The 112,334-nt window shown below is 71.7% G+C and carries 105 protein-coding genes, 1 tRNA gene, 1 other RNA gene, 4 pseudogenes and 1 riboswitch (1 of these 112 running past the window's edge); of the genes and pseudogenes, 64 read left to right on the top strand and 47 right to left on the bottom strand.

Annotation, left to right across the window (positions count from 1 at the left end; all coding sequences use genetic code 11):
* From ACQEUX_RS19815 to ACQEUX_RS19805, 3 genes are all read left to right on the top strand, one after another.
* A protein-coding gene (locus tag ACQEUX_RS19815) for an aldo/keto reductase (protein ID WP_433050338.1) crosses the window boundary here: on the top strand, positions 1–689 show its 3' portion. Its footprint begins 331 nt before the window's first position; the window shows 689 of its 1,020 coding nt (coding positions 332–1,020); its start codon lies off the left edge, out of view; its stop codon occupies positions 687–689.
* A gap of 455 nt (positions 690–1,144) precedes the next feature.
* Positions 1,145–1,414 carry a hypothetical protein gene (locus ACQEUX_RS19810; RefSeq protein WP_433050335.1) on the top strand — a complete coding sequence of 90 codons (270 nt, stop codon included), beginning with the start codon at positions 1,145–1,147 and terminating at the stop codon, positions 1,412–1,414.
* Complete coding sequence (locus ACQEUX_RS19805; RefSeq protein WP_433050332.1) at positions 1,414–2,451, top strand: hypothetical protein; 1,038 nt, start codon at positions 1,414–1,416, stop codon at positions 2,449–2,451. Before ACQEUX_RS19810 ends, ACQEUX_RS19805 begins: the two co-directional genes overlap by 1 nt.
* A 49-nt stretch (positions 2,452–2,500) precedes the next feature.
* Here ACQEUX_RS19805 and ACQEUX_RS19800 read toward each other — a convergent pair whose 3' ends face one another.
* Together ACQEUX_RS19800 and ACQEUX_RS19795 are read right to left on the bottom strand one after the other, a co-directional pair.
* Positions 2,501–3,031: an SRPBCC family protein gene (locus ACQEUX_RS19800; RefSeq protein WP_433050329.1), complete on the bottom strand. Its 531-nt coding sequence runs from the start codon at positions 3,029–3,031 to the stop codon at positions 2,501–2,503.
* Entirely contained in the window at positions 3,032–3,343 is a 312-nt protein-coding gene (locus ACQEUX_RS19795; RefSeq protein ID WP_088949605.1) for an ArsR/SmtB family transcription factor, read from the bottom strand. It lies immediately after the preceding gene.
* Between the two features lie 98 nt (positions 3,344–3,441).
* On the opposite strand from ACQEUX_RS19795, the gene ACQEUX_RS19790 reads away from it, so the two are divergent.
* Positions 3,442–4,371, top strand: coding sequence for an LLM class F420-dependent oxidoreductase (locus tag ACQEUX_RS19790; protein WP_433050326.1), 930 nt, complete (start codon positions 3,442–3,444; stop codon positions 4,369–4,371).
* Positions 4,372–4,405: 34 nt separating this feature from the next.
* On the opposite strand, the gene ACQEUX_RS19785 is transcribed toward ACQEUX_RS19790, so the two are convergent.
* A complete protein-coding gene (locus ACQEUX_RS19785; RefSeq protein WP_433050323.1) occupies positions 4,406–4,843 on the bottom strand; it encodes a hypothetical protein in 438 nt (145 codons plus the stop codon).
* A 185-nt stretch (positions 4,844–5,028) separates the two neighbouring features.
* Here ACQEUX_RS19785 and ACQEUX_RS19780 point away from each other — a divergent pair, with 185 nt between their 5' ends.
* Both ACQEUX_RS19780 and ACQEUX_RS19775 read left to right on the top strand, forming a co-directional pair.
* Positions 5,029–5,715, top strand: coding sequence for a hypothetical protein (locus tag ACQEUX_RS19780; protein WP_433050320.1), 687 nt, complete (start codon positions 5,029–5,031; stop codon positions 5,713–5,715).
* Positions 5,712–6,995, top strand: a complete 1,284-nt coding sequence (locus ACQEUX_RS19775; protein ID WP_433050317.1) for an FAD-binding protein — start codon at positions 5,712–5,714, stop codon at positions 6,993–6,995. Before ACQEUX_RS19780 ends, ACQEUX_RS19775 begins: the two co-directional genes overlap by 4 nt.
* On the opposite strand, the gene ACQEUX_RS19770 is transcribed toward ACQEUX_RS19775, so the two are convergent.
* Complete coding sequence (locus ACQEUX_RS19770; protein ID WP_433050314.1) at positions 6,992–8,122, bottom strand: site-2 protease family protein; 1,131 nt, start codon at positions 8,120–8,122, stop codon at positions 6,992–6,994. The two genes, ACQEUX_RS19775 and ACQEUX_RS19770, sit on opposite strands and share 4 nt — an antisense overlap.
* A 62-nt stretch (positions 8,123–8,184) precedes the next feature.
* Positions 8,185–9,039 (bottom strand): alpha/beta hydrolase, encoded by an 855-nt coding sequence (locus ACQEUX_RS19765; RefSeq protein WP_433050311.1) that lies wholly within the window; start codon positions 9,037–9,039, stop codon positions 8,185–8,187.
* 279 nt (positions 9,040–9,318) lie between these two features.
* On the opposite strand from ACQEUX_RS19765, the gene ACQEUX_RS19760 reads away from it, so the two are divergent.
* Genes ACQEUX_RS19760 through ACQEUX_RS19745 form a run of 4 tightly spaced genes read left to right on the top strand, consistent with a single transcriptional unit; the run spans position 9,319 to position 12,824 of the window.
* Positions 9,319–10,218 (top strand): ABC transporter ATP-binding protein, encoded by a 900-nt coding sequence (locus ACQEUX_RS19760; protein WP_433050308.1) that lies wholly within the window; start codon positions 9,319–9,321, stop codon positions 10,216–10,218.
* Between the two features lies 1 nt (position 10,219).
* Complete coding sequence (locus ACQEUX_RS19755; protein ID WP_433050305.1) at positions 10,220–11,026, top strand: ABC transporter permease; 807 nt, start codon at positions 10,220–10,222, stop codon at positions 11,024–11,026.
* A 26-nt stretch (positions 11,027–11,052) separates the two neighbouring features.
* On the top strand, positions 11,053–12,183 hold the full coding sequence (locus tag ACQEUX_RS19750; protein ID WP_433050302.1) for a sensor histidine kinase: 1,131 nt from the start codon (positions 11,053–11,055) through the stop codon (positions 12,181–12,183).
* Positions 12,180–12,824, top strand: a complete 645-nt coding sequence (locus ACQEUX_RS19745) for a response regulator transcription factor (protein WP_433050299.1) — start codon at positions 12,180–12,182, stop codon at positions 12,822–12,824. Before ACQEUX_RS19750 ends, ACQEUX_RS19745 begins: the two co-directional genes overlap by 4 nt.
* A gap of 34 nt (positions 12,825–12,858) precedes the next feature.
* Here the strand turns inward: ACQEUX_RS19745 and ACQEUX_RS19740 are convergent, their stop codons facing one another.
* On the bottom strand, positions 12,859–13,770 hold the full coding sequence (locus ACQEUX_RS19740) for a L,D-transpeptidase (RefSeq protein ID WP_433050296.1): 912 nt from the start codon (positions 13,768–13,770) through the stop codon (positions 12,859–12,861).
* Positions 13,771–13,845: 75 nt separating this feature from the next.
* Positions 13,846–15,291 (bottom strand): alpha-amylase, encoded by a 1,446-nt coding sequence (locus ACQEUX_RS19735; RefSeq protein WP_433050293.1) that lies wholly within the window; start codon positions 15,289–15,291, stop codon positions 13,846–13,848.
* A 278-nt stretch (positions 15,292–15,569) separates the two neighbouring features.
* Here ACQEUX_RS19735 and ACQEUX_RS19730 point away from each other — a divergent pair, with 278 nt between their 5' ends.
* Genes ACQEUX_RS19730 through ACQEUX_RS19715 form a run of 4 tightly spaced genes read left to right on the top strand, consistent with a single transcriptional unit; the run spans position 15,570 to position 20,213 of the window.
* On the top strand, positions 15,570–17,186 hold the full coding sequence (locus ACQEUX_RS19730; RefSeq protein WP_433050290.1) for a hypothetical protein: 1,617 nt from the start codon (positions 15,570–15,572) through the stop codon (positions 17,184–17,186).
* Entirely contained in the window at positions 17,183–18,649 is a 1,467-nt protein-coding gene (locus tag ACQEUX_RS19725; protein WP_433050287.1) for an NADH-ubiquinone oxidoreductase-F iron-sulfur binding region domain-containing protein, read from the top strand. Before ACQEUX_RS19730 ends, ACQEUX_RS19725 begins: the two co-directional genes overlap by 4 nt.
* 14 nt (positions 18,650–18,663) lie before the next feature.
* Positions 18,664–19,287 (top strand): TlpA family protein disulfide reductase, encoded by a 624-nt coding sequence (locus ACQEUX_RS19720; protein ID WP_433050284.1) that lies wholly within the window; start codon positions 18,664–18,666, stop codon positions 19,285–19,287.
* On the top strand, positions 19,284–20,213 hold the full coding sequence (locus tag ACQEUX_RS19715) for a cytochrome c biogenesis CcdA family protein (RefSeq protein ID WP_433050281.1): 930 nt from the start codon (positions 19,284–19,286) through the stop codon (positions 20,211–20,213). Before ACQEUX_RS19720 ends, ACQEUX_RS19715 begins: the two co-directional genes overlap by 4 nt.
* 17 nt (positions 20,214–20,230) lie before the next feature.
* Here ACQEUX_RS19715 and serS read toward each other — a convergent pair whose 3' ends face one another.
* The 5 genes from serS to ACQEUX_RS19690 form a co-directional block, all read right to left on the bottom strand.
* Positions 20,231–21,514, bottom strand: coding sequence for a serine--tRNA ligase (gene serS, locus ACQEUX_RS19710; protein WP_433050278.1), 1,284 nt, complete (start codon positions 21,512–21,514; stop codon positions 20,231–20,233).
* Positions 21,515–21,606: 92 nt separating this feature from the next.
* A complete protein-coding gene (locus ACQEUX_RS19705) occupies positions 21,607–22,671 on the bottom strand; it encodes a MerR family transcriptional regulator (RefSeq protein ID WP_433056978.1) in 1,065 nt (354 codons plus the stop codon).
* A gap of 46 nt (positions 22,672–22,717) precedes the next feature.
* Positions 22,718–23,914, bottom strand: a complete 1,197-nt coding sequence (locus tag ACQEUX_RS19700; protein WP_433050275.1) for a saccharopine dehydrogenase family protein — start codon at positions 23,912–23,914, stop codon at positions 22,718–22,720.
* Between the two features lie 78 nt (positions 23,915–23,992).
* Complete coding sequence (locus ACQEUX_RS19695; RefSeq protein ID WP_433050272.1) at positions 23,993–25,138, bottom strand: alcohol dehydrogenase catalytic domain-containing protein; 1,146 nt, start codon at positions 25,136–25,138, stop codon at positions 23,993–23,995.
* Positions 25,135–25,575, bottom strand: a complete 441-nt coding sequence (locus tag ACQEUX_RS19690) for a hypothetical protein (protein ID WP_433050269.1) — start codon at positions 25,573–25,575, stop codon at positions 25,135–25,137. The genes ACQEUX_RS19695 and ACQEUX_RS19690 overlap by 4 nt, the downstream gene beginning before the upstream one ends.
* Positions 25,576–25,738: 163 nt before the next feature.
* Between ACQEUX_RS19690 and ACQEUX_RS19685 the strand changes: the two genes are divergently transcribed.
* Positions 25,739–28,627 carry a LuxR C-terminal-related transcriptional regulator gene (locus tag ACQEUX_RS19685; RefSeq protein ID WP_433050266.1) on the top strand — a complete coding sequence of 963 codons (2,889 nt, stop codon included), beginning with the start codon at positions 25,739–25,741 and terminating at the stop codon, positions 28,625–28,627.
* 12 nt (positions 28,628–28,639) lie between these two features.
* Here the strand turns inward: ACQEUX_RS19685 and ACQEUX_RS19680 are convergent, their stop codons facing one another.
* The 5 genes from ACQEUX_RS19680 to ACQEUX_RS19660 form a co-directional block, all read right to left on the bottom strand.
* Complete coding sequence (locus ACQEUX_RS19680; protein ID WP_433050263.1) at positions 28,640–29,188, bottom strand: DsbA family protein; 549 nt, start codon at positions 29,186–29,188, stop codon at positions 28,640–28,642.
* The gene (locus tag ACQEUX_RS19675; protein ID WP_433050260.1) at positions 29,185–29,682 is read right to left on the bottom strand and encodes a redoxin domain-containing protein; all 498 of its coding nucleotides are present in this window, start codon (positions 29,680–29,682) and stop codon (positions 29,185–29,187) included. The genes ACQEUX_RS19680 and ACQEUX_RS19675 overlap by 4 nt, the downstream gene beginning before the upstream one ends.
* 64 nt (positions 29,683–29,746) lie before the next feature.
* On the bottom strand, positions 29,747–30,433 hold the full coding sequence (locus ACQEUX_RS19670) for a BON domain-containing protein (RefSeq protein WP_433050257.1): 687 nt from the start codon (positions 30,431–30,433) through the stop codon (positions 29,747–29,749).
* Positions 30,434–30,927: 494 nt separating this feature from the next.
* Complete coding sequence (locus ACQEUX_RS19665; RefSeq protein WP_433050254.1) at positions 30,928–31,326, bottom strand: hypothetical protein; 399 nt, start codon at positions 31,324–31,326, stop codon at positions 30,928–30,930.
* 135 nt (positions 31,327–31,461) lie between these two features.
* Complete coding sequence (locus ACQEUX_RS19660) at positions 31,462–31,602, bottom strand: hypothetical protein (protein WP_433050251.1); 141 nt, start codon at positions 31,600–31,602, stop codon at positions 31,462–31,464.
* A 388-nt stretch (positions 31,603–31,990) separates the two neighbouring features.
* Between ACQEUX_RS19660 and ACQEUX_RS19655 the strand changes: the two genes are divergently transcribed.
* Positions 31,991–32,353 (top strand): STAS domain-containing protein, encoded by a 363-nt coding sequence (locus ACQEUX_RS19655; protein ID WP_433050248.1) that lies wholly within the window; start codon positions 31,991–31,993, stop codon positions 32,351–32,353.
* 17 nt (positions 32,354–32,370) lie between these two features.
* Here ACQEUX_RS19655 and surE read toward each other — a convergent pair whose 3' ends face one another.
* Positions 32,371–33,198, bottom strand: coding sequence for a 5'/3'-nucleotidase SurE (gene surE, locus ACQEUX_RS19650; protein WP_433050245.1), 828 nt, complete (start codon positions 33,196–33,198; stop codon positions 32,371–32,373).
* Entirely contained in the window at positions 33,195–34,157 is a 963-nt protein-coding gene (locus ACQEUX_RS19645; RefSeq protein WP_433056976.1) for a PfkB family carbohydrate kinase, read from the bottom strand. The genes surE and ACQEUX_RS19645 overlap by 4 nt, the downstream gene beginning before the upstream one ends.
* Positions 34,158–34,336: 179 nt before the next feature.
* Between ACQEUX_RS19645 and ACQEUX_RS19640 the strand changes: the two genes are divergently transcribed.
* Positions 34,337–34,804 (top strand): SRPBCC family protein, encoded by a 468-nt coding sequence (locus tag ACQEUX_RS19640; RefSeq protein ID WP_433050242.1) that lies wholly within the window; start codon positions 34,337–34,339, stop codon positions 34,802–34,804.
* A 189-nt stretch (positions 34,805–34,993) separates the two neighbouring features.
* Here the strand turns inward: ACQEUX_RS19640 and ACQEUX_RS19635 are convergent, their stop codons facing one another.
* From ACQEUX_RS19635 to ACQEUX_RS19615, 5 genes are all read right to left on the bottom strand, one after another.
* Positions 34,994–35,503, bottom strand: a complete 510-nt coding sequence (locus ACQEUX_RS19635; protein ID WP_433050239.1) for a hypothetical protein — start codon at positions 35,501–35,503, stop codon at positions 34,994–34,996.
* 180 nt (positions 35,504–35,683) lie between these two features.
* The gene (locus tag ACQEUX_RS19630; RefSeq protein WP_433050236.1) at positions 35,684–36,751 is read right to left on the bottom strand and encodes a coiled-coil domain-containing protein; all 1,068 of its coding nucleotides are present in this window, start codon (positions 36,749–36,751) and stop codon (positions 35,684–35,686) included.
* Positions 36,752–36,756: 5 nt separating this feature from the next.
* Positions 36,757–36,888, bottom strand: a riboswitch (cyclic di-AMP (ydaO/yuaA leader).
* Between the two features lie 143 nt (positions 36,889–37,031).
* Positions 37,032–37,949: a cation diffusion facilitator family transporter gene (locus ACQEUX_RS19625; RefSeq protein WP_433050233.1), complete on the bottom strand. Its 918-nt coding sequence runs from the start codon at positions 37,947–37,949 to the stop codon at positions 37,032–37,034.
* Positions 37,950–38,056: 107 nt separating this feature from the next.
* On the bottom strand, positions 38,057–40,174 hold the full coding sequence (locus ACQEUX_RS19620; RefSeq protein ID WP_433050230.1) for a HelD family protein: 2,118 nt from the start codon (positions 40,172–40,174) through the stop codon (positions 38,057–38,059).
* Between the two features lie 108 nt (positions 40,175–40,282).
* The gene (locus ACQEUX_RS19615; RefSeq protein WP_433050227.1) at positions 40,283–41,230 is read right to left on the bottom strand and encodes an alpha/beta fold hydrolase; all 948 of its coding nucleotides are present in this window, start codon (positions 41,228–41,230) and stop codon (positions 40,283–40,285) included.
* A 169-nt stretch (positions 41,231–41,399) separates the two neighbouring features.
* Between ACQEUX_RS19615 and ACQEUX_RS19610 the strand changes: the two genes are divergently transcribed.
* Entirely contained in the window at positions 41,400–42,023 is a 624-nt protein-coding gene (locus ACQEUX_RS19610; RefSeq protein WP_433050224.1) for a carbonic anhydrase, read from the top strand.
* Positions 42,024–42,214: 191 nt separating this feature from the next.
* Here the strand turns inward: ACQEUX_RS19610 and ACQEUX_RS19605 are convergent, their stop codons facing one another.
* Positions 42,215–42,544, bottom strand: coding sequence for a hypothetical protein (locus tag ACQEUX_RS19605; RefSeq protein ID WP_030330285.1), 330 nt, complete (start codon positions 42,542–42,544; stop codon positions 42,215–42,217).
* A gap of 307 nt (positions 42,545–42,851) precedes the next feature.
* Here ACQEUX_RS19605 and ACQEUX_RS19600 point away from each other — a divergent pair, with 307 nt between their 5' ends.
* A complete protein-coding gene (locus ACQEUX_RS19600; RefSeq protein ID WP_363616118.1) occupies positions 42,852–43,343 on the top strand; it encodes a DUF3145 domain-containing protein in 492 nt (163 codons plus the stop codon).
* Between the two features lie 101 nt (positions 43,344–43,444).
* Positions 43,445–45,178: a glycoside hydrolase family 3 protein gene (locus ACQEUX_RS19595; RefSeq protein ID WP_433056974.1), complete on the top strand. Its 1,734-nt coding sequence runs from the start codon at positions 43,445–43,447 to the stop codon at positions 45,176–45,178.
* Between the two features lie 18 nt (positions 45,179–45,196).
* Here the strand turns inward: ACQEUX_RS19595 and ACQEUX_RS19590 are convergent, their stop codons facing one another.
* Positions 45,197–47,080: an NAD-binding protein gene (locus tag ACQEUX_RS19590; protein ID WP_433050219.1), complete on the bottom strand. Its 1,884-nt coding sequence runs from the start codon at positions 47,078–47,080 to the stop codon at positions 45,197–45,199.
* A gap of 126 nt (positions 47,081–47,206) precedes the next feature.
* Between ACQEUX_RS19590 and ACQEUX_RS19585 the strand changes: the two genes are divergently transcribed.
* Positions 47,207–47,425, top strand: coding sequence for a hypothetical protein (locus ACQEUX_RS19585; protein ID WP_433050216.1), 219 nt, complete (start codon positions 47,207–47,209; stop codon positions 47,423–47,425).
* A 109-nt stretch (positions 47,426–47,534) separates the two neighbouring features.
* On the opposite strand, the gene fabF is transcribed toward ACQEUX_RS19585, so the two are convergent.
* The 7 genes and pseudogenes from fabF to ACQEUX_RS19550 form a co-directional block, all read right to left on the bottom strand.
* Complete coding sequence (gene fabF / locus ACQEUX_RS19580) at positions 47,535–48,758, bottom strand: beta-ketoacyl-ACP synthase II (protein WP_433050213.1); 1,224 nt, start codon at positions 48,756–48,758, stop codon at positions 47,535–47,537.
* Positions 48,759–48,760: 2 nt separating this feature from the next.
* Entirely contained in the window at positions 48,761–49,000 is a 240-nt protein-coding gene (locus tag ACQEUX_RS19575; RefSeq protein WP_030330276.1) for an acyl carrier protein, read from the bottom strand.
* An 81-nt stretch (positions 49,001–49,081) separates the two neighbouring features.
* The gene (locus tag ACQEUX_RS19570; RefSeq protein WP_433050208.1) at positions 49,082–50,026 is read right to left on the bottom strand and encodes a beta-ketoacyl-ACP synthase III; all 945 of its coding nucleotides are present in this window, start codon (positions 50,024–50,026) and stop codon (positions 49,082–49,084) included.
* 5 nt (positions 50,027–50,031) lie between these two features.
* A pseudogene (locus ACQEUX_RS19565) lies at positions 50,032–50,949 on the bottom strand (ACP S-malonyltransferase); the annotation flags it as partial.
* 78 nt (positions 50,950–51,027) lie between these two features.
* Positions 51,028–52,329, bottom strand: a complete 1,302-nt coding sequence (locus ACQEUX_RS19560) for a PucR family transcriptional regulator (protein WP_433050205.1) — start codon at positions 52,327–52,329, stop codon at positions 51,028–51,030.
* Between the two features lie 107 nt (positions 52,330–52,436).
* Positions 52,437–53,138: a response regulator gene (locus ACQEUX_RS19555; RefSeq protein WP_433050202.1), complete on the bottom strand. Its 702-nt coding sequence runs from the start codon at positions 53,136–53,138 to the stop codon at positions 52,437–52,439.
* Positions 53,135–54,340, bottom strand: coding sequence for a sensor histidine kinase (locus ACQEUX_RS19550; RefSeq protein WP_433050199.1), 1,206 nt, complete (start codon positions 54,338–54,340; stop codon positions 53,135–53,137). The genes ACQEUX_RS19555 and ACQEUX_RS19550 overlap by 4 nt, the downstream gene beginning before the upstream one ends.
* Positions 54,341–54,460: 120 nt before the next feature.
* Between ACQEUX_RS19550 and ACQEUX_RS19545 the strand changes: the two genes are divergently transcribed.
* Both ACQEUX_RS19545 and ACQEUX_RS19540 read left to right on the top strand, forming a co-directional pair.
* The gene (locus ACQEUX_RS19545) at positions 54,461–55,003 is read left to right on the top strand and encodes an orotate phosphoribosyltransferase (protein WP_433050196.1); all 543 of its coding nucleotides are present in this window, start codon (positions 54,461–54,463) and stop codon (positions 55,001–55,003) included.
* A 215-nt stretch (positions 55,004–55,218) separates the two neighbouring features.
* Entirely contained in the window at positions 55,219–55,548 is a 330-nt protein-coding gene (locus ACQEUX_RS19540; protein ID WP_433050193.1) for a hypothetical protein, read from the top strand.
* 112 nt (positions 55,549–55,660) lie between these two features.
* Here the strand turns inward: ACQEUX_RS19540 and ACQEUX_RS19535 are convergent, their stop codons facing one another.
* On the bottom strand, positions 55,661–56,311 hold the full coding sequence (locus tag ACQEUX_RS19535; protein ID WP_433050190.1) for a hypothetical protein: 651 nt from the start codon (positions 56,309–56,311) through the stop codon (positions 55,661–55,663).
* A gap of 269 nt (positions 56,312–56,580) precedes the next feature.
* Between ACQEUX_RS19535 and ACQEUX_RS19530 the strand changes: the two genes are divergently transcribed.
* Complete coding sequence (locus ACQEUX_RS19530) at positions 56,581–57,147, top strand: copper resistance protein CopC (RefSeq protein WP_433050187.1); 567 nt, start codon at positions 56,581–56,583, stop codon at positions 57,145–57,147.
* A gap of 128 nt (positions 57,148–57,275) precedes the next feature.
* On the opposite strand, the gene gltX is transcribed toward ACQEUX_RS19530, so the two are convergent.
* The 3 genes from gltX to ACQEUX_RS19515 are packed head-to-tail and all read right to left on the bottom strand — an operon-like array spanning position 57,276 to position 61,360.
* Positions 57,276–58,685 (bottom strand): glutamate--tRNA ligase, encoded by a 1,410-nt coding sequence (gene gltX, locus ACQEUX_RS19525; protein ID WP_433050184.1) that lies wholly within the window; start codon positions 58,683–58,685, stop codon positions 57,276–57,278.
* Between the two features lie 51 nt (positions 58,686–58,736).
* On the bottom strand, positions 58,737–60,014 hold the full coding sequence (locus tag ACQEUX_RS19520) for an MFS transporter (RefSeq protein ID WP_433050181.1): 1,278 nt from the start codon (positions 60,012–60,014) through the stop codon (positions 58,737–58,739).
* On the bottom strand, positions 60,011–61,360 hold the full coding sequence (locus tag ACQEUX_RS19515) for a GH1 family beta-glucosidase (RefSeq protein WP_433050178.1): 1,350 nt from the start codon (positions 61,358–61,360) through the stop codon (positions 60,011–60,013). The genes ACQEUX_RS19520 and ACQEUX_RS19515 overlap by 4 nt, the downstream gene beginning before the upstream one ends.
* Positions 61,361–61,547: 187 nt before the next feature.
* Here ACQEUX_RS19515 and ACQEUX_RS19510 point away from each other — a divergent pair, with 187 nt between their 5' ends.
* Positions 61,548–61,997, top strand: a complete 450-nt coding sequence (locus tag ACQEUX_RS19510) for an SRPBCC domain-containing protein (protein WP_328419066.1) — start codon at positions 61,548–61,550, stop codon at positions 61,995–61,997.
* 150 nt (positions 61,998–62,147) lie between these two features.
* Here ACQEUX_RS19510 and aceE read toward each other — a convergent pair whose 3' ends face one another.
* Positions 62,148–64,886, bottom strand: coding sequence for a pyruvate dehydrogenase (acetyl-transferring), homodimeric type (gene aceE, locus ACQEUX_RS19505; protein ID WP_433050173.1), 2,739 nt, complete (start codon positions 64,884–64,886; stop codon positions 62,148–62,150).
* Between the two features lie 178 nt (positions 64,887–65,064).
* Between aceE and ACQEUX_RS19500 the strand changes: the two genes are divergently transcribed.
* Positions 65,065–65,190: a hypothetical protein gene (locus ACQEUX_RS19500; protein ID WP_433050170.1), complete on the top strand. Its 126-nt coding sequence runs from the start codon at positions 65,065–65,067 to the stop codon at positions 65,188–65,190.
* Positions 65,191–65,215: 25 nt separating this feature from the next.
* Positions 65,216–65,620, top strand: a complete 405-nt coding sequence (locus tag ACQEUX_RS19495) for a YjbQ family protein (RefSeq protein ID WP_433050167.1) — start codon at positions 65,216–65,218, stop codon at positions 65,618–65,620.
* Between the two features lie 111 nt (positions 65,621–65,731).
* Here ACQEUX_RS19495 and ACQEUX_RS19490 read toward each other — a convergent pair whose 3' ends face one another.
* Positions 65,732–67,378: an alkaline phosphatase D family protein gene (locus tag ACQEUX_RS19490; RefSeq protein ID WP_433050164.1), complete on the bottom strand. Its 1,647-nt coding sequence runs from the start codon at positions 67,376–67,378 to the stop codon at positions 65,732–65,734.
* Positions 67,379–67,716: 338 nt separating this feature from the next.
* Between ACQEUX_RS19490 and ACQEUX_RS19485 the strand changes: the two genes are divergently transcribed.
* The 6 genes and pseudogenes from ACQEUX_RS19485 (at position 67,717) to ACQEUX_RS19460 (ending at position 71,911) form a co-directional block, all read left to right on the top strand.
* Complete coding sequence (locus tag ACQEUX_RS19485; protein WP_433056972.1) at positions 67,717–68,121, top strand: MarR family winged helix-turn-helix transcriptional regulator; 405 nt, start codon at positions 67,717–67,719, stop codon at positions 68,119–68,121.
* 51 nt (positions 68,122–68,172) lie between these two features.
* A pseudogene (locus tag ACQEUX_RS19480) lies at positions 68,173–68,517 on the top strand (transketolase); the annotation flags it as partial.
* 171 nt (positions 68,518–68,688) lie between these two features.
* Positions 68,689–70,659: pseudogene (locus ACQEUX_RS19475) on the top strand (thiamine pyrophosphate-dependent enzyme); the annotation flags it as partial.
* A gap of 112 nt (positions 70,660–70,771) precedes the next feature.
* The gene (locus tag ACQEUX_RS19470; protein ID WP_110565654.1) at positions 70,772–71,209 is read left to right on the top strand and encodes a DUF3052 domain-containing protein; all 438 of its coding nucleotides are present in this window, start codon (positions 70,772–70,774) and stop codon (positions 71,207–71,209) included.
* 88 nt (positions 71,210–71,297) lie between these two features.
* Complete coding sequence (locus tag ACQEUX_RS19465; RefSeq protein WP_433050159.1) at positions 71,298–71,762, top strand: peroxiredoxin; 465 nt, start codon at positions 71,298–71,300, stop codon at positions 71,760–71,762.
* A gap of 77 nt (positions 71,763–71,839) precedes the next feature.
* Positions 71,840–71,911, top strand: a tRNA-Val gene (locus tag ACQEUX_RS19460).
* Positions 71,912–71,943: 32 nt separating this feature from the next.
* On the opposite strand, the gene ACQEUX_RS19455 is transcribed toward ACQEUX_RS19460, so the two are convergent.
* A complete protein-coding gene (locus tag ACQEUX_RS19455) occupies positions 71,944–72,531 on the bottom strand; it encodes a TetR/AcrR family transcriptional regulator (protein WP_433050156.1) in 588 nt (195 codons plus the stop codon).
* 88 nt (positions 72,532–72,619) lie between these two features.
* Between ACQEUX_RS19455 and ACQEUX_RS19450 the strand changes: the two genes are divergently transcribed.
* From ACQEUX_RS19450 to ACQEUX_RS19435, 4 genes are all read left to right on the top strand, one after another.
* Positions 72,620–73,036 carry a nuclear transport factor 2 family protein gene (locus tag ACQEUX_RS19450; RefSeq protein WP_433050153.1) on the top strand — a complete coding sequence of 139 codons (417 nt, stop codon included), beginning with the start codon at positions 72,620–72,622 and terminating at the stop codon, positions 73,034–73,036.
* The gene (locus ACQEUX_RS19445) at positions 73,033–73,236 is read left to right on the top strand and encodes a heavy-metal-associated domain-containing protein (protein ID WP_433050150.1); all 204 of its coding nucleotides are present in this window, start codon (positions 73,033–73,035) and stop codon (positions 73,234–73,236) included. Before ACQEUX_RS19450 ends, ACQEUX_RS19445 begins: the two co-directional genes overlap by 4 nt.
* Before the next feature lie 85 nt (positions 73,237–73,321).
* Entirely contained in the window at positions 73,322–73,888 is a 567-nt protein-coding gene (locus ACQEUX_RS19440) for a DinB family protein (RefSeq protein WP_433050147.1), read from the top strand.
* Positions 73,889–73,903: 15 nt separating this feature from the next.
* Complete coding sequence (locus tag ACQEUX_RS19435) at positions 73,904–74,452, top strand: hypothetical protein (protein ID WP_433050144.1); 549 nt, start codon at positions 73,904–73,906, stop codon at positions 74,450–74,452.
* 87 nt (positions 74,453–74,539) lie between these two features.
* On the opposite strand, the gene ACQEUX_RS19430 is transcribed toward ACQEUX_RS19435, so the two are convergent.
* Entirely contained in the window at positions 74,540–75,283 is a 744-nt protein-coding gene (locus tag ACQEUX_RS19430) for an SDR family NAD(P)-dependent oxidoreductase (RefSeq protein ID WP_433050141.1), read from the bottom strand.
* A gap of 172 nt (positions 75,284–75,455) precedes the next feature.
* Here ACQEUX_RS19430 and ACQEUX_RS19425 point away from each other — a divergent pair, with 172 nt between their 5' ends.
* From ACQEUX_RS19425 to ACQEUX_RS19415, 3 genes and pseudogenes are all read left to right on the top strand, one after another.
* Complete coding sequence (locus tag ACQEUX_RS19425; protein ID WP_433050138.1) at positions 75,456–76,085, top strand: HAD-IA family hydrolase; 630 nt, start codon at positions 75,456–75,458, stop codon at positions 76,083–76,085.
* Positions 76,082–76,321: pseudogene (locus ACQEUX_RS19420) on the top strand (GNAT family N-acetyltransferase); the annotation flags it as partial. The gene ACQEUX_RS19425 and the pseudogene ACQEUX_RS19420, both read left to right, overlap by 4 nt.
* Positions 76,322–76,478: 157 nt before the next feature.
* Complete coding sequence (locus ACQEUX_RS19415) at positions 76,479–77,621, top strand: polysaccharide pyruvyl transferase family protein (RefSeq protein ID WP_433050135.1); 1,143 nt, start codon at positions 76,479–76,481, stop codon at positions 77,619–77,621.
* A gap of 8 nt (positions 77,622–77,629) precedes the next feature.
* On the opposite strand, the gene ACQEUX_RS19410 is transcribed toward ACQEUX_RS19415, so the two are convergent.
* The gene (locus ACQEUX_RS19410; protein WP_433050132.1) at positions 77,630–77,836 is read right to left on the bottom strand and encodes a hypothetical protein; all 207 of its coding nucleotides are present in this window, start codon (positions 77,834–77,836) and stop codon (positions 77,630–77,632) included.
* A gap of 82 nt (positions 77,837–77,918) precedes the next feature.
* On the opposite strand from ACQEUX_RS19410, the gene ACQEUX_RS19405 reads away from it, so the two are divergent.
* The 3 genes from ACQEUX_RS19405 to ACQEUX_RS19395 all read left to right on the top strand — a co-directional run bounded on the left by ACQEUX_RS19405 (position 77,919) and on the right by ACQEUX_RS19395 (position 82,755).
* Positions 77,919–78,437 carry a DinB family protein gene (locus tag ACQEUX_RS19405; protein WP_433050129.1) on the top strand — a complete coding sequence of 173 codons (519 nt, stop codon included), beginning with the start codon at positions 77,919–77,921 and terminating at the stop codon, positions 78,435–78,437.
* Between the two features lie 182 nt (positions 78,438–78,619).
* Positions 78,620–81,826 (top strand): SNF2-related protein, encoded by a 3,207-nt coding sequence (locus ACQEUX_RS19400; RefSeq protein WP_433050126.1) that lies wholly within the window; start codon positions 78,620–78,622, stop codon positions 81,824–81,826.
* Positions 81,826–82,755 carry an SWIM zinc finger family protein gene (locus tag ACQEUX_RS19395; protein ID WP_433050123.1) on the top strand — a complete coding sequence of 310 codons (930 nt, stop codon included), beginning with the start codon at positions 81,826–81,828 and terminating at the stop codon, positions 82,753–82,755. The genes ACQEUX_RS19400 and ACQEUX_RS19395 overlap by 1 nt, the downstream gene beginning before the upstream one ends.
* Positions 82,756–82,759: 4 nt before the next feature.
* Here ACQEUX_RS19395 and ACQEUX_RS19390 read toward each other — a convergent pair whose 3' ends face one another.
* Positions 82,760–83,017 carry a DUF3040 domain-containing protein gene (locus ACQEUX_RS19390; protein WP_110565672.1) on the bottom strand — a complete coding sequence of 86 codons (258 nt, stop codon included), beginning with the start codon at positions 83,015–83,017 and terminating at the stop codon, positions 82,760–82,762.
* A 432-nt stretch (positions 83,018–83,449) separates the two neighbouring features.
* On the opposite strand from ACQEUX_RS19390, the gene ACQEUX_RS19385 reads away from it, so the two are divergent.
* Genes ACQEUX_RS19385 through ACQEUX_RS19365 form a run of 5 tightly spaced genes read left to right on the top strand, consistent with a single transcriptional unit; the run spans position 83,450 to position 89,730 of the window.
* Positions 83,450–85,549 carry a DUF1800 domain-containing protein gene (locus ACQEUX_RS19385; protein WP_433050119.1) on the top strand — a complete coding sequence of 700 codons (2,100 nt, stop codon included), beginning with the start codon at positions 83,450–83,452 and terminating at the stop codon, positions 85,547–85,549.
* An 8-nt stretch (positions 85,550–85,557) separates the two neighbouring features.
* The gene (locus ACQEUX_RS19380) at positions 85,558–86,940 is read left to right on the top strand and encodes a DUF1501 domain-containing protein (RefSeq protein WP_433050116.1); all 1,383 of its coding nucleotides are present in this window, start codon (positions 85,558–85,560) and stop codon (positions 86,938–86,940) included.
* Positions 86,937–88,355, top strand: coding sequence for a ferredoxin reductase family protein (locus tag ACQEUX_RS19375; RefSeq protein ID WP_433050113.1), 1,419 nt, complete (start codon positions 86,937–86,939; stop codon positions 88,353–88,355). The genes ACQEUX_RS19380 and ACQEUX_RS19375 overlap by 4 nt, the downstream gene beginning before the upstream one ends.
* Positions 88,356–88,367: 12 nt before the next feature.
* Positions 88,368–88,958, top strand: a complete 591-nt coding sequence (locus tag ACQEUX_RS19370) for an FMN-binding protein (protein WP_433050110.1) — start codon at positions 88,368–88,370, stop codon at positions 88,956–88,958.
* Positions 88,959–89,007: 49 nt separating this feature from the next.
* A complete protein-coding gene (locus ACQEUX_RS19365) occupies positions 89,008–89,730 on the top strand; it encodes an FAD:protein FMN transferase (RefSeq protein WP_433056970.1) in 723 nt (240 codons plus the stop codon).
* Positions 89,731–90,125: 395 nt separating this feature from the next.
* On the opposite strand, the gene ACQEUX_RS19360 is transcribed toward ACQEUX_RS19365, so the two are convergent.
* Positions 90,126–90,797: a bifunctional DNA primase/polymerase gene (locus tag ACQEUX_RS19360; protein ID WP_433056968.1), complete on the bottom strand. Its 672-nt coding sequence runs from the start codon at positions 90,795–90,797 to the stop codon at positions 90,126–90,128.
* Positions 90,798–91,046: 249 nt separating this feature from the next.
* On the opposite strand from ACQEUX_RS19360, the gene ACQEUX_RS19355 reads away from it, so the two are divergent.
* The 9 genes from ACQEUX_RS19355 (at position 91,047) to mctP (ending at position 100,564) form a co-directional block, all read left to right on the top strand.
* Positions 91,047–92,276 (top strand): helix-turn-helix domain-containing protein, encoded by a 1,230-nt coding sequence (locus ACQEUX_RS19355; protein ID WP_433050107.1) that lies wholly within the window; start codon positions 91,047–91,049, stop codon positions 92,274–92,276.
* 16 nt (positions 92,277–92,292) lie between these two features.
* Positions 92,293–92,868, top strand: a complete 576-nt coding sequence (locus tag ACQEUX_RS19350; protein WP_433050104.1) for a flavoprotein — start codon at positions 92,293–92,295, stop codon at positions 92,866–92,868.
* Positions 92,869–92,986: 118 nt separating this feature from the next.
* On the top strand, positions 92,987–93,823 hold the full coding sequence (locus ACQEUX_RS19345) for a Nif3-like dinuclear metal center hexameric protein (RefSeq protein ID WP_433056966.1): 837 nt from the start codon (positions 92,987–92,989) through the stop codon (positions 93,821–93,823).
* The gene (locus tag ACQEUX_RS19340; protein WP_433050101.1) at positions 93,813–94,550 is read left to right on the top strand and encodes a zinc ribbon domain-containing protein; all 738 of its coding nucleotides are present in this window, start codon (positions 93,813–93,815) and stop codon (positions 94,548–94,550) included. Before ACQEUX_RS19345 ends, ACQEUX_RS19340 begins: the two co-directional genes overlap by 11 nt.
* A 3-nt stretch (positions 94,551–94,553) precedes the next feature.
* Positions 94,554–95,696 (top strand): bifunctional RNase H/acid phosphatase, encoded by a 1,143-nt coding sequence (locus ACQEUX_RS19335; protein ID WP_433050098.1) that lies wholly within the window; start codon positions 94,554–94,556, stop codon positions 95,694–95,696.
* Positions 95,630–95,866: a putative leader peptide gene (locus ACQEUX_RS19330; protein WP_433050095.1), complete on the top strand. Its 237-nt coding sequence runs from the start codon at positions 95,630–95,632 to the stop codon at positions 95,864–95,866. Before ACQEUX_RS19335 ends, ACQEUX_RS19330 begins: the two co-directional genes overlap by 67 nt.
* Before the next feature lie 151 nt (positions 95,867–96,017).
* On the top strand, positions 96,018–98,432 hold the full coding sequence (locus ACQEUX_RS19325) for a M14 family zinc carboxypeptidase (RefSeq protein ID WP_433050092.1): 2,415 nt from the start codon (positions 96,018–96,020) through the stop codon (positions 98,430–98,432).
* A gap of 240 nt (positions 98,433–98,672) precedes the next feature.
* Positions 98,673–98,915 carry a DUF3311 domain-containing protein gene (locus ACQEUX_RS19320; protein WP_433050089.1) on the top strand — a complete coding sequence of 81 codons (243 nt, stop codon included), beginning with the start codon at positions 98,673–98,675 and terminating at the stop codon, positions 98,913–98,915.
* On the top strand, positions 98,915–100,564 hold the full coding sequence (gene mctP, locus ACQEUX_RS19315; protein WP_433050086.1) for a monocarboxylate uptake permease MctP: 1,650 nt from the start codon (positions 98,915–98,917) through the stop codon (positions 100,562–100,564). The genes ACQEUX_RS19320 and mctP overlap by 1 nt, the downstream gene beginning before the upstream one ends.
* 249 nt (positions 100,565–100,813) lie before the next feature.
* Here the strand turns inward: mctP and ACQEUX_RS19310 are convergent, their stop codons facing one another.
* Positions 100,814–101,275: a MarR family winged helix-turn-helix transcriptional regulator gene (locus ACQEUX_RS19310; protein ID WP_433050083.1), complete on the bottom strand. Its 462-nt coding sequence runs from the start codon at positions 101,273–101,275 to the stop codon at positions 100,814–100,816.
* 54 nt (positions 101,276–101,329) lie between these two features.
* On the opposite strand from ACQEUX_RS19310, the gene ACQEUX_RS19305 reads away from it, so the two are divergent.
* A complete protein-coding gene (locus tag ACQEUX_RS19305; RefSeq protein WP_433050080.1) occupies positions 101,330–102,553 on the top strand; it encodes an MFS transporter in 1,224 nt (407 codons plus the stop codon).
* 104 nt (positions 102,554–102,657) lie between these two features.
* Here ACQEUX_RS19305 and ACQEUX_RS19300 read toward each other — a convergent pair whose 3' ends face one another.
* On the bottom strand, positions 102,658–103,419 hold the full coding sequence (locus ACQEUX_RS19300) for a sulfite exporter TauE/SafE family protein (RefSeq protein ID WP_433050077.1): 762 nt from the start codon (positions 103,417–103,419) through the stop codon (positions 102,658–102,660).
* A 140-nt stretch (positions 103,420–103,559) separates the two neighbouring features.
* Here ACQEUX_RS19300 and rnpB point away from each other — a divergent pair.
* The 5 genes from rnpB to ACQEUX_RS19275 all read left to right on the top strand — a co-directional run bounded on the left by rnpB (position 103,560) and on the right by ACQEUX_RS19275 (position 109,877).
* Positions 103,560–103,976, top strand: an RNA gene (rnpB, locus tag ACQEUX_RS19295) — RNase P RNA component class A.
* Positions 103,977–104,397: 421 nt separating this feature from the next.
* Positions 104,398–105,303, top strand: coding sequence for an abortive infection family protein (locus tag ACQEUX_RS19290; protein WP_433050074.1), 906 nt, complete (start codon positions 104,398–104,400; stop codon positions 105,301–105,303).
* A gap of 71 nt (positions 105,304–105,374) precedes the next feature.
* Positions 105,375–106,319, top strand: coding sequence for a Shedu anti-phage system protein SduA domain-containing protein (locus tag ACQEUX_RS19285; protein ID WP_433050071.1), 945 nt, complete (start codon positions 105,375–105,377; stop codon positions 106,317–106,319).
* A gap of 246 nt (positions 106,320–106,565) precedes the next feature.
* On the top strand, positions 106,566–108,092 hold the full coding sequence (locus ACQEUX_RS19280; RefSeq protein ID WP_433050068.1) for an RNA-directed DNA polymerase: 1,527 nt from the start codon (positions 106,566–106,568) through the stop codon (positions 108,090–108,092).
* 1,236 nt (positions 108,093–109,328) lie between these two features.
* Positions 109,329–109,877 carry an HD domain-containing protein gene (locus ACQEUX_RS19275; protein WP_433050065.1) on the top strand — a complete coding sequence of 183 codons (549 nt, stop codon included), beginning with the start codon at positions 109,329–109,331 and terminating at the stop codon, positions 109,875–109,877.
* Here the strand turns inward: ACQEUX_RS19275 and ACQEUX_RS19270 are convergent.
* On the bottom strand, positions 109,874–110,515 hold the full coding sequence (locus ACQEUX_RS19270; protein WP_433050062.1) for an NUDIX hydrolase: 642 nt from the start codon (positions 110,513–110,515) through the stop codon (positions 109,874–109,876). The genes ACQEUX_RS19275 and ACQEUX_RS19270 overlap by 4 nt on opposite strands.
* A gap of 816 nt (positions 110,516–111,331) precedes the next feature.
* On the opposite strand from ACQEUX_RS19270, the gene ACQEUX_RS19265 reads away from it, so the two are divergent.
* A complete protein-coding gene (locus ACQEUX_RS19265) occupies positions 111,332–111,481 on the top strand; it encodes a hypothetical protein (protein ID WP_433050059.1) in 150 nt (49 codons plus the stop codon).
* Positions 111,482–112,334 lie beyond the last annotated feature (853 nt).

Here is a 112,334-nt window from a genome sequence, read left to right as displayed (position 1 = left end):
GCGTCGACCACGTCGATCTCTACCAGATCCACCGGTGGGATCCGACCACCAGCGACGAGGAGACGCTGTCGGCTCTGACCGATCTGCAGCGAGCGGGAAAGATCCGCTACTTCGGCTCCTCGACCTTCCCCGCGTACCGGATCGTGCAGGCCGAGTGGGCGGCCCGGGAGAACCACCTGAGTCGTTACGTCACCGAACAGCCCAGCTACTCGATCCTGCAGCGCGGGGTCGAGACCCATGTCCTGCCCGTCACCGAGCAGTACGGACTCGGCGTGCTCGCGTGGAGCCCGTTGGCCTCGGGCTGGCTGTCCGGCGCGGTCCGTGCGGGCCGGGAGATCACCACCAGCCGCTCGGCGATCCTGCCCGAGCGCTTCGACATCAGCACCCCGACCAACCGGGCGAGGCTCGACGCCGTCGAGCGGTTGGCCACAGTCGCCGACGAGGCCGGCCTCACCATGATCCAGCTCGCGCTCGGATTCGTCACCGCGCACCCCGCCGTGACCAGCGCGATCATCGGTCCTCGCACCATGGACCACCTGCACTCGCAGCTCGCCGCCGCGGACACGGTGCTCTCCGCCGACGTGCTCGACGCGATCGACGCGATCGTCGCGCCCGGCGTCGACCTCGCCGCACACGAGAAGTTCGACACCCCGCCCGCCCTGCTCGACGCGGCACGACGACGTCGCTGAGTCGAGGCGTCCGACAGGAATCCCTGCCAACCGGCGGCGCTGTCACAAACCGGACAAGACGGCAAAGCCCCTGGTAGAGCACGCTTAGCACAGGTGGAGGTAGACGGGTGGCGGGCCACATCCCGATCCTCCGGCCCGGCGGGGACACCAATGTCCGCACCGGCGCCGCCCTCACCCAGCCCGGCCTCGATGCCGCGGCGGTCACGGCACAGACGCCGTGCCGATCGCGCGTACGACAGGCCGTGGCTGCCACCGACACCCCTGCGGGCGCCCGCAGCGGTGCCTCCGCCCACCGGGACAAGGACGTCAGCACCGCCGACAGTCAGGCGACGTCGCCGACCGGCCGTGCCTGCCGTCCCCGTGCCCCGCCGGCCTTTCGCACTGTGGACCCCGCCGGGTCCGGCGTCGCTCGATCGCGCGCCGAGCCCTGGCGGCCGAGCCAGAAAGGGCCCGACATGGCCGCTCCCACCGCGACCGCAGCCCTGAACGCATCCGTCTTCGCGCCGGGTGACCAGATGCTGCTGACCGTCACCTACTCAGACGCCGACACCAGACCGCTGACCGTCACCATCGTGGTCACCGACGCGCAGGGCAACAGCAGTGCGCCGGTCAAGGCCACCGCGGTCATCGACCCGCTCACCGTGACCGTCACCGACAACTCCGGGCGTACCTGGACCCGGGTCTCCGACAACGGCTCCGTGGCCGTGTATCGGTCGGTGGCGTGATGCCCCGGGTCACGGCCCAGGTTCGCGACGCCGCCGGAAACACCGCGACGGCCACCGCCGACTACAGCCTGAGCCAGCCGGTGCTCGGTGGCTACTACCTGTCCGGCGGCGCCGATCCGACCGCCGACATGGCCGGCGGCAACTTCCGGTCGCTCACCCAGTACCGCAGCCTCGCCGACGGGTACATCTTCCCGGGCTACAACCGGCCCTGGCTGATCAACCTGGGGAGGGCCGGGGTGCAGATGAACATGGTCCTTGAGCTGAAGCACTACGGCGCCCCGGACGCGGGACCGCAGACCTTCACCGTGGACGTCACCAACTACACCGTGCCGGCGCCGTCGATGACCATCCAGCAGCGCCCCGGCACCACCTGGCCGAGGGCGTACGGGTACGGCCAGGTGCTCAAGGGCCAGTGTGACGGGCTCCTCCACCGCGCCCTGGCGCAGTACCGGACGCTCGGTTTCGGGGTGAACATCCAACTTGCCTCAGAGTTGGACACCGACCACGAGTTCGGCACCACCGAGGACGGCAAGGCGTACACCTGGGCGGAGTCGGACGCTCGGGCGGTGCAGGCGATGAACTACATCCTCACGTGGTTCAAGGCCCGGACGCTGCCCGCCGGGACGACCTTCTCGGTGGGGCTGGGCGGCTTCGACCGGGCCTGCTTCCAGCGCACCCACCCGGAGTCGCTGATGTCCCGACTCGACTTCCTCCAGTGGAACGCGTACGCCACCAACGCCAGCCACACCGCGCTGGCCCGGTTTCGGCGCACCAAGGACTGGGCGGTGGCGGACCTCGGTCCGGTGGCGCTGTCCCGGCCCGTGATCATCGCGGAGTGGGGGGTCCGGGCGGCCGAGATTCCGAACCAGGCGGCCTGGATCGCCACCGTGCCGGCGGCGATCGCCCAGCTCAACGCCGAGCGCGGGCCGCGGATCGTGCGGACCAACTACTTCAACTCCGGGTGGGGCACCCTGACGCCGAAGCCGGACGGGTTGGCCGCGCTCCGCGCCGCGTACGCCAAGCGGCCGTACGTCTGACCGGGTTCCGGCGGCTCCGGGGTGCCGGGGGCCGCCGGGGCGATACCGGTCAGTCCGCACCGAGCCGTTCGGCGTAGGCGTCGCGGAGTTCGGGCCAGCCGAAGTCCTTGGCCTCCGCACCGCGGATCGGGCCGACCGGGTCGCCGTCGAGCAGCCGGTCGGCCACGTCGAGGCAGAGGTGCCAGCCGGCCGCGACCATCGGCAGCATGCCCCCGTCGGCGAGGGTGTGCCGCAGGGTGAGCCGGGTGCCGCTGCCCAGCGGGCTCAGCTCCCAGCGCAGCAGGTCGTCGCCCCAGGTGTACTCCAGCAGGTGCGGTGGCTCGGCCCGGCGTACCGTCGCCGGGTCCTGCTGGGTGGTCTCGCCGTCGACCAGGGTGAGCACGGCGGCGCCGGTGTGGCCGAGATCGCGGTCGGCGAGAAACGGCGCCCACCGCGCGAGCTGGCTCGGGTCGGTCAGTGCCGCCCAGACGGTGGCTGGCGGATGCCGCAGGTCGCGGACGAAGACCAGGGTCGCGCCGGGCTCGGCGGGCTCGGCGCGTACGTCGGCGGGTGGGCTCGGGCGGAACGCGTCGCGGTCCATTCACTGCTCCTGACTGTCGAGGTGCCGTTCCAGGGCGTCCAGGTGTCGGGCCCAGAGTCGCCGGTACGGGTCCAGCCAGCCGTCGACGGCCCGCAGCGGACCCGGGTCGAGGCGGTAAATCCGCTGTCGAGCGGCCGTCCGGCAGGTGACGAAGCCGGCGTCGCGAAGCACCCGCAGGTGTTTGGAGACGGCTGGCTGGCTAACTCCTAGCCCATCGACCAGCTCGCCGACGCTTCGTTCGGCGTCGCGGAGCTGATCGAGGATCCGGCGTCGGGTGGGCTCGGCGAGGACGGTGAAGGCGTCGGTGGACACCTGTTTAATATGCCTCCTCGGTCATATAACTGTCAAAGCATATGACCGGGGTCTCCATCCCGACGCGGCACCGCCGATCGGCTCCCTATGCTCGGATCATGGAACTGCGGATCTTCACCGAACCCCAGCAGGGTGCCAGCTACGACCAGTTGCTCGCCGTCGCCCGCTGCGCCGAGGACGCTGGCTACGGCGCGTTCTTCCGGTCCGACCACTACCTGATGATGGGTGACGTGACCGGCGAGCCCGGCCCCACCGACGCGTGGACCACCCTGGCCGGCCTGGCCCGCGACACCAGCCGCATCCGGCTCGGCACGTTGATGACCGCCGCCACCTTCCGGCTGCCCGGCCCGCTGGCGATCACCGTGGCGCAGGTCGACCAGATGAGCGGCGGCCGGGTGGAGCTGGGCATCGGCACCGGCTGGTACGCCGAGGAGCACACCGCGTACGGCATCCCGTTCCCGCCGCTGGCCGAGCGGTTCGACCGGTTGGAGGAGCAGCTCGCGGTGATCACCGGGCTCTGGGCCACGCCGCCGGGGGAGCGTTTCGACCACGCCGGTCGGTACTACCCGGTCAGTGACTCGCCCGCACTGGCCAAGCCGGTGCAGCAGCCACGCCCACCGATCCTGCTCGGCGGGATGGGCCCGAAGCGCACGCCCCGGCTGGCCGCCCGCTACGCCGACGAGTTCAACCTGCCGTTCGCCTCGGTGCCGGACACGGCGGCGCAGTTCGACCGGGTCCGCGCGGCCTGCGTCGAGGTCGGCCGGGACCCGGCCGAGATGGTCTGGTCCAACGCCCTGGTGCTCTGCTGCGGGCGCGACGACGCCGAGGTGGCCCGCCGGGCTGCCGCCATCGGCCGCGAACCGGACGAGCTGCGGGCCAACGGCCTGGCCGGGACGCCCGGTGAGGTCCTGGACACCATCGGTCGGTACGCGGAGATCGGTAGTGAACGGCTCTACCTGCAGGTGCTGGACCTCAGCGACCTGGAGCACCTTGAGCTGGTCGCCGACGAGGTGATGGCGAAGCTCTGAGCCGGTTCGACCGTCGCGGCGCGGTGCCGCTCGCTCAGGCGCGGCGGTGGGCGCCACCGCCCGTCCCGACCATGTTCGGGTCGCGCAGCACGGTGTCCAACCGCCCGTCCCGGTCACTGTCCACATAGGTGATGTCCGGCACCCCGTCGCCGTCCACGTCGATCTGGACGACGTCGGCGACGCCGTCGCCGTCGAGGTCGGTCACCACCTCCACCGAGCCGTCCAGGTGCCGGGTCACGATCGTCTGCGCCCCGGCGCCGGACGCGCGTGGCGGCGGCCCGGGTGCCGGCACCGGCGTCGGGGCCGGCGCGGGTGCCGGTGTGGGACGGGGCCCGGGCGTGGGCGCCGGGTGGCTCGGCAACCCGCCCACCGGCGGGGCGCTGGCCTGCTCGACCCCGGTGCCGGTGGGGTCCAGCTCCTCCTCGGAGGGGAAGACGTCGCCCCGTGGGGCCGGATCACGGTAGCTGCTCATGGGCGTAGGGTTCCCCGGCGATGACGAGAACAACCGTGCCCGATCGACCGGTGTCCTCGGTGCCCGGTTTGGCGGAAGATGCTGACACCGACGCCACGGTCATGAACGGGGGTCCGAGCGTGGAATTGCGCCGGAATCGGGGGGCCCGTGCGCTCGCCCTGGTGTGCGTACTCGGTGGAGTGCTCTTGTTGGTCTATCCCAGCGACGGCGCCCTACTACGGACGATCATCGCAGTGGGGGCGATCGCGCTCGGCGCGGTCGCGCTGGTCAGCGCGCTGCGGCCGTTCCGGTTCGGGATCAACGCGGACGGGCTCAGCATCCGGCGGCCCGGCCTGCGCCGGGAGATCCGGTGGGCCGAGGTCGACGCGCTGGTCCTCGACGAGCCGCCCCGACGCGACGGCTACTCGACACCGCCGCGCCTGCTGCTGGTGCCTGTGCCCGGTGTGACGCTTGAGCCGGTGACCGCCCGACACCCGCTCGACGGCCGCCCGGCAATTGAGGTGCTCGTCCTCGACCAGGTCCGCGAGCAGCCCGAGCAGGTGTCCGCCGCGCTCGCCCGCTACGCCGGCGACCGTTTCGTCGACCTGCTGACTCTGCGACGCGCCGCCTTCGCTGCCCCGGACCTCCCGGTCGGCCTGCGTGGCTACCAGATGGACCGGGTCGACCGGTTGATCCGACGCGGCCAGGACGCCCTGATGTCCGGGGACGCGTCGACCCGGCAGGCGGCCCGGGGGGAGATCGAACGCGCCACTGCCGCCGGCCTGCCGATCGCTCAGCGTGGCTACAACACGTTCCAGACGGATACGGTTCTGGACGCCCTCGTCGCCGCGTTGGCCGACCACCAGACCACCGATCGGGAGACCGCCACATGACCGCGCCCGGACAGAACGCCACCTCGGCCACCGAAGCCGACGTTCCGCGCCGCAACTGGGCCGGCAACGTTCGGTACGCCGCGCGGGCGTTCCACCGGCCCACCTCCACCGACGAACTGCGCCGACTCGTCGCCGGCAGCACGCGGATCCGGGCGGTGGGCAGCGGGCACTCCTTCAACCGTTTCGGCGACACCGACGGCGATCTGGTCAGCCTCGCCGGGCTGCCGCCGGTCGTCGACGTGCACCACGAGCGTGGGCAGGTCACCGTGAGCGGCGCGCTGCGCTACGGCGACATCGCCCGACAGCTGCACACCCAGGGGTACGCGCTGGCCAACCTCGCCTCGCTGCCGCACATCTCGGTGGCCGGCGCGGTGGCCACCGCCACCCACGGTTCCGGCCAGACCCACGGCAACCTGGCCAGCGCGGTCGCGGGCCTGGAGCTGGTCACCGCCGACGGCGATCTGCTGCGGGTCGACCGCGACACCGACGGGGACACGTTCGCCGGCATGGTGGTCGGGCTCGGCGCGCTCGGCCTCGTCACCCGGGTCACCCTGGACGTCGTGCCGACCTTCAAGCTGCGCCAGTACGTGCGCCTCGACCTGCACCGGGAGGCGCTGGACGAGGCGCTCGGCTCGGCGTACAGCGTGAGCGTCTTCACCGACTGGCGTACGCCCCGGCTACGCGAGGTGTGGCGCAAGCAGGTGGCGGACCAGCCGCCGCCCCCGGCGGACTGGCTCGGCACCACCGCCGCCGACCAGCCACGACACCCGGTGCTCGGGATGCCTGCGGAGAACTGCACCCCCCAGCTCGGCGTCCCGGGCCCGTGGCACGAGCGGCTGCCGCACTTCAAGCTCGGCTTCACCCCGAGCAGCGGCGACGAGTTGCAGTCTGAATACCACCTGCCGCGTACGGCGGTGTCCGACGCGCTCGCCGCGCTGGACGATGTGGCGCACCGGATCGCCCCGGTGCTGCACGTGTGCGAGGTGCGTACCGTGGCGGCCGACGAGCTGTGGCTCAGCCCGAACCACCAGCGGGACAGCTTCGTGCTGCACTTCACCTGGATCGACGACGCCGCAGCCGTGCTGCCGGTGGTGGCCGCGGTGGAGGAGCGCCTGGCACCGTTCGCTCCCCGCCCGCACTGGGGCAAGGTCTTCGTCACCGACCCGGCGGAGCTGGCCGTCCGCTACTCGAGGTACGCCGACTTCACCGCCCTGCTGACCGACCTGGACCCGGCCGGGAAGTTCCGCACCGACCTGCTGGACCGATACTTCCCCCGCTAACCGCGCGCGGTGCGGAGGGTGCCGCGTTGGACGGCGCGGCTGATGTCGCTGGGGGAGACGATGCCGACCAGTTGGCCGTCCGTCACCACCAGGGCGCGGCCGTCGGCGCACTCACTGAGCCGGGGGAGCAGGTCGTTGAGCTGTTCACCCGGCTGGGCCAGGACCAGTTCGTCGGTCCGGCAGGCCACCTCCGCCAGCGTGGTCGACGCCCGCCGCTCGGCCGGTACGCCCCGCACCCGGTCGACGGTGACCAGGCCGGTCGGTCGGCCCTCCTCGGTCAGCGGCAGCGCCGAATGCCGGTACGCGAACAGGTAGTGGTCGACGAAGTCGGCGACCGTCATCTCCGCCGAGGCGGTCTGCGGCTGCGGGGTCATCACATCGCCCACCCGGATTCCCCGCAGCGCGCTGCCGGTGCGGGCCTGCCGCTCCTCCATCCCGGCGGCACCGATCAGGAACCAGCCGATCAGGGCCAACCAGAGCCCACCGAAACCGACCCCGGACAGGAACTGCCACAGCCCGAGACCGATGAGCAGCACGCCCAGCACCCAGCCGGCCCGGGCGGCGACCACGGAGGCCCGGGTCCGGTCACCGGTGGCCTTCCAGACCGCCGCGCGCAGCAACCGGCCGCCGTCGAGGGGCGCGGCCGGCAGCACGTTGAAGACGGCCAGCAGCACGTTGATGCCGGCCAGCCAGGCCATGACCCCGAGCAGCAGCCCGCCCTGCCCGGCCAGCGCGAGCACTGCGGCGATGACGCCGAAGAAGGCCCCGATCAGCAGGCTGACCAGCGGCCCGACCCCGGAGATCCGCAGCTCCGCGCCCGGGTTGCGGGGCTCGCCCTTCAGCTCGGCCACACCACCGAACAGCCACAGGGTGATGCCCCCGACCTCCAGGCCGTTGCGCTTGGCGACGATCGCGTGGGACACCTCGTGGGCGAGCAGGCCGACGAAGAAGACCACCGCCGCGGCCAGCCCGGCGATCGCGTACGCCACGGGCGAGCGGTCGGGGTACGAGCGGGGAAACTGGTTGGCGGCCAGCCCCCACGCGATCAACGCGAAGATGACCAGAACGCTCCAGTTGACGCCGACGGGCACCCCCGCGACCCGGCCAAGCCGGAAACTCGCCCTCATCCCTTGCCGTTACCCCCGGCCGGGCTGCCCATGCGCTCAGCGGCACAGCCGGTCTGGCCGGTTCAGCGGCGGGGGCTCTCGCTGGCGATGGTCGCCTCCCGGGGCAGTGCCGCCGCGCGTAGCGCCCAGTCCAGCGCGTAGTCGGCGATGTCCTCCCAGCCGTCCTGCCCGACGGTGAAGTGCGACCGGCCGGGGAACTCCTGGTACGCGGTGAGCGCCCGGGACTTCTGATACAGCGCCGCGTTGGCGCGTACCACCGACGCCGGCACCACGTGGTCGACCTCGCCGGCCATCAGCAGCAGCGGCGCGCGGTCGTCGCGCCCGACGTCGACGCGGGCGGGCGAGCGCGGGTCGACGTTGGCGAACGCACCCTCGAAGAACACCCGCCCCGCACCGGGTACGGCATAGCGCTGCCAGGCCCGGTCTGAGTCTTCGCGGCTCATCGCGTTGCCGAACGTGTAGGCGAAGTCGTCCGGGGTGAACGGGACGGCCCTGTGCCGGTTGGCGGGGCTGCGCAGGATCGGGAAGCCGGAGCGCAGCTGGCTCAGCGGCACCTTGAGCACGCCCTTCACGGCTGCCGGGTGCACCCCCACCGCGGCGGCGCCGAGGCCCCGGTCGACAAGGATCTGGGCGAACAGGCCGCCGAACGAGTGCCCCATGATGATCGGCGGTCGGGGCAGCGCCCGGATGATCCGGTCGTAGTGCGCGACGATCGTGGCGATGCTCTGCTCGGCGATCGGGCCGGGGTCGTCGCGCAACTGCTCGACGGGCCGGTCCATGCCGGGCCAGGCGGGAGCGATGACGTGCATGCCGCGCGTGGTGTACCGCTCGGCCCACCCCTCCCAGCTGCGCGGGGTCATCCAGAGCCCGTGGATCAGCACGATCGTGTCGACCTGCCCCTGCGGCGTGGCACCCATCGCGTCCTCCCGGTGTCGTGGCCCCCGGCGGTTACCCGTTGGCGCGCCTGGAATTCCTCCGTCGAGGGGTCTCGCACCGGCGGGTCGGGTTCGGCGGCGGATGTGCCGGTGAGCGTGATGACGCACGGGCATATTGATGACTCGGGGGCATCACGCTCGTCGCGGTGTTCGCCCGCGCGGAGATCACTCTCCGTGTCCTCAACCACCTGACAAATGTCACGGTCGGGACGTGACGACCGCTCCGGGCACACGGGTACGCAACGCCGGAGCATCAGTGACATGACCAGTACGCATCCGGCTGTCGATTTGGACGGCCTCACCAAGACCTTCGGCGCGGTCACCGCGGTCGACGGGTTGAGCCTGCGGGTGCAATCCGGCGAGGTGGTGGCCTTCCTCGGCCCGAACGGCGCGGGCAAGACCACCACGATCGACATGCTGCTCGGGCTGGCCCGCCCGGACGCGGGCACCGTCCGTATCTTCGGTGGCACCCCGGACAACGCGGTGGCCCGGGGTCGGGTCGCCGCCGTACTCCAGACCGGCGGGCTGCTCAAGGACCTCACGGTGGGTGAGACGGTCCAGATGACCGCGCACTTCTACCGGCACACCCGCCCGGCCGCCGAGGTGCTGGAGCGGGCTGGCATCGCCGACATCGCAGAGCGGGTGGTCGGGCGCTGCTCCGGCGGCCAGCAGCAGCGGCTGCGCTTCGCGTTGGCCCTGCTGCCCGACCCGGACCTGATGGTGCTCGACGAGCCGACCACCGGTATGGACGTCGAGGGCCGGCGGGACTTCTGGCAGGCCCTGCGCCGTGACGCCCGGTCCGGACGGACCGTCATCTTCGCCACCCACTACCTGGACGAGGCGGACGCGTACGCCGACCGGATCGTGCTGGTCCGGCAGGGGCGCGTCGTCGCCGACGGCACCACCGCGGAGATCAAGAACCTGGCCGCCGGCCGTACGGTGCGGGCCACCCTGCCCGGCGCCGACCAGGCCGCTCTCGCCGCGCTGCCCGGTGTGGACGCCGTGGAGGTGCGCGGCGACAGCGTGCTGGTGCGCACGGGCGACTCGGACGCGATCGCCCGGTACCTGCTCAACCGGACCGCCGCCCGGGACGTGGAGATCACCTCCCGCAACCTCGAGGACGCCTTCCTCGCCCTGACCACCGCGCACACCGGAGCCTGAGATGACCACCCTGTCGGCCGCCCCCACCCCCATCCCCACCGACCAGCCGGACCGTCGACTGCCCGCCCTGGGCGGGTTCGCGCCGGGAGTCCTGCGCATCGAGCTGCGCCGGGTGCTGCGCAACCGCCGCACCCTCGCCTTCACGCTGATCATGCCGGGTGTCTTCTTCCTCATCTTCGGGCTGCCGCAGGGCGGGCAGTTGCTGGACAACGGCCGCCCGGTGACGGCGTACATCATGATCAGCCTGGCCGTGTACGCGGCCATGGTGGCGACCACCAGCGCCGGTGGCGCGGTGGCCACCGAACGAGCGCTGGGCTGGAGCCGGCAGCTGCGGCTCACCCCGCTGCGTCCGACCGCGTACGTGGCCACCAAGCTGATCACCGCGATGACCCTCGGCCTGCTTGCGGTCGTCGTCGAGTTCGCGGTGGGCGCCGCGGCCGGCGTCCGCGTCCCGGCGTACGTCTGGCTGCTGTCCGGGCTCGCCGCCTGGGTGGGTTCACTGGTCTTCGCCGCGTTCGGTCTGTTCATCGGCTACCTGGTGCCGGCCGAGAACGTCATGCAGTTCATCGGGCCGATCCTGGCCGTGCTGGCCATGTTCGGTGGGTTGTTCGTCCCGGTGGAGGTGCTGCCGGACGTGCTCCAGCAGGTCGCGAGGTTCACCCCGGTGTACGGCATGGGTGAGCTGGCCCGCGCCCCACTGACCGGCGACGGGGTGAGCACGGCGGCGGTGGTCAATCTCGTCGTCTGGGCGCTGGTCTTCGGCGTGGGTGCGGCCCGGCTGTTCCGCCGGGACACCGCGCGGGTCTGACCGCCGCGACGGCTAGCGTGAACCCGATGGACCTCTCGACGGGGCAGGCCTGGCCGGCGAGCCGCCACTGGCGGTTCACCGGCTGGTTGTTGGCGGCGGTCTGGCTGTTCTTCCTCAACGTGCCGATCGCCACCTCCCTGCACCAGCCGCAGCCGTGGCGACGGGTCCTCGGCGTGACGGCCCTGGTCGCCTTCGGCATCGGCTACGTGCTGCTGTTCCAGTGGGCTCGCCGGCTGCGTCAGTCACTGCGGCCGATCCCGGCAGGCCGAGCACGAGTGGGCCTCCTGCTGCTGCTCGCGGTGGGCCTGGCCAGCATCCCGGGCGCGGACGGGGACTGGCTGGCCACCCTGGTCTACGTGGCCGCGGCCGGGGTGTTCCTGCTGGCAGCGTGGGAGGCGGCGGCCGTCGTGGCAGTCTGCGCGGTGACTCCCGTCGTGGCCGCCTGGCTGGTGCCGGGGTGGGAGGCGGAGAGCACCATCGTCTTCGCGGTGCTGCTGGCCTCGTTCGCCATGTTCGGGGTGTCGCGGTTGGCCCAGCGCAACGGTGAACTCCAGGCCGCCCAGCAGGAGATCGGCCGGCTCGCGGTCGCCGAGGAGCGGGCCCGCACCGCCCGTGATCTGCACGACATCCTCGGGCACTCACTGACCGTGGTGGCGATCAAGGCCGAGTTGGCCGGCCGGCTGATCGAGGTGGACACCGACCGTGCCGCCGCCGAGATCGCCGAGGTGGAGGGGCTGGCCCGGGCGGCGCTGTCCGACGTACGGCAGACGGTTGGGGCGTACCGCGAGGTCACCCTCGCCGCGGAGCTGGCCGGCGCCCGCTCCGCGCTGGCCGCGGCGGGCATAGCGGCGGACCTGCCGGCCGAGGTGCCGGCGCTGCCGGACGAGTCGGACCGGTTGTTCGCTTGGGCGGTACGGGAAGGGGTTACCAACGTGGTCCGGCACAGCGGGGCGCGGTGCTGCACGATCCGGGTACACCCGGATCGGGTCGAGGTGAGCGACGACGGCCGTGGCCCGTCCACTCCCGACGCCACCCGGCACGGGCTGATCGGCCTGCGCGAGCGGGCGCGGCGGCTCGACGCTGCGGTGAGCGTCGGCCGCCGGCCGGGCGGGAGCGGCTTTCTGCTGCGGGTGCAGGTGCCGGCGGAGGCCCGGTGAGCGGCCACGGTGGTGAGCCGCCCACGTCGATCCGGGTGCTGCTCGCCGACGACCAGGCTCTGGTCCGGGGGGCGTTGGCCGCGCTGCTCTCGCTGGAAAAGGATCTGACCGTGGTGGCCGAGGTCGGCCGGGGTGACGAGGTGGTGCCCGAGGCCCTCCGGTGCGCCCCCGACGTCGCCCTGCTGGACGTGGAGATGCCCGGCATGGACGGGATCGCCGCCACCGCCGCGTTACGCGCCGCGCTGCCGACCTGCCGGGTGCTGGTGGTGACCACCTTCGGCCGGCCCGGCTACCTGCGTCGGGCGATGGAGGCCGGCGCGAGCGGTTTCGTGGTCAAGGACACCCCGGCTCGGCAACTCGCCGACGCGGTCCGCCGGGTGCACGCCGGCCTGCGGGTGGTCGACCCGACGTTGGCCGCGGAGACCCTGGCCACCGGGGTCAGCCCGCTGACCGAGCGGGAGACCGAGGTGCTGCGGACGGCCCGGGGCGGCGGCACCGTCGCCGACCTGGCGGGGGCACTGCACCTGTCCGAGGGGACGGTACGCAACCACCTCTCGGCGGCGATCGGTAAGACCGGTGCCCGCAACCGGGCCGATGCGATCCGGGTCGCCGAGCAGAACGGCTGGCTGCTCGGCGAGTGAGCGTCGCCGCGTCGCGGGCGGAGAGCGGCGGCGCTCAGGCGGTCGGCGGCGGGGTGGGCAGCCGGTCGACGACCACCACGCTGGTGCCGGGGCGGACCTCGGCGAGCAGTTCCCGCTGACCGCTGCGGGTCAGCCGGATACAGCCGTTGGTGGTGTTCTCGCCCAGCTCGTCGTCGTTGTACCAGGTGTGCACGCCGATGTGCGCACCGCGCAGGCCGGCCGGCACCGACTCCGGGTCGTCGGGCACCGAGCCGAGGGCGTAGATGTCCACCCCGCCGTACACCTCCTCGGGCGGCGGGGTGCGGCCCAGGATGAAGGTGCGCCCGAGCGGGGTTTCCTGCCCCGACTGGCCGAGGCTGACCTCCCAGGAGCGCACCGCCTTGCCAGCCCGGTACCAGGTGAGCCGGTGGACCTTGCGCTCCACCACGATCTGGTCGCGCAGCGGCACGGTGTCGAACCCGCCGGGCGGCAGCCAGGCGAGCCGTCGGTTGGCCGAGGGCAGCAGGACGGCCGTCCAGCCGGCGCGCCGGTCGGCGATCGGCATGGTCAGCTCGACGCCGCGGATCGACGGTTCGAGGAAGGCTCGCGGACGACCGCCGGGTGCGTCGTATGCGGCGATCCGCTTGGTCGGGTGCGCGCCCTCGGTCAGTGGCGTCGTGTCCATGGTGGCCGGATCGGCGGGGAACCCGCCGGGAGCGGGGTCGTAGTCGACCACCGGCAGCCCGGCCGGGGCGGGCGCGGCCGGCGGGACAGACTCCTCGGGGCTCTGCTCGACACTGCTCGGGCTCGGGTCGGCTGCCGCGACGACCCGGTCGTCGGGGGCCGTCGAGCGCGGGGTGAGGGCCTGACCGACCAGCAGCGCGGTCACCAGCAGTGCGGATACGGCGATGGCGGCGGCCACCCAGCCGGCGCGGCGGCGGGTCGGAGACATTCGGTCAAACGGCACCAAACCACTCTAAGGCGCCGGACCGCCCGGGGCCCCCGGTTCGGCGATACCCGCCGGCCGGAGGCCCCGAGCGATTCAGACCCGTGCGCCGATGTGGATGGCCACGGCGTCGTGTGCCGCAACGTTGGCCGCGAACCACCCGTTACCGTCCACCGTGATCACCGGCCCGCTGCACGTGCCGCCCGCGTACGTCCCGTGGATGACGTCGCAGTACCGACCGGCGGGCAGCCCGGTGTAGTACGAGCGGCCGTTCACCGCGGAGTCCTCGTCGTTGACGGTGATGAAACCCTTGCCGCTGCGGCTGAACGCGATGTGGTTGTTGCCGTTGTCGTACCAGTTGGCCACGCCGGCGCCCTCGGTGGCGTTGCGGAAGCCGACCATGTTGGCGATCACCGGCCAGCGGTGCTCGCACTCCCACCCGGAGTAGCAGGTGGTGTTCAACGTCTTGTTGGCGCCGTCGGACGGCGGGCCGGCGTCCCGGTTGCTGAAGGTGTAGCTGGACATGACGGTCGGCGAACCGTACGGCCAGGCCAGCATGAACGCGTTCGCCAGCGCGTAGATGCCGCGATCTCGGTAGGTGAGCACCCCGCCGACGTCGCGCTGGGTGTCGTGGTTGTCGACGAACACCGAGGCCGGCCCGGTGGGCAGGTGCCCCCAGCCCTCGCCGAAGTTGCGCAGATAGGCCAGCCGCTCCGAGCGGAACGCCCGGGCCAGGTCCTTGCCGTAGCGGAACTCGTGCACGTCACCGTTGCCGGTGTACTCGATCGGCTGGACCGGCTCGCCGGCACCGTGGATGACCTCCTGCACGATGTACGCCGAGCGGGAGAGCTTGCCCCTGATCGCGGCGATGTCGGCGGCCGGCATGTGCTTGCTGGCGTCCATCCGGAAGCCGTCGACGCCGAGGGAGAGCAGGTCGTTGAGGTACGACGCGATCTTCGTACGGACGTAGTCCGACTCGGTCTTCAGGTCGGAGAGGTTGACCAGTTCGCAGTTCTGCACCTCGTACCGGTCGTTGTAGTTGACGATGTCGTCGCCGCCGTTACGCCCGCAGTGGTGGAAGTCCTGCGTCTGGTAGATGCCGGGGTAGTCGTAGTGCGAGTAGGACGAGCCGGCCCAGCCGGTGCCGCCGTTGTCCTGACCGGACATGTGGTTGATCACCGCGTCGACGATCACCTTGACCCCGGCGGCGTGGCAGGTGTTCACCATCGACTGGAACTGGGCCCGGGTGCCCTTGCGGGACTCGATCCGGTAGCTGACCGGCTGGTACGCCAGCCACCACTGGTTGCCCCGGACGTGTTCCTGTGGGGGAGAGACCTGGACGTAGCCGTAGCCCTTGGGGCCGAGCGTGTTCTGGCACTCGCTGGCCACCGAGGGCCAGTTCCACTCGAAGAGCTGGACGATGACCTTGTTGCCGCCGGACGGGGCGGCGACGGCCGGGGGTGCCGCCACGGTGGTGGGGACGAGCAGGCTGACGACCAGGCCGAGGGCGAGGATCGTCGAGCCGCGTCGACGTCGGTGCATCGGGACTCCTGACGCGGGCGGGGGTGGGGGTGGTGGTGCGGCGGGGAAGCGCCGGGCTGTCGGAATCTTGCAACCTGGGCTGAAATTTTCCGAAAGGTTACAAGCGTATTGCAGTGGCTGTCAATGCATGGACATTCGTCACTGTCCATTCAGGTGCGCGGGCGCGGGTACAACGCACGTCGGCACCACTTGGTTCGATCGCGCCCGAGAAATTTTCGTCCGCGACTGATCCGCGCACCCCGCCGGTCCGTACTGGATGGGGGAGCAGGGGTCGGCCGGTGGTACGCCGCCGCGAGACGATCGAGGAGCAGATGGCCCGGGCACAGCAGAACCAGAAGCCGGCCACCGTCCGGACCAGCACCAGCAGTCGGGGGGTACGCACACCGTCGCGGCCGGCGGCCGCCATGCTGATCGCGTCCATGATCGCCGCGCTCTGGGCGGCGATCATGTTGACCGGCGCCGGACAGACGGCGTACGCGTACGGCTTCTTCTTCACCGAGTTCTTCGCCGGGGTGATCGCCCTGGTGTCGTTGAGCCTCACCGTGATGCTCGGCCTGCTCGCCACCGACCGGCTGGTGCTGCGCATCTCGCACCGGGTGCTGATGCAGTCGGCGCACCGGGCCACCGGCGTGCTGGGCGTGGCCGGGCTCGGTTTCCACGTCCTCACCAAGATCGCCACCGGTCGGGCGGCGGCGACCGACGCGCTGGTGCCGTTCGTCGGCGGTCGAGGGCTCTACGTCGGGCTCGGCACGGTGGCCGCGCTCCTGATGGTCAGTGTGATCTGGACCGGCATCATCCGGGCCCGCTTCGCCGGCGTCGGTCCGAAGTGGCTGTGGCGCACCCTGCACTCCACCGCGTACCTGGCCTGGCCGTTCGCCGTACTGCACGGCCTCAACGCCGGGCGGGCCGCGGCGTCCTGGGTCGTGCTCAGCTACCTCGGTTGCATCCTGCTGGTGGTGCTGGCCCTGCTGGTCCGGCTCTCGGTCACCATCGGGCGGCGCAGCCGCGAGCAGCACCAGGCCGCCGTCCGGAACGCGGCGATGGCCGGCCGGGCCGGCGAGGAGGGCCGTGGCCGATCGCTGCTGTCCGGCCTCGGTCGACGGCGCAACTCCGATGCGGACAAGCGTCCCGCGTGGGCGGAGACCACCACCGCCACCTGGGCCGCACCGGCCGGGCGGCGCGACCCCGAACGGTTCACCGTCCCGGTGGTGCCCGAGCCCGGCTCCCTCGTCGAGTCGACCCGGCCCAGCCGGCGTCGGCGTGAGGAGGAGCCCGCCGCCCGCCGGGACACCGAACGGTCCCCGCGCGGCCGGCGCGAGGAGGAACCCTCGACCCGCCGGTCGACCCGCCGCAGCACCGAGGACACCGGCACCCGTCGACGTGACGAGGAGGAGCTGGAGCCGGTGGCCCGGCGACGCGGCTCGCGTACCCGGGACGAGGCTGCCGCGACGGGGCGGCGACGCGCCGAGGAGCCGGCCGCCGAGCGGTCCCGCCGCCGGTCCCGCGCCGAGGACGACGGCAGCCGGTACTCGGCGCCGCCGCAGCTCGACGAGCCCGAGGAGCCGTGGGACAGCCCGCGCCGGTGGCAGGCCGCCGAGCCGATCTCGGCCGAGCCGATCTCCGGCAGCCCGATCTCGGCGGCGCCCCGCAGTGGCAGCGGCCGGCACAGCGCAGAGGACGACCTGCCGGAGGAGCCGGACTACTGGCGCCCACCGGCCCGGTACGTGCCGGACGAGGTGCCGCCACCCGTCGACGACACCCCGACCCTGGTCGACCTGGCCTCCCGGCGCGCCAAGCGGGCGGCGGGCGAGGGCCGCTCCGCCAAGCGCCGCAAGGCCAGCGCGGACGCGGTGGACGGGGCGTACTGGGCCGGGCTGCGGGGTGAGGCGAAATGATGCGGACGGCCGTGCCACCGGTCGCCTGTGTGGGCGAGCCCCGGCTCACCGCCGGCTTCGCCGAGTTCGGCCGGCTCGACCTGGCCGCGCACGAGGAGGTGCACGGACCGATCGGCCCGATGGAGCCGGCGCAGCTGCTCCGGCTCGCCGAGGGCATGCAGCTCAAGGGCAAGGGCGGTGCGGGTTTCCCGTTCGCCCGCAAGCTGCGCGCCGTGCTGGAGTCCTGCGAGCGGCAGGACCTCGCCGCCGTGGTGGTGGTCAACGCCACCGAGGGGGAGCCGGCCAGCTGGAAGGACAAGGTCCTGCTCACCCGCGCCCCGCACCTGATCCTGGACGGCGCGGCGTTGGCCGCGTACGCGCTGGACGCCGACGAGATCGTGATCGGCGTGGCCGACGGGATGGTGGGCCGGGACTCGCTGATGGAGGCGTTGGAGGAGCGCCGGATGCCGGTGCCCACCACCATCGTCAGCGTGCCGCACCGGTTCATCTCCGGCGAGGGTGGCGCACTGGTCAACGGGATCAACGGTCTGCCGCACATTCCGCCCGGCACCAAGAAGCGCTCCAGCGACTCCGGCGTCAGTGGGCTGCCCACCCTGCTGTCCAACGCCGAGACGTACGCCCAGCTCGCCGTCGCCGCCCGCCTCGGCCCGTACGAGTACGCGGCCCTCGGCACCGACGACGAGCCGGGCACCGTGCTGCTCACCGTGACCGGCGCGGCGGCCCGGCCGGCCGTGGTCGAGTGCACCGCCGGCATGCCGCTGCGCGACGTCCTCGACCTGTGCGAGGTCCCGGACGTCCAGGGCATCCTGATGGGCGGCTACCACGGCAAGTGGATCACCCCGGAGGCGGCGGAGAAGGCCGAGGTCTCCCGCAAGGGCCTGGCCGCGGTCGGTGGCACCCTCGGCGCGGGCATCATCGTTCCCCTCGGTGTCGACACCTGCCCGCTCGGTGAGGCGGCCCAGGTGGTGCGCTATCTGGCCGGCGAGTCCGCCGGCCAGTGCGGACCGTGCAAGATGGGCCTGCCGGACCTGGCCCGCGCGGTGGACCTGGCCGTCGCCGGCAGCCAACCGGCCGATGTGGTGCGGGCCGCCGCCGGCGAGGTGAAGGGCCGGGGCGCGTGCAGCCACCCCGACGGCACCGCCCGGTTCGCGCTCTCCGCGATCGAGGTCTTCGCCGAGGACCTACGGCTGCACAGCACCGGCGACGGTTGTGGTCGCCGGGTCAGGGGCGTGATGGGGCTGCCGGGCGCACCCGACGTCAACCCGCAGAAGCTCACCCTGGACTGGTCGCGCTGCGACGGGCACGGCCTGTGCGCGCACGTCGTCCCGGATTTCATCCGGCTCGACGCGAACGGATACCCCGCCTTCCCGCCCACCCCCGTGCCGACGTGGCTGCGGGAGGGTGCGCTGAAGGCGGTCAAGGTGTGCCCGGAGCTGGCCCTCCGACTCGCCAAGGCCGAGTAGGAACGGAGACGCGGATGCGCAGTTGGCACCCATGGAGGCGGCGGTCGCGGGTTGGCGCGGCACGGCGGGCCGGCACCGCCGCGGTCCTGACCGCCGCACTGCTCGCCACGGTCTCCTGCACCGGCACGGCCACCCCGGCGCCGGCGGCCGCCGGCACCGCGCCGGCCACCGCGAGCGCCGCACCGGCCACCGCCACCCCGACCGGCTCGCCGAGCGCGGCACCCGTACCGGTCCCGGACGTTCTGCGTTTCACCGGGACCACCCTCACCGGTGCCACCTTCGACGCGGCACAGCTCGCCGGACGACCCGTGGTGCTGTGGTTCTGGGCGCCGTGGTGCGCCACCTGCGCCAGCCAGGCCTGGACGGTGGCCGAGATCGCGCCCCGATACCGGGACACCGTGCCGATCGTCGGCGTCGCCGGGCTGGGCGGGCGGAAGGCCATGAAGGAGTTCGTCACCGAGTTCGACCTCGCCGGGATGCCACAGATCGAGGACGGCAAGGGCGCGCTCTGGAAGCGGTTCGAGGTGACCGAGCAGAGCATCTTCGTGATCATCGACCGGGACGGCACGATCGTTCACCGGGGCTTCCTGGACGGTGAGGCGCTCACCGCCAAGGTCGCCGCGCTGGCCGGGGCGTGACCGCCACACTGCTGCTCGCGCTGACCGCCGGCATGCTCGGCGCCGTCAACCCGTGCGGCTTCGCGTTGCTGCCCGCGTACCTCTCGCTGTTGGTCGCCGGGACTTCGGACGCCCGCGGCGCGGTCGGCCGCGCGCTCACCGCGGCGGCCGGGCTCACCCTGGGGTACGTGCTGGTCTTCGGTGCGTTCGGCCTGGCGCTCGCGCCGTTGGCCGGCTGGCTGCGGCCCCGCCTGCCGTGGCTGACCGTGGCGCTCGGCGTGCTGCTGGTGGTGGCCGGCTGCTGGCTGATCGCCGGCCGGCGCCTGCCCGCCCCCGGCTGGTCCGCGCGGGCGCCCCGGCTCACCCGGTCCTGGCCGTCGATGGTGCTGTTCGGCGCGGCGTACGCGCTGGCGTCGCTCGGCTGCGCCATCGCGCCGTTCCTGGCCATCGTGGTGACCAGCCTCCAGGCCGGGTCGACCGGCCGTGGGTTGGCGCTGTTCGGCGCGTACGCCCTCGGGATGGGTCTCGTGGTCGCGGTCGCGGCGCTCGGCGTGGCGTTGCTGCGCGACGGGCTGGTGGCCCGGCTGCGCGTCGCCGGTGCGCTGGTGCCCCGCCTCAGCGGCCTGGTGCTACTGCTCGCCGGCGGTTACGTCGCCTGGTACGGCTGGTACGAGCTACGGCTCGCCGCCGGCCGCCGCGACGCGCTGCGCGACCCGGTGATCCGGGTGGCCTCCCAGGTCCAGCAAGCCCTGGCCAACGCCGTCGACACCGCCGGCCCACCCCTGCTCCTGACCACCCTGGCCGCACTCCTGCTGGCATCAACCCTGACCCGCCGCCCCCGCCCCCGCCCCCGCCACCCTCGCCCCCGCGATCTTGCAGTTTCTGTGGCGACAGAAGCCGCAGAGAACCACGTTTCGGAGACCGAAACTGCAAGATCGACGGGATGAGGGGGCTCGGGTCAGGGTCAGCGCGGGGTCAGGCGGTCGGTGCCCAGGCGGTCCTGGAGGACCTTGGGGATCAGGACACTGCCGTCGGGTTGCTGGTACTGCTCGAGGATGGCCGGGAAGAGCCGGCTGGTGGCCAGCGCCGAGCCGTTGAGGGTGTGCACGAAACGGGTCTGCTTGCCGCCCGGCTCCCGGTAGCGGATCGCCGCCCGACGCGCCTGGTAGTCGCCGGCCCAGGAGACCGACGACACCTCCTTGTACTTGCCGGTGCTCGGCATCCACACCTCGATGTCGAGGGTCTTCTTCATCGAGGCGCTGGCGTCACCGGCCGAGAGCAGGCTGCGCTGGTAGTGCAGGCCCAGCCCCTCGACCAGGCTCTCCGCGTGGGCGAGCATCTCCTCCAGAGCCGCGTCGGCCTGCTCCGGCAGGGTGAACTGGAAGATCTCCACCTTGTTGAACTGGTGCCCACGCACCGTGCCGCGCTCGTCCGAGTGCGAGCCGGCCGACTCCCGCCGGTAGCACGGGGTGTACGCGAAAGCCTTCAGCGGCAGCTTCGGGGTCTCCAGGATCTCGTCCTGGTACGCGCCGAGGATCGCCGTTTCCGACGTGGGCAGCAGGAACTGCCCGCGCGGGGCGGACTCCCGGTCCAGGTGGTAGACGTCGTCGTAGAACTTGGGGAACTGCCCGGCGGCGAAGCCGGCCGAGTCCAGCAGCAGGTGCGGCGGGAGCAGGAACTCGTACCCGGCCCTGATGTGCTGGTCGACGAAGTAGTTGAGCAGCGCCCACTCCAGCCGGGCGCCGAGCCCCGTGTAGATCCAGAAACCGGACCCACCGAGCTTGACCCCGCGCTCGTAGTCGACCAGGCCCAGCGCGCGGCTCAGCTCCACGTGGTCGCGGACCTTCTCGATGGCCGGCGGCGCACCGAAGGTCTTCACCACCCGATTGGCTTCCTTGCCGCCGGCCACGACGTCGTCGGCCGGAAGGTTGGGCAGCTCACTCATCGCCGTGCGCAGCCGCGTCTGCACCTCGTCCAGCTGGGACTCCAGCTCGGCGAGCTGCTTGCGCTCCGCCTCCGGCGCGGTCGCCTCCGGCTCGGTGCCGGCACGCTTCGCCTGCGCGTACGCCCGGGCCTCCGCCTTGCGGCGCTGCCGCTCGGCGTCGATCTCCGTGATCAGGGTGCGGCGTTCCTGGTCGAGCCGCTGGATCTCGTCCAGGGCACGGGTGACCTCGGCGGGATCCAGACGCTTCGCCAGCGCGGTCGCCACCGCCTCGCGATCCTTCCGGATCAACTCCATGTCGAGCATGCTGCTCCGTACGCCTCCGTCCGGGGTCAGGTGGACCACCAGATGCTACCGTCGCGCCCCTTTCGGTCCGGGACGGGGAGTGACGGCCCGGTTCAGAGCTGGATCGGCATCAGCATGGAGAAGGTGTCCGCGTCGTCCGGGCAGCGTACGGCCAGCGGGGCGATCGGCCCGTCCAGCTCCAACACCAGTTGCGGCGCGCCGGCCGCGTTCAACGCGTCCAGCAGGTAGCCACCGTCCACCCCGACTCGCAGCGCGTCCGAGGTCAGCTCGGCGGCGGGGAGCAGGCGTAGGCCGCCCCGGTCGTCGAGCCCGAGCACGGTGACCTCCCGCGGCTCGCCACCGTGGTCGCGGGCCACCGTGGGGGCCTCCGGGTCAGCCAGCGCGGCGCGCAGCGCCGCCACGTCCACCGGGATCCGGCGAGCGGCCGGCCGGTCCTCGACGGCCTCGCGCACGAGCCGCCGGTAGTCCGGGAAGTCGTAGGGCAGGGCGGTGCCGCTCAGTGTCCGGCCGGCCACCTCGATCCGCAGGTCGGCACCGGACGCGCTCACCCGCACCGGCCGGGTGCCGGCGCCGTCGAGCAGCGCGCGGAGCTGGTCGATGAGGGCCACGGGAACGAGCACCCGCACCGGCGGGCCGTCGACGGTGGCCCCGACCCGGGCCAGCGCGAGCCGGTGCCGGTCGGTGGCGACGAGCCGGACGCCGTCGGGCTCCCCGTCGAGCAGCACGCCGGAGAGCACCGGCAGCTCCGGGTCGGTGCCGACGGCGAAGCGCACCGCGTCGACCGCGGCGGCCAGCCCGGCGGGGGAGAGCAGCAGCGTGGTGGTGGCGGGCTGGACCGGATCGACCAGTGCCCGGAGCCGGACGACCTCCCGGCGGGCGTCGGTGAGCCCGTCCGCCAGCCGGCGCAGGTGCGTGTCGAGCAGCCGGTGCACCTCGGCCGGCTCGGCGCGTACCGCGGCGGCGATCTCCGGCACCGGCATACCGATCCGGCGCAGACCGGCCACCAACCGGGCCGGGCCGACCTGCTCCTGCGTGTACCAGCGGTAGCCGGTCACCGGGTCGACCAGGGTCGGCTCCAGCACCCCCGCCGAGTCGTAGAAGCGCAGCGCGCTGACGGTCAGGCCGCTGGCCCGGGCCAGCTCGCCGATGCTCTGCAGGTCGCTCTCCACGCGGGGAATCCTGCCCCCTCGACCTGGTGGAGGGTCAAGTCGAGCGCTCCGGCGTCTCCTGCTTGAGCACCCGGAAGGTGAGCCCGGCCCGGATGAGCCGGTCGAGCAGCGCGTCACCCATCGCGGCGACCGGGGTGAGCTGACCGGTGGTCGGCGGCAGCTCGTCGAGCGCCAGGCAGAGCGTCGACTCGGCGAGCATCTTCGCCGTCTCGTCGTAGCCCGGGTCGCCGCCAGCGACCTCGGTGACCACCCGCCGGCCGCCGCCGGTGCCGACGAACCGGACCCGGAACCAGGACGCCGCCCGCTGCTGCGGGGTGGGCCCCTGCCCGGAGGCGAGCCGGCCCAGCAACCAGCGTCGGCTGGGCGGCAGCTTCACCAACCCGATCAGCGCGCCGATTCCGGCCGCGCCAGCCAGCACGGTGGGCAGCCGCTGCACGGCGGCGAAGTGCCGGTAGCGGAAGTCCGGGCCGTACTCCGGGCGGGCAGCCGCCGAGCGGCGGACCACCTGCGGATCGATGGTCGGCAGCGGCACGGTCCAGATGCCCAGCTCGGCCGAGTGGGCCAGCCGTCCGGGCACCGCCCGGACCCGGCGGTCCGTGGGGCGCGGCTCGACCGCCCGGCGGTCCCGGGCGGCCCGGCTGGCCTGCCCGGTACGGGAGAACGCGGTGAGCGCCGAGTGGTAGGTGCCGGCAGAGAACCGGCCACCGGCGCGCACGTAACCGTCCACGGTGATCGACACGTCGGCGGGCAGGTGCTTGACGGTGAACCAGACGCCCAGGTCGTGCGGGATGGAGTCGAACCCGCAGGCGTGCACCAGCCGCGCGCCGGTGCGGGTCGCCTCGGCGTGGTGGCGCACGTACATCAGGTCGACGAACTCCGGCTCCCCGGTGATGTCCAGGTAGTCGGTGCCGGCCCGGGCGCAGGCGGCGACCAGCGGCTCCCCGTGGTGGATGTACGGGCCGACGGTGCTGGCCACCACCCGGGCGCTCTCCGCCACCGCGCGCAGCGAGTCGGCGTCGGTCACGTCGGCGGTGAGCAGTGGCAGGTCGGCCAGCGTGGGGTCGATGGCGGCGAGCCGACCCCGTACGGCGGCGAGGCGTTCCGGGTTGCGACCGGCCAGCGCCCAACGCAGCCCGGCCGGCGCGTGCCGGGCCAGGTACTCGGCGGTCAGGCCGCCGGTGAACCCGGTCGCTCCGAACAGCACCACGTCGTACGTTCGCTCCCCAGCCATGCCCAGAGTCTGCCATCCGCCGTCGCCGATGGGCGATCACGACTGCGCCGTCGCCGATGGGCGATCACGACTGCGCCGTCACGGGGTGAACACGGCCCGCACGCAGCCGTCGGCCCGGTCCCGGAACAGCGCGTACCCCTGGGGGCCGTGCTCCAAGGGCAGGCGGTGGGTGGCCAGGTGTTCGGTGCGCAGTTGGTCACGGGCCATCCGGTCCAGCAGCATCGGCACGTCCCGCAGGTCCGGCCCACGGGCCCCGCGCAGGGTGAGCCGTCTGTCGGTCACCGCGCCCAGCGGGAACGCGTCGACGAAGCCGTCGACCCCGCCGAGCACCACCACCACACCGCTCTTGCGGCAGGCGTGCACCGCCTCGCGCAGCGCGTCCGGTCGCTCGGCGGTACGTCCGAAACGATCGGCCGCCGACCGGGCCGGGGGTGTGCCGACCGCCACGACGCACACGTCCGGGCCGCGCCCACCGCTGCGATCGCGCAGTTCGGCCGCGATGTCGGTGCGGCGGTAGTCCAGCGGTTCCGCGCCGGAGTGCCGTTCGGCCATCCGCAACCGCTCCTCGTGCCGGTCCACCACCAGCACCCGGGCCGCACCGCGCAGCACCGCCGCGCGGGCGGTCAACTGGCCCACCGCCCCGGCGCCCCAGATCGCCACCACGTCGCCGCGTCGCACCGCACCCAGCTCGGCCGCCAGCCACCCGGTCGGCGCCGCGTCGGCGGCGAACAGCGCCCGGTCGTCGTCGACCGCGTCCGGCACCTGGAACGCGCCCACGTCGGCGTAGGGCACCCGGACGTACTCGGCGTGGCCGCCCGCGAATCCGCCCGCCGCCCGAGGCCGGCCGAAGCAGCCGGCGTCCAGTCGCCCCCAGCCCGGGTCCGTGCTCGCCGGGTCGGCGCTGCTGTTGTCGCAGCAGGAGTGCAGGCCCTGGCGGCAGTACCAGCAACCGCCGCAGGCGACGCTCGCGCCCACGACGACACGATCGCCGACCCGGTGCCGGCGGACCGCGGGGCCGACCTCGACCACCTCGCCCAGGAACTCGGCCCCGAGCACGTCGCCGGCACGCAGGAGCGGGTCCCGGCCGGCCAACAGCGGCAGGTCCCCGCCGCAGGTGGAGCTGCGGTGTACCCGGACGATGACGTCGCGTTCGTTGCGCAACTCCGGGTCGGGTACCTCGCGTACCGCCAGCTCGCCGGCGGTCACCCAGCACAACGCCCTCACCTGTGGGCCTCGGGCCGATCCAGCGGCGACCGGTCCGCCCGCAGCACCTCGCCGGCCTCCACACGCTGTTTGACCTGGCGCAACGTCCGGCGGACCAGCAGACCCGGGTCGTCGCCGACCAGGTGCGCGGCCAGCCCGGCCGGCGGGGTGGCGCCGACCAGCGGCCGGGCGGCCAGCTCGGTGCCCCGGTCGCCGGGCGCCGGCCGAACCCGCACCTCGACCACGCCGTTCAGGGTGCGCAGCGGTTCGGGCCACCGGCCGCCCGGGAGCACCTGCTCCGGCGGCCGGTCGACCGTCACCACCTCCCACCGGCCCGGCGCGGCGGGGTCGCCGTCCGCGCCGGTCCGCCCGCGCCGTCGGGGTACGCGCAGCAGCCGCGCCGCCCCGGTCAGCGCCGCGCTGCCGAGGGCGGGTCCCGCCCGCGCCAGCCGTCCCATCGGTCCCACCCGTCCTCCCGGTTCACGCCCGTCCTCCCGGTTCACGTCCCCCGATCGTCGGTCGCGGTCGGGTGAAGCGTGCTCGCCCGGAAGGGGTGAACCGGCCCGCGTCGGGTAACCGCTCGCCGACCGGGGGCGGAACGCGTGGTGGGGGTGGGGCTGGGTGCCAGAACAGCGCGATGGTGCACGGGTCGACACGGCACCGGGGCGCCCGGCGGAGCCACCGCTGCTGGCGTCCCGGCTGACCCCGGTCGTGCCGCCGGAGCCGGTGGTGGCCCGGCCCCGACTGCTGCGCCGGCTGGACGAGGGCAGCGCGGGACCGGTCACCCTGGTCGCCGCTCCCGCCGGCTGGGGCAAGACGACGTTGCTCGCGTCCTGGGTGCGGCTGGCCGGCGCCACGCCCGACGCCGATCCGGGCGCCGTCGTGCCCGACTCCGGCGAACTGTCGGTGTCGCCCGAGGTCGGCCCGGTGCCGGCGTGGGTGTCCGTCGAGATCGGCGACGACGGCGACCGGCTCTGGGCGTACCTGGCGGCGGCGCTGCGATCGGCGACCGGCTCGGCTGACGACGGTCAGGTGCCCGACCGGCCGCCGCGCCCCGACCAGCTGGAGCTGCTGGCCGCCACGCTCGCCGCCACGGACCGGCCGGTGCTGCTGGTCCTGGACGACCTGCACCGGGTCGCCGACCCGGCGGCGCTGACCGGGTTGGAGTTTCTGCTGCGCCACGCCGAGCAGCGGCTGCGCCTGGTGATCGGGGCGCGGGCCGGGCTGCATCTGCCCCTGCACCGGCTCCGCCTCGCCGGCGAGCTGACCGAGATCGGCCCCGACGAGCTGGCCTTCACCGACGACGAGGTGGCCGACCTTCTCACCGCGCACGGAGCGGCGCTTCCGGCGGCCGCCGTGCACCGGCTGCGCGAGCGCACCGGAGGCTGGCCGGCCGCGCTGCGTATCGCCGCGCTGGCGGTACGGGCGCAGCCCGACCCGGAGCGCTGGGTGGGGCAGTTCGGTGGCGACCAACCGGAGATCGCCGGATACCTGCACGAGGAGGTGCTCGCGACACTCGACCCGGCCGAGGAGGACCTGCTGCGCCGTACCGCCCTCGTGGAGACCGTCTGCGCCGATCTGGCCGAGGCGCTGACCGGCCGTGCCGAGGCCGGGCAGGCGCTGGCCGACCTGGCCCGGGCCGGTGGGCTGCTGCGTCGGGAGGACAGCCGCCCGCCCTGGTACCGCTGTGCGCCGCTGCTCGCCGACCTGCTCCGCGCCGACCTGGCCCGGCTGCCCGCCGACGAACTGCGTGAGCTGCACGCACGGGCGGCCGACTGGTACGCGGGCGACGGACGCCCGGCCGACGGTCTGCGCCACGCGCTGGCCGCCGGCCGGTGGGACCTGGCCGGCGACCTGTTCGTCGCGCACTGGCCGGAGCTGACCCGGTACGACCGCGACCCGGTGCACGCCCCGGCACCCGTGGCCCCACCGGCGGAGGTGATCCGCGCCGATCCGGAGGTGGCGTTGGCCTGCGCCGCCGAGCGCGCGTACGCCGGCGACCTTCCGGCCGCCACCGGGCACCTGCGGGCCGCCGCCGGGCACGCCGCGGGCCTGCCGCTGCCGCGCCGGGACCGGTTCCTGCGGTTGGTCACCGCGCTGGAGTTGACCGTGGCCCGCCTCGCCGACGACCGGGTGGAGGTCCGGGCCGCCGCCGCCCGGCTGCTGCGGACCCGCCCGGCGGGCGCCACGCCGACCCGGGTGCCGGACTCCGCACCGACCGGGGTGGCGAATTCCGCTCCGACGGCCGGTGGTGGCGGCGCGGCCGATGACGCGGACCTGCGGGCGTTCACCGGCACCGCGCTGGGGTTGGTCGAATTGGCCGACGGGGCGCTGCCGGACGCCCGGTTCGTCCGGGCCCGGGCGGCGGCTCGGGAGGCCGGCCGGCCGCGTACGGAGCTGGTCGGCGCCAGCCGGGCCGCGTTGCTGCTCGCGGTGCGCGGCGAGCTGCGAGCGGCCGAGCAGGCGGCCCGGGACGCGCTGGGCATGCCGCCCTGCCGGGGCTGGTCCTGCCGGCTTGACTGCGCCTACGCGTACCTGGCGTTGGCCACGGTGGCGCTGCTGCGTGACCAGCCCGAGGAGGCCGCGGCGAACCTCGCCCTCGCCGGGCCGGCCCTCGGCGTCCCCGCCGGCCAGGTCGGCGACGACGCGGCCGGCGAGGCGGATCCCGGCGACGGGTGGCCGTCCGCTGCTCCCGACGAACCGGTGGCGGTGGCGGTGGCCGCGCTGTGCCGGGCGCAGCTGCACCGCGATTCCGGCGACCCGGCGGCCGGCCAGCGGCTACTCGTCCGGGCCCGGGAGGCGCTGGCCGAACGGCCGCCGGCCGCCGAGCTGGCGGGCCTGCTCCGGGCCGCCGAGGCCGAACTGCGGGCCGAGCGGGGCGACCTGGACACCGCCCGCGACCTGCTGGCCGGCGCCGCCGAGGACGGGACCGCACCGGTGCTCGCGGTGGCGTTGGCGAAGCTGGAGCTGCTGGCTGGCGACGCGGCTGCGGCTGGGCGGGCCCTGCCGGGCTGGCAGGCGCCAGCGGCCACGGCCTGGCCCCTGCCGGTACGCCTGGACGCGGGCCTGCTGGACGCGGTGCTGGCCGATCGGGCCGGGGACGGGCGTCGGGCGGGCCGGATCCTGGAACAGGTGCTGGATCTGGCCGGGCCGCAGGGCTGCCGGCGGGTCTTCACCCGCGCCCAACCGCCGGTGCGGGACCTGCTGGCCGCGCATCTGGACGCGGGCACCGCGCACTTCGCGCTGGTCAGTGACCTGGTCCGAGGGGCCGGGCAGAGCACCGCCCGCCCGGCTGTCGAGCCGAGGGGTGCGCTCGACGAGCCGCTCACCGAGCGGGAGCTGACCATCCTGCGCTACCTGCAGAGCATCCTGTCCAACGTGGAGATCGCCAGCGAGCTGTCCCTGTCGGTCAACACGGTCAAGACCCACGTACGCAACATCTACCGCAAACTCGACGCGACCCGCCGGCGCGAGGCGGTCCGGCGGGCGCGCGAGTTGCGGCTCATCTGAGCTGTGTGCTGGTCAGGCGTTGGCCGCGGCGTCCGTGGCCGCCAGCAGGTCGGGCAGGTCGTACCCGCCCTCGTGCCGGACGCCGTTGACGAACAGCGTGGGAGTGCCGTTCACCCCGCTGCGGATGCCGCCCACGAAGTCCCGGCGGACCCGGTCCGCGTGCGCACGGCTCTCCACCTCGGCGTTCAGCTCCTCCGGCGGCAGTCCGACCTGCTCGACACCGAGCGAGAGGTGCACCGGGTCGAGCTGGTCCTGGTGCTCGTAGAGCCAGTCGTGCATCTCCCAGAACCGGCCCCGGACCGCGGCGGCCTCGGCCGTCTCGGCGGCGCGTTCGGCGTACGGGTGCACGTTGGCGATCGGGAAGTAGCGGTAGACCAGTCGTACCGTGTCGGCCCTCTGCCGCAGCAGCTCGTGCAGGTTCGGGTACGCGGCACCGCAGAACTGGCACTGGAAGTCGCCGTACTCGACGATGGTCACCGACGCGTCGGCCGGCCCCCGGATGTGGTCCTCGGTAGTCACCGGGTCCCGAAGTCGGGCGGTGACCTGCAGCGGCGTGGTCATCCGGCCATCACCTTCCGGTTGGCGGCGAGCTGGTCCAGCGCGTCGAAGATGCCGTCGGCGCCCGGGTTGACGTCGGGCGGCGAGAGATGGCTCCAGGTCACCATCCCGGCCGGGTCGAGCACCACCAGCGCGCGGTCCGCCTCGCCCTGCGGGCTGTATGCGCCGTAGCGGCGGGCCACCTCGCCCTTGGGCTCGAAGTCGGCCAGCAGCGGGAACTCGATGCCCCTGCTCTGCGCAAATGCCCGGTGTGACCAGATGCTGTCCACCGAGAGGCCGAGCACCACCGCCTGGTACTGGGCGAAGACGGGTGCCGCGGACTGGTAGAGCGACATCTGGTCACCGCAGACCGGGCTCCAGTCGGCGGGGTAGAAGGCGAGCACCACCGGCCGGCCGCGGAACTGCTCGGGCCCTGTCTGGCGCCCGTCCGGGGTGGCCGGCAGGGTGAAGCCGGGCGCGGGGCGCCCTGGTTGGATCAGCCCGTTCGGATCACTCATGCCACCAGCCTGCTCCCGGGGTGGGTGAGGTCGGCTCACCCACCCCGGGTGGTTCCGCGCTCGCTCAGCGCAGCACCGGCGCGACCGCGATGTGGTTCTGCACCTCCCGAATGCCCGGCGCGGACCAGGCCACCTGCTCCACCTCGGCACGCTCGGGCATCGAGTGCACCAACCCGGCGAGCACCGCGGTGTCGCCGTGCACCCGGACGCTGATCCGTTCGGCCTCGGTCGCCCCGGCACGGGCGAGGGCGTCGACGATCCGGTCGGCCAGGTTCCGGCCGTCCGGTGCGGTGGCCGGACGGACCGTGATGCCGTTGCTCACCCCACGTACGCCGGTCAGCCTGCCGACTGCCCGTTCGGCGGCCCGGCGCTGGTACTCCCACTCCACCTCGCCGTGCAGCGTCACCCAGCCGGCGGCGACGGTGACCTGGAGCTTCTCGATGGGCACGAACGCGTCCCATTCCAGTGCGTGGCTGGCCGCTGCGGCCAGGTCCGGATCGGTGCGCTCGGCGCCGTTGGCCAACTGCACGGCCAGATCGTTGGCGACGGCCCGGACCCGGGCGACCCGGTGGGCGGCCCGTTCGGCGGCCCACTTCTTGGCGTAGCTGTCCACCCGGCCGGTCAGCGTGACGACGCCCTCGGCGACGGTCACACCGATCTCGTGCGGCTGCACCCGTGGTTCCCAGGTCAGCTCGTCGAGTACGGCGGACTGGATGTCCTGGTCGGTGCGGCTGATCTCCGCGATGGCCATCTGTCCCTCCTCCGGTGCGTGGGTGGCGGACCGGGTGGGCGGCTGCGGCCGGAGGTCCGCCGGGGTCCGATCCTGCCGCCGCCACGGGTGAGCCGTCCTCGCCCGAAACGGGTGACAGCACGGTCAGGGCTGGGTGGTTGCGGTGGGGACGTGCATGGACCTCAATGATGGGAGCGCTTCCATAGAGGGCGGGAATCAGTTACGGTAAGCACGTTCCTCGATCGCGGAAGCCGCCGCATCGGGTGGTGGGAGCCAGGGCAGCTCCGCCCGTCCCCGTCGTCGTGCTCGTCCCCCGGCCACGACGGCACGCCTCGGTCGACCCCGTCCCCCGTCCCCCGGGTCCGGCATGGTCGTGGCGCCCGGACCACCACCCGAGCACCGGTCCGCCGGGTTGCCTGAGGGGTCCGGCACCCGGCGGCCCGGCCGGCATGACGACGGGTCCCGCTCGACCGACATCGAGCGGAACCCGTCGCGTTGCAGGTGGGGTCGTGCGTTCAGACCGCGGGGGAGTTGGGGCGGTCGACGTCGACGAACTCCACGTCGTCGACGGCAGGGTCGTCCTGGCTGCCGGCTGCCCGTGCGGCGGAGCCGACGGCCCAGCCGACCGCCGCGCCGACGAGCGCGGCGCCGATCAGCAGCGTCCAGGGCAGTGCCGGCTGGCGGCCGGCGAGCGCGTCGAAGGCCAGCGAGGCGCGACGTCGTGCCTCGTCGGCGGTGGAGCCCACCAGGTCACCCGCCCCGTCGGCGAAGTCACTGCTGTTGCGACGGGCCGAGCGGGCGGTGTCGCGCACACTGTCCCCGGCAGAGCTGACGGCCGAGACCAGGTGCTCCCACGCCTGGTCCGCGATCCGCTCCGGCTTGCTGCGGTGGTCCAGCAGGTTGGTTCCGAACATCGTGGTTACCTCCTCGGGTGCCGAAGCCGCCGGCCACTTCGGACTTCGGCGTCTTTCCAGCGCGTCACGGTTCGCCTACCCCGCAGTGCCCCACGCCGGCCGGGCGCAAACCCGGCCGGCCCGACTCGCCGGAACTCAGCGCACCGCCACCACGGCAACACTCCGGGCGAAGTCGTCGTCGTCGTCATCGTCGTCGTCTCCACCACCGAAACCGCAGGCCAGTACGAGGGCGAGCAGAACGCCGACGCCGGCCAGCCCAGCAAGTCGCTTGATCATCGAAGGTCCTCTCCGTGACGGTGGGTGTCCCGGCCCGATGCTAGGTGGCGCCGGCAACCCGGGACACGGATCGGGACGGGCATCGTGGACGACACGCCGGTGGCACACGGGGAAGGCGTACATCGTGGGCCGGTTGTCGGGCGCGCCGGGTCCGGACCGCTACCCTGGTCCGGCGGCGCGTCGGTCACGACCGATCGTCGAGGGGTCAGATAACGAAAAGTGTTGAGTAATCAGATACTGAAAAGTTCGGATATGGGCCGCTTTTTGGGTCCGGATTCGCGAATTGCTCATCCCGAGGGGTGGCGACCGAGGCCGTCGGAGGAATACTCTCGGTCGCGGCCCGCGTACTGATGAGGCGCCCGGGGGACGGGCGGGTGGAGGTGCTCGCGTGAGCCTGTCGATCGTGAAGTCGGTTCTGTCCGGTGGTGTCGTCGAGATCGCCCCGCGGGGCGAGATCGACGTCGACACAGCGTACGAGGTGCGCGAGGCGATCGCGGAGGTGCTGGCCAAGGGCCGCCCACTCCGCATCGAGCTGAACATGAGGCTGGTCACCTTCATCGACTCCGTCGGCATCAGCGCCATGGTGGCCGGCTTCCAGACGGCCGAGGTCAGCGGCGTCAAGCTGGTGGTCACCCAACCGAGCCGGTTCGTGCACCGGCAGCTCTGGGTGACCGGCCTGCTCGGCCTGTTCGGCGCCCCGGAGCCCTACTTCGCCGGCGCCGCCACCCCCGAGGTTCTTCCCGGCGCCTGAGCGCGTCGGGCAGCCCGTCAGGGCTGCTCCTCCAGGCCGGTCAGGTCGATGTCGGTTGCCTCGGTGACCGCCCGGATGGCCGTCACCGAGGCGTACCCCGCGGCCAGCAACGCCACGTCCGTGCCGGCCTGCGCGGCCTGCCCCGGCTCCTCCAGCGAGGTACGGACGAAGCCGTGGCCGGATTCGGCCACCGTTATCTGCACCTGCCCGAAGCTGGCCAGCGTGCCCCGGCGCACCCCGCGCAGCCGCTCGTGCGGCAGGTCCGGGGCGTTCACGTTGAGCACGCTCTCCATCGGCGCGGAGGTCAACCGGGGGAGCAGGTCCAGGGCGACGCGCGCGGCGGTGCTCCAGTGCCGTTCCGAGTCGCGCACCCGGGCGGCGGCGTCGACCGCGGCACCGCCACTCGCGGCGGTCGCCTCACCGGCGGAGAGCACGTCGAGTGAGACCGCCATCGCCCGGCAGCCGTTGGTGGCCGCGGTGAACGCGGCGCCCACCGTCCCGGAGTGCAGCACCGCCCGGCCGGCGTTCGCGCCACGGTTGACGCCGGAGAGCACCACCGACGGTGGAGGGCCGAACGCGCCGTGCAGGGCGATCAGTGTGATGAAGCCGGGGGAGCCGGCGACCCCGTACGCCGGCACGCCCTCCAGGTCCGGCAGCGGGTGGTCGTTCACCACGACCCGCCCGTCCCGCTCCATCGCGCTCATCGCCGCGCTGGTGCCGCTCGCCTCCTCCATCGGCGCGGCGACCACCACGTCCAGGCCCCGCTGCGCGGCCGCCCAGGCCAGTGCCTGGATGCCCGGCGCGGCGATCCCGTCGTCGTTGGTGATCAGCACACGCAGCGTCATCGCTCGACCACCCGGTCGGCCAGTTCGTCCGGGGTGGTCCGCTCCTGCGGCCGGCTGTCCGCCGGCACCAGCCGTACCCGGCCCACCAGGCCGCTGATCGAGTCCAACCGGCCGGTGCCGAGGCCGTGCCGGGTCACGTTCAGCGCGCCGGCGGCGGCGCCGGTCCGGATGGCGGTCCGGATGTCCCCGCCGGTGGCCACGACGGCCGCCACCCCGGCGGTCATCGAGTCGCCCGCACCGCGGGGGTCGGCGGCCTCCAACCGGGGCATCTCGACCTCGAACAGCTCACCGTCGATGAGCGCCAGCGCCGGCTGGTCGGCCCGGCTCACCACCACCGTCTCGGCGCCGGCGGCGTGCAGGTCGTACATGGCCCGGGTCAACTCCAGGGTGTCGTCGCCGCGGGCGCGGCCGTCGCGGATCAGTTCCTCGTGGCTCACCTTGAGGAAGAACACGCCGCTCTCCAACACCGCCCCGAGGTGATCGCCGGACAGGTCGACCACCACCCGGCCGCCGTTGGCACCGAGGTCGGCGGCGAAGCGCCGGTACAGGTCGGCCGGGACGAGCGACGGCTCGTTCGGCCCACTGAGCACGCTGACGGCGGCCCGCAGGCCCTCGCCGAGGGCGAGGTTGTACAGCTCGTCGATCTCGTGCCGGCTCAGCGGCTGCCCGGCCACGTCGACGATCTCCTGCCGGGAGCCGTCCCGGCGGTCGTGCACGTACCCGCCGCTGCCGGAGTCACGGACCACCACCTTGAGCTCCACGCCCTCGCTGACCAGCAGCGGCTCCAACACCTGGCCGATCTCCCCGCCGAGGGCGGCGCAGAGCACCACGTCGACACCGAGCGACATCACCATGCGGGCCTGCCAGACGCCCTGCCCGCCGGGGTGCAGGTGCAGCTCCGGTTGGTCGTTCGGCTGGTCCACGGTCACCGTCAGCTGCGGAGTGGGCGCGAAGACCATCACGTGGCCGCTCACCGGTCGTCACCGTTCATGATGTCCCCTCCAGCGCCGTCGGCTGATTGTCACTAACCGACACTAATGGGACTAATGCTGGCACGGCATCTCATCAAGACGGTCGGGCGTTGCCAGCCAGACATCGGTACGGGACGATCGTGCGACCAGCGACGGCGGGAGACGGTGTGCTCAGCAGCGATACCTTCAGCTACACCGTCCAGGCCCGATGCTCGCCGGCCGAGGCAGCGGCACTGCTCAGCGACCTGACCCGGCAGGGTGAGCTCCACCCGCTGATCGTCCGGGTCCGCCGACTGCCGCCCCGGCCCGGCGCCCGGGCCAGCTACACGATCAACGACCGGCTGGCGGCCGGCCCACTGCGCTTCCGGACCACCTACCAGGCGGACGTGCTGATCAGCGAGGACGACGAGATCGTCATGGTTGCCCGCCAGTGGCCGGCCACCACGGTGCGCAACCACACCCGACTGCGCGCCGAGCCCGACGGCCTGGTCCGGATCGACGTCGAGATCACCCTGAGTGCGCCGACACTGCTGTTCCGGTACGCGTTCGGCCAGGCCCGGGCCGCTCACCTCGCCCTGGCCACCCGGCTCGGCGCGGTCCTCGACCGCGCCGGCGACCCCCCACCGCCCGCCTGACCCGCCCCCGCCCCCACCCGCCTCGCCCCGTTGCGGTAGGGCGTGGGGTCGTGGTGGCAACCCCTTTGAAGACCACCCCGGACACACGACCCGAACACCCTCGCCACCGCGGCGGTGCACATCGCCGGCCGCTGCCCTGGCCCAACGGCGTTGTCGTGGATGTGGTGGCCCGGGGGCGCCAGGAGGGCACTACATCCTGGTCGTGGCGCGATCACGGCTCGTGAGGGTGGGGCGGGCGGCAGGCCGCCGGCCCCATGGCTTGTAGGTGGACAGCACCGTCGCGATGACCATCAGGCTGGTCGACACCGCCGGTGCGATTACCAGGTCGGCGCGTTCCCGCGCGGGCAGGGCGGCGCCCAGCGCGCCGGCGTGTCGCAGATTCGGGGTGAGCAGGAACAGCACCAGCCCGACCATCACCGTGGTCAGCACCAGCTTGACCAGCACCCAGCGGTAGCGCAGCAGGCCCCACGGGGTGAGCAACGCGCTGCCGACACCGATCAGCCAGACCAGCACGCTCAGCGGCGCGAATAGCATGGTGCCGACCAGCGCCGCGACCGGGTAGACCACGGCCGGGTCGGCGCCGCGCTGCACGGCGATGCCGAGGGTGAGCAGCACCAGGTCGGCGCCGAGCCAACCGAGCGAGGTGACCAGGTGCAGGGTGAGCAGCGCCTTGCGGGCGGTGGGTGGGATCCGAGGCATACCGCGATGGTTCCCGCCGACCCTGGCCGGGTCGTCCGACGGGCGGCGACATCAGGGGTACGCCCGGCGACGTAGCCGGTGACCGCCCGGCGGGCCGTGCCCTGGCGAGAACGTGATGCCGGTGAGTCATCACGATGACTCACCGGCATCACACACTCTGGGGTACGTGCCAGCGCAGGGTCAGTAGACCGACAGGTGCACGTGGTTGGTGTGGTCGCTGGACGGGTCGCCGCCCGCCCCGCTGTACGACTTCCACCCGCTGCTGGGTAGCCAGATCTGCCTGTACCAGATCACGTACAGCACGGCGAGCCGATCAGCGTTGCGGATGAAGTACGCGGCCAGGTTGTTGCCGTACGTCTTGTCGCCGCCGGTGGCGTCCCCGCCGAAGCCGTTCTTCTGCGCCGCGAAGTCGCAGGCCCGGCCCTTCGGGTGTTCGCCCGAGCCGCCGGAGCGGTGGCAGGAGACGTACCGGGTGAAGCCGGCGGCCTTGGCCTGGTTGAGTGCGTGCAGGGTGCGCGGGGTGATGCAGCCGTTGGCCGGCGTCGGGTCGTTGACACTGCACGACTCCGACGGCCAGGAGCCGTCGGAGTTGCGCGGCGCGGCCGTCGCGTTGGCGCCGGAGGTGCCCCGGTTGGAGCCGGTGTCGGCGGTGGTCTGCGGCTTGGGAGCGGTGGCCACGGTCAGGGCCCGTTCGGCCTGCTCCTTGCGCTTGGCCATCACCGCGACCTGCTTGCGCTGCTCGTTGATCTCGCCGTTCAGGGCGACCCGGGTGCGGTTGGCCTGGTCCTTGGTGGCGAGCAGGTCGCGCAGCACCCGGTCCTCGTTGGCGGCCACCGCGTCCAGTGCGGCGGCCCGGTCCATGAAGCCCTCCGGGGTGTTGCTGCTGAGCAGCGCCGACATCGCGCCGAGCCGGCCGGTGCGGTATGCCACGCCGGCGATCTCACCAACCTTGCCGTTGCGCTGGTCGAGTTCGGCCTCGACGGTCTTCAGGTGGGTGCCGAGCTGCTGCTGCCGCTGGATGGAGGTGTCCAGGGCCCGCTTCGCGTCCAGGTAGCCCTTGCTGGCCGCCTCCAGTTGGGCTCGCAGAGCCGGGGTGCCGCCCTCTTCGTCGCCGTCGGGTGCGGCGGCGGCCCGTAGGCCGGTTGGGGGTGCGGCCGAGGCGGTGCCGGCCGGGAGCGCGACGCCGAGGGCGAACATCGCGACGATCAGGGCCGCCAGTCGGGCGGCGGGTGGTCGTGCTGGTGCCACTGCGCATGTCCTTCCGTCAGCCGCCGACCGGGTTAGCTGACGGGTTCGGGACGGAAGATCCCTACCGCTGACGCGGATGCACCCCAGGAACGTGGTTCCCCGGTTCGCCCGTTCGGGCGATTAGGCGGCGACCGCCACCTGCGCCGGGAGGGCGCCGCCTGGTGGAGGCCGGGACCGAGCCTACCGGTGCCGGTGGGGCGCTTGCAGCCGATGTGACGGACGGTGCGTGCGTCGTGACGGAAATATCCGACGAAGCTGAGGAAAGCTACTGAAAACGCCGTTACCACTCCACGGAGCCGCAGGCCCCCGAGGCCGCGCCGGGCTCGATCTGCAACGTCGCGTGTTCGATCCGGAAGTCGTCGTGCAGGGCCGTACGGGCCGCGGTGAGCACCGCGCCGATCTCCGCGCCGGGTGCCATGGTCAGGTGCGCGGAGGCCACCTCCATGCCTGAGGTGAGCGTCCAGACGTGCAGGTCGTGGACCTCGACCACGCCGGGCACCGCAGCCAACCGGTCGTGCACCGCGGTCACCTGGAGGTGCTCCGGGGCCGCCTGCACCAGGATGCGGACGGCGGCGCGTGCCAGCCGCCAGGTACGCGGCAGGATGAACACGCCGATGGCGACGGCGACCAGTGGGTCGGCCCACCACCAGTCGGTGACCGTGATGAGCAGTGCGGCGCCGATCACGCCGACCGAGCCGAGCAGGTCGCCGAGCACCTCCAGGTAGGCGCCCTGGAGGTTGATGCTCTCCCGGGCTCCGGCGCGGAGCAGGGCGAAGGCGGCGACGTTGGCGAGCAGGCCGAGCACGGCCACCGCGAGCATCGGGCCGGCGACGACCTCGTGCGGGTCGCCGAAGCGGCGGATCGCCTCGATCACCACGTAGACCGCGACGCCGGAGAGCAGGACGGCGTTGGCCAGCGCGGCGAGCACCTCGAGTCGGTAGAGCCCGAAGGTGCGCTGCGGGTCGCCGGTGGCGCGCCGGGTCGCGGTGATCGCGGCGAGCGCCATCCCGATGCCGAGCACGTCGGTGAACATGTGCCCGGCGTCGGAGAGCAGGGCGAGCGACCCGGTGTGCAGGGCGGCCACCGCCTCGACCACCATCAGGGTGGCGAGCAGCCCGAATGCCGCCCAGAGGCGGCCCCGGTGCTGGTGTGCGGCATTGGCGACGGACCCGTGGTGGTGGTCATGACCTGCGCCCACGAGAACCACCCTCCGCCGCCAGTCGGGACCCGGTCAAATGTATGTTCACATCGCTATGTATGCAAGTGTAGGGCTGGCAGCTCTCGCTGGCGGCTCGCCAGCACGGATCAGCCGGTCGGGTCGATGGTGGTGAGGCGCTGCGTGGCCCGGGAGAGCGCCACGTACAGGGTGCGCACCCCGGCACCCGGATCCGCCCGGATCTCGCTCGGGGCGACCAGCACGACCCCGTCGTACTCCATGCCCTTGGCCTCCAGGCTGGTGACCACCTGCAGCCTCGGCGCGGCGAGCGCGGCGACCCAGCCGGCGACCTCGTCGCGGCGGGGGACCGGCGTGATCACCCCGACGGTGCCCTCCACCTCGGCCAGCAGGCCGGCGGCCGCCTCCACGGTCGCGGTCTCCAACCCCGTCGGGGGCACCACCAGCTCGACCGGGTCGACCCCGGTGGAGCGGACGGCGGTTGGCAGCGGCAGGTCAGGGTAGAGCCGGCGGATCTCCGCCGCCGCCACCGCGAAGATCTCCGAGGAGTTGCGGTAGTTGGTGGTGAGCGTGAAATCGTGCCGCTTGCGCCGGCCCAGCGCCTGGTCCCGGGCCCGGTCCAGTTCCTCGGGGTCGCCGGTCCACGCGGTCTGGGCGGGGTCGCCGACCACCGTCCAGGAGGCCAGACGGCCACGTCGACCGACCATCCGCCACTGCATCGGTGAGACGTCCTGCGCCTCGTCCACGACCACGTGCGCGTAGTCCCGGTAGTCCTCCGGGCGCTCTCGGGCCGCCGTGCGGGCGGCCCGTTGCCGCTCGCCGAGGGTGCTCAACTCGCGTACGCCGCCAGCCAACTGGAACGGGTCGCGCCGGGCCCGGGCCGGCTGCGCCGGCTTACCGAGCAGCGCGTCCAACTCGTCCAGCAGCGCGATGTCGGCGATGGTCAGCCCGGCCGAGTCCAGGTTCCGGTACGCGGCGGTGAGTAGCCGGATCTCGGCGGTGGAGAGGATTCCCCCGGCGTACCGGCGCAACCGGTCCGGCTGCGCCAGCCAGCCGAGCACGTGCCGAGGGTGCAGCCGAGGCCACCACGCCTTGAGGAACTCCCGGAACTCCGACCGCTCGGCGATCTCCGCCTCGAAGGCCCGTTGCTCCGGCAACCGACCGATGCCCACCTCACGGGCCTGCGCCCAGAGCGCGGCGAACACCCCGTCGAAGCCGGCCCGGCGCACCTCGTTGCGTCGGGAACCCCGTTGCAGCGCGCGGTCCCGGATCCGGTCCAGCGCCGCCCGGTCCAGCCGCAGCAGCGTGCCCCGGTAGAGCAGCCGCAGCTCACCCGGGCCGCCCGGCACCGCGTCGCGGGCCGCCCGCTCCAGCACCCGGCGCATCCGCAGCGAGCCCTTCACCGCCGCCACCTCGGGCGGGTCGGGGCGGGTGGCGGTCATGCCCGGAAAGAGAGTGCCCAGTGAGTGCAGGGTCGCGGTGTCCTCACCGAGCGACGGCAGCACCGAGCCGATGTACTCGACGAAGACCGACGACGGGCCGACCACCAGGATGCCGCCGCCCGCGTACCGGCTGCGGTCGGAGTAGAGCAGGAACGCTGCCCGGTGCAGGGCCACCGCGGTCTTGCCGGTGCCGGGGCCACCCGCCACGATCGTCACTCCGGAGCCGGGCGAGCGGATCGCCTCGTCCTGCTCCCGCTGGATGGTCGCCACGATGTCCCGCATGCCCCGGCCGGTGGCCTTGGACAGGGTGGCCAGCAACGCGCCGTCACCGACGACCGTCATCCCCTCCGGGGCGGCGGTCGGGTCCAGCAGGTCGTCCTCGATCCGGGTGACCCGCTCGGCGCGGGACTGGATCGTGCGGCGCCGCACCACGTCCAGCGGCTGCGCCGGAGTGGCCTGGTAGAAGGCGGCGGCGGCCGGCGCCCGCCAGTCGACGACCAGCGTGCGGGCATCCTCGTCGCGGATGCCGAGGCGCCCGACGTGCAGCACCTGCCGGTCGCGCAGGTCCAGCCGGCCGAAGACCAGCCCCTCGTGCTCGGCATCCAGGGTGTGCCGCCGCTGCGCCGCGTGGAAGACCATCGCGTCGCGCTCGACCAGCGCGCCGTGCGTGCCCACCCGGGCCATCCGGTAGCCGTCGCGCTCGGCGCGGACAGCCGACCGCCGCAGTTCGGCCAGTCGGGCGTACACCCGGTCCAGGTGTCGTTGCTCGACGGCGATCTCCTGCTCCAGGCCGGTCTGGTCGGTCAACGCACGCTCCTTCGAAGGTCGCCGGCAGGCGGCGGGAACCGCGCGAGCCAACCGCAGAAGGGTACGGCCCCGGGCCCGACCCGCCGCGCCCGAGGTGCGGGAACGTGGTCAGGCACCCGTCCTGGCGGGGGTCGCGTCGCAGTGGGGAGGCGGCGGTTCGGCGAGCACCCGGCGCAGGACGCCGGTCAGTGCGGCGTTCACCTCGTCCGGGCGCTCCATCATCAGCATGTGTCCGGCACCCGGGCAGACGGTCAGCTCGGTGGCCGGCAGGGCCGCGGCGATCGACTCGGCGCACGGCGGTGGGGTCAGCCGGTCCCGGTCGCCGACCAGGGCGGCGGCCGGCAGATGGGCCAACGCGCCGAGGGTGTCCAGCCGGTGCTGGGTGCCGATGGAGGCGCGGAACCCGCCGATCGAGCGCAGCGAGGCACGGGCCACCGCCGAGGTCACCAGGCGGATGTCCGCCGGCTCGCAGCGGTCGCCGAAGAGCATCCACCGGATGCTCGGTTGCAGCGCGTTCAGCAGCGCCCGCGGCGCTCGCCACGAGCCGCACCGGGCCAGCACGCCGGCACCGGTCGTCTCGGCCAGCCGGATCAGCCGGGCGATCCGCGGCGAGAGCCCGTAGACGGTGTGGGTGTGCCCCTCCGCGGTGGTCGAGACGAAGACCAGTCCGGCCGTACGGGCGGCGAAGTGCGCGGGGTGGCGGTGCGCGTACTCCATGATCGTCATGCCGCCCATCGAGTGCCCGACCAGGACCACCGGCCCGGTTGGCGCCACCGCGTCGAGCACCGTCGCCAGGTCGTCGCCGAGCTGGGCCAGGGTGGCCGTGGGCAGGGTCATGCAACTGGACCGGCCGTGCCCCCGCGCGTCGTAGGTGACCACCCGCACCGCCCCGCCCATCCAGGAGGCGGTGAGCGCGTCGACCTGCCGGTGCCAGGCGCGCCCATCCAGCGTCCAGCCGTGCAGCAGGACGGCGGTGACCTGGGCGTCCGTCGGGCCCGTCGCCTCGACGTTGAGCCGCACGCCGTCCGGCAGACCGATCTCGAACCGCTCCGGCATCGCCACCTCCCCTGGGCCGCCCGGCACCACCAGCACCGGGATACCCGGCGGTAACACCGGCTACCCGCCATGACACCACGCCAATCGCGCCGTGGCGAAGATTCGCGACCCCGCCCGAGGTCACCGGTGGCGGGCCAAGCTGTACGGCATGGGGTGGTCGGGAGCGCCCATGGGCGGGACGTCGGGGCGAGGGCGACAGGCCGGCGGTACGCCTCGCGCCGCGCTGGCCGATCTGCTCGCCGGCAATCGGCGGTTCGTCAGCGGTCAGCCGGTGCACGGACACGACGTGACGGCAGCAGCCGCCGCCTCCGGCGACCAGCAGCCGTACGCCGTGGTGCTCGGCTGCATCGACTCGCGGGTGCCGCTGGAGGCGATCTTCGACCAGACGTTCGGCGCGATCTGCGTGATCCGTACCGGTGGGCATGTGCTCGATCGCGCGGTGTGCGGCTCGATCGAGTACGTGGTCGGCCAGCTCGGCGTACCGCTGGTGATGGTCCTCGGCCACGAGCGGTGCGGCGCGGTGGGTGCCACGGTGGACGCGCTGCGCACCGGGGAGCGGCCCGGTGGGTCGCTGGCGCACCTGGTGGACGAGATCGCACCGGCGGTGATCGAGGCAGGGCTGGACGATCCGGCCGTGCATCCGCTGGCGATCCGCCGGCACGTCCGGCGCACGGTGCACACGCTGCGCGAGGACGAGCTGCTGGTCGAGCCGGTCGCCGCCGACCGGGTGGCCGTGGTGGGCGGCCTCTACGACCTGGCCACCGGCGAGGTCGCTCTGCTCGATCCGGCCTGAACGGGCCGGACAGCCCAGGGCCGATCCCGGCTTCGAGTGCATGATCGACTCGGCTTTGGTGGTGTCGGGGTGTCCGGCGTCCCACATACCCCGGTTCCCGTGAAGTCGAGTGGATCTCGCCCCCCGGGACGCGCGAAAGCGCCCGCCGGGAGTCCCGGCGGGCGCTTTCGAGTGATGCGGTGGGGGAGGGCTCAGCCCTCGAAGACGCCGGCCGCGACCAGGCGCTTCTCGGTGGCCTCCCAGCCGTCACCCGGGTGGGTGGCAGCCAGGTTGTTGATCTCCGCCCGGATCTTGGCGGCGTGGCCGGCGGCGGCCAGCACGCGGATCTCCTCGACGAAGGCGTCGGAGTCGGTGCGCAGGTGCGCGGTCTTGCCGTTGGTCAGGTTCCGCACGTAGGCGTGCTTGCCGCCGTTGAGCGGGATGAGGTACTTGAACTCGCCCAGCACGCTGAGGGCGCCACCCTGGCCAGCCTGGCCGGCCCGGACGGACGCGCGCGCGGTCTTAGAGGTGTTGCTCGCCACGGAGGTACTCCTTGCAAGACGTACGGGAGGACTGGACGTCCGGGGGCTGTGTGCGGGCCACACTGACTCGGCCCGCGTAGGTGTAACGCGGCATAAGCCGCCGGTGGAACTGTACAGGACCACGACATCATGCTGGTCGTCGCGGTGTCCTGAGAGGCAACGGCGACCACCCGACCGGCTATTCCACCCGGCGTTTTTTCCGATTCCCTGGCGCATCATGCGTCACACGAGTCATCATGTGTTGCAGCAACCACCTGGGTGGACGAGGTCGTAGGGGAAGACGCACCTCGCTCTCCGGGAGGTCACCGTGCCAACGCGTGGCGTCGTATACGTCCACTCGACCCCACTCGCCGTGTGCTCACACGTCGAGTGGGCGATCGCGCGCGTCCTAGCCGCGCCGGTCAACCTGCAGTGGACGGCTCAGCCCGTCGACCCCGGCGCACGCCGGGCCGAGTGCGGGTGGACCGGTCGTCCGGGGACGGGCGCCGAGCTGGCTGCTGCCCTACGGCAGTGGCCCATGATCCGTTTCGAGGTCACCGAGGAGCCGAGTTCCGGTGCCGACGGTGAGCGCTTCATGTACGTGCCGGCGCGTGGTCTGTTCCGGGCGACCGTCGGCGTGGCCGGCGACATCCAGCTCGGCGAGGATCGGCTGCGGGCCCTGATGGCCGCTTCCCGGGCCCCGGAGGCGCTGGCGCACGCCCTCGACAAGGCACTCGGCACCGCCTGGGACGCCGACCTGGAGCCCTACCGGTACGCCGGCGACGGGGCTCCAGTGACCTTGCTCACCCGGGTTGGCTGAACCAACCGGGTGGACGCCGGTCGGTCACCTGGTCGCATGCTGCGGTTGGGGTTCGTGCGGGCGGTAAGGTCAAGTTGCCCCGATAAGGGGGAACTGGTGGGATAGGCGGCGTGTCGAATCGCCCCTGGCGCGCCAGTGTCGCTGTCGCCGCCCTGACCGCCCTGCTCGTCTCCGGCTGCTCCGGTACCGCGGACCGCCCCGCGCCGACGCCCGACCCGGCCGGCACATCCGCCGGCCCCGGCACCCCCGCCCCGCTGCCGACGGGCGACCCCGCCGCCCGTGCCGCGGCGCTGGTCGCCACGCTGTCCGACGAGGATCTGGTCGGCCAGGTGCTGATGCCGTACGCCTACGGCGACTCGGCGACGAAGGTCTCAGCCGGCTCGGCGGCCGGCAACCAGGCGCTGGCTGGAGTCGACACCCCCGCCGACATGATCACCAAGTACCGGCTGGGCGGCCTGATCCTGGTCGGATTCAGCGCCGACGACCCGACCAAGGGCAACCAGGAGACCACCAACGTCGACAATCCGAAGCAGGTGCACGAGCTCACCGCGGGGTTGCGTGCCGCCGCCGGTCGCCTCGGTGCCGGCCCCGCACCACTCCTGATCGGCACCGACCAGGAGTACGGCGTCGTCACCCGGGTGACCGACGGGGTCACGGTGCTGCCCAGCGCACTGGCGGCGGGGGCGGCCGGCGACCCGAAACTCACCGAGGCCGCCTGGCGTGCCGCCGGCACCGAGCTGGCCGCGATGGGAATCAACATCGACTTCGCCCCGGTGGCCGACGTGCTGGCCACCCGCAGCACCGTGATCGGCTCCCGGTCGTACGGCGCCGACCCGAAGCAGGCCGCCGCCCAGGTCGGCGGTGCCGTCCGTGGCCTGCAGGCGGTCGGCGTCGCGGCCACTCTGAAGCACTTCCCGGGGCACGGTCACAGCGCCGACGACTCGCACCAGGACCTGCCGGTGCTCACCCAGTCCGCGGCAGCGTTGCAGACCGGCGCGTGGCCGCCGTTCACCGCCGGGATCGACGCCGGGGCGATGGCCGTGATGTCCGGCCACCTGGACGCGCGCACGATCGACCCGGGGACCCCGGCGACCTTCTCGCACAAGCTGCTCACCGACGTGCTGCGCGGCCAGCTCGGCTTCAAGGGCGTGGTGATCACCGACGGGATGAACATGCCACCCGCGAAGCGCTGGGCTCCCGGAGAGGCGGCGGTCCGAGCGTTGAACGCCGGTAACGACCTGATCCTCATGACCCCGAACGTCGGTCAGGCGTACGACGGACTGCTCGCCGCGTTGCGGGGCGGGTCACTGCCCCGAGCCCGGCTGGTCGAGGCGGTGACCCGGGTGCTGACCATGAAGTTCCGGCTCGCGGAACTGCCGGCCGCGCAGATGTCCACGCTCAACACCCCGGCTCACCGCGCGGCAGCCGACGCGCTGGCCGCCGCCGCCGTCACCGTGCTGCGGGGCACCTGCGGTGGCGCCGTACCGGGGCCGGTCACCGTCACCTCCTCCGCCGGTCGGGACGGCACCAGGGCGGCCCTCACCGCCGCGCTGACCGCCGCCGGGGTGCCGGTCAAGCCCAGCGGCGGCACGGTCGTGCACCTGGTGGGCTACGGCGACGGCGCCAGCGACCTGCGCGCCGACGCGGCGGTCACGGTCGCCATGGACACCCCGTACGTGCTGGCGGACGCGGCGTCACCGACGCTGCTGGCCACGTACTCCTCCAGTCGGGCGTCGATGACCGCACTGGCCGCCGTGCTGGCCGGCAAGGCCCGACCCGGCGGCCGGTCGCCGGTGGTCGTGCCCGGCCTGCCGGCCACCACCTGCGCGACCTGACCGGTCGCCGTGGGCGGATCAGCGCCCGCCCTCGGGCGTCGGCCGGCCGGTGGCGTCGCCGTCGGCCGGCTCCGGGTGTGGCGGCGGGGCGTCCTCGCCCGGCCGGGCGGGTCGGCGGGTCGCCGGTGGGCGCAACAGCCGTAGAGGCGTGCCGCCGACCGTGGCCGGCGACACCGGCGGTGGGTCGGCGCTGGCCACCGTGCGGGCGAGCAGCGCCGCCAGCCCGGCCCGGGTGGCGACGACCAGCAGTCGATCGGTGCGCACGAGGGGCCGCCGTTGCGGCAGGGACCAGATGGTCTGCCCAGCCCGCCCGGTCCGCATCGCGATCACCCGGGCCTCGCGCGGCCGGCTGACCTGTGGACAGGAGCGACCCTCCAGATCCGAGCCGGCCCCAACCGGCAACTCGGCGACCAGCAGGACCCGCCGCCCCACCGAGATCGTGTCGATCACCTCGCGGCCCATCATGGCCGCGGCGAACGCCGGCGCGGCCAGGTACGAGACGCTGCGCGAGTGGTTGATCCCGAAAGCGCGTTGCACCCGCTGCGCGAACCCCTCATCGAACAGGCGCAGCACCACCCGCAGCGGGGCTGCCACACCACCGTTGGCTGCCCTGTGCAGCGAACGCCCGAGCAGTGCGGTCTCCAGGTTCGTCACGTCGTCGGCGCAGAGCACCACCAGCGCCCGGCAGGTCGACACGGACGCCGCCCGCAAGGTCTCCGGGCTGGTCGCGTCGCCGATCAGGAACGGCAGACCCAGCTCGCGGGCCACCGCCACACCGCGAGCGGTCGGCGCCCGGTCCACCGCCACCACGGTCAGGCCGAACGAGTGCAGTTCCTGCACCACCCGGGTGCCGACGTTGCCCAATCCGACCACGATCACGTGGTCGTCGAGCGGGTCGGTGAGCCGGCCGGCCGCGACCGCCAGCCGGGCCCGTACCACCGAGTCGACCACCAGCGCGGTCACCGTGGGAACCAGGGCCGCGCCGGTGATCAGCAGTAGCAGGGCGGTGAGCTTCTCCACCAGTGACCCGGCCGGGTCCGCATCCGCGCTTCCCAGGGCGGTGAGCAGTGTCAGGTAGCCGGCCTGCACCGGGTCGAGGTCCCGGGCCTGCCCGAGCAGCACGCTGGCGACGGCGAGCAGCGCGGCCGTCGCGCCCAGCGCCCAGCGCAGGCGCTTGCTGAGAACCAGCCGGGCGGTCCGCAGCAGGCGGTGACGGGGTCGCGCCGGGGGAGGTCGCCGCCGGCCGTACGCCCGCACCAGCACCAGATCGGCGGAATCCTCGTCCTCGGGCAGAGTGACCGGCTCGGGGCCGCTGGTGTCGGCCAGCGCGCAGACGACGTCCGTGGTGGCCGGGTCGAATGCGCCCCGGCTCGCGGTCCGCAGCAGCTCGTCGTCGGGCAACCGGAGAAAGGTCGGGGTGTCGTCGCCCAGCGTGGCCGCGACGAACGCAGGCGCGGCGATCTCCGAGCCGGACAGGACCGCGCAGTCGCCGAGCATGGTGGCCACGCCTTCACCCAGCACCGGATTGAAGAGGCGAACCACGATCCGAACCTCCGGATCGAACTCCCGGATGATCAACGCCGCGTCCACGTTGGCCACATCGTCGGCGCTGACCAGCGCGACCGCCGCCGCGGCCCGTACGCGGGCCCGGTCCAGCACCTCGGCGGTCAGCCGACGAGCCACCACCACCTCGAGACGCGCCCCCGCCGCACCGCCGTCGGACGTGAGTTCGGCGATGTCCGGCGCGTGGTTGTCGGTCAACGATGGCAGTACGGCGGTGACCGCGACACCGTACCGGTCGACCAGCTCGGTGATCAGTCGACGGGCCAGGGCGTTGTCGCCGCAGACCACGAAGCGTCGGCCGGACTCCGGATCAATGCCGTCGGTGCTGTCGTCGGGCACGCCCGCATGGTATCTGCCGCCGACCAGGCAGCCGGTCCCACGCGATCTCCCCCTCGGCGCGGCGGAATCGGCACCGGCCGGGAAACCTGTCGCGCCGGTGGCCGGGGGCCTGGCAGCGTGCCGGCCATGGGTCAGGCACAGGGCTTCAGGTACGACCAGCGTGCCGACGGCACGGTGGTGATCACCCACCACGGGCGGGTGGCCGGCACACTGCGTGGTGCCCGGGCAGCGGAGTTCCTCGCCGAGGTCGACGACGACCCGCAGTTGGTGATGGCCCGCTGGACCGGCAACTACCGCCACGGCAACGAGCGCACCGCGAAGCGGCACCCCCGCAACCGGGCCTGAACCGAGAAGGAGCCCCTTCTCATCGCCCGGCGATGAGAAGGGGCTCCTCTGACTTCTCGAACGGGATCCTGCCGGGCCGGCCGATGCTCCGGCACGGCCCAGCAGGCTCTCAGGGGCGCGCGAAGACGAGCGCCACGTTGTGGCCGCCGAAGCCGAACGCGTTGTTCAACGCGGCGGGAATCTCCATGTGGCGTGCCTTGGCCGCGACCTCCAGGGTGAGGCCGGGCTCCGGGTCGTCGAGGTTGATCGTCGGAGGGACGACACCGTCGCGGATGGCCAGGATGGTGGCGATCGACTCCAGCGCGCCGGCCGCACCGAGCAGGTGACCGGTCATCGACTTCGTCGCGGCCAGCACCGGGTGGTCGCCGAGCGCCTTGTGCAGCGCGCCGATCTCCAGCATGTCCCCGACCGGGGTCGAGGTGGCGTGCGCGTTGACGTGCACGATGTCCTGCTTGGCCACGTCCGCGTCGGCGATCGCCTTGGCGATGGCCTTGATCGCGCCCTCGCCCTCGGCGTGCGGCTGCACGATGTCGTACGCGTCGGAGGTGATGCCGGCGCCCGCGAGGCGCGCGTAGACCCGGGCGCCCCGGGCCGCCGCGTGCTCGGCCCGCTCCAGCACCAGGATGCCGGCGCCCTCGCCGAGGACGAAGCCGTCCCGACCCCGGTCCCACGGGCGGGAGGCGCGCTCCGGATCGTCGTTGCGGGTCGACATGGCCCGCATCGAGCTGAAGCCGGCGATCGGCAGCGCGTGGATGACCGCCTCGGTGCCGCCGGCCACTACCACATCGGCACGGCCGGAGCGGATGATGTCCAGGCCCAGGGCGATCGCCTCGGCGCCGGTGGCGCAGGCGCTGGCCACCGAGTGCACGCCGGCCTTGGCGCCCAACTCCAGCCCGACCCAGGCGGCCGGCCCGTTCGGCATCAGCATCGGGATGGTGTGCGGGGAGACCCGCCGCGGCCCGGAAGCCTCCAGGATGTCGTCCTGGGCCAGCAGGGTGGTGGCACCGCCGATGCCGGAGCCGACGCTGACGGCCAGCCGATCCCCGTCGAGGCCGGAGCCGGCGAGGCCGGCGTCCGCCCAGGCCTGCTGCGCCGCGATGAGCGCGATCGCCTCGGAACGGTCCAGGCGGCGCAGTCGGACCCGGTCCAGCACCTCGGACGGCTCCACGGCCAACTGAGCGGCGATCCGGACCGGAAGTTGCTCGGCCCACTCCTGGGTGAGGGCACTCACCCCGGAGCGGCCGGCGAGCATGGCGTCCCAGGTCGACGCGACGTCCCCGCCAAGCGGGGTCGTCGCGCCGAGCCCGGTGACGACGACGTCAGGACGACTCATGATCAGGACTGCGCCGCGATGTAGCTGACAGCGTCGCCGACGGTCTTGAGGTTCTGCACCTCGTTGTCCGGGATCTTGACGCCGAACTTCTCCTCGGCGGCCACCACGACCTCCACCATGGAGAGCGAGTCGACATCGAGGTCGTCGGTGAAGGACTTCCCCTCGGCCACGTCGTCCGGGTTCACCCCGGCAACCTCTTCGAGGATCTCGGCGAGGCCGGTGGTGATCTCGTCACGGGTCATTGCGGTGGTTCCTTTCATCGGGGTTCTCCGGCGGACGGCGTCGCCGACCGCCAATCCTGGACGCGTACGCGCCCGAGGGGGTCAGGGGCAGCGGACGACCTGACCGGCGTAGGTCAGGCCACCGCCGAAGCCGAACAGCAGCACCGGTGCGCCCGAAGGCACCTCCCGGCGCTCGACCAGCTTGGACAGGGCCAGCGGCACGCTCGCGGCGGACGTGTTGCCGGACTCGACGATGTCCTTCGCGATGATCGCGTTGGGGATGTTGAGCCGCTTGGCGATGCCGTCGATGATCCGGGCGTTGGCCTGGTGCGGCACGAACGCGGCCAGCTCCGACGGGTCGACCCCGGCCCGCTCGCAGGCCTGCAGGGCGAGCGGTGCCAGCGCGGTGGTGGCCCAGCGGAACACCGACTGCCCCTCCTGCTGGATGTACGGGCGCCAGCCCTCGATGCGGACCGCGTCGCTCTTCTCCGGCACCGAACCCCAGACCACCGGGCCGATTCCGGCCGGCTCGTCGTCGGCGGTGGCGGTGACCACCGCGGCCCCGGCGCCGTCCGCGAAGATGATGCAGGTCGAGCGGTCGGTCCAGTCGGTGAAGTCGGAGAGCTTCTCCGCGCCGATGACGATCGCGTTGCGCGACGCTCCGGCCCGGATGGCGTGGTCGACGGTGCCCAGCGCGTACGCGAAGCCCGAGCAGGCGGTGTTGACGTCGAACGCCCCCGGCGCGGCGATGCCCAGCTTGGCGGCGACCCGGCAGGCCACGTTGGGGCTGCGGTCGATGGAGGAGCAGGTGGCGACGACGACCAGGTCGATGTCGGCGGCCGTCAGGCCGGAGTTGGCCAGCGCCTTGCCGGCGGCGGCCGCGGCCATGTCGGCCACCGTCTCACCGTCGGCGATCCGCCGGGTGACGATGCCGACCCGGTCGCGGATCCACTCGTCGTTGGTGTCGACGAGCTGGGCGATCTCGTCGTTGGTCACCACCCGGGAGGGCTGGTAGTGCCCCATCGAGACGATGCGACTGCCAGTCATGAGCGACCTCCGATGCGGGCGATCAGGTCCCGTGCGGCCGACAGGTCGTCCGGGGTGTTCAGGGTGACGATCTCCGGGGCGGCATCGCCCTTGAGTTCCCGCTTGACCAGCCCGGCGAGAGTGCCGGCCGGCGGCAGCTCGATCACGCCGGTGACCCCGAGGTCGGCCAGCGTACGCATGCACAGGTCCCAGCGCACCGGCGCGGTGACCTGCCGGACGAGGCGCCGCATCACGTCCTGGCCGTTGTCGACCGCAGTGCCGTCGAGGTTCGACAGCAGGATCCGGGCCGGGTCGGCGGGGGTGATCCCGGCGGCGGCCGCGGCGAGCGCGGTCTCGGCCGGGGCCATGTACGGGGTGTGGAACGCGCCGGCCACCTGAAGGCGGATGATCCGGGCCCTGGTGGGCGGCTCGGCGGCGAGCTTGTCGAGCCCGTCCAGCGCGCCGGCGGCGACGATCTGCCCGGCACCGTTGCGGTTGGCCGGGTGCAGCCCGTGCGTCTCGATCGCGGCGAGCACGTCGTCGGGGTCGCCGCCGAGCACAGCGACCATGCCGGTCGGCTCCAGCGCGCACGCGGCGGCCATCTCCCGCCCTCGTACGCCGGCCAGGGTGATCGCGGCTTCGGCCGACAGCACACCGGCCAGGGCGGCGGCGCCCAATTCGCCGACGCTGTGGCCGGCGGTCAGCGTGACGTCGTCCAGCGGCAGGTGCTCGGAGGCGAGGAGCGCCGCGGCGACCAGCAACGGCTGGGTACGGGCGGTGTCCTTGATCTCGTCGGCGTCGGCGGCGGTGCCCAGGTGCAGCAGGTCGACCCCGGCCAACGCCGACCACTCGCGCAGGCGCGCCTCAGTGCCGGGCAGGTCGAGCCAAGGAGTCAGGAAGCCGGGTTTCTGAGAACCCTGGCCGGGACTAAGTACGGCGAGCACGCCTATGACTCTCCCGGATACGCGCGGGTAACGCTGTGCCGCCTTCGACCAAACCGCACTAGGACCTTTAGAGGTTTCCTACAAAGATCGGCGGGGATCATCCTCGGTTTGGGCGGTTTTCCGGGTCGCCGGGGTCATTGTCTGAGTTGGGACTGGCGAGGTGGCCGGGGCAACCGGATCCAACCGGCCCACGGTCAGCGCGACCTGAAGGGCGAACGCGTCCCGCGGAGACAGCGGCGAGAAGCCGGTCACCTCGGCGATCCGCCGCAGCCGGTAACGCACCGTGTTCGGGTGGACGAACAGCGCGCGGGCGGCACTCTCCAGCGTGCCACCGGCGGCCAGGAACGCGTCCAGGGTCGCCAGCAGTTCGCCGCCGGCGCGCACCAGCGTCGCGTACACGTCGTGCCGCAGCCGCCGACGGGCCTCGGCGTCGCCAGCGAGGGCCCGCTCCGGCAACAGGTCCGCGGCCGGTACCGGCCGGGGGGCGCCAGGCCATGCCGGCGCCGCCCGGAAACCGGACAGCGCCGCCCGCGCCGACTCGGTCGCCTCGTCCAGACTGGGTACGGCGGGACCGACCACCACCGGGCCGTCCCCGAACGCAGTCAGCAGCTTGGCGGTGGCGGTCAGCGGGTCCGCCGCGCCACCCAGCACGATCACCAGCCGGTCGCCGTGCACCCCGCCGATCACCTCCACGCCGATTCGGCGGGCCTGCCGGTAGACCACGTGCAGCACCGCGGAGACCTCCCCGCCCGGCGACCGGCCGACCGCCACCGCCACCGGCGGCGCGTCCGCCCAGCCGAGCGCGGCGGCCCGACTGGCCAGCACGTCCGGGGAGTCACCGCGCAACAGCGCGTCGACCAGCAGAGCCTGCAACCGGGCGTCCCACGCTCCGCGTGACTCGGCGGCCCGCGCGTACACCCGGGCGGCGGCGAACGCGATCTCCCGGGAGAAGCGCAGCACCGCTTCGCGTAGTTGCTGCTCCTCGCCCTCTGCGGCCAGGTGCGACACCTGCTCCTCGACCACGTCGATGGTCACCTTGATCAACGCCACGGTCTGCTGAAGGGTGATCGAGCGGGCCAGCGCCTGCGGGGCGGCGGCGAAGACCTCGTCCGAGACCTCCTGGGTGCTGTCCGCCGTGCCGCCGCCATCGCGCAGCCACTGCACCAGCGACCGGGCACCCGCCTGAGCCACCAACATCACCCAGGAGCGCTGGTCGGCCGGCAGCGCCCGGAACCACGGCAGCGTCTCATCCATCCGGGCCACGCTGGAGGTGGCCAACGCCCCCGCCGAACGCTCGATCCGGCGCAGCGTGGCCGACAGCTCTCCACCGCCCGGCGTACCCACCGCCCTAGCCTGACACGTCGTGAGCAGGCCATCCACGCCGGCATCGTCAGCGGGCCGCCGGAAGGCCCGTTCGGCCGACACCCTTCAGTGACGCCTTGAGCGGTCGGCCAGGCCCTTTGGAGCACGCTCGTGATCGAGACAGCTCAGGGTTTCGGGGGAGTGGGCAGGCCCAGCTCCTGGGCCAGGATCGCGGCCTGCACCCGGCTGCGCAGGTGCAGCTTCGCCAGGATGCGGCTCACGTGCGTCTTGGTGGTGCTCTCGGCCAGCACCAGCCGGTCGGCGATCTGCTGGTTGGACAGGCCCAGACCGAGACAGGCCAGCACGTCGCGCTCACGCGGGGTGAGTGTGCCCAGCGCGGCCCGGGTGTCCGCCGACGCGCCCGGCGCGGTGGCCGCGAAGGCGGCGATCAAACGGCGGGTCACCGCGGGGGCGATGAACCCGTCGCCACGCGCCACCGTACGCACGGCCGTCACCAGGCCGTCGGCGTCGGTGTCCTTGAGCAGGAACCCGGCCGCGCCGGCGCGCAACGCGCCGAAGACGTACTCGTCGAGGTCGAAGGTGGTGAGCACCAGCACGTCGGCGAGCCCGTCGGTGACGATCGCCCGGGTCGCGGAGATCCCGTCCCGGCGGGGCATCCGTACGTCCAGCACCGCGACGTCCGGGCGCAACTCCCGACACAGCCGAACCGCCTCGTCGCCGTCGGCCGCCTCGCCGACCACCTCGACGCCCGGCGAACCGCCCAGGATCAGGGCCAGTCCGGCCCGGACCGCGGGCTGATCGTCCGCGAGCACCACCCGTAGGGTCGCCGCGCCCGCGTCGCCCGGCGGGGATGCTGGCCCGGTCACCCGCCCTCCCCGGTGGGCAGCGCGGCCCGGACCTGCCAGCGGCCGTCGCGCGGCCCGGCGGTGAACCGGCCGGCCAGCAGCGTGGCCCGCTCCCGCATCCCGATCAGCCCGGCCCCGGCACCCGGCAACCCTGGCCCGCCCCGGCGCACCGGATTCTCCACCGTCAGCACCACCTCCGCCGGCCGGTACGCGATCGTGACCTCCGCCTCGCCGGTGCCGTGCTTGAGCGCGTTGGTCAGCGATTCCTGCACGATCCGGTACGCGGCGAGGTCCACCCCCACCGGCAGCGGGCCCGGCGTCCCATCGGTGCGGACCCGCACCGCGAGTCCGGCGGCCCGGATGCGCTCGATCAACCCATCCGCCTCAGCGAGGCGCGCGGTGACCGCCTCCGGCAGCGCCGGGCCGTCGCCCGCCGGTGCCGGTCCACCGCCGGTCCCCGGCTCGCGCAGCACGTCGATCATCTGACGCATCTCCGCCAGGCCCTGCACGCTGCTCTCCCGGATCACCCGCAACGCCGACTCGACCTGGCCGCGATCCAGCCCGGGGACGGACAGCACGGCGGTGGCGTGGATGGCCACGGCGCTGAGGTGGTTGGCGACCACGTCGTGCAGTTCCCGGGCCATCCGGGCGCGTTCGGCGCTGACCGCCTGACGGCGGTCCAGCTCGACCAGCCGAGCGGTCTGCTCAGCCCGGTCCCGCTCGGCGGCGGCCTGGTCGCGGTACTGCCGCACGCTGATCCCGGTCAGGACCGGCAGCAGCCCGGCGAGCACCACCGGCACCCCGACCGCCGCGCCGCGCCACTGGCCGAACCCGAGTACGCCGACGACGACCCCGATCAGGCTCAGCGCCACGGTGATCCGCAGCAGCCACCGCCACAGCCGGGGCGGGCCGTACACGCAGGCGTCGTAGAGCACCTGCGTGTAGACCACGACGGTGCCCAGCGAGTTGCCGAGCAGCGTGTCGACCAGGAGCGCCCCGGTCCCCACGGCCAGGCTGGTGCGCGGTGCGACCCGACGCAGGCCGACGGCGACGCACACCGCGAGCAGTGGCGGCAGGAACAGTGCGGGTGGCACGTCCGGGTGCGGGACGATCTGCGGTTGCATGCCCAGGCCGTACAGCACCAGACCACCGGCCAGTGACGCGCCGGCCAGCGCCAGGTCCCTCCCGGGGGTGCCGGAGCCGAGCCACGGTGGCGATCGCATGCTCCCGATCCCACCACAGCCGCCGACCCTCGGACACCGACCCGAGGACGAGCCCGTCGGCGCCGACATGCGCCGAAAGAGGTACGCGCACCGCGCCCCGGCCGAGCGAGAATGATCATCATGACTGATGTGGAAACCCTGGCCGCGCTGGCTCGCGACATCGACAGCACCTGCCGGCTGACCGGCACGTTCGCGCTCCGCTCCGGCCGGACCGCCAACGAGTACTTCGACAAGTACCGCTTCGAGGCGGATCCCCGCCTGCTGGACCGGGTGGCCGCCCACCTGGTGCCCCTGGTCCCGACGGACACCGAGGTGCTGGCCGGGCTGGAGATGGGCGGGATCCCGGTGGTGACCGCGCTGGGCCGGCACACCGGGCTGCCCTGCGCCTTCGTCCGCAAGACCGCCAAGCCGTACGGGACGGCCCGGCTGGCCGAGGGAGCAGAGGTGGCCGGACGGCGGGTGCTGGTGATCGAGGACGTGGTCACCTCGGGCGGCCAGGTGGTCATCTCCACCGGCCACCTACGCGAACTGGGTGCCCGGGTCGAGCACGCCCTCTGCGTCATCGACCGGGCCGAGGGTGGGTCGCAGGCGCTCGCCGCTCACGGCGTGGCGCTGCGGGCGCTCCTCACGCGGGCCGACCTGGAGGCCCAACGCGCCCGCTGACCGCCGGTCCGCCCCCACCGCGACCCCCCAGGGTGAACGGCGCGAAAAGAAGCTGTGAACTGCGCGACCGGATCCCGCGCTCACCGTTGTCGTCGTGAACCGGCCGGTCCCGACCCCAGGTACGCTGCGCGCGGCCCGTCGGTCCCGGCCAGTACGGTGTGACAGGGCACGTCGGGGGAGCACCCGCGGGTGAGACGAGCGTGAGGAGACCGGGGATGGCGCACGGGGAGGCCGAGCACGGCTGTGCCCAGGGCGAGCCGTGCCGGTCGGGGCAGCAGGACCCGCAGGCGGCCGGCAAGCACCGCCGGCCGGTCGGCGCCGCGCCGTCGCACCCGGTGGAGCCGCTCGTCGGCCGGGCCGACGACGAAGCCGTGCTCCCGCGCCAGCGCTCCGCCGAGTCCACTTCCCTCGCCGAGCCCGACACGGACGTCCCGGCTGGTTGCCTCAGTGAACTTCCTGGCTGGGCCGGGGCCCATCGGCACGGCCCGGTCCGGCCGCGTCCGCGGGCCACCCGTCGGGAGCGCCCCCCGCGTCGCTGGTGCTGACCACCGCCGCACGCGGGGAGGGATCCGCGAGGTCCGCCTGACCGGTGCGGCTGATGCCCGTCGCTGGCTGAGCCCGTCGCCGACGCGGTGCAGGTCAGCGCGTTGTGGCCGGTCAGCGGGTGCGGCGGCGGATCAGGAGGGCGATCCCGGCGAGGCCGACCGTGATGGTCAGCATCACCCCGACGTTGAGCAGCAGCAGGTGTTGCAGGTCGCCGAGGGCCTCGTCGAGGTCCTTCGCGGGGTCGAGCGTGTCCTCCGGGAGCACCCGCTCGCCGCCGCCCACGCCGCCGCTGACCGTGTCGAACTGCCGCTCCAGCGGCACACCGGCGGTGCGCAGGGTCTCCGACATGCTGAGCCGACCCAGGAACCAACCGGCGCTGGTCTTGCGGGCGTCGGGCTGCTTGGCCGGGCGGAAGATCCGCGGGCCACCGGCCGCCTTGGGATAGAGATCGTACGTCTGCTTCGGCGTTTCCCCGGCGAGCACCACGACCGTGTACTTCGGACCGAGATCGGCCGGCTTCGGGCCGGTCGGCATGCCGGTGCGAGCGAGGAAGTTGACCTGGTCGATGACCGCGCCCACGTGGGCGGGCTGCGTTTCCGTGCGCAACCGCAGCGGCGCGGACAGCCCCACGCCGGTGATGTCCACTCCGGCCGGTGCCGGCTTCGGTGCCGCGGAGGCCGGGCCGGTGGTGGCGAGTGAGAGCAGCGCCGTCGCCAGCGCGCCCGCCAACACGGCGGCCAACCGGCTCATCTGTCGGACCATCCCGCCTCCTCGCCCCGTTCGATGGATGGCTTCGCTGTGACGTCTGGACCGGTCGACCGGCGCGGCGCCGACCGGATGGTCGCGCCACTCTTACAGACTCCGCAGAACGTCGATGAGTTGCAGCTTGTGGAACAGTAATTGGAACTATCTGCGATCTCTGCTCGACTAATGAGGAGCCGTTTGATCAGCGGGCGGATCGTACCCTTACGGAGGGGTTCATGGGGGGCAGGGTTACACGTACGGCGCGGGTTGTGCCAGTGGTGCTCGGCGTGGCGTTCGGTGTGTCGTTCCTGGCGCCAGTGACACCGGCCGCCGCGCACAACTCGCTGACCGGCAGCGACCCACGCGACGGCGCCCGAGTGGCGACGGCCCCGGCCCGGATCGAGTTGCGGTTCCTGGCCAAGCCGGCGCCGGCTACGACGAAGATCACAATAACCGGACCGGACAATGTGGTCGCCGGCGGCGCACCGACTTTCGATGGCAGCCGCGTGCGTGTGCCGTTCACGCCGGCCGCCGCCGGGCTCTACATCGTCGGCTACCAGCTCGCGTCCAGCGACGGGCACCCGGTGAAGGGCGAGGTGCGGTTCACCCTGACCGCCGGCACGGCCGCCGATCCGTCCGCCTCGCCCTCGGCTGGCGCGTCAACCGTTGGCTCGCCCTCGGCCGGTCCGACGTCGCCGACACCCGGCAACCCGACCGCGACCGCGTCGGCGGTGCCAGCGGCGCAGGAGCGGTCCGACTCCGGCGGTCGCTGGTGGCTCTGGGCGCTCGGCGGCCTGGTGCTGATCGCCGTCCTCGGGACCGGCCTCGTGCTCCGCCGCTCCGCCCGCGGCTGAGCGGCGGAACCGCAAGCACCTGGCCGGGGCCGGCACGGCCTCGTCGCCGTCGATGGCCCGTGGCCGCGTTGCTGCAGGGGAGGTCGCCGGTGCCTGGCCGGCGGGACCCGACCCCGCCGTACTCGCGGTCAGACCAGGCGGAGCCGGGCCGCGCGCATCCGGGTCAGGCTGCGCTCGCGACCGAGCACCTCCAGCGACTCGAACAGCGGCAGGCCCACGGTGCGGCCGGTGACGGCGACCCGCACCGGTGCCTGCGTCTTGCCGAGCTTGAGGCCACGCTCGGCGCCGACCGCCTCCAGCGTCGACTTCAGCGATTCGGCATCCCAGGACTCCAGCGTCTCGAACGCCGTGATGGCGGAGTCCAGCAGCTCGGCGGAGCCGTCCTTCATCGTCTTGGTCCAGGCGGCCTCGTCGATCAGCGGCGAGGCCAGGAAGAGGAAGTCGACGTTCGGCACGATCTCGCTGAGCACCGCGAGCCGGGTCTGGGCAAGCGGGGCGACGGCGGCGAACGCCTCGGCGTCGAACTCCTCCGGCTGCCACGGCGGCGGCGCGATGGTCCCGGTGCCGGTCAGCCACGGCTGGCAGGCGTCGATGAACTCGGCCACCGGCAGCGCCCGAATGTACTCGCCGTTGAACGCGCGCAGCTTCTTCTCGTCGAAGAACGCGGGGGAGGGGTTGACCTCCTCCAGCCGGAACTCGTCCTCGATGACCGACCAGGGGACGATCTCCCGGTCCCCGGAGGGCGCCCAGCCGAGCAGCATCAGGTAGTTGCGCATCGCGCCGGCGAGGTAGCCCTCCTCGCGGTACGCCTCCAGGGCGACCTTGTCCCGGCGCTTGGAGAGTTTCTGCCGCTTCTCGTTGACCACCACCGGCACGTGCGCCCAGACCGGCGGCTTGACGCCGAGGGCGTCCCAGAGCAGCTGCTGCTTGGGGGTGTTGGGCAGGTGCTCCTCGGCCCGGATCACGTGGGTGATCCCCATGGTCATGTCGTCGACGACGTTGGCCAGCAGGAAGACCGGCGAGCCGTCGCCCCGGGCGATGACGAAGTCCTCGATGAGCCGGTTCTCGAAGGTGGGCTCACCGCGGATCAGGTCGACCACCACGGTCGCGCCCTCGTCGGGCGTACGGAAGCGCAGCGCCCGCCCCTCACCCGGGCCAAGGCCCAGGTCGCGGTGGTAGCCGTCGTAGCCCTGGTACTGCGAGCCGGTGCGGGCCTGCACGTCCTCGCGGGTGCAGTCGCAGTAGTAGGCGCGGCCCGACTCGTACAGGCGGGCGGCGGCGGCCCGGTGCTCGCCGGCGTTCTGCGACTGGAAGTACGGGCCCTCGTAGCTGCCCCGGGAGATGCCGATCCAGTCCAACGCGGAGAGGATGCCCTCGGTCCATTCGGGCTTGTTGCGCGCCGCGTCCGTGTCCTCGATGCGCAGCACGAACACGCCGCCCTGCTGCTTGGCGTAGATCCAGTTCTGCAGCGCCGAGCGGGCGCCGCCGACGTGGAACATACCGGTCGGGGAAGGGGCGAAGCGCACACGTACCGTCACGTCCCCCAGCCTACGGCGGCCGTCGACTGCTTACGGCCACCGCCCCCCGACTCAGCGGACTGAGCGGATCTTGACGACCAGGGCGCTGCCGACCAGGGTGACCACCGCGGTGACCGCGTAGAGCGTGGGGTAACCGCCCAGGTGCACCACGAGCGGGGCGGAGAGCGCCGGGCCGAGCACCTGCGGCGCCGAGTTGGCGATGTTGATCACGCCGAGGTCCTTGGCCCGGTCGGTGGCCCGGGGGAGCACCTGCGTGATCAACGCGGCGTCCACCGAGAGGTAGACGCCGTAGCCGGCGCCGAGCAGCAGCGCGGCGACCATCGCCATCGGCCAGACCGGCGCGACCGCGAGCAGCAGCGCCGCCACCGCCATGATCAGCCCGGAGGCGATCACGTAGATCTTGCGGCGCCCGGAACGGTCCGACAGCCGGCCGGCGACCACCGCGGTCAGCATCATGCCGAGCGTGTAGAGCAGGATCAGCACCAGCAGACCACCCTCGGGATCGGGGTGGCGCACCCCGTCGGTGAGGAAGTACAGCAGGTAGAGGGTGCCCAGCGCGTTGCCGAGTTGGACCAGGAACCGGGTGATCCAGGCCCAGGCGAAGTCCGGGTGCCGGCGTGGGCTGATCCACATCGAGGCCAGCAGCGCCCGCGTCCGCAGCGGCGGCCGGTGCGTGCGGGGCAGCGGTTCGTCGGGGGTGAGCAGCGCGAACGGCAGCGACAGCAGCAGGATGGCCACGGCGATGGCCAGGTAGCCGGCGGCGTTGCCGGTGACCACCGCGGTGACCAGCACCGCGCCGAGCACCAGCCCGAGCGCCTGCGGGATGCCCACCCAGCCCGAGACGCCGCCGCGCTGGGTCACCGGGACCCGGTCCGGGATGGCGGCGGTGAGGCTGGCCAGCATCGCGTTGAAGCACACCTGGGCGGCGACCCAGCCGAGGGCGACCCCGAGGATGGTCCGCTGTTGGGCCAGCAGCACCAGGGCTGCCGCGCCGAGTAGGGCTCCGCCGGCGGTCCAGATGTGCCGGCGACCGAACTCCCGGCCGGCGACCCGCAGGCAGGTCCGGTCCGAGAGCGCGCCCGCGAGGGGGTTGGCCAGCACCGCGGCCACCGCGCCCAGGCCGGTGACCACGGCCAGCATGGTCTCCTTGTCGCCGGGCGCGATCTGCTCGATCTGTTGCGGCAACAGCACCTGGATCGGGGTGAAGAACGCCATCCAGACGCCGAGGTTGGCCGCGAAGATCAACCCGATCCAGCCGCGCCGCACCGGCACGGTCGGCTCGGCGAGCGCCGCCGGCAGCGACGCCGGAGTCGGGTCGAGGGTGGTCACCGCGCCGACCTCGGCCGGCTGGCCGCGATCACGTCCCGCAGCCAGGTGTACGACGACTTCGGCGTACGGGTCTGGGTGGCGTAGTCGACGTGGACGAGGCCGAAGCGCTTGGTGAACCCCTCGGCCCACTCCCAGTTGTCCAGCAGCGACCAGACGAAGTACCCGCGTACGTCCACCCCGTCGTCGATGGCGGCCCGGACCGCTCGCAGGTGCCCGTCGAGGTACGCGATCCGTTCCGGGTCCGCCACCCGCCCGTCCGCGTCCGGTACGTCGTCGTACGCGCAGCCGCTCTCGGTGATCTCGATCGGGGGCAGTGCGCCGCCGTACGTGTCGCGCAGCCAGCGGAGCAGGTCGTGCAGCCCGTCGGGGGCCACCGGCCAGTCGAAGGCCGTCCGGGGGTATCCGTCCAGCGGGACGAGGTCGAACGGCAGTGGCGAGCCCTGCTCGGCGGCCCGTACGCCGGTGGGGTTGTAGTAGTTGACCCCGAGCACGTCGATCGGTGCGGCGATCGTGTCCAGGTCCCCGGGGTGGATGACGTTCGGGTCGAAGCCGGGTAGCTCCGGGTAGCCGCGGCCGAGCAGCGGGTCGGTGAAGAGGCGGTTGTGCAGCGCCTCGTACGCCGCCCCGGCCGCCCGGTCGGCGTCGCGGTCGCCGAGCACCCGCACGGGCGAGTAGTTGTTGGCGATCGCCACCGGGCTGCCGGTGTGGGCCCGCAGCGCGGCGACCGCGAGCCCGTGCCCGAGCAGTTGGTGGTGGGCGACCGGAAAGGCGTCGAAGAGCAGCATCCGGCCGGGGGCGTGCACGCCCATGCCGTAACCGAGGCTCATGTGGATGAACGGCTCGTTCAGCGTGATCCAGAGGCCAACCCGGTCGCCGAGCCGGGCCGCGGTCTTGTCGGCGTACTCGGCGAAGCGGGCCGCGGTGTCGCGGTGCAGCCAGCCACCGGCGTCTTCGAGGGGTTGGGGTAGGTCCCAGTGGTAGAGGGTGGCCACCGGGTCGACGCCGGCGGTCAGCAACTCGTCCACCAGGCGGTCGTAGAAGTCCAGGCCGGCCGCGTTGGCCGGGCCGGCGCCGGTGGGTTGCACCCGGGGCCAGGCGACGGAGAACCGGTATCCGGAGACGCCCAGCCCGGCCAGCAGCGCGACGTCCTCGGTGTGCCGGTGGTAGTGGTCGCAGGCCACCTCGCCGCTGCTGCCGTCGCTGATCCGGCCCGGTGAGTGCGCGAACGTGTCCCAGATGGACGGTCCGCGTCCGCCGGCCGTGGTGGCGCCCTCGATCTGGTGGGCCGATGTGGAGACGCCCCAGCGGAAGCCGGTGGGGAACTGGGGCAGCGGTGCGGTCGACATGCGCCCTCCCGGTCAACGTGAAACGTGCTCGGGACTTTAAAGCGCTCTCGATGAATGCGCCATAGGCCGCTGCGGCGCAATGCGCAATGGTTGATCGGCGTGTCTTTTTCCGAACCCGTCCAGGTAAGTCCGATTTAGCGCATAGAGTGCCGATATCGTGGGATGTCCTCACCGGAGGAAGACGGAAATGATCCTCGTGGAACGCAGTGCGCACGTGGCGGCGCCAATTGAAGTGGTCTGGGATGTCGTACAGCGGGCCGAGCAGTTGCCGGCCTGGCTGGCGGGGGTCCGCGCGGCCGAAGTGCTCTCGGGAGAGGGCTTCGGGCGACGACAGCTGGTCCAGGCGGGGCGCGGCTCGGCGCATGAGGCCGAGGTGATCGCCTACCAGGAGCCGACACTGATCGGCTGGCGGGAACGGGCCAAGGGCGCCGGTGCTCGTGCGGAGGCGCGCACCGAGATCTACGTCCAGCTCACTCCCGACGAGGAGGAGGAGGGCGGGACCATCGTGCGGCTCATCGTGGTCCGCTGGCCGGCCGGACCGGTCAAGGCGGCCCTGCTGCGACTCGGACTGCGTCGGGTCGGCGCCGACCTGGAGGACTCGCTGGCCCGGCTCACCGACCTGGCCGCCGTCGGCTGACGAGCGCCCATCCTCCCGGCGTCGCCCGCGACGGCGGTGGTCCGGATCCCCGCCAGGGACCCCGGACCACCGCCGCACCCGGCCCTGTGGGGTTGAACTGGAAGGGCCCGGCGCGGGGGTGCGCCGGGCCCTTCCTCGGTGGTGCCTGGATCAGCTGTCGCCGCCGGTTTCGCCGACCGGGGCGGCGTTGACGTCGTCGATCGCGTACTTCTTGGCGGCCTCGGCCGGCACGGTGGCCGCCACCGCGCCGCTGCGGGCGAGCTGCCGCAGCGTGGCCACCACGATCGACTCGGCGTCGACGTGGAAGTGCCGGCGCAGCGCGTGCCGGGTGTCCGACATGCCGAAGCCGTCGGTGCCGAGCGACGTGTAGTCGCCGGGTACCCAGCGGGCGATCAGGTCCGGCACCGCACGCATCCAGTCGCTGACCGCGACCTTCGGCCCGTCCGCGTCGGCCAGCTTCTGCTGGATGTACGGAACCTTCGCCTCGGCGCCCGGGTTGAGGAGGTTGAACTCCTCGGTCTCCACCGCGTCGCGGCGCAGCTCGGTCCAGGAGGTCACCGACCAGACGTCGGCGGCCACCCCCCAGTCCTGGGCGAGCAGCTGCTGGGCCTTGAGCGCCCACTGCATGCCGGTGCCGGAGGCGAGCACGTTGGCCTTGGGGCCGTCGACCTGCGGCGCCGGGGAGTAGCGGTAGATGCCCTTGAGCAGGCCCTCCACGTCCACCCCGGCCGGCTCGGCCGGCTGCAGGATCGGCTCGTTGTAGACCGTCAGGTAGTAGAAGACGTTCTCCTGCGCGTCCCCGTACATCCGGTGCAGGCCCTGCTCCATGATGTGCGCGATCTCGAACGAGAACGCCGGGTCGTACGCGACCACCGCCGGGTTGGTGGCGGCGATCAGCATGGAGTGGCCGTCCTCGTGCTGCAGGCCCTCACCGTTGAGCGTGGTCCGCCCCGCGGTCGCGCCCAGCAGGAAGCCCCGCGCCATCTGGTCGGCGGCCGCCCACAGCCCGTCGGCGGTCCGCTGGAACCCGAACATCGAGTAGAAGATGTACATCGGGATCATCGGCTCGTCGTGGGTGGCGTACGCCGAGCCGGCGGCGGTGAACGAGGCGACCGAGCCGGCCTCGTTGATCCCCTCGTGCAGGATCTGCCCGGTGGTCGACTCCTTGTACGACAGGAACAGCTCCCGGTCGACCGAGGTGTAGCGCTGGCCGTGCGGCGAGTAGATCTTCGCGGTCGGGAAGATCGAGTCGAGACCGAAGGTGCGCGCCTCGTCCGGGATGATCGGCACCCAGCGCTTGCCGAACTCCTTGTCCTTCATGATGTCCTTGAGCAGGCGGACGAAGGCCATGGTGGTGGCCACCTTCTGCTTGCCCGAGCCGCGCTTGACGTCCGCGAACCGCTCCGGGCCGGGGATGGTCAGGCGCTTGGTGCTGGTCCGCCGGGAGGGCAGGTACCCGCCGAGCTGCTCGCGCCGCTCCTTGAGGTACGCCAGCTCCTCGGACTTCTCACCCGGGTGGTAGTACGGCGGCAGGTAGGGGTTGTCCTCCAGCGCCGAGTCCGGGATGTCCAGGTAGAGCCGGTCGCGGAAGGTCTTCAGGTCCTCCAGCGTCAGCTTCTTCATCTGGTGGGTCGCGTTGCGGCCCTCGAAGTGCGAGCCGAGCGTCCAGCCCTTGATCGTCTTCGCCAGGATGACGGTGGGCTGACCGGTGTGCTCGGTGGCCGCCTTGTAGGCCGCGTAGAGCTTGCGGTAGTCGTGCCCACCCCGCTTGAGGTTCCAGATCTCGTCGTCGCTCAGTGGCTCGACCATCTTGCGGGTACGCGCGTCGCGGCCGAAGAAGTGCTCCCGCACGTACGCGCCGGACTCCGCCTTGTAGGTCTGGTAGTCACCGTCGGTCGTGGTGTTCATGAGGTTGACCAGCGCGCCGTCGGTGTCCGCGGCGAGCAGCGGGTCCCACTCGCGGCCCCAGACCACCTTGATCACGTTCCAGCCGGCACCCCGGAAGAACGCCTCCAGCTCCTGCATGACCTTGCCGTTGCCCCGGACCGGGCCGTCCAGCCGCTGGAGGTTGCAGTTGATCACGAAGGTGAGATTGTCCAGCTCCTCGCGGGCGGCCACGCCGATGGCGCCCAGCGTCTCCGGCTCGTCCATCTCACCGTCGCCGAGGAACGCCCAGACGTGCTGCTGCGAGGTGTCCTTGATGCCGCGGTGCTGCAGGTACCGGTTGAACCGGGCCTGGTAGATCGCGTTCAGACCGCCGAGGCCCATCGAGACGGTGGGGAACTCCCAGAAGTCCGGCATCAGCCGTGGGTGCGGGTACGACGGCAGCCCACCGCCGGGGTGCGACAGCTCCTGGCGGAACCCGTCGAGCTGGTGCTCGCTGAGCCGCCCCTCCAGGAACGCCCGCGCGTACATGCCGGGGGAGGCGTGGCCCTGGTAGAAGATGTGGTCGCCGCCGCCCGGGTGGTTCTTGCCCCGGAAGAAGTGGTTGAAGCCCACCTCGTAGAGCGACGCCGAGCTGGCGAAGGTGGAGATGTGCCCACCGACGCCGATCTCCGGGCGCTGCGCCCGGTGCACCAGCATGGCGGCGTTCCACCGGACGTACGCCCGGATCCGACGCTCGACGTGCTCGTCACCCGGGAACCACGGTTCGCGTTCCGACGGGATGGTGTTGATGTAGTCGGTGGTGGTCAGGGGCGGAACCCCGACCTGGCGCTCACGGGCCCGCTCCAGCAGGCGCAGCATGACGTAACGGGCGCGTTTGGCACCGCGTTCGTCGATGACACCGTCAAGCGACTCGACCCATTCGCTGGTCTCTTCAGGGTCGATGTCCGGAAGCTGGCTCGGTAGGCCGTCGCTGATCACCGGGCGCTTGCGTTCCGTAGCCACAGGCGTTCCCTCGGTTGTGTGTGGGATAGGTCTCTAGCGCCATCCTGCCCCCTGGTGGCACCCGTCGTCACGTCTAGGTCCCCCCGACGCGATGCTGAACACAGGTACTCGCCGGTAACTTAGCGCAACGGCGCTGCGGATTCTGGGCGGTTTGCCCGCCACCCCTACCGTCTCGGTCATGAACAGGGGCCATGTCGCGGTCGCCGTGAGCATGATCGTTATCGGTGTGACGGGTCTGGTGGCCGGCGTGGTCGCGGTCTTCTCCGGCGGCGGTGGCGACTCCGGCGGTGGTGGCGGCTCCTGACCCGCCCTGCGGCAGAATGCGACGTATGCGAAGTGACGTGATCACCGTCCAGACCGGGTCCCGCCCGACCGTCCGGGACATCACCGCGGAGGCCCAGCAGTTCGTCGCCAGTGAGGGCGACGGCCTGCTGCACGTCTTCGTGCCGCACGCCACCGCCGGCCTGGCGATCATCGAGACCGGGTCGGGCTCCGACGACGACCTGCTCAGCGCCCTGGCCGACCTGCTCCCCACCGAGGACCGCTGGCGGCACCGACACGGCTCGCCCGGCCATGGGCGCGACCACGTGCTGCCGGCTCTCATTCCGCCGTACGCCACGCTGCCGGTGCTCGGCGGCCGGCTGGCGCTCGGCACCTGGCAGTCGATCTGCCTGGTCGACACCAACCGCGACAACCCGACCCGCCAGGTGCGGTTCTCCTTCCTCCCCGGCTGACGGTCCAGCCGCGCCGCCGTCCCGCGTCACGATCCGCGCGGCGTCCCCGGAACTGCCGCCTCGACGGGAGTGAGGGCGGCGCCGTGCGCGGATCGTGACGCGTCGGGCGGGTTACGGGCGGGCGGTCTCCTGGTCGACGGTCTGCTGGCCGGGGTCGGCGGACGGTGCGGCGCTGCGGACCGCTGACGGGACCGGGTTGTCCGCCGTCTGGTGCAGGCCGGGCACGCGGTCCTCGATCACGAACGAGGCCCGGGTGTACGCGGGCGCGTCCGGCCGGCTGACGTACGGCAGCACGTCGAAGTCGGCGGTGAGCTGTCCCGGGGTGATGGTGGTGCGCACGTACCCCCGCAGGTTGTTCTGGAAGCGCAGGTGCGGGTTGAACGCGAACCACGGGTGCGAGCCGGACGCCGAGTCCGCGCCGTCACCCGTCGAGGTGATCGAGGAGCAGACCAGTTCGGTGCCGACGGTGCGCGAGGTCGGGTCGGCGTAGTCCAGCTTGAGATCGCTGGCCCAGTGCGCGTGCACGTCGCCGGTCAGCACCACCGGGTTGCGCACCCCGGCGGCCAACCAACCCCGGGTGATGCGGTCCCGGGAGGCGACGTAGCCGTCCCAGGAGTCCATGCTGGTGACGGTGAGCGGGCCGGAGTTGTTGTCCCGTTGAGCGAAGAAGACCTGCTGGCCCAGGATGTCCCACTGGGCGTCCGAGCGACGGAAGCCGTCCAGCAGCCACGCCTCCTGCTCGGCCCCGGTGATCGACCGGGCCGGGTCGGATGCCGCCGCGCAGTCCCGGTAGCCGTCGCCGCAGGCCTGGTCGTCGCGGTACTGCCGGGTGTCGAGCATGTGGAACGTGGCCAGCCGCCCCCAGCGCACCCGCCGGTACAGCTGCATGTCGATGCCGCGGGGGATCGAGGTGCGCCGCAGCGGCATGTTCTCGTAGTACGCCTGGAACGCCGCGGCCCGCCGCGCGGGGAACTCCGGGTCCGGCGCCTCGGGCACCTCGTCGGCCCAGTTGTTCTCCACCTCGTGGTCGTCGAACACCACCGCCCACGGCGCCACCGCGTGCGCGGCCTGCAGGTCGGCGTCGGTCTTGTACTGGGCGTGCCGCTGCCGGTAGTTGGCCAGCGTCCGGGTCTCCGGTCCCTCGTGGTCACGCGGGTTGCCGCCGGGGACGTTGTACGTGTCCGGGGCGTACTCGTACTGGTAGTCGCCCAGGTGCAGGATCAGCTCCGGCTCGGTCTCGGCCAGCCGCCGGTAGGCGGTGAAGTAGCCGTGCTCGTACTGGGAGCAGGAGGCGAAGCCCATCGCCAGGGCGGCCGGCATGGTCCACGGTGCCGGGGCGGTGCGGGTGCGTCCGGTCGCCGAGACGTGGCGCTCGGCGCGGAACCGGTAGAAGTACTCGCGCCCGGGCAGTAGGCCGGCCAACTCCACGTGCACGCTGTGCGCCGAGCGGGTGCGGGCGACCGCGACCCCGCGGCGCACCACATGCCGGAACCGCTCGTCGGCGGCCAACTCCCAGTGCACCGGCACGTCGCGGTCCGGCATGCCGCCGAGGCCGTCCTCGGCCAGTGGCTGCGGGGCCAGGCGGGTCCACAACACGAACCCGTCGTGGTCGGGGTCGCCGGAGGCCACACCGAGGGTGAACGGGTAGGCCAGCGGCCGGCCCGCCGCCGCGCCGGCCGCCGCCGGCAGCCCGGTGACCGCGCCCGCGGCGCCGAGTGCGGCGCCGGACAGCAGGATGGTACGTCGGGACAGTGACACGAATCCTCCCCAGAGTCCGATCTTCGTGACTCCGGGAGCCTCGCGAGCCCCGGTGGCCGACAGGTGACAGTGAGTGGCCCTGCTCGTCGCCGGCAGTCGAACACCGATGACCGCTGTCGATCCGTGCTGACCCGATGCCCGCCGGTCCGCCCGTCCGACGGGTGATCCGGCCGGCCGGGCCGTGACCGACGATGCCCGTCCGGCCGGTGTGCCCGAACCTGATCGCTGAGCTGGACGACCGGCGCACTGCGTACGATGTGGCCGTGACGCAGGAGGTGGGTCCCGCGGCAGGTGAACGGGTGGATCGCGCTGGTCTCGCCGTCGATGTGGTGCGCCGCATGGCGCACCTGACCGCCGCTCTGCGGCACCGGCAGGGCTCCGCGTTCGCTGAGCTGGGGCTCACCCCGGCGGCGGCCCGGGCGCTGTACGAGCTGGACCCGGATCGCCCGCTGCCAGCCCGCGACCTCGCCGGCCAACTGGGCTGCGATCGGTCCAACGTGACGGTGCTGGTCGACAAGCTGGAACAGGCCGGGCTGGTCGAGCGCCGCACCGACCCGGCGGACCGTCGGCAGAAGACGCTGGTGGTGACCGAGCCGGGTCGCGGCGTCCGGGACCGGGTGATCGAGGTGATGTCCGACTCCCGACTCCTGTCCGGGCTGACCGACCGGGAGCTGGGCACCCTTCGTGACCTGGTCTGGAAGGTGTCCGACGATGGCTGGCCGGAGCCCTGTGGGCCGGAGTGAGCAGACCGGCGCCGGCCGTGTCCCACTGGGCGACCAGGGCGCGCGTCGGTAATGCTGTCCGACGTGACCACCCCGCAAGATCTCGACGACCGGTTCCGGGAGACGTTGGCGGCGCTGCCCGCCGCGGCACAGCGGCGTGACCCCGCCGACCCGGTCACCGACGACGCCGCACTGACCGGCGCTCAGCTGCTGGACCTGTTCGACGCGCAGGTGACCAGCCGGCAACTCGACCTGGCCGGCCGCTGGCTGCGCAGCTTCGGGGAGGGTTTCTACACCATCGGCTCGGCCGGGCACGAAGGCAACGCCGCGGTCGCCGCCGCGCTGCGCCCCACCGATCCGGCGCTCCTGCACTACCGCTCCGGCGCCTTCTACTGCCTGCGTGCCGCGCAGGCCGCGACCGACCCGGAGCCGTCCGACCCGGAGCGGTCCGGGTCCGAGCCGTCCGACCCGGAGCGGTCCGGGTCCGAACCGTCCGACCCGGAGCCGTCCGGGTCCGAACCGTCCGACCCGGAGCCGTCCGGGTCCGAACCGCCGGTGACCGCGCCGACCGCCGGTGGATTCGCGGCGTACGCGGACGCGGCCCGGGACGTGCTGCGCGGGATGGTCGCGTCGAGCCAGGAGCCGATCGCCGGTGGCCGGCACAAGGTGTTCGGCCGGGCCGACCTGTCCATCGTGCCGACCACCTCCACGATCGCCTCGCACCTGCCCCGCGCGGTCGGGATGGGGCTGGCCGTGGAGCGGCTGCGCCGGCTGGACAGCGCCGGGCGGCGTACCGGGGCCGGGCTGCGGGTCGGCAGCGGAGCGGATGCCACCCACGCCCCGTGGCCACCGGACGCCATCGTGGTCTGCTCGTTCGGCGACGCCTCGGTCAACCACGCCACCGCCACCGCCGCCTTCAACACCGCCGGCTGGTACGACCACGCCGGTCTGCGCATCCCGGTGCTCTTCGTCTGCGAGGACAACGGGCTGGGCATCAGCGTCCGCTCGCCGGAGGGCTGGGTGGAGGCGACCCTGCGGGCCAAGCCGGGCATCCGGTACCTGAGCGCGGACGGCGCCGACCCGGTGCAGACGTACACGGTGGCGGCGGAGGCCGCGGCCTGGGTACGCCGGCACCGGAGGCCGGCCGTTCTGCACCTGCGCACCGTACGGCTGATGGGGCACGCCGGGGCCGACGCGGAGTTGGCGTACCGCAGCCCGGCCGAGCTGGCCGAGGACCTGGACCGGGACCCGGTGGCCGCCACCGCGCGGCTGCTCGTCGACGCCGGCGTGGCGACCGGCGAGGAGCTGCTGGCCCGCTACGACGAGACCGGCTGGCAGGTACGCCGGTTGGCCGAGGAGGTGCTGGGCGAGCCGAAGCTGGCCTCCCCGGCCGACGTGGTGTCGGCGTTGGCGCCCCGCCGCCCGGTGCGGGTGGCGCGGGCGGTGGCCGACGCCGCGGCCCGGGCCAGCGGGCCGGGTGCGGGTGCCCGGGCCGAGGCGTTCGGCGGCAAGCCTCCGGAGCTGGCCGGCCCGATGACCCTGGCGCAGAGCATCAACGCCGCGCTCGCCGACGGGATGCTCGACCACCCCCAGATGGCGGTCTTCGGTGAGGACGTGGCCGCCAAGGGCGGCGTGTACGGGGTGACGAAGGGGCTGCGTGACCGCTTCGGGCCGGCCCGGGTCTTCGACACCCTGCTCGACGAGACGTCGGTGCTCGGGCTGGGCCTCGGCGCGGGGTTGGCCGGGATGCTGCCGGTGCCGGAGATCCAGTACCTGGCGTACCTGCACAACGCGGAAGACCAGCTGCGCGGCGAGGCGGCCACCATGCAGTTCTTCTCGCAGGGGGCGTTCCGCAACCCGATGGTGGTGCGGGTGGCCGGGCTGGCGTACCAGGAGGGGTTCGGCGGGCACTTCCACAACGACAACTCGGTGGCCGTACTCCGGGATGTGCCCGGTCTGGTGGTCGCGGTGCCGGCGCGGCCGGACGACGCCGCGCCCATGCTGCGGACCTGCCTGGCCAGCGCGGCGGTGGACGGCAGTGTCTGCGTGTTCCTGGAGCCGATCGCGCTCTACCACACCCGCGACCTGTACGCCGAGGGCGACGGGCAGTGGCTGGCCGGCTATCCGGAGCCGGGCGGGTGGGTGGCCGGGCACGTGCCGATCGGCCGGGCCCGGGTCTACCGGGTCGGCTCGGCGGACGACCTGACCATCATCACCTTCGGTAACGGGGTGCGAATGTCGCTGCGGGCCGCTGCCGTCCTCGCCGAGGAGGGGGTGGGCACCCGGGTGGTCGATCTGCGCTGGCTGGCCCCGCTGCCGGTGGCCGACATCATCCGGGAGTCCTCGGCGACCGGCCGGGTGCTGGTCGTGGACGAGACGCGTCGCTCCGGCGGGGTCGGCGAGGGGGTGATCGCCGCGCTGGTCGACGCCGGATATGTCGGAGCCGCACGTCGAGTGGCGGGAGTTGACTCGTTTGTACCATTAGGTCCGGCAGCACGTCATGTTCTGGTCTCCGCGGAAGCCATTACCGACGGTGCCCGTACGCTGCTGGCACGGTAAATTCCGTTCCACCCGGTGCGCCACTTGCGCGCGGACGCACAACTGTGTGGACTTTGCCTGACGGCGTCGCACCGACGCCGCGAGCAGGGACGAGATGAGGAGGCACGCGACAGTGAGCGCGACCGCTGGTCAGGCCGCCGACGGGGTACGCAGCCTGGCGGACCGGTTCGGAATCGAACCGGGGATGGTCGTCATGGAGATGGGGTACGACGACGACGTCGACCAGGATCTCCGCGACGCCCTGACCGACCGCTGTGGAGAGCTGGTCGACGAGGACACCGACGAGGTGGTCGACGCCGTGCTGGTCTGGTACCGCGACGGCGACGGTGACCTCTTCGAGCTTCTCGTCGACGCCCTCGGCCCGCTGGCCGACAACGGGGTCGTGTGGCTCCTCACCCCGAAGGCGGGGCGTGACGGGCACGTCGAGCCGAGTGAGGTCGCGGAGTCGGCGCCCACCGCCGGCCTTCAGCAGACCTCGACCGTCAACGCCGGCCGGGACTGGAGCGGGGCACGGCTGGTGCTGCGCCGAGGGGCCAAGGCCAAGAAGTAGCCCCCTCCCGCTTCGCGCGCCCGGCGGTCGACACCGCCGGGTGGGCGGGCCGCTGCCGTTCCGTGACTCGACCCCGAGGAGAGTTCGCATGCCCATCGAGGTTGGTGCCGAGGCACCGGATTTCCTCCTGAAGGACCAGAACAACCAGGAGGTCCGGCTCTCGGACTTCCGAGGCAGGCGCACCGTTCTGCTGGTCTTCTACCCGCTCGCCTTCACCGGCACCTGCCAGGGCGAGCTGTCCGAGGTGCGGGACAACCTCGACGAGTACGTGAACGACGACGTCCAGGTGCTGACGGTCAGCGTCGACTCGGTCTACAGCCACAAGATCTGGGCCGACCGCGAGGGCTACCAGTTCCCGATGCTGGCCGACTTCTGGCCGCACGGCGCCGTCGCCCAGGCGTACGGGGTCTTCAACGACGTCGCCGGCTTCGCCAACCGGGGCACCTTCGTCATCGACAAGACCGGCGTGGTCCGCTTCGCCGAGATGAACGGCCCGGGCGAGGCCCGCGACCAGCAGGGCTGGCGCAAGGCCATCGCCGCAGCGACCACCTGACCGGGGTACGCCGTGCGTCCGGGCCGGCGGCAAGCAAGGTAAGCTTGCCAGCCACCGGCCCGCCGCACGGGCGATCCGGGCGCGTAGCTCAGTGGGAGAGCACCCGCCTTACAAGCGGGGGGTCGCAGGTTCGAAACCTGCCGCGCCCACCCTTCACATCAGCCGACCCGGCGCAGCGAGGTCAGACCCCGGAGCGGAGCACCCGGAACAGGACGGTGCGCAGCGCGTTGGCGGCCTCGGCGCGGCTCATCCGACCGGCGTCGACCTCTTCGCCCACGGCGTGGCCGATCTTGATGGTGATCGCGGCGAGCCACTCGGCCGGAAGCTGGTCGTCGAACTCGCCGCTCGCCTGACCGCGCTGGATCACCCGGTTGATCCGATCGGCGACCGGTGCGTGGCGTTCCTCGTCGACGTGCGGGCTCACCGGAAGTGACGCGATCTGCTGGGCCAGGACCGGGTAGCGCCGTGCGATCTGGGCGCCGGCCCCGAGCACCCGGATGAGCGCGTCCGCGGCGGATCCGCTGTCCGGCTCGGCGGCGTCCATCGCGGCGACGGCCTCGTCGGTGATCCGGTCGACGACGGCCGCCATCAGGTGCTCGCGGGACGGGAAGTGGGCGTAGACGGTCTGCCGGGTGAGCCTGGCGGCTGTGGCGATGGCGTCGAGGCTGGCATCCGGCTGCGCGTCGAGCAGCTGGATTGCCGCGTCGAGGATCGCGCTGTAGTTGCGGCGGGCATCGGCGCGGCGGTTGCGCTCCGCTGAACGACTCATCTCTTACACCTTGCCAAGTTTTCTCGGACGTCGATATATTACAAGCCGTAAAGGTTCAGTCAGAGATCACGACCTGGTGGTGAGTGATATGGGCGCTCTCGACGGCACCGACCCGAAGAAGTTCATCGGCGACTTCTTCACCTCCTTCATGACCGACCTGGTGCGCGGCGACGAGGATCCGGCGGTGGTCGTCGACCGGTACCACACGCCCGACATTGTGCAGGTCGCTGACGGCAACCTGATGGACCGCGCCAAGCTCATCGCCCACGCCCGTCCGGCGCGCAAGCACCAGACCGGCGCCCGGTGGGAGGTGCACGAGGCGATGGCGGACGGGGACCGGATCGCCGCCCGCTACACCCTGCACTTCCAGACCCAGAAGCGGCAGGGCAGTGTGGACGTCTACTTCTTCGGGCACTTCGCCATCGACGGGCGGATGCGTCGGGCGCACATGCTCACCCGTTCCGTGCCCGTCAAGGCCAGCGACCGGGGGCGGGTGTCGACATGACCGTCAGCACCTATCGCGTGATCGGCATGGCCTGCGGCCACTGCGCAGGCTTCGTCACCGAGGAGATCGAGCGGATCCCCGGCGTCACCGCCGTGGCGGTGGACGTCGAACACGACACCGTCACGGTGAACAGCAACCGCTTGCTCGACATCGCCGAAGTACGGGCCGCAGTCGAGGAAGCCGGCTACGAACTGCACTGACTGATACCTGACGCCTGACGGCCGCGTCGCGCCAGGCAACCGCGCAGGTGGACGGGCCTTGGCCGGCCCGTTAGCCTCGATCACCATGACCAACGCGGACGAGGCCGGTCACTCCGAGCCGCCGATCGCGGGTGACGAGACCGCCACCCTGCTGGGCTCCCTGGACCGTCAGCGCGCAACACTGGCCTGGAAGACCGGTGGGCTCGACGCCGCCGGCCTGCGGGCGACGCTCGGCCCGTCGTCGATCACCCTGGGCGGGCTGCTCAAGCACCTCGCCTTCGTCGAGGACTTCTACTTCTCGCTGAAGCTGAACGGGTGCTCGCCCGGACCACCGTGGGAGACGGTCGACTGGGACGCGAATCCCGGTTGGGACTGGCAATCTGCTGCCGAGGACACCCCGGAGCAGCTCTACTCGCTCTGGCGGGAGGCGGTCGCCCGCTCCCGCGCCACGGTGGCCGAACTGCTGACCGACGCCGGGCCGGAGCAACTGGCCCGGGGCGAGTGGCCGGACGGCCAGGTGCCGAGCCTGCGCCGGATCCTCATCGACCTGATCGAGGAGTACGCCCGGCACGTTGGTCACGCCGACCTGATCCGGGAGTCGGTGGACGGGCTCACCGGCGAGGACCCGCCCCGTGGGCGGACCGACCGGTGACGCCATGATGGGCGGATGCAGGACACCGTCGCCGTCGCGCTGATCACCGCACTGTCCACGCTGGCCGCCGCCGCCCTGACCGGGCTGGTCGGCGCGCTCAGCACGCGTCGCCAACTGGCCCACCAGCTCACCGTCGCACAGCAGGGGAGCGCCGAGCGGCAGGCGACGCGCCGGGCGGAGCTGCGACGAGACGCGTACGTCGGGTTCCTGAGCGCCTGCGACCAGGCGTACCGGCAGTTGGACCGGCGGTGGCTCGAACCCGGCGGCGGTGAACCTGTGCCCGGCTACGACGAGGCGTACGCGGCGATGCGCGCCGTGGACGAGGCGTACAACCTGGTGTTGTTGGAGGGCCCGGCGGAGGTCGTGTCGGCCGCACGGTCGGTGCTGACCAGCCTCACCGCGGAGCACGCCGACCAGCGCCGGTTCCGCGACGAGCCGGGCGACGTGACAGCACCGCTGCGCGACCGGCACCGGGACCGCTGGCTCGCCGCGATCGAGGTACGCACGAAGCGCCGGATCTCGTTCGTCGACGCGGTGCGCCCGGTGTTGGATCGGGAGGTGTGACGCCGATGCGCGGGGCCGTCCGCGAGCATCCGGCAGACGGTTGAGGCCGGGCGGCGCCGAAGGGTATGGCGACGCCGCCCGGGTTCCTCAGCTGGTGAACCCGCCGTCCACGTTGATCACCGCGCCGGTCACGTACCCGGCTTCCGGGCTGGCCAGATGCGCGACGGTGGCCGCGATGTCGGCGGCGCGGGCGTAGTGGCCGACGGCGGTGAATCCGCTGATGGCCGCCGCGTTCGGCCCGTCCGCCGGGTTGGCGTCGGTGTCCGTGGGGCCGGGGTTGACCAGGTTGACGGTGATGGCCCGCGGGCCCAGCTCGCGGGCCAGGCCCCGGGTCAGCCCGACCAGAGCGGTCTTGCTCATCGAGTAGAGCGTCAGCCCCGGAAAGACCGCCCGCTCACCGACGTTGCTGCCGATGCTGATGATCCGCCCGCCATCGCCCAGGTGCCGCAGCGCCGCCCGCACGGCGACGTACGGCGCCCGGACGTTCACCGCGATCGTCTGCTCCACCTCCGCCATGCCGAGCTCCTCCATGGAGCCGACCAGGAACACCGCGGCATTGTTCACCAGGATGTCCAGCCGACCCAGCTCGGCGGCCGCCCGGTCGACCGCGCCCCGTACGGCCCTCGGGTCCGCACCGTCCGCCTGGATTGCCAGCGCTCTGCGGCCCAGCGCCTCGATCTGCTTCACCACGATCGCTGCCCGCTCCGTGTCCTGCCGGTAGGTCAGCGCCACGTCGGCCCCGTCCTGAGCCAGGCGCAGGGCGATGCCGGCCCCGATACCGCGGGAACCCCCGGTCACCAGGGCGACCTTGTCGTTGAGTGTCGTCGTCATGCAAACGATCATGTGCCGAGCCGACCTCCCCGTCTGGCGGCTATCGGACCCCTCGCTCCCATCCCCAGGTCCGATACCCGCGATCATCGACGACCCGCGCACCCGCGCGGATCATGGAGGTCGGGCAGGATGGCCCTGTCCTGCTGACGCGAGCGATTCGGGGAGCGTGGTCGTGGATCTGTCAGGTATCGACGCGGTGCTGTTCGACATGGATGGCACCCTGGTCGACTCCGACGCCGCCGTCGAGCGGGCCTGGGAGCGGTGGGCCGTCGAGTACGCCGTCGACCCTGCCGCGGCGCTGGCGATCGCGCACGGCAGCCCGGCCGACCGGACCATTCGCCGGCTGCTGCCCGGGCTCGACGACACCACGGTCGCCGTCGCCGCGGCACGGCAGCTCGCGTTGCAGTACGACGACCTGTCCGACGTGACGGCCACCCCCGGGGCGTACGAACTCCTGAGCGCGCTGGCCGGGCGGGGTCTGCCCTGGGCGGTGGTGACCAGCGCCGACGCCCGGCTGGCCGAGGTTCGGCTCAGGGCCGCCGGCATCGTTGCGCCCGTCCTGGTCACGGTGGAGGACGTGCGCGTCGGCAAGCCGGACCCGGAGGGCTACCTGCGAGCTGCCGCGCTGCTGAACGTGCCCGTGGCGCGATGTCTGGTCGTCGAGGACGCCGAGGTCGGGCTGCGGGCCGGGCGCGCGGCCGGCGCGATGACCGCCGCACTGAAGGGGCTCGACGGCGATCTGCGCCTCGACGACCTGGCGCGGTTGGCGTACCTGCTGGAGTCGGCGCCGGCGGCACGCTGACCCGGGCGGGCAACTGGCTGGCTCGCTGCCGGCCCGACGACACCGAGGTCGGCTGGATCTGGGTGACCCTGCCGGAGACGGGCGGCTCACAACGCGCCTGGATCCAGAACATCGAGGTGCACCCGGCGCATCGGGGACGAGGTCACGCACACCGGATGATCCAGCTCAGGGTGCCCGAGCTGGGTCTGAACGTCTTCGGCACGAACATCGTGGCGATCGGGCTCTACCGGAGTCTGGGCTTCGAGGTCACCGCACAGCAGATGGCGAAGCGGATCGACCCGGCGGGTCGAGCCGTCGGCGTGGCCGGGAACGACCCAGGGCGGTCTCCCCGGCAGGACTGTTCACCTGCCCAGCGGGAAACCGGCGCGGACCGCACCCGGGGAGGAGCGACGGATGACGCACGGCGCCGGACTGACCATCGGTGTGCTCGGTTCGTACGGTGGGCGAAACCTCGGCGACGAGGCGATCCTCACCGGTCTGCTGACCGATCTGCGAACGCAGGAACCGAACGCTCGCATCATTGTCTTCTCCCGCAACCCGGAGCACACCCGGGCCGCCCACCCGGATGTCGAGGCGGTGCCCTGGGAGGGCGTCAGCCGCACCGACTCCGCCCTGGTCCTGGCCCAGCTCGACCTGCTCATCCTGGGCGGCGGCGGGATCCTCTACGACCGGGAGGCCCGCCGCTACCTTCGGGTGGTCCGGGTCGCCCAGGAGCGTGGCCTGCCGCTGATCACGTACGCGGTGGGGGTCGGGCCGCTCAGCGACGCGGTGGACACCGGCATGGTCCGGGAGACGCTCGCCGGCGCGACCCAGGTGACCGTGCGGGACCAGGAGTCCCGGATGGTGCTGGAGGAGGCCGGCCTGCTCAACCCGATCACGGTCACCGCGGACCCGGCGTTCCTTCTCCAGCCGGAGGAGTTCCCGGCCCACCTCCTCGCCGAGGAGGGTGTGCCGATCGGTAAGCGGCTGGTCGGGATCAGCGTGCGGGAGCCCGGACGGGCCGCCGAACGGCTCGACGTGGACGGTTACCACCGGCTGCTGGCCCAGATCGGTGACTTCCTGGTGCACCGGATCGACGCGTACGTGCTGTTCGTGCCGATGGAACGCGACGACATCCGGCACGCCCACGGGGTGCTGTCACACATGGTCGCCGCCGAGCGGGGCCGAATCCTGCACGGCACCTACTCGCCGCAGCAGGTGCTCGGGTTGATGCGCCACTTCGACCTGGCCGTCGGCATGCGCCTGCATTTCCTGATCTTCGCGGCGATGGTCGGCACACCGTTCCTGCCCCTGCCGTACGCCGGCAAGGTCTTCGACCTGGCGCAACGGCTCGGCGTGCCGGCGCTACGCGGCGTGGAGCGGGAGGTCGAGGGGCCGCTGCTGGCCGAGGTCGACCGGTTGTGGGACGAGCGGGAACAACGCGCCGAGGCCACCGCCCGCCGGGTGGCGGAAGTGTGCGAGCAGGCCCGGGGCACCTCGGAGGTCACCCGGGGCGTGCTGGAGAGCCTGCGCAGCCATGCCCTCACCCGGGTCTGAGTCGGCGTTCACACCGCCGGGCCGGTCCACCGGTAGCGCCACTCGCGGGCCTCTTCGCGGGCGGTCTCCAACTCGTAGATCTGCGCCTCGGCCAGCCCACCCGGGCCGAGGTGATGGTGGGTCAGCGGTGGACGACCATTGCTGTCCAGTTCGACGGTGATGGTCTGCCCGTCCGCCGTGCCACCGACGAGCAGGATCTGCACGGATGAGGCCATGCGCCCATCCTGCCCGTCGTGCCGCCCGCCCGCAGCGGATAGCGGGGCAGCGAGGGCCCCGGTCCGTCGCTAGGGTCGGCGGATGGAGCAGACGATCGATCCGGCGCTCGGCCCGGTGCTCGCCCGCACCGGCGACGAGCGCGCCGTCCTCGACTCTTTCCTCGACTTCCACCGTGCCGTGCTGCTGCGCAAGCTGCACGGCCTGACCGACGCCGACGCGCGCCGCCGGATCGTGCCGTCGGCGACCACGCTCGCCGGGCTGGTCAAGCACCTGACCCTGGTCGAGCGGAACTGGTTTCCGACCCTGCTGGCCCCCCAGCCCGGAGACGTCTACCTGACCTCGGAGGAGGACGCGGTGGACAGCTTCGCCGTCGGCGAACACGACACCGTGGCCGGGCTCGTCGAGGCGTACGAGCGGGCCTGCGCCCGGTCCCGGGAGGTCGCGGCGCGCTTCGACCTCGACCACGTGGTGCCGCACCCGCAACTCGGCGAGGTGTCGCTGCGCTGGATCCTGGTGCACCTGATCGAGGAGACGGCCCGGCACGCCGGTCACGCCGACATCCTGCGTGAGCTGACCGACGGCACCACCGGCGCGGTCTGACCCCAGGCCGGTGGCGGGGCCGGGCATCCCACGCGATCTTGCGCTTCCTGTCCCGACATAGGGCGGATTTTCCGGCAAATCGGCGACCAGAAGTGCAAGATCGCGGCGTCACCCCGTCACCGAGCGCCTCTGCCGTCCGGGGGCCGCCTATTCTGGGCGCGGGCGGCTACGAGGGGGAGTACGTGCTGGTCATCCACGGGCTGTGGAAGCCCTGCGACGGCTCGGCCGCCGGTCTCGCCCTCTGGGCCGAGGACAGCGCCGCGCCACCCCCGCAGGCCCGTCCCGGCCGGCCGCCCCGGGAGCGCCCGCACCCCTTCGCTGCCGGGCACGCCGACCTGGTCGCCGTCCTCGCCGACGCCGCCGAGCCGGCCCGCCCGGACACCGCGCTCCTCACCCTGCCCACCCGGGCGGGCGCGCCGACCGACTCACCCGAGCTGATCCGGACCACCGTCGCACCCCCCGCCCGCGGCCAGCTCACCCTGGCCGGGTGGCGGGTCCCCGTGCTGGTGTACGCCCCGGACGACGCGCTGTCGCTGCTGCGCGCGCTGGGCGAACTCCCGGCGGTGCCCGGGGCCACCCTGCGGCACCTCGCCGAGCTGGCCGACTTCGCCGCCGATCTGGTGACCCGTGGCCGCGTACTCCCCGGGGTCAGTACGACGGCGGGTTCCCGGATGCCCGGCGCCGCCGCGACGGCGAAGGCTGGAGCTGGCGTGCAGGTGCCAGCGCGGGCGGTCTGGCGTCCGTTGCTGACCGGCACCGACGCCGGCTGGGCGCGGTCGCTGGCGCTGGCTCTGCCACCAGCCGCCCGAGCCGCCGTCGTCGTGCCGGCTGCCGCCGCTGCTGTGCGGCGCGCCCCGACCACCGCCCCGAGCGGCACCGAGCTGACTGCCGCCGAGCTGGTCACGGATGCGCTCGACGCGTTGACCGACGCGGCCGCGCGGGCTGCTCTGGCGACCACCACCCTGGCCCGGGGGCTGCGACCGGGCGGCCCGGCGCCGGCCTGGTTGGCCGCGCTCGCCGGCCCCCGGCGTGACTTCACCGTCGACCCGGCGGCGCTGGACACCCTCCGGGCCGAGCTGGACCTCTGGCAGCGCGACGCTGCCGGTGGCCCGGTGCGGGCCAGTTTCCGGCTGGTGGAACCGGCCCCCGACGAGGTCACCGAACCGATCCTGGCCACCCGCCCGGTGTCGGCCGACATCGTGCCGCCGCCGGTTGAGCCGCCCGCCGGCGGGCGCTGGCGGCTGGAGTTCGGGTTGCAGGCGGCCGACGAGCCCGGCCTGCACGTCGACGCCGGGCAGGTCTGGCAGGCGCCGCAGACGCTCGGTGGCCTCGCCGGCCGTACGGCCAACCCGCAGGAGACGCTGCTCGCCGAGCTGGGGCGGGCCAGCCGGCTCTGGCCGGACCTGGACGCCGCGCTGCGCACCGCCGCCCCCGAGGCGATGGAGCTCGACGTCGAGGGAGCCCACCGGTTCCTCAGCGAGGGTGCCCCGGTGTTGCACGCGGCCGGTTTCGGGGTGCTGCTGCCGTCCTGGTGGCAGCGCCCGTCGGCGCGGCTCGGCGCCCGGTTGCGTGCCCGCAGCCGCACCGCGCCCGGCACGGTGGGCGGCGCCGACGCCGGTGTCGGTCTGGACGCCCTGGTCGACTACCGCTGGGAGATCGCACTCGGTGACCAGCCGCTCTCCGCCGAGGAGTTGGCGGCGCTGGCCGAGACGAAGACACCGCTGGTGCGGTTGCGCGGCCGGTGGGTGGAGCTGGACCCGGCGCGGCTCGCCGCCGGACTGCGCCTGCTCCGCTCTGCCGGCGAGCTGACCGTCGCCGACCTGCTCCGCCTCGGGCTGGCCGACGGCGAGGCCACCGGGGCGCTACCGGTGCTGGAGGTGACCGCCGACGGGGCACTGGGCGACCTGCTCGCCGGGGCGGTCGAGCGACGGCTCACCCCACTGGATCCGCCGCCCGGCTTCCAGGGGACGCTGCGGCCGTACCAGCGGCGCGGGCTGGCCTGGCTGGCCTTCCTGCGCTCGCTCGGCCTGGGCGGCGTGCTCGCCGACGACATGGGGCTGGGCAAGACCGTGCAACTACTCGCGCTGCTCGCCGGGGACCCGCCGGAGGCCGGACCGACCCTGCTGGTCTGTCCGATGTCACTAGTCGGCAACTGGCAGCGGGAGGCGGCGCGCTTCACCCCGGGGCTGCGTGTGCACGTACACCATGGGGCGGAGCGGGCCCGGGGGGCGGAGTTCACGACGGCCGCGCATGACGCGGACCTGGTCCTCACCACCTACTCGGTGGCCGCCCGCGACGCCGTCGACCTGGCCGGCATCGACTGGCACCGGGTGGTGGTGGACGAGGCGCAGGCGATCAAGAACGCGTCGACCCGGCAGGCCGAGGCGGTCCGCGCGCTGCCCGCCCGGCAGAGGGTGGCGGTGACCGGTACGCCGGTGGAGAACCGGCTCGCCGACCTCTGGTCGATCATGCAGTTCGCCAATCCGGGCCTGCTCGGACCGGCCGCGACGTTCCGCAAGCGGTTCGCCGAGCCGATCGAGCGGCACGGCGACGCCGAGGCCGCCGAGCGGTTACGCCGCATCACCGGCCCGTTCGTTCTGCGCCGGCTCAAGACCGACTCGTCGATCATCTCCGACCTGCCGGAGAAGTTGGAGATGGAGGTGCTCTGCAACCTCACCGCCGAGCAGGCCGCCCTCTACCGGGTCGTGGTCGACGACATGCTCACCCGGATCGAGACCAGCGAGGGCATCGAGCGACGCGGTCTGGTGCTGGCCACCATGACCCGGCTCAAGCAGGTCTGCAACCACCCTGCTCAGCTGCTGCGTGACGGCTCGCCGCTGGAGGGCCGCTCCGGCAAGCTGGCCCGGCTGACCGAGATCGTGGAGGAGGTGCTGGCGGCGGGGGAGCGGGCGCTGCTGTTCACGCAGTACGCCGAGTTCGGTGCGATGCTGCGGGGTCACCTGTCCGCGCGGTTCGGCCGGGAGGTGCTGTTCCTGCACGGTGGGCTCGGCAAGGCCGAGCGGGACGCCATGGTGCAGCGCTTCCAGTCGGCGGACGGCCCGCCGCTGTTCGTCCTCTCTCTCAAGGCCGGTGGCACCGGGCTCACCCTGACCGCCGCCAATCACGTGGTGCACGTGGACCGGTGGTGGAACCCGGCGGTGGAGGACCAGGCCACCGACCGGGCGTTCCGGATCGGGCAGCGCCGGCGGGTGCAGGTCCGCAAGTTCGTCTGCGCCGGCACCGTGGAGGAGAAGGTGGCCGCGTTGATCGCCGACAAGCGCAGCCTCGCCGAGCGGGTGGTCGGCACCGGCGAGCAGTGGATCACCGAGCTGTCCACCGGCCAGTTGCGTGAGCTGTTCGCCCTGGAAGCCGGGGCGGTGGTCGAGTAGTGAGCGAGCGGAGCGATGGCGTGAGCACCGACCGGTTCGCCGACTACGGGCGCCCCCGCCGGGTCGACGGGGGTCTGCGGGCGCGCAGCGCCCGGGGCGCGATCGGCCGCTCCTGGTGGTCCCGGCGTTTCCTGGAGGTGCTGGAGTCGTTCGCGCTCGGCACCCGGCTGACCCGGGGCCGGTCGTACGCGCGCGCCGGTCAGGTACTCACGCTCGACATCGCACCCGGGCGGGTCAGTGCTGTGGTGCAGGGCTCCCGGCCCCAGCCGTACCAGGTGTCCATCGCGCTGAAGCCGTTTCCGGCTGCGCTCTGGTCCCGCATCGAGGCGGAGCTGGCCGGGCAGGCGTTCTTCAGCGCCCGGCTGCTCGCCGGGGACCTCCCCGACGAGCTGGAGGAGCTGTTCGTCGCCGCCGGCGCGCCGCTCTTCCCGGCCGGCGTGGACGAGCTGACCCAGCGGTGCAACTGCCCCGACTTCGCGGTGCCGTGCAAGCACCTCGCGGCGACGTTCTACCTGCTGGCCGAGGCGTTCGACGCGGACCCGTTCGAGCTGCTGCACTGGCGCGGCCGGTCCCGCGCGGAGCTGCTCGATGAGCTCCGCGCCCGGCGGGCCGAGGCCACCGGGGCCACCCCGTCGACCGAACCGGTCGATGCACCGTCCGAATCGGACGGCGACGGGTCGGCCGTGGACGTCGCGGCGCCGGTCGGCGCGGCCCGTGCGCTGGCCGGCCTGTCGGCGACCCCACTGGCGGAGGCGGCGGACCGGTTCTGGTTGCCACCGGTGCCGCTACCTGACCGGCCGCCCCGACTGGTGACCGGCCCCGACCTGTTGCTGCGCCAGCTCGGAGCGCCCGCCCCGGCCATCGGTGGGCCGGGACTGCTCGAACGGCTGCGCCGTGCGTACCGGGCCTTCGGCCCGGCGGACCGGTGAGCCGTCACGTCCAGCGGCGGCGGAACCGCCACATGATCGCGGCGTTGGCCACCAGCACCACCGCGCAGATCGCGCCGGTCAGCCGACCGGCGAACACGGCTATCGCCGGCAGCGACGCCCACAGCACGATGGTCAACAACATCAGATAGCGGCCCCTGCGGGCTCGGACCCGATGGTCCAGCCGAGCGAAGAACGCCGGGTCACTCTCCCGGAGCTGACGGGTGATCTGGTCGAACCTGCGCTGATCCTCTTTGCTGAGCATGGCGCTGCCTTCCCCTCACGCGTTCAGCGGTTCGGCGGCATACCCGCTGGGGTGGCGGCTCACGCTCGCCCGTTGCTCCTACTTTCCTCCGCGCGAGGACGTCTCATGTCCGGCTTACCCGAGCCTTAAGTTTGCCTGTGGTGGTGAACGGCGCGGAAAGTGTCGCGTAGGACGGCGTGGTCCGTTCCGTGCCCGGCTGCCGCCCCGTACGCCCTGCTGGGAAGGTCCGCGTGCGTGCCCGGCCCGCCGCCCGCCGCCGACGGCGCGCTGAGCGGTGTCTTAAGTGCCCTCACAAGGGCGTTCAGCGCCACCTTGAAGGCCCCTGGGGCCTTGGCTACCTTGCCGTAGCAACCCCCTCAGGCAACAGTCGCCGCACCTGCCGCACCTGCCCGGTCGCAGCTTCCGGCGCTCAGCAGAAATCGGGATTGGTACATGGCCGACCAGAATGTGCCACCACGCCGACCGCGGGACGACCGCGGTTGGGACGGACTCCAGCACCACAGCGCGGACGGTTACGGCGACCCCAACGGGGCGGCGCCCTACGGGTACGACTCGCCCAACCCCTACCAGGGCGGCTACCCGGCGCAGGCCGACCCGCGCGAGCAGTACGGCGACGGTTACGCGCACACCGGGCATCCCGCGCCCGCACCGCGCGGCCCGCAGTGGATCGGCCCGGAGGGTCTCGGCCGTCCGGCCCCGGCGCGGCCCGTCGGCACCGGACTGCCCACCCTGGACGATGACGACGAGCCGGGTCACAAGGTCGGCCGGCGCAAGGCCATGGTGGCCCTCGGTGGCACCGCCGCTATCGTCGCCGGTGGCGCGGCGCTCGCCATGACCCCGCAGTTCCGTGGCCTCTTCGGTGACGAGGCGGTAGCTGGCGACGCGACCGGCAGCACGGTGACCGACGGCACCGCGGCGCGGCCCAGTGGCCAGCAGCCCAGCACGGTGCGCACCTACACCGAGCAGAACGAGAGCTACATGGGCTCCCGGGCCGGTGAGGCGCTGAAGAAGAACGCACCGTCCGGTGGACGGACCTTCCCGGGCCCGGCCGCCGCCGCGGCGGCGACCCCGGTGACCGTGAAGACGGTGCTGGCCAAGGACCCGATCCTGCACCTGGCCCGGCGGACCACCTTCGGGGCGACGCCGGCGGTGATCGCCGACATCAAGAAGCAGGGCATCGACGCCTGGGTCCGCGCCCAACTGGACCCGGACAAGATCGAGCCGAGCAGGGCCGAGTTGAAGCTCGCCGAGCTGCCCACCCAGAAGCTCACCGTGCAGCAGCTGCGCGACCAGCGGGACAAGCTCAACGACCAGGGCGCCCAGCCGGAGCGGGAGATGGTCGACGCCACCATCGCCCGGCAGATCTGGTCCAAGCGCCAGCTGTTCGAGGTGATGGTCGACTTCTGGAACGACTTCCTGCACGTCGCCGCCGACTTCGACGGCGGCGAGGTGTACCGCAGCTCGTTCGACCAGGACGTCATCCGCAAGCACGCGATGGGCAGCTACCCGGAGATGCTGATCGCTGCGAACAAGCACCCCGCACTGCTGATCTACCTGAACCAGAAGGACTCCCGTAAGGACGCGATCAACGAGAACCTCGCCCGGGAGAACCTCGAGCTCTACTCGGTCGGCGTCGACGGCGGCTACAAGGAGCCGGACGTGCGCCAGGCAGCCCTGCTGCAGACCGGCCGCGGCGTCGACGACAAGGGCAGGTACGTCTTCCGGCCGGAGCAGCACTACGTCGGCAAGGTGAAGATCCTCGGCTTCAGCCACGCGAACAACTCGGCGGACCCGAAGAAGGCCGAAGCGGCGATCGACGCGTACATCACCTACATCGCGCTGCACCCGTCGACCGCGAGGTACGTGGCGCAGAGCCTGGCAACCAGGTTCGTCTCGGACACCCCGCCGAAGTCCCTGGTGGACCGGCTGGCCAAGACGTACACCGCCAACCTGGGCATGATCAAGCCGGTGCTGATGACCCTGTTCTGCTCCTCGGAGTTCTGGGCGGCGGTGGGGCAGAAGGTGCGCCGTCCGATGGAGTACCTGGTCGCCACGTACCGCACCCTGGGCGTCTCGCCGGAGGCGTCGCCGAAGCACAACAACGGCGACAACAAGCGCACCCCGTACGCCCGGGGCCTGCGGCAGATCCACGACAAGCTGCGCGAGCTGGGCCACTCTCCGATGGGCCAGCCCACCCCGGACGGCTACCCGGACGTCTACGTCGCCTGGACGTCGGCCGGCACCATGGTCAACGGCTGGAACGAGGCGGGCGAGATCGTCGCCGGCTACCGCACCGCCTTCACGTACACCCCGCCGGAGAAGCTGGTCGCCAAGCCGCCGGCCACCGCCGGGGCGTACGTGGACGCGCTCTCCCTGCGGCTGGTGGGTCAGAAGCTGAGCACGCGGGAGAAGAACCTGATCCTCGGCGTGGCCGGTGTGCCGGCGACCGCCAAGGTCGACGCCACGTTCAACGGGGCCATCACCGCCGTCGCGCGGGCGATCCTCGCGTCCCCCCAGCACCACCTCCGGTGAGGCACCCGATGGAGAAGACTGTGTACAACTCGTTCCCCCTGCACCCCGAATGCCCCGACGTGCGGCGGCTGGCCGACAACCCGGCCGAGGCGCTGCTGCGCGCGGAGGCGGACATCGTCGCCGCCGAGAACGCCGCCGAGTTCGACCGCTACCGCACCCTGGAGAACCTGGAGGAGGCCCAGCAGGACGGTCGAGGAGTCACCCGGCGGACCTTCGTCGCCGGTGCCGCGGCCACCGCCACCGCCCTGGCCACCGCCCAGTTCGTCACCACCTCGGCGTCGTTCGCGGCGACCAAGACCGGCACCCTGATCCACGTCTTCCTCTACGGCGGGCTGGACGGGCTGAGCCTGATCGCGCCGGACAACGACCCGGTGCTCGCCAAGGCCCGCCCCGACCTGCTGCTCGGCAACGACTCGCTGGCGGTGGGCCGCGGCTTCAAGCTGACCAGCGCGTTCAAGCCGCTGGAGAAGTGGCTCACGGCCGGTCAGCTGGGCTTCATCCCGGCGGTGTCGGACGAGCGCCTGTCACGCAGTCACTTCCAGGCCGCGGACGCCTGCAACCTGGGCGGGCTGCCCAACGAGACCGGCGGCCGGGGCTGGCTGGACGGTCTGGTCGACAACCTCGGCAAGGGCACCGCGTTCCGCAGTGTCGGCATCGGCAGCACCCTGCCCCGCTCGCTGGTGGGCAACAACGGCGCGTTGTCGCTGAACAACGTCGGGTCGCTGCGGCTCAACGGCGACGAGCGGTTCCGGGCCGCCACCGAGAAGGCCATCAAGGGGCTCTTCACCGGGATCAACCACCCGGTCGAGGAGGCCGTGCAGGAGGGCATGGGCGCGTTGGCCACGGCCCAGAAGCTCGCCGCCAAGCCGTACCAGCCCGCCGAGGGTGTCACGTACGAGGGCGTCGGCAACGCGTTCCAGCAACTCGCCCAGCTGATCAAGGGCGGTGCCAACGTCCGGGTCGCCACCGTCGGCATGGGTGGCTACGACACCCACGAGAACCAGGGCACCCGCGAGGGCGGGCAACTGCACCGCCGGTTGAACGAGCTGGCCACCGCGATGGCCGCGTTCTTCACCGACCTCGGCCCGCAGGCCGCCGACGTGACGATCATGGTGTCCAGCGAGTTCGGCCGCCGGGTCGGCTCCAACAGCGGCGGCACCGACCACGGGCACGGCGGGGTGGTCACGCTGCTCTCCGGCAAGAAGCTGGCCGGCTCGCTGCTCGGCACGTGGAACGGCCTGGACAAGCTGGATTCCGGTGACGTGCCGGAGTACAACAACATGTTCAACGTCTACGGCGCGGTGGCGCAGGGCCGGTTCGGGTTGACCAACGCGGAGGTCGACAAGGTCTTCCCCCGCCAGAAGTACGCGCCGATGAAGCTGTACGCGTGACGCACCCGCACACCCACGCCGCCGGCCGTCGTACCGGGACCTCGTCCCGGGACGGCGGCCGGTCGGCTGCGCCCGTACCCCCGCAGGTCCCGGCCCGGCGCGGACCCGGCGGCCGGCGGCTGCTGGCCGTGCTGCTCCTGGTCGGCCTGCTCGCCAGCGTGTTGCCGTGGTGGCTCGGCACCCCCGCCGGCTCGCTGCGCAGCACCGCGGCCACCGTCACCGCGGCGGGGCGGATCACCGGCCTGGTCGCCGGATACCTGCTGCTGGTGCAGGTGCTGATGATGAGCCGGCTGCCGGTCCTGGAGCGGTGGATCGGCGGCGAGCAGATCGCCCGCTGGCACCGCGACATCGGTGCCACCCTGCTGGTCGCCGTGCTGGCGCACATGTCGCTGATCCTCGTCGGCTACGCGGATCTGCGTAACCAGTCGATCCTCGCCGAGGTCGGCACGCTGCTCGGCGACTACGAGGACATGCTCGAGGCGTTCGTCGCCACCGGCATCATGATGCTGGTCGGGTTCAGCAGCGTCCGGGCGATCCGGCGGGCGCTGCCCTACGAGCTGTGGCACCTGCTGCACCGGTCCAGCTACCTGATCCTGCTGCTCGGCTACGGCCACCAGTTCACCCACGGTGCGCAGCTGTACAGGGCCGGTCCGGTACGCACCGGCTGGATCGCGCTGTACCTGCTGGTGGTCGCCGCGCTGCTCTGGGGCCGGGTGATCACGCCGCTGGTGTTCAACCTGCGGTACCGGCTGCGGGTCGCCGACGTGGTCGCCGAGAGCCCGGACACCATCTCCATCTACCTCACCGGCGAGCGGCTCGGCCGGCTGGCGATGCTCGGTGGCCAGTACTTCCGCTGGCGCTTCCTCACCCGGGGTTGCTGGTGGCAGTCGCACCCGTTCTCCGTCTCCGCCGCCGCGAACGGCCGCTGGCTGCGGCTCACCGTCAAGGTCGTCGGCGCGCACACCGCTGACCTGCGCGACCTGGACCCGGGCACCCGGGTCTGGGCTCAGGGCCCGTCGGGCACCTTCACGGCCGCGCACCGGGTCCGTGAGCGGGCCCTGCTGATCGCCGGGGGCAGCGGCATCACGGCGATCCGGGCCATGCTGGAGGAGTTGCCGCCGGGCGCCGCCCTGATCTACCGGGCCCGTACCCCGGCCGACGTGCTGCTCAGCCGTGAGCTGGACTGGCTGGCGCAGGAGCGCGACACCTCCGTCTGGTACGTCATCGGCTCCCGCGACGACCCCGGCCCCCGCCAGCTGATCAGCCCGGACGGGTTGCGCCAACTGGTGCCCGACGTGGCCCGGCGCGACGTCTACCTGTGCGGGCCGCCCGGGCTGGTGGAACAGTCGGTGCGTGCGCTGCGCCGGGCCGGTGTGCCCCGCCGGCAGATCCACCTGGCCACGTTCGAGCTGTAGGAGAGGCATCCCATGCGTCGCGCGTTCCTCGCGATCACCGGCCTGGCCGCCAGCACCACCGCGCTGGTGGTGTTCAAGGGCTCGCCGGGCGCCACCCAGGTCGCCCAGAACCTGCCGACCGCCCAGCCGGTCAGCCCCACCCCGCAGGGTGTCGACCCGAGCGCCGACCCGGCTGCGGGCCCGGCCGACGGCACACCGACGCCGTCGGTGGCTCCCCGCGCGCCGTCGTCGCCCGAACCCGGCAAGAGCACCACCCGGCCGTCCGGCACCCGCACCACGAAGGCGCCCGCCGCGCCGCGAACCACCAAGGCGGCGCAGCCGACCAACCGCCGGGTCACCGGCAACGGCTTCGAGAACGAGTACGGGTACGTGCAGGTGCAGATCGTGGTCTCCGGTAACCGGATCGTCGAGGCCGTCGCGCTGTCGCTGCCCAGCGGGGGTGAATCCGACATCCACAGCGGCGACGTCCGCAACCGCTACGACGGCAGCGGCGGCGAGGTGGTGCAGAAGCAGAACGCGAGCCTCAACACCGTCTCCGGGGCCACCGAGACCAGCAACTCCTACAAGCAGTCGCTGCGGTCCGCGATCGAGCAGGCCTTCTGACGTGCGGGCCGCGCTGACCCGACCCGGGCTGTGCCGGGTCGAACAGATCATGGGTACGGCGATCACCCTGGACCTCGCCGACGACCTGCCCCCGGCGACCCTGCGCGAGCTGGCGGATCAGGTCTTCGCCTGGATGCGCGAGGTGGACGCCCGGTTCAGCACGTACAGGCCGGACAGCGAGGTGTGCCGCTTCGACCGGGGTGAGGTGCTGCTCTCCGAGGCGTCGGCGGACCTGCGGTTCGTGCTGGAGGCCTGCGCCGACCTGTGGGGTGCCACCGACGGGTTCTTCGACGCGTACGCGACCGGCCGGCTCGACCCGTCCGGGTTCGTCAAGGGCTGGGCGGCCCAGGTCGCCTCGGATCGTCTGCTCGCCGCCGGAGCCGCGAACCACTGTGTGAACGCCGGCGGCGACGTGCGCGTGCGCGGTCTCTCCCCGTCGGGGGAGCCGTGGCGGATCGGCATCCGGCACCCGTGGGACCCGATGGCGACGTTCCTGGTGCTCGCGGGCACCGACCTGGCCGTCGCCACCTCCGGCGTCTATGAGCGGGGACGACACGTCCTCGACCCGCGCCGGGGCGCGCCGGCCGGCGGGCTGCGCTCGGTGACCGTGGTCGGCACCGACCTCGGGGTGGCCGACGCGTACGCCACCGCCGCTCTCGCCATGGGGGTCACCGGCCTCGGCTGGGTGGACCGCCTCGACGACCACACCCACGTCGTCGTCACCGACGACGCCCGCGAGTATCACTCCGCCGGCGTCCCGCTGGCGCCCTAACCCCCGCGCCGCGCCCCCAACCCCCCACCCCCGCGATCTTGCAGTTTCGGTCCGCCATTCGCCCTTTTCGCGGAAATTGTCGGGACAGTAAGTGCAAGATCGCGGGGGTGATGGGGGCGCAGGGGCGCCCTAACGGAGCGGGCGGTGGGTGCCAGCCGGACGGGAGCCGGTGGGGCGTGGGCGGCCGGGACGCGAGCCCGACGGCCGGGTGCCGGCCCAGCGGTGCCGTGGGTGGCTGCGCCGGGGCGGTTCGGTGCCGCCGGGATGAGCCGCTCTGTCGTCCGTGGACATCGTTCCCCCGTTCGTGGCGCGCGTTCGCGCCGTCCCCCTGTCAACGAGGACCGGCGCCCTGGCGTCGCTGTCGGGCACCGGATGGATCGTCGGCCGGGGCTGTCTCACATGCCTCGTCGGGGCAGTGGCAGGTGACCGGGGAGCAGGTCGGGGGCGAGCGTCACCCCGGTGGCGCGCAGCGCCCCGATCAACGTGTTCTGCACGAGGTACGAATCCGGAAGTTGCCAGCGGGCCTGCTCGGGGGCGACCGCCCAGCGGACGGTCCCCTCCGGCAGCCGGGTGGGCGGCGCGGGGATCCAGGAGCCCGGCCCGTGCCGGACCACGTGGAAGCAGTGCTCCAACTCGGGCCGGAGCGGGTCGCCGGGGCGGACCAGGAACATCCACCGCCCGGTGGGCGTGACCAGCACCGGCCCGCGTACGCCGGTGCCGGCCGGGTGGATCTGCACCGCGTCGAGCACGTGCCGGCCGAGGTGGGCGGGCACCTCCAGCACGTCGAAGGCCCGGCCGGTGGGCAGCAGCACCCCGTGTGGACGGTTCCGCCACCAGGTGGCCACCCGGGCCGGGTCGGCGCTGGCGGCCAGTTCCCAGTTCTCCAGGGCGGGGTGGCAGCCGACGGTGGGACAGCCGGCCCGACCGCAGACGAAGCGGCTGCGGGCCAGACAGGCCCCGGGGGTGACCTCCCACCCGTGTGCGGCGTACCGCATGGCGACCCGGCGCAGCCGGACCCGTTCCAACGGCGACAGTTCGGCGACGCGCGGTACGACGTTCCCCCACATGTGTGCCATCTCCCCTCGTGTGGCCCGGCGATCGCCAGGTCGCATGTCGAGCACCGTCACTGCCGTAACCCACGATCGTTGAGGTTGACGAACGGCTCGTGCAACTTGCACGAAAAGTACGAGGACTGGCTGTACGGCTGACGTACATCGTGTGCGACCAGCGAAAACCTGAAGACGGACGACGGCCGCCGCACTCGCGGACATCGCCCCGACCCGACAGGTCGCCGGCGGCAGGGGAGGGATGGGGAGATGGACGAGCTACCCATAGGACGGCGAGTGGCCTACTGGCGGGGGCGCCGCAAGATGTCGCAGCAGGTCTTCGCGGACCGGTTGGGCAAGTCCAAGAGCTGGGTGGACAAGGTCGAACGCGGCGTCCGTCGGTTGGACAAGTTCTCGGTCCTCTACGAGATCGCCGACATCCTCCAGGTGGACGTGCAACTCCTCATGGGAAAGGACCCGGAGCGCCGCACCGACGCGCTGAACTGCATCGACCAGGTCGAGGTGCAGGAGATCCGGGCGGCGCTGGAACGCTACGACTCGATGAGCGCGTACTTCGACGCGGCACCGTGCCCGCCGCCGCTGGACGACATGCGCAAGGCGGTCAACCACGCCTGGCTCACCTACCAGTACGGCCGTTACGGGATGCTCACCCGGGCGCTGCCCAAACTGCTGCGCGACGCCCAGGCGGCCGACGCCGCGTACGGCGGTGCGCAGGCCCCCGAGGCGGCCCACCTGCTCGGGCAGGTCTACCAGATCGCCTCCTCGGTGCTGCGCAAGCTCGGTGAGTGTGAGCTCGCCTGGCTGGCCGCGGACCGGTCGATGGCAGTGGCCCAGCGGGCCGACGACCCGCTGCTGGCCGGCATCGCCACCACCCGGGTGTGCAACGCCCTGGTCGCGATGGGTCGGGCCCGTCCCGCACTGGAGCTGAACGTCCAGATCGCCAACCGGCTGGCACCGGGCGGGAGCAACGAGGTCTCCCCGGCCCGGCTCTCCGTCTACGGAATGCTGTTGCTCCAGGGTGCGATGGCCGCGTCCCGCATCGGCGACTCGGCCAGCGTCGACGACCTGATCAACTGTGCGCAGGAGGCTGCCGCCCTGCTCGGTGGCGACCACAACCACTACTGGACGTCGTTCGGCCCGACCAACGTCGAGCTGCACCGGGCCGCCGCCGCGGTGGAGCTGGGCGACGGTGGCCGGGCCGTGGAGGTGCACCAGCTGCGCATAGCGGAGCCCTCCTTCAACGCGCTGCTGCCCGAACGCCGCGCCCACCACCTGCTCGACATCTCCCGCGGGTACGCCCAGATCGGCGACGTGGCGAACGCCGGCGAGATGCTGCTGCTTGGTGATCGACTCGCCCCGTCGGAGATCCGCTGCCGGCCGATCGCCCACGAGGTGATGTCGGACATCCTTCGTCGCACACGTGGTGCGCCGCCTTCTCCGGTAGCGGAGTTGGCTGAGCACATGGGAGTAGGGGTATGAGCCTGGAGCCGGTTTGATGGCCGGTTTCCCGCACAGCAGCGGGCACCGTGGGGTGCTCTACGTCATCGCCTGCGGTTCGCCGCTGGCACGGCACGTCGGTCGTCTGGTCGACCTTGCCCAACAGGATGGTTGGGACGTCTGCGTGGTCGCCACGCCGGACGGGATCAAGTTCGTCGACCAGTCGGCCCTGATCCGGCAGACCGGCCACCCGGTGCGGACGCACTACAAGCATCCCGGTGATCCGGACGTGTTGCCCCCCGCCGACGCCATGATCGTCTGCCCGGCCACCGTCAACACGGTCAACAAGTGGGCGGCCGGGATCACCGACACCCTCGCGCTCGGGTTGCTGGTCGAGGCGCAGGGCAAGGGCGTCCCCATCGTGGCGGTGCCGTACACCAACGCCGCGATGGCCGCCCACCCGGCGTTTCGTGCCGGTGTGGCCCGGCTGGCCGAGTGGGGCGTCACAGTGCTCTTCGGCGATCATGTGATCGCCCTGCACCCGCCGGGAACGGGGGAGCAGCACCTGCACGCCTTCCCGTGGGCGATGCCCCTGGCCGCGCTGGAAAAAAGCGTCTCCTGGAGCGCCGCCTAGCGCTCACGACAGGGCTTCCGCCCGGCGCGGCCGGGCCGGGTGTCACCGCCCGACGGCCCGCGCGCCGGTAAGCTGGCCCGCCGTGAGCACAATCGGATCCACCCCCACGGTGACCGACGTGGTGGCGGAGCTGGAACGGCGCTATCCGCCGGTCTGGGCGGAGGAGTGGGACCGGGTGGGCCTGGTGCTGGGCGAGCCGGCCGCCCCGGTCCGCCGGGTGCTCTGTGTGGTCGACGTGGTGCCCGAGACGGTCGCCGAGGCGCTGGCCGCCGACGTGGACATGATCGTCTCGCATCACCCGTTGCTGCTGCGTGGGGTCTCGTCGGTCGCGCCGACGACCTTCAAAGGGCGGATCATCCACCAGCTGATCCGGGCCGGGGTGGCGCTCTACACGGCGCACACCAACGCCGACGTGGCCTCCCCGGGCGTCTCCGACGCCCTCGCCGCCCGCTTCGGGCTGACCGGGCTGCGTCCACTACAGCGGCCCGCGCCCGGGTCGCCCGCCCACGGCGACGACCGGGGTTTCGGTCGGATCGGCGAGCTGCCCCGGCCGATGACCCTCGCCGAGCTGACCCGGCACGCCGCCGCCGTGCTCCCCGTCACGTCCTGGGGAGTTCGCGCGGCGGGGGATCCCGGGCGTATGGTTCGTACCCTCGCCGTCAGCGGCGGGTCGGGGGACAGTTTCCTCGGCGCCGCGACCGCCGCCGGGGTGGACGCGTTCCTCACCGCCGACCTGCGGCACCACCCGGCCGGCGAGCACCTCGCCGCCGACGGTCCCGCCCTGATCGACGCCGCCCACTGGGCGACCGAACGACCGTGGCTGGACGACCTGGCCGCCCTCCTCCGGGAGGCACTGGGCGTCGAGACGCTGGTGTCCGACCTGGACACCGACCCGTGGACCGTGCACGCCGCCGCACCCGTTGTGGACGACAAGGAGCCCGACCGTGAAGGCTGACCCTCAGGTGCAGCGCCGCCTGCTCGACCTCCAGGCGATCGACACCAACCTCGCCCAGCTCGCCCACCGCCGGCGTTCGCTGCCCGAGCGGGCCGAGCTGGAGTCGCTGGCCCGGGAGTTGTCGTCGCTGGAGGACGAGCGGGTGCGCGCCCAGGTGGCGGTCGACGATCTGGACCGGGACATCGCCCGGCTGGAGAAGGACGTCGAGCAGGTCCGGGCCCGCAAGCAGAAGGACGAGAACCGGCTGGCCGCCGGCACCGGCCCGGCCCGGGAGTTGGAGGCGCTCCAGCACGAGCTGGTCTCGCTGAACCGGCGCCAGGGCGACCTGGAGGACGCCGAGCTGGAGCTGATGGAGCAGCGGGAGACCGCGCAGGGCGTACTGGACGGCGTGGAGCAGCGGCTGGCCGACACCCGGGACAAGCGGGCCGCGACCGAGCAGCGCCGCGACGAGGCGCTGGCCGAGATCGCCAAGGAGGAGGAGTTCAAGCGGGGGGCGCGTCAGCCGCTCGCCTCCGACCTTCCGGCTGACCTGGTGAACCTCTACGACAAGATCCGCGAGGACACCGGGCTGGGGGCCGCGCTGCTCACCGCGGGCCGCTGCGGCGGGTGCCGGTTGGATCTCTCCGGTGCCGACCTGGCCCGGATCCGCAAGGCCGCCCCGGACGACGTGGTGCGCTGCGAGGACTGCCGGCGGATCATGGTCCGTACCAACGAGTCGGGGTTGTAGGTCGTGGCGCCGCGCGTGGTCGTCGTCGAGGCCGACGGCGGGTCCCGGGGCAACCCGGGCCCGGCCGGCTACGGCGCGGTGGTGCGCGACCCGGAGACCGGCGAGGTGCTCGCCGAGCGCTCCGAGTCGCTTGGTACGGCGACCAACAACGTCGCCGAGTACCAGGGGCTGATCGCCGGGTTGACGGCCGCCGCCGAGGTGGGTGCCGCCGAGGTGGACGTCCGGATGGACTCCAAGCTGGTGGTCGAGCAGATGTGCGGCCGGTGGCAGATCAAGCACCCCGGCCTGCGCCCCCTCGCCGCCCAGGCCGCCGGGCTGGTGGGCCGGTTCACCGCGGTCCGGTTCACCTGGATCCCCCGCGAGCAGAACCGGCACGCCGACGCGCTCGCCAACGCCGCCATGGACGCCGCCGCCGGCCGCCCTCCGGCGACCCCGGCGACCGGCCAGCCGCCGGCGACGCCTGCCACCGGCAGCGACCCGGCCACCGCGCCGGCCTCGTGGGAGCCACGGCCGAGTTTCACCGCCACCCGGCTGATCCTGGTCCGCCACGGCGAAACCGAGTACACCGAGCAGCGGCGCTACTCCGGCCGCGGCGACGTGCCGCTCTCCGAGAGCGGACGGGCCCAGGCCCGCGCCACCGGCGCCCGGGTGGCGGCGCTGGCCCCGTCCGTCGCCGCCGTGCTCAGCTCACCGTTGTCCCGGTGTACGTCCACCGCGGCGGCGATCGCCGGGGCGCTCGGTGACGTGCCGGTCCGCACCGAGGACGACCTGATCGAGTGCGACTTCGGTCAGTGGGAGGGGCGCACCTTCGCCGAGGTGCGCCAGCAGTGGCCGGGGGAGATGGACGCCTGGCTCGCCTCACCCCGGATCGCCCCGCCGGGCGGGGAGTCGTTCACCCACGTCGCCGAACGCGCCCACCGCGTGATCGCCGGGCTGCTCACCGCGTACCCCGGTGAGACCGTGGTGGTCGTCTCGCACGTGTCGCCGATCAAGCTGGTGCTGCGCGACGCGCTCGCCGCCGGCGACGGGTTCCTGCATCGGCTCTTCCTGGATGCGGCCGGCATCTCGGTGCTCGACATGTGGCCCGACGGTGGCGTCGCCGTCCGCACGGTCAACGACACCGCCCACCTCGCCAAGATCGATTAATTCCCATCTGTCGGGAGGGTTTTGGCTTGAGGGCCCGAACCTGTGGGGAACCTGTTGACAGTGGACGGACGCCGCTTCAAGATCGGTTCGTGCGAAGCGTTCACCTGACGAAGCGGGGTCACATCGACCTCCTGCGCGTCGCCAGCGCCGCCTGTCGACGCTCCATCTGACGCCGGGTTCCTCCCCTTCCTCGCACGCTGCAGGCGTTTCCCATCCCCGCTGGTCTCCGGCCCCGCGGCGCGTCCGCCTGCGCGTACCCCTCCGACAGGAGATCCGTTCATGCTGTCCGCAAGACGTTTACCTCGGCTCACCGCAACCGCGGTGAGCACCGCGCTGCTCGCGACCGTGGCCCTGACCGGGCCGGCGTCCGCCACCGCGCTGCCCACGGTGCCACCGGCCCCCATCGATCTCTCCGACGTCCGGGGTTACCCCCGGCAGAGCACCCTTCCGGTCTGGCCGGACAACCCGGCCGACGCGTCCATCCCGATCGGCGTGATCCCGTACGACGAGATCGCGCCGAAACTGAACGCCCTCCAGCGGGCCAGCGACCGGGTTTCCGCCCGGGTCGCCGGGAAGTCCGCAGGCGGCTACGACCTGTACGCGGTCACCGTGACCGCGCCGGAGAGCCGCACCGAGGCCCGGCAGCAGGAGACCTGGAAGCGGCTCATCGAGGACGAGCCGGCCCGGGCGCAGCGGGACCGGAAGTTGCTCGCCGGCTACAAGACTCCGCTCTTCGTCAACGCCAACATCCACGGCAACGAGTGGGAGGGCACCGACGCGGCGTTGCGGGTCATCGAGGAGTTCGCCACCGACCGCAGCCCCGAGGTCGCCGAACTGCTGCGGCGCAACCGGCTGGTCTTCAACATCACCTCGAACCCGGACGGTCGGGTGGCCGGCACCCGGGCCAACTCGGCGGGCTACGACCTCAACCGCGACCTGACGATCGTCGCGCAGCCCGAGACCAACCTCATCCGCGACCTGATCGTCGACACCAAGCCGATCATCACGCTGGACCTGCACGGGTACGTCAACCCGACCCTGCTGCACCCCAGCACCCCGCCGCACAACGTCAACAACGAGTACGACCTGTACATCAAGCACGGCCTGCCGAACGCCCTGGCGATCGAGGAGGGCCTGCGCGGTCTCGGCTACGCCGAGACCCAGCGTGCCCGGATTCCGTTCCGCGACGACGAGCCGGGCGTGTGGGACGACTTCCCGCCGATCTACGTGCCGTCGTTCGCGATGCTGCAGAGCAGCATCCCGTACACCATCGAGGCGCCACTGAACCCGCGCGGCAGCACGCTCACCCCCGCCGAGCGGGTCCGTCGCTCCGGCATCAACACCGACGTGCACGAGGTGGCGATCCGCACCTCGCTGCGCTACATCCAGGACCACCGGGCCGAGGTGTTGCACGACCAGGCCGAGGTCTACCGCCGTGGCCTGGCCGGTGAGCCGTTGCGCGACATCCCCGACGGTTACGTGCCGGGCTGGGGGCCGGAGGACAACTACCACACCACCTTCCCCCGGTCGTACGTCATCCCCACCGGCACCGGGCAGCGCTCCGAGCCCGCCGCCGCCCGTCTGGTCGACCTGCTGATCGGCAGCGGTGGCCGGGTGTGGCGGGCGAGGAAGGCGTTCACCGCCGGCGGTAAGACCTACCAGGCCGGCTCGTACGTCGTCGACATGCACCAGCCCAAGCGGGGCCTGGTCAATTCGCTGCTCGAACCGGGCGCGGACATCACCGACCGGGTGAATGACCTGTACGCCGGCCCGGGCGCCTGGAGCCAGGGGCTCACCTGGGGCGCCACCGTAGACACCCTCTGGAACACCCTGCCCCGAGTGCGTCTGGAGCGGACCTACGACGGGCGGGCCGAGGGCCACCTGCCCCCCGGCCGGTCCGACCTGCGTCTGGATCTGCGGGACGCCGCCGATCTGCTCGCGGTGAACTCGCTGCTGGCGAAGGGCGTCGCGGTCCACCGCCTCGCGGACGGGTCGGTGGTCGTCCCCGGCAGCCCGGCCAACCGTCAGGTGGCCCGCGCCGAGGTGCAGGCCCACGCCGTCAGCTTCGAACCGGCGCCCAGGGGTTGGCGGGGCACCCGGCTGGATCGGGTGGTGGTCGGCTACCTCGGCACGGTCGAGGAGCGGGACACCCTCGTCGATCTCGGCTTCGAGGCGCGTGCGGTGACCGCCGCGACGCTGGCCGACACGCTGACCGAGGACGTCGACGTGCTGCTGGTCGCCGACAACGTCAACCTCGCGAACCTGACCGCCGAGAACCGGGCCGCCCTGGATGGCTTCCTCGCCCGGGGCGGCGGAGTGGTCGGCCTGGGCACCGCCGGGGCGTCGTTCGGTAACGCCGCCGCGCTGCTGACCGTGACCGCCACCGCGGCGCCGAGCCTGGCCAGCGGGGTGGCCAACATCGTGAACAACGGGGGACCGGTCACCACGTCGGCCATCCCGCACGCGTTCATCAGCCAGCCCGTCTGGTTCACCAACCTGGGCGCCAACGTCGAGGTCGAGCAGTCGTACGCCGCTGACCCGTTGCTGTCCGGCTGGTGGGTCACCGGCGGCGCCAACGGGCAGGCTGCGGCGGCCAACCAGGCCAGCATCGTGCGGGGCGTCTCCGCCGCCGGGAACGGCGTGGTGCTGTTCGGCACCGACCCGACGTTCCGCCTGCACCCGAAGGGCCTTCAGTCGCAGCTCGGCCGGGCCGTGCTCTGGGCGGCGCAGCGCTGACCCTGACCGGCTGAGCCGACGTTCGGCCGATGTGGGGCCCGGGTGCCGACCGCACCCGGGCCTCTCGCCGTCGACGGCCAGCCGTACCTGCTTATCCGTCACGCGGGCCGGGCGCGCCGTTCGGCGCAGCTGACCGGCCGTTCAGCGCAGCACCCTCCGGGCGGGCAAGGTGACGGCAGTCACAGAGTCGTAGCCTCCGGCCGTTACATCGAGAGCCACGACTCACCGGAGGTCTGTCAGATGGCTGCACCGGAACCGGAGGCGCCAACCACGGCGCCTACCAGGGCAAAGGACCACAGTCCCTGGAACTGGTTGCTCTTCATTCCCATCGTGGTGCCGCTGATCCCGGCCTTCTTCAACGGAGACTCGCCCCGGATCTTCGGGTTCCCGCGTTACTACTGGCTGCAACTGGCGTACATCCTGCTCGGCGTCGCCACCACGACGCTGGTCTACCAGATGACAAAGAAGCGGGGAGGACGCTGATGTGGCGGGACCATCTCACCGAGATCATCGTCTTTTCCCTGCTGTTCCTCCTGGTCAGCGCGATGGGGTTCGTGGCCGCCCGCTGGCGCGCCCCGAAGGACATGGCGCATCTGGACGAGTGGGGGCTGGGTGGGCGCAGCTTCGGCGGCTGGATCACCTGGTTCCTGGTCGGCGGTGACCTCTACACCGCGTACACCTTCGTCGCGGTGCCGGCGCTGATGTTCGGAGCCGGGGCGGCCGGGTTCTTCGCCGTGCCGTACACCATCGTGATCTACCCGTTGGTCTTCCTGGTGCTGGTCCGGCTCTGGTCGGTGTCACACCGGCACGGGTTCGTCACGCCGGCCGACTTCGTTCGCAAGCGGTTCGACTCGCCGGTGCTGGCGCTGCTGATCGCGATCACCGGCATCGTGGCCACCATGCCGTACATCGCGCTGCAACTGGTCGGCATCGAGGCGGTGCTCAAGACGATGGGCGTCACCGGCGACAACGCGCTGGCCCGGCACCTGCCGATCATCATCGCGTTCGCCATCCTGGCCGCCTACACGTACCAGTCGGGGCTGCGGGCACCGGCGCTGATCGCGTTCGTCAAGGACAGCCTGATCTACATCGTCATCCTGGTGGCGATCGTCTACCTGCCGTACAAGCTGGGCGGCTGGGGTGACATCTTCGCCGCCGCCGACGCGAAGTTCGACGCCTCACCCAACCCGAACGACGGCATCCTGCTCAACGCCAACAACCAACTCCAGTACGTCACGCTGGCGTTCGGGTCAGCGCTGGCGCTCTTCCTCTACCCGCACAGCATCACCGGCGTGCTGGCCAGCAGGAACCGCGACGTGATCAAGCGGAACATGTCGGCGCTGCCGGCGTACAGCCTGCTGCTCGGGCTGATCGCGCTGCTCGGCTACATGGCCATCGCGGCGGGCGTGAAGCCCCTGCCGGGGGCGTCGGCCGGCAGCGTGGACAACAACACGGTCGTGCCGCTCCTCTTCGACCAGCAGTTCCCGGACTGGTTCGCCGGTGTGGCGTACGCGGCGATCGGCATCGGTGCGCTGGTGCCCGCGGCGATCATGTCGATCGCGGCGGCGAACCTGTTCACCCGCAACATCTACAAGGAGTACCTGAAGCGGGACGCCTCCCCGGCCCAGGAGGCCAACGTCTCGAAGATCACCTCGCTGGTGGTGAAGGTCGGCGCGGTGGCCTGCATCGTCTTCCTCGACCCGCAGTTCTCCATCGACCTTCAGCTGATCGGTGGCGTGATCATCCTTCAGACGCTGCCGGCGGTGGCGCTGGGCCTCTACACCCGCTGGTTCCACCGCGCCGGGCTGATCGCCGGCTGGGCGGTCGGCATGGGGCTGGGCATGTGGATGCTCTACCAGGTGGCGAGCCCGACCCGGAAACACTTCGGTGGCTCGGCGTTCCCGCTGTCGGAGTTCGGCTTCGACACCACCAGGACGATCTACGTCGGCATCGTGGCGGTGCTGGTCAACCTGGCCGTCGCGGCGCTGGTGACGCTGGCGGTGCGGGCCGCGAAGGTGACCGAGGGAGTCGACGGCACCACGCCCGACGACTACTTCGCCGACGAGGGCGACCCCCGGGTCACCCCGGGCACCGAACGCGACGCCGACTCGGCCCGCGAACCGGTCGCCTGACCTCGGGTACGCCCGGGTGCCGACGTGGTCGGTGCCCGGGCGTCCCTGTCATCCCGGGTCCCTGGCCTCTCCCGCGCCCCCGCGTCTCCCGCGCCCCCGCGTCTCCCGCGCCCCCGCGTCTCCCGCGCCCCCGCGTCGATCTTGCAGTTATGGTGCCTGGTCTGTGGTGATTCACGCCGATTGCCCCCACCGCAAGTGCAAGATCGACGAGGCTGGGGCGGGGCGGGGCGGGCGAGGGGGCTGGCCCGGTCAGCGGCGGCGGTTGCGGGACACCAGGGCCTGGTTGAGGCGGCCCAGGAGGGCCGCCAGAGTGGCCCGGTCCTCGGTGCTCCAGTCGGCCAGCATGTCGCCGTAGAGCCGGGTGCGGGCGGCCTGCACGGCGGCCATCCGCTGGAGGCCGGTCGGGGTGGGGGAGATGACCGTGCCCCGTCCGTCGGACGGGTCCGGGGTACGGGTGATCAGGCCGTCGCGTTGCAGGGCGGAGACCTGCCGGGTCACCGTCGAGCCGTCCAGATTGAGCCGGGCGGCGAGCGCGGAGACGTTCTGCGGGCCGGCGTTGGCCAGGTGGCGCAGGATGACGTACGCCGCGCGGTCCAGCACCCGGTGCTCGGCGGTGCCGGTGGCCCGCCGGGTGGCCTCGCCGAAGCGCATCAGCAGGGCCACCTCGGTCTCGATCCGGCCGAGGGTGGTCTCGTCATCGTCGTCGCTCATAGCTGTATGATACAGAATAAATATCTGTACGATACAGCTAGTTGAGGAGTCGCAGTGGATCGGCGTTCCGAACCGAACCGCAGTGCCATCTACGCCACCACGCTGGTGGCCTTCCTCGCCATCGCCGGCATCGCCGTCGTCGACCCCATCCTGCCGGCCATCGGCGACGCGATCGGAGTCACCGCCTGGCAGGTCGAGCTGCTGTTCACCGCGTACATCGCGGTCATGGCCCTCGGCATGATCCCGGCGACCCTCGCCAGCGGCCGGTTCGGCTTCAAGCCGGTGCTCGTCACCGGCGTCTCCGTGGTCGGCCTGGCCGCGATCCTCGCCTCGTTCAGCGACAACATCGTTCAGCTTTCCGTGCTGCGGGGCGTCTGGGGGCTGGGCAACGCGATGTTCTTCGCCACCGCCATGGTGGTGCTGGTCAACCTCGCCGTCGACCGGGAATGGGTGGTCGGCCTCTTCGAGACCGCCCTCGGCCTCGGCTTCGCCGTCGGCCCGCTGATCGGAGGTCTGCTCGGCGAGGTCAGCTGGCGGCTGCCGTTCTTCGTCTGCGGCGTGTTCATGGTCCTCGCCCTCGGTGTGGCCGCCCGCAAGCTGCGCGAGCCCACCAACCGGCAGGCGCCCGTACGCGTCGGCCAGATCTTCGCCACCTACCGCCGGCCGGCGTTCATCGCACTGTGCGTGGTGACCGGCGCGTACAACTTCGTGTTCTTCGTGGTCCTCGGCTACACGCCGCTCTTCCTGGGCCTGGACGTCATCCCGCTCGGGCTGGCCTTCACCGGCTGGGGGCTCGGCCTGGCCGCCGGCATCCTCGTGATCGGCCACCGACTGGCCCACCGGATCGGCGCCGTGCAGACCGTCGGCGTGGCCATCGCCGGGCTGCTGGTCTGCATGGTCCTCTTCGCCACCTCCACCAGCACCGCCGAGGCGCTCGTGGTGCTGGTGCTCTCCGGGCTCTGCATGGGGCTGGCCAACGCCAACCTCACCGACCTGGCGCTCGGCCTCGGCTCCAGTGACCGGCGCGTCGCCACCGGCGCGTTCAACCTGGTCCGCTGGGGGGCCGCCGCTCCGGCACCGATCATCTCCGGCAAACTCGCCGAGCACTCGCTGTCGCTGCCGTTCTGGGTCGGTTTCGGGGTGCTCGCCGTCGGTGTGCTGGTCTACCTGGCCTTCGCGCACCTGATGGCCGCCGGCTACGGGGAGCGGGTGCTCTGGTCCCGCTGGAACCGCGCCGCTACCGACACCGAACACGAGCCGGTCGGCGAGACGTACTGACCTGTCGCTTTCAAGATCCACGCGCTTTCCGGGAAACCGCTGCCTCCACGCGTGCTGAGGCAGCAGTTCCGCGGTAAGTCGTGAGGATCTTGGCGTCGGGCGGGTCAGCTCAGGGCGCGCCAGAGCAGGTAGAGGCCGATCGTCGTGCCGAACACCACGATCACCGTCTTGAGCAGCACCGGCGGCAGCCGGCGGACCAACCGGGCGCCCGCGTACCCCCCGATCAGCGTGGCCGGCGCGACCACCGCGACGTCCGCCCAGTGCACCGGGCCGAACAGGGCGAACACCACCAGCGTGGTGAACCCCACCACCGCGGAGAGCAGATTCTTGATCGCGCTCACCCGCGCCAGGGTCGCGTCCAGCACCAGCGCCAGCCCGGCGACCAGCATCACCCCGAGCGCCGCACCGAAGTACCCGCCGTACACCGCGCCGAGCCCGACCATCGTCTGCACCGCGACCGTCCGCTGGCGCGGCGACAGGTCCCGCGGATGACCGACCAGCCGGCGCAGCGGGTCCTGGAAGGCCAGGACCGTGGTCGCGCCGAGCACCAGAAACGGTACGACCAGCTCGAACGCGCGGGCCGGGGTGCCCAGCAACAGCAACGCCCCGAGGATCGTGCCGACGATGGTGGTGGGCACCAGCGTGGCCAGCGCGCGGGGGCGCGGCAGGTCCACTCGGCTCCCCGCCACGCTGGCCAGGTACCCGGGGAACACGGCGACGGAGTTGCTGACATTGGCCGGAACCGGGGGCAACCCGACCGCGATCATCGCCGGAAAGGTGATCAGCGAGCCACCACCGGCCACCGCGTTGATCGTGCCAGCGGCGAGACCGGCGGCGAGCAGCAGCGCGGCGTGGGAGAGATCCATAGCCCCACGAGGCTAGCCCCCGCCCGCTCGGGCGAGTCGGCGGGAGTCCTCGTCCCCACCGCCCTTGAGCTGGGCGATCTTGCCTGGGCGGGGCGGCAATACCGGGGCGGTGCTCGTCGTTAGGATGAGAGCGCGACGGACGAGTCGACCGGGCGGCCGCGTCGGCGGGCTTAGGCCCGCCGCCGAGGAACGTCCGGACTCCACAGGGCAGGGTGGTTGTTAACGGCAACCCGGGGCGACCCGCGGGAAAGTGCCACAGAAAACAGACCGCCGACCCCATCGGGGACGGTAAGGGTGAAACGGTGGGGTAAGAGCCCACCAGCACCCCGGGTGACCGGGGTGGCTCGGTAAACCCCACCCGGAGCAAGGCCAAGCAAGGGCCGTCACCGCAAGATGACGACCTGGCGCAGACGCTTGAGGGCTGCCCGCCCGATGTCTGCGGGTAGGCCGCTGGAGCCTGCCGGCAACGGCAGGCCGAGATGGATGGCCGCCGCCGGCGCAAACCCTTTCGGGGTACGCGCCGCGCACAGAATCCGGCGTACAGGTCGACTCGTCCGTCGCCCACCAGCTCAGCCGCTGTCACATGGCGTCTGACCTGCAGTTTCTTCGGGTGCTGTAGGTCGTCCTCGGTCATCTTTGGTCGGCGGTTGACGGCCCAGCGGCGGCCCAGACGGCCCGGAGACGGCCCAGGTCGGCCCCTCGCTTGTAAGTTCTGGGCGCTTCGTTCGGCCGTGTCCGTCGGCGTCCGTGAGCTCGGGCGACTGTCCGCCCTGGCGGTTGTCGGCTGTCCTGGTTCGGCCCGGCACTGTCGCCGTTGCTGTCGACAGCCGCGCCCTAGCCCGCCTCAGCTGATTAGAGGCATCTCAGGCCCCCAGGGTGATCAGGTACGGAAACGCCTACAGGCACGGGCATCCCGCTACCGAGTTCGTCGTATCGTGATCGGGACCCCCGGTCGCCCCCTTGGCTGAGAGCGTAGCGATGACGCCTGACGACCTCTTCGAAACGACGACCACCACCACTGGATTCGACGGTTGGCCCACGGTTGATAGCCGATTCAAGGCTGACCTGCCGGAACAGCTGCGTCGAGGTCCGGTCGATGCCGTCGATGATGTGGACGTGGCCGAAGCACTGGCCCTGTTGCTGCACAGCGACTTCATGGCCTTCGGGACGGGCGGAGGCGAGCGGTTAATAGACGCTGAGGCTCGCCTCGCCCTGCGAGCCCTGCGGGCGACCTGCGCGCGCCTGGGCATAGCGATCGAAGTTCCTTGGCAGGACTTCACGTCCTTTCGTAGCTACTGGCTAGCACACGACGGATACGGATCATGGGCAGCCCGTCGAAAGATGGTCGGCGAAGCATTCGATCCGCTGCTCCAACGGCTCTACCAGTTGCAAGAGCAAGTTCCCGCAGGCACCGTAGTGGCGCCAGCTCTCAACGCCCTTACGGATCCGGCCGTCATCACCGAGCACCTGAAGCGCCTCGCCGCCAGCGTGGACACCGATCCTCGACTGGCGGTCAGCGTCGCGAAGGACTTGGTTGAAAGCACTGCAAAGCTGGTACTGCGAGAACGTAGTGTCGAGTACAACCCGAAGGATGACCTCCCTGCGCTGGTCGCGCAGGCGCAGCAGGCACTACGTCTCCATGCAGCCGGCGTAGCCGACACCACAGAAGAAGCGAAGGCGTTGAAGACCATCCTCGGGTCACTGTCCCGTCTGACCCAAGGGGTCACTGAGTTGCGCAACCAGGTTGGCGTGGGTCACGGACGTGACTCCGTTCCGGGATGGGTCCGTCCGCGCCATGCCCGTCTCGCCGCTGGGGCCGCCACCACCTGGTGCAACCTCATGTTGGAAACCCTCGGGGACCCCGAAGCGCCTTGGCGCATCTGAGGACATTGGGCAGGACGCCCGACCTCAATTTGGGGTTCACACCCCTGGCTCCTGGTGCATACGCTGCTGCCGTGACCGCTGCCTCTTCTTCCGGCCCAAACTCCGACCTTCGATGGCCGTTCGTAGGCCACTTGCCAGGCTACTTAGCCGAGAGTGAGCTGACAGGATCTGGCCGGCCGAGCGAGGAGGTGTACAACGACATGCTAATGAAGCGGTGGCGTGCCTTACTCAATGACGACTCCTCAAAGGACGAGCGCTTAGTGCACTCCTTTTTGGAGCGTCACCCATCCCTCTTGCCCGGCAGCCACACGCTTGACGTAGATTCGGGTCACTCGCCGTTTCCTATGGCGGTGGTTTCCAAGCCAAAGCTTCCCGGGCTAAGTGACCGTGAGCCTGACTTCATGTGGATCGCCGCCCACAGTACGGAAGTATTCCCAATACTAATCGAGATTGAGAACCCACACAAACGATGGTTTTATGGTGATCGAGCGGAGATTCATAGCGATTTCACGCACGCTCAAGGGCAATTAGCCGAGTGGCGCGCATGGTTTAATCGGGGGAACAATAGAGCGGCGTTCCTTGACTATTATGAATTCCCAACAGACCTCAGAGGAAGGAAACTTAGCCCTCGCTACGTCCTCATCTACGGGCGAAGCGAGGACTACACGAGCAACCGTCGGCGGCGGGAGAAGCGTGCAGAGTTGGCCCGCGAGGACGAACGCCTTCTATCCTTCGATAGCCTGGTTCCCGCCAAGAACAGCGTGCTTTACTCGACGGTCTGCAAACGACACGACGGGTATGAGGTTCTATCAGTTCCGCCTTCGCTCACCCTTTTCAACGATGGCTCCTTCTACTCGCCAGCGGGCGGATGGGAACGTGCATTGGATGACTGCCCGGACATGGCATCCTCACGCCGCGAATTCCTGAAGGAGCAGTTCCACATCCTTCTCAGCGACCCCGACGCATACACAGAGCAGCACGGCCAGATACGTTTCCGTCGACCCAAGTGGCTTTGATAACGCGTCCTCGTATTGCCGCAACTACACCTAATTGGAGTCGGGCAGCTTTGTCCGCAACATGCAGCCTTACCCTGCCTGTAGGCGGCGCATTGGGAAACAGGTTGGCCCCGCGAGGGTAGAATGCCCTTATCGTGTCGATCCACCCAGCTTTATGCCTGGCAATCCGTCGCTACGGGCGAGCTCTCTGAGCGGGTTGGCTAGTAGAGTGAACGGTCTCACTGCGTAGGACCGATCGGGGATCTCGTGCAAGCACTTGAACGTGGCCTGGTAGACAAGCTCAAGCTTGAAAAAGCGGTGCTTGACGAGGTCAAGACCCGACGTAACCTCCTCCCTCCTGAGCCCTGGCTTCACGCCATTGAGCAGAGGAGCTCGAAGGTTGCAGCCTGGGTAAGAACCCGACTGCTTTCAGGGGTACCGAATTCTGCCGGCGTCGTCATTAGTGCCCGAAAGATGGGACACGGGATCCGCCCCGTGCCGGTCGTAGGCATTGCAGAACGGATCACCTACAGAGCGCTGGCGAGTCACATCCTCAAGGATCAGACGCTCCCAACTAGGTCACCTGAGGAGTACAAGGAATTCGTTCTCGGGCCTATCTCTTACGCCTTCGAGAAAGTCGGACGCCGACGACGGGTGAAGGTAGGTGAAAGCAGGATCGGCTATGTGGTTGAAGCCGACATCACCGCTTTCTATCAATACGTCGACCATGAAGTTCTGCGGCAAGAGCTTTACATGCAAACCGGTGTGATCACTGCAGTGGATCGACTAATGGAGCTCTTGTCCGACTTGAGCGGACGCAACTTCGGAGTCCCTCAACTACTTGATGCATCCGACTGGCTCTCTGAGATGTACATCCGAATCGTCGAGCGAACGCTACTACGACGCGGACTCCCGACCTGGCGGTTCAACGATGATTTCCGGATTGGATGCAAGAACTATCGGGAGGCATTAACGAGCCTGGAAGAGCTCGCCTATGCGGCCGGAGACGTCGGCTTGGTGGTAGGCGACCATAAGACTTTTACCTCAACTTTCATGAATTACTTCTTTGCCAATACTGCGGTTGAGGTGGATGAGGCGACGGCTGAATTCGACCCCCAAGACGTCGAGATAGCGGTCACCGATTACGCAGACATGGACGAGGAAGAATCAATAGCCGCCGCTGTAACAACGCTCGGGCGCCTCGATGCGATCTTCGATGAAAACCACATCGACCTTAAGAACATCCGTAGAGACGACCTACGCGATCTTCGACGCGCTCTGAATGCGCTCTCACGCAACGATGACGCGCAAGGCTTAAGCAACATCAAGCGCCTCTTCCAGTTCGTTCCGGCCTTGACTCCGCAAGTAATAACGTACCTCGTCCGCATGCACCCTCAGCAGCCAGAGGAGACGTCTCGCGTATGGAAATCTCTCCTCGTTGAGTCAGCGAGCGACTGGCAGAACCTTTGGCTGGTCTACGCCTGTCGAGAAATGCGAATGCTGGCACAGAACTCCGAACTACTTGAGTGGGTGGAGGCGCAAGCTCACGGCCGGCGGCAAGAGGCTCTCCGGGCGGAAGCCCACCTCACCCTAGCAAGGGAACATGCGGTTTCCTTTGTTGAGCTCGATGCAGCATTACGATCCGCTCCAGACGCGCTTGCACCGTGGTATGTGCTCGGAATGAAGGAGCTGACGAATTCCGAGAACCCGCCCTCTGAATCTCAAATCAAGGGGCTCCGGCAATCTTCTCCCCTGTTCTCAATCTTGATGGAAGACGATGAGCTTGAAGCCTAGCCCTCGGAGAGAAATCACTGAGACAGCCCTAAAGCTGGTCATGTGGGCGGAAGAGGATCTCGCTCGGTCGGATGTTGTGTCCGGACGACCCCCAGCGCGCATCCTGCGACGGTCCTTGGGACCGGTTGCTCCCGACGTCGTACGGCAGCAGGCAAGCCTCCTTCGTATGGTCGCTGTCGTCGAGGCGTACCTGGATGGCCTATCGATGGAACTTATGCATGGCTACGTAGTGCAGAGATTTCACGCCCTCATGGCCATGATTGAGGACTTCGAAGTAAATAGCAGTTTGACCTGGTCGAAGCGGTCCGACGCGTACACCCGCTACCATCGGATTGAATTTTCGAAATGCTCAGAGTGGAATCGGTTCCAAGCTGCCATATCAGCCAGAAATTCGATTGCACACGGGCTGGGTAGAGTGACACCACTACAAGAGAAGAGCCGCCGCAAACTGGAAGCGAACCTACGCCTGGTTGACGTTTCTATAGTCGACGGCGAGTTGCGTTTCGGCCCGACGACCCTCGATCGAGTGCGGCGAGCTAGCACGGCCCTTATCAAGCACGTGGATGAGAACACTCCCTGACCGACGTCGCTGGGCCCAGTCAAATTCTTCCCCCAGCAACACCCACGCTCTTGTTTAGGTGCCATCCCGTCTGCCATCGACCCGCCGTCCAGGGAGCGGGCCGCCGCCCGGCCCGCCACGTCAAGCGGACCTTGACGGCTCGTACGGACGCTGGCGGGTCGGGCGGTGGTCTGCTCGGCTCGTCCCGGGGCGATGGCAGGCGGGATGGCCTACCGCAACCACCCACAGATCGCGACCCGCCGACGGAGCCCCGGCCATCCTGGAGCCGGAGCGCCCCCGCCGGAGGCTCAGTAGCCGCAGCCCCGCGACCGCCGCCAGCTCGCCGACGCGGCCGACGTGCGCTCCCTCACGCCGCGCGGGCTCGTGACCGGGCGGCCCGGCCGGCTGCCGGCCCACCACCACCCGGTCAACCGCCCTGTCGTTCTGCGGCGGCCCCTTGGGCTTCACGCTTCCGCGCCAGCCGCCGGGCGTGTTGCGTGGCCGGAGTCGGAGCGCCAGCGCAGCGACGGACGCGCGCCCAGGCGGCGGCGCGTGCGGCCCGTTCAGGGCCGCCTTGAAGACGTACAGAAACTTTGCACAACATCGCCGGCAGTCCGGCCGGCTAGCCGTACGAATGGGGAGTGCTGTAGGGCTAGTGACGGCGTTATGGTCTATCCATGTCGCTGGTTCCGTGGGCCTATGAGGTCTCCCGCCGAAACCTGTCGAGCGCTCTGCCTCGCCGCTGGGCTCACGTTCAGGGCGTCGCTCAAAAGGCACAGACCCTTGCCGCAGCTGTTGGTGATGACGCTGCTCTGCTTGAAGCCGCAGCGATCCTGCATGATGTCGGCTACGCCCCTCACCTGGCGATGACTGGATTTCATCCCCTTGATGGTGCGGTCTACCTGAGGGGCATAGACGCGCCGGATCGCCTCGTCCATCTCGTCGCGCATCACTCTTGTGCCGTGAGAGAGGCCCGTCTCCGAGGTTTGGAAGGACAACTGGCCGACTTTCAGGACGAAGAAGGGCCGGTCAGAGACGCGTTGTGGATGTGTGACCTCACCACAACGCCTGACGGACGCCCGACGGATTTCGTGAGTAGGGTTGCCGAGATCAAACAGCGGTATGGTCCGGGCGACTTAGTAACGGTCTTCATAGACAGCGCCCAACAAGACTTGGCAGATGCTATTGCTAGAACGATGAGCCGACTTGGCGAGTTCGCCGGCTAACCCAGGTAGGGCGCATTGTTCTCCAAGCCGTGCTTGATCCGTAAAAGCATGGACGGATGAATCGGAAGGGTCTGGAGGCTCTCTGGGTCAACCCACTCCACCTCTGATGACTCGCTGCTAGTACGGAGCCGACCGCCGACTAACCGGGCTCGTAGACAGATCGAAAACTCCTGTCGGACCTCGCCGTCGTCGTAGGCGATGACGTGAGCAGGGTCTGAGTAGATGCCCGAAATCCCGCTCAGTTCGACCTGGAGGCCCGTCTCCTCCTCGACTTCGCGCACAGCTGCTTGCGCGGTCGACTCCCCGACGTCCTGCGCCCCACCGGGTAAGGCCCACAGGCTGTTGTCAGATCGCACTGATGAGCAGGACCTGGCCTCGTTCAGTTCCCAGCGCAAGACTGTCACGGCTACCACCAGGGGAGTTTGCCTGGCTGAGCGCTGGTTGGGGTCGTTTAGGTAGTCAGTCTTGGGCATCCACCTGCTCTGCTTTCGGGTGTTGTCGAGTCCCCGGGCTGCCTCCAGAAGCTGATCGCGTGCGTGTTGCTGAAGGCCGTGCCGTTTGCCGTCTGCGGAGGTGCATCGCAGGTGCCACCGGTGCGGTTTACCGTAGACGTAGAGGTCCGCGATCAGCGCCATCATGTCGTTGTCGAAGCGATGACGGAGTCCGCCGTGTAGAGCACGTGTCCGGTCGGTTCCGCACGTCGATGTTCGGCACGCCGTGGAAGGCGACGCCGAAGGCGTTCGCCTGGTCGATTTTCGCCGAGATTGTTTCCGGTCCGGTCCCCTCATCCCGCTGCTGCTTGACCTTTTCACCTGGTCGCCGGCGGTAACCGTATCCTGCCGGTCGCCTTCTTGTTCACCACCCCGGCGGGTCCGGGGAGGTCGGTTTCCTGGTGAAGACATTCCCCACTTCTAAGGATGCGAGCCTCGTCGCTACACGTCGACGAGTGTTCCCGGTTCGGGGGCGGCATACCTGGGCGAAGCTTTTCCGGGTGACGTTTCTAACCCCACTTATTTGTTGTTCACCTCTGTTCACTCTGCCGCTTTTTTTTCTTCGGCGCGGGTGTTGTGGCTCGGTTTTGACGACTCGCATGGTGAGAAGCGCTATGCGGCTGGCGAAACCGAGACCGGTCAAGCGCATCTCGCAGGCGATCGTTTGCCCATCGTCGCTCCTCGCGGTAGGACGTTCCATCCTTCACGCAAGCCGTCCCGGCGTCCATGCAAGGCGTTCCGGCGTCCACCATGTCGATGTCTTCTTGAAGTGCGAGCGACGAAGCCGCAAAGGAGCAGGTCGTCCCTGAAGGGACGCGCTCGAACGGAGGATGTTGTGAAGCTGTACGTGGACACCACGAGCAAGCAGGTGACGGCGTCGAGGACCCGGGCCGAGAACGACCAGAACGGCAATCAGAAGTCCGAGAGAACACGAGGCCGGCTCATGTGGTCTACCCGGTCTTCATGCTCGACGAGAACGGCGGGGTCATCGCCCATCACCACGGCGGGAAGAAGGCGAGCGTGAAGGTGGGCGCTCCAGCTGTCGAGCAGTTGGAGGTATTCGTGGGCGGCGTCGCCGTTTTCGCGGCGTCGCGTTCCGGGCGGTCTCGCTGAAGCCGAGGCGGTTCTCCGGCCGGTAGGTCCTGCACCCTTTCATGCTGTATGACCCGCAGTCGTCCGTGGCCACCGAAAACGGCCTGATGGTCCGCGACTACCTCAATGCGGTTCAGGGTGTTCCTGACTCCTACATCTCCCGGATTCAGTCGCCACCTGTGGCGGTGGTGACAACCCCAAGAAATGGCCCGGGGTCGGTGATGCCCGGCTCCTACGTCTGCCGACCCCGGTGCCTCCTCATCCAACCCAACTGGCATTGGAGACTCGTCGTCAAGTCGCCCCGCCGCTTCGGCGGCGGTCGCCGGAGCAATTGACGGTCATCGAGGCGAAGTTCACCGTTCCTCCGCGCGTAACGCCAAGATGGCGTTCATCCTCACGGCGGTCATCGTCGGCCTTCTGTCGGCCGTGGTGGCCGCTTCCTACCTGGCGCGATCGTGTCCTTGATCGTCGGTGCCCTGATCGATCGTTGACCGGTTGCTCTCGCCTGGCTGCTCGTCCGCGTGTGGCGGAACATCCAGCTTGCTGTGGTGCAGGCTCGGCACTCACCAGGTGTCCCCTTTTTTTTTTTTTTTTTTTTGGGGGGGGGGGGGGGGGGGGGGGGGGGGGGGGGGGGGGGGGGGGGGGGGGGGGGGGGGGGGGGGCTGTGTGTTTTTATTTTTTTTTTTTTTTTTTTTTTTTTTTTCTCTGCACACACCACGGGGGGGGGGGGGGGGGGGGGGGGGGGGGGGGGGGGGGGAGGGGGGGGGGGGGGGGGGGGGGGGGGGAAAAAAAAAAAAAAAAAAAAAAAAAAAAAAAAAAAAAAAAAAAAAAAAAAAAAAAAAAAAAAAAAAAAAAAAAACACACACTTTCTTCC

It is taken from the genome of Micromonospora sp. CA-259024 (assembly GCF_050936255.1).
GTDB lineage: Bacteria > Actinomycetota > Actinomycetes > Mycobacteriales > Micromonosporaceae > Micromonospora.
This window is presented reverse-complemented; position numbering and strand designations above follow the sequence as displayed.

Coding starts and splice junctions, on each gene's coding strand:
- ACQEUX_RS19410 (WP_433050132.1), bottom strand. CDS start 77,836: ATGGCCTCATCCGTGCAGATCCTGCTCGTCGGTGGCACGGCGGACGGG.
- ACQEUX_RS19435 (WP_433050144.1), top strand. CDS start 73,904: ATGCAGGACACCGTCGCCGTCGCGCTGATCACCGCACTGTCCACGCTG.
- ACQEUX_RS19415 (WP_433050135.1), top strand. CDS start 76,479: ATGACGCACGGCGCCGGACTGACCATCGGTGTGCTCGGTTCGTACGGT.
- ACQEUX_RS19535 (WP_433050190.1), bottom strand. CDS start 56,311: ATGGTCCGACAGATGAGCCGGTTGGCCGCCGTGTTGGCGGGCGCGCTG.
- ACQEUX_RS19360 (WP_433056968.1), bottom strand. CDS start 90,797: ATGTGGGGGAACGTCGTACCGCGCGTCGCCGAACTGTCGCCGTTGGAA.
- ACQEUX_RS19390 (WP_110565672.1), bottom strand. CDS start 83,017: ATGCTCAGCAAAGAGGATCAGCGCAGGTTCGACCAGATCACCCGTCAG.
- ACQEUX_RS19635 (WP_433050239.1), bottom strand. CDS start 35,503: ATGCCTCGGATCCCACCCACCGCCCGCAAGGCGCTGCTCACCCTGCAC.
- mctP (WP_433050086.1), top strand. CDS start 98,915: ATGTGGCGGGACCATCTCACCGAGATCATCGTCTTTTCCCTGCTGTTC.
- ACQEUX_RS19545 (WP_433050196.1), top strand. CDS start 54,461: ATGACTGATGTGGAAACCCTGGCCGCGCTGGCTCGCGACATCGACAGC.
- ACQEUX_RS19700 (WP_433050275.1), bottom strand. CDS start 23,914: ATGGCTGGGGAGCGAACGTACGACGTGGTGCTGTTCGGAGCGACCGGG.
- ACQEUX_RS19720 (WP_433050284.1), top strand. CDS start 18,664: ATGCGCAGTTGGCACCCATGGAGGCGGCGGTCGCGGGTTGGCGCGGCA.
- ACQEUX_RS19735 (WP_433050293.1), bottom strand. CDS start 15,291: ATGCACCGACGTCGACGCGGCTCGACGATCCTCGCCCTCGGCCTGGTC.
- ACQEUX_RS19365 (WP_433056970.1), top strand. CDS start 89,008: ATGGGTACGGCGATCACCCTGGACCTCGCCGACGACCTGCCCCCGGCG.
- ACQEUX_RS19355 (WP_433050107.1), top strand. CDS start 91,047: ATGGACGAGCTACCCATAGGACGGCGAGTGGCCTACTGGCGGGGGCGC.
- ACQEUX_RS19585 (WP_433050216.1), top strand. CDS start 47,207: ATGGGTCAGGCACAGGGCTTCAGGTACGACCAGCGTGCCGACGGCACG.
- ACQEUX_RS19385 (WP_433050119.1), top strand. CDS start 83,450: ATGGCCGACCAGAATGTGCCACCACGCCGACCGCGGGACGACCGCGGT.
- fabF (WP_433050213.1), bottom strand. CDS start 48,758: ATGAGTCGTCCTGACGTCGTCGTCACCGGGCTCGGCGCGACGACCCCG.
- ACQEUX_RS19495 (WP_433050167.1), top strand. CDS start 65,216: ATGCGAAGTGACGTGATCACCGTCCAGACCGGGTCCCGCCCGACCGTC.
- ACQEUX_RS19690 (WP_433050269.1), bottom strand. CDS start 25,575: ATGGGACGGCTGGCGCGGGCGGGACCCGCCCTCGGCAGCGCGGCGCTG.
- ACQEUX_RS19540 (WP_433050193.1), top strand. CDS start 55,219: ATGGCGCACGGGGAGGCCGAGCACGGCTGTGCCCAGGGCGAGCCGTGC.
- ACQEUX_RS19755 (WP_433050305.1), top strand. CDS start 10,220: ATGACCACCCTGTCGGCCGCCCCCACCCCCATCCCCACCGACCAGCCG.
- ACQEUX_RS19485 (WP_433056972.1), top strand. CDS start 67,717: ATGGCGCACCTGACCGCCGCTCTGCGGCACCGGCAGGGCTCCGCGTTC.
- ACQEUX_RS19800 (WP_433050329.1), bottom strand. CDS start 3,031: ATGGACCGCGACGCGTTCCGCCCGAGCCCACCCGCCGACGTACGCGCC.
- ACQEUX_RS19445 (WP_433050150.1), top strand. CDS start 73,033: ATGACCGTCAGCACCTATCGCGTGATCGGCATGGCCTGCGGCCACTGC.
- ACQEUX_RS19320 (WP_433050089.1), top strand. CDS start 98,673: ATGGCTGCACCGGAACCGGAGGCGCCAACCACGGCGCCTACCAGGGCA.
- ACQEUX_RS19450 (WP_433050153.1), top strand. CDS start 72,620: ATGGGCGCTCTCGACGGCACCGACCCGAAGAAGTTCATCGGCGACTTC.
- ACQEUX_RS19770 (WP_433050314.1), bottom strand. CDS start 8,122: ATGAGGGCGAGTTTCCGGCTTGGCCGGGTCGCGGGGGTGCCCGTCGGC.
- ACQEUX_RS19350 (WP_433050104.1), top strand. CDS start 92,293: ATGGCCGGTTTCCCGCACAGCAGCGGGCACCGTGGGGTGCTCTACGTC.
- ACQEUX_RS19670 (WP_433050257.1), bottom strand. CDS start 30,433: ATGGCCATCGCGGAGATCAGCCGCACCGACCAGGACATCCAGTCCGCC.
- ACQEUX_RS19775 (WP_433050317.1), top strand. CDS start 5,712: ATGACCGCGCCCGGACAGAACGCCACCTCGGCCACCGAAGCCGACGTT.
- ACQEUX_RS19750 (WP_433050302.1), top strand. CDS start 11,053: ATGGACCTCTCGACGGGGCAGGCCTGGCCGGCGAGCCGCCACTGGCGG.
- ACQEUX_RS19465 (WP_433050159.1), top strand. CDS start 71,298: ATGCCCATCGAGGTTGGTGCCGAGGCACCGGATTTCCTCCTGAAGGAC.
- ACQEUX_RS19265 (WP_433050059.1), top strand. CDS start 111,332: ATGCTCGACGAGAACGGCGGGGTCATCGCCCATCACCACGGCGGGAAG.
- ACQEUX_RS19440 (WP_433050147.1), top strand. CDS start 73,322: ATGACCAACGCGGACGAGGCCGGTCACTCCGAGCCGCCGATCGCGGGT.
- ACQEUX_RS19515 (WP_433050178.1), bottom strand. CDS start 61,360: ATGTCGACCGCACCGCTGCCCCAGTTCCCCACCGGCTTCCGCTGGGGC.
- ACQEUX_RS19275 (WP_433050065.1), top strand. CDS start 109,329: ATGTCGCTGGTTCCGTGGGCCTATGAGGTCTCCCGCCGAAACCTGTCG.
- ACQEUX_RS19310 (WP_433050083.1), bottom strand. CDS start 101,275: ATGAGCGACGACGATGACGAGACCACCCTCGGCCGGATCGAGACCGAG.
- ACQEUX_RS19550 (WP_433050199.1), bottom strand. CDS start 54,340: ATGCGATCGCCACCGTGGCTCGGCTCCGGCACCCCCGGGAGGGACCTG.
- ACQEUX_RS19300 (WP_433050077.1), bottom strand. CDS start 103,419: ATGGATCTCTCCCACGCCGCGCTGCTGCTCGCCGCCGGTCTCGCCGCT.
- ACQEUX_RS19790 (WP_433050326.1), top strand. CDS start 3,442: ATGGAACTGCGGATCTTCACCGAACCCCAGCAGGGTGCCAGCTACGAC.
- ACQEUX_RS19665 (WP_433050254.1), bottom strand. CDS start 31,326: ATGTTCGGAACCAACCTGCTGGACCACCGCAGCAAGCCGGAGCGGATC.
- ACQEUX_RS19575 (WP_030330276.1), bottom strand. CDS start 49,000: ATGACCCGTGACGAGATCACCACCGGCCTCGCCGAGATCCTCGAAGAG.
- ACQEUX_RS19610 (WP_433050224.1), top strand. CDS start 41,400: ATGGGCGGGACGTCGGGGCGAGGGCGACAGGCCGGCGGTACGCCTCGC.
- serS (WP_433050278.1), bottom strand. CDS start 21,514: ATGCTCGACATGGAGTTGATCCGGAAGGATCGCGAGGCGGTGGCGACC.
- ACQEUX_RS19805 (WP_433050332.1), top strand. CDS start 1,414: ATGCCCCGGGTCACGGCCCAGGTTCGCGACGCCGCCGGAAACACCGCG.
- ACQEUX_RS19760 (WP_433050308.1), top strand. CDS start 9,319: ATGACCAGTACGCATCCGGCTGTCGATTTGGACGGCCTCACCAAGACC.
- ACQEUX_RS19370 (WP_433050110.1), top strand. CDS start 88,368: ATGCGTCGCGCGTTCCTCGCGATCACCGGCCTGGCCGCCAGCACCACC.
- ACQEUX_RS19785 (WP_433050323.1), bottom strand. CDS start 4,843: ATGAGCAGCTACCGTGATCCGGCCCCACGGGGCGACGTCTTCCCCTCC.
- ACQEUX_RS19500 (WP_433050170.1), top strand. CDS start 65,065: ATGAACAGGGGCCATGTCGCGGTCGCCGTGAGCATGATCGTTATCGGT.
- ACQEUX_RS19380 (WP_433050116.1), top strand. CDS start 85,558: ATGGAGAAGACTGTGTACAACTCGTTCCCCCTGCACCCCGAATGCCCC.
- ACQEUX_RS19810 (WP_433050335.1), top strand. CDS start 1,145: ATGGCCGCTCCCACCGCGACCGCAGCCCTGAACGCATCCGTCTTCGCG.
- ACQEUX_RS19455 (WP_433050156.1), bottom strand. CDS start 72,531: ATGAGTCGTTCAGCGGAGCGCAACCGCCGCGCCGATGCCCGCCGCAAC.
- ACQEUX_RS19270 (WP_433050062.1), bottom strand. CDS start 110,515: ATGATGGCGCTGATCGCGGACCTCTACGTCTACGGTAAACCGCACCGG.
- ACQEUX_RS19405 (WP_433050129.1), top strand. CDS start 77,919: ATGGAGCAGACGATCGATCCGGCGCTCGGCCCGGTGCTCGCCCGCACC.
- ACQEUX_RS19725 (WP_433050287.1), top strand. CDS start 17,183: ATGATGCGGACGGCCGTGCCACCGGTCGCCTGTGTGGGCGAGCCCCGG.
- ACQEUX_RS19680 (WP_433050263.1), bottom strand. CDS start 29,188: ATGACCACGCCGCTGCAGGTCACCGCCCGACTTCGGGACCCGGTGACT.
- ACQEUX_RS19510 (WP_328419066.1), top strand. CDS start 61,548: ATGATCCTCGTGGAACGCAGTGCGCACGTGGCGGCGCCAATTGAAGTG.
- ACQEUX_RS19615 (WP_433050227.1), bottom strand. CDS start 41,230: ATGCCGGAGCGGTTCGAGATCGGTCTGCCGGACGGCGTGCGGCTCAAC.
- ACQEUX_RS19570 (WP_433050208.1), bottom strand. CDS start 50,026: ATGACTGGCAGTCGCATCGTCTCGATGGGGCACTACCAGCCCTCCCGG.
- ACQEUX_RS19765 (WP_433050311.1), bottom strand. CDS start 9,039: ATGGGTGCCACGCCGCAGGGGCAGGTCGACACGATCGTGCTGATCCAC.
- ACQEUX_RS19645 (WP_433056976.1), bottom strand. CDS start 34,157: ATGGTCTTCGCGCCCACTCCGCAGCTGACGGTGACCGTGGACCAGCCG.
- surE (WP_433050245.1), bottom strand. CDS start 33,198: ATGACGCTGCGTGTGCTGATCACCAACGACGACGGGATCGCCGCGCCG.
- ACQEUX_RS19660 (WP_433050251.1), bottom strand. CDS start 31,602: ATGATCAAGCGACTTGCTGGGCTGGCCGGCGTCGGCGTTCTGCTCGCC.
- ACQEUX_RS19290 (WP_433050074.1), top strand. CDS start 104,398: ATGACGCCTGACGACCTCTTCGAAACGACGACCACCACCACTGGATTC.
- ACQEUX_RS19675 (WP_433050260.1), bottom strand. CDS start 29,682: ATGAGTGATCCGAACGGGCTGATCCAACCAGGGCGCCCCGCGCCCGGC.
- ACQEUX_RS19430 (WP_433050141.1), bottom strand. CDS start 75,283: ATGACGACGACACTCAACGACAAGGTCGCCCTGGTGACCGGGGGTTCC.